Genomic DNA, 111,075 nt, shown 5'->3' on the forward strand with positions numbered 1-111,075 from the left:
CTGGCCAGGTCAGCGACTATGCCGGCCCGCCGCGCTGTTAAGTTCGCTGCCAGATACCAAGGCGCTCGTGGCGGACAAGGGTTATGACGCCGATTGGCTGCGTGCAGCCCTCGTGGATCCGAGGATCGAAGCCTGTATCCCATCAAAATCAAACCGGAAAATCCAGATGCCCCATGGCCGTGTGCGTTGCCGCAAGCGACACAGGATCGAGAACATGTCCGGCAAGCTCAAGGATTGGCGCCGTATCCATACCCGCTACGACCGCTGCGCACACCTTCATGTCAGCCATCGTCATCGCAACAGTCATCTTCTGGATATGATCAATGGGTCCTGAGCCTAGGGCATTGCCCTGGCTGCCGATGTGGTCTCATCAAAAACCCCGGAAAATTTCTGCCAAAGTAATGTTAGCATGAGGCAGCGCCCCAAAGCGCATCGTCGGATTTCTTCGTTTTCCAAATACCCATGCGGCGGCGCCCTCGGGCACTGCCGTATCCGGTTTCAGACCTCTTCGATCCGCAGTTCCACCGGCTCGCCCGCGATGACGCCCGTGCGGGGCAGGGCCTCGATGGCATGGCCGATGGCTTCTGGCGTGGTCTTATGCGTCACGATCAGGACCGGAGCCACGCCCTCGGTGTCGTGCCTGCCATATTGCCGCATCCGGTCGATCGAGATCCCGGCATCTCCCAGGACCGAGGCGACCTTGGCCAGGGCGCCAGGCTTGTCGGTCAGGGCCAGGCGGATGTAATAGGCGGCGGGCACGGCGGTGCGGGCGGGCTGGGGCCGGACCAGCAGGCTAGCAGGCTGACCGAAGGCCGGCATCCGCACGCCGCGCGCGATCTCGACGATGTCCGACATCACCGCGCTCGCGGTCGGACCCTCGCCCGCGCCCGCGCCGCGCAATACGATCTGCCCGACCGAATCGCCCTCGACCACGACCATGTTCGTGCCGCCCTGCAATTGCCCCAGGGGACTGTCCGAGGGCACCAGACAGGGCGACATGCGCTGTTCCAGCCCGCGCCCGGTCATCTGCGCCACGCCCAGAAGCTTGATGCGATAGCCCATATCGGCGGCGCGGCGGATATCGTCGATGCTGACGCGCTCGATCCCCTCGATCTCGACCGTATCGAAACTGGGCCGGGTGCCGAAGGCGATCGAGGACAGAAGCGCCAACTTGTGGCTTGCGTCGATCCCGCCCACGTCCAGCGTCGGATCCGCCTCCAGATAGCCCAGTTGCCGGGCCTCATCGAAGACCGTCTCATAGGGCAGGCCCCCGCTTTCCATCCGCGTCAGGATATAGTTGCAGGTCCCGTTCATCACGCCCATGACGCGGCGGATCTCGTTGCCGGCCAGCGATTCGGTCATTGCCTTGATGACGGGAATGCCCCCCGCCACGGCCGCCTCGAAACGCAGCACGCGGCCATTCGCCTCGGCCAGTTCCGCCAGTTCCTGGCCATGGATCGCCAACAGCGCCTTGTTCGCGGTCACGACATCCTTGCCCGCGGTCAGCGCGGCGATCACGGCCTCGCGGGCGATGCCCTCATGCCCGCCGACCAGTTCGACGAAGACATCGACATCCTCGCGCACGGCCAGGGCGCGGGCGTCGTCCTCCCAGGCATAGGCGGACAGGTCCAGGTCGCGGTTCTTGCGGCGGTCGCGGGCGCTGACGGCGGTGATGGCGACGGGCCGGCCGGCACGCGCCGACAGCAGCGCCGCATGTTTCTGGATGATCTTGACGGTGCCGGTGCCGACCGTCCCCAGACCAGCGATGCCAAGACGAAGCGGAGAGGCATCTTGCCCCATGTTCTGGGCGGACATGTGAAACCCGTGTTGATGGACTGCGGGGTAGTTAGCGCAAGCCCCGGCACGTTGCAACGCGCCCCGGCGCATCCCCCGTCAGGACGGCTCGTCCCCCGCCCATTCGCCCTGGATGCCGGTCGTGCGCATCACCCGCAGCACGCGCTCCCCGATCTCGGCCACCTGGGCGCGGATATGGCGCAGATCCTCCAGGCTCAGCGCCTTTTGCTGCACCTCGCCGCGAAGGCTGACAAAGGCCGGATGCCACAGCGTTGGCACCTCGGTCGGCCGCCACGAGGCATGGCACAGCAGGTTGCGCCACAGCCGCAGCTCGGCCAGCCTGTCGGTGATGCGCGAGCGGTCGCGCAGGCCGGGATGGCGGCGCATGGCCGCGTCCATCTGCTCGATCAGCGTGCCCATGGAATCATCGGCGATGCCCTGGATCTTGGACAGCCAGGCCCGCAACTCGGCCTCGGTCAGGTCGTCGGCCAGCCGGGCGCGCTCCAGCGCATAGATGGTGCGCTTCAGGATTTCTTCCAGCCAGCCGAAATCCGCGACGCATCGGCCCAGTTCGGTGGCGAAATCCTGGGGTAGGGTATGATGCGTCTCGGGGGCGGCGCCTATTCGCGCCATAGCCGGGCGACCCAGCCGACAGGGCGGACGTAATGGCGCAGATGCCTGAACAGGCTTTCTCGGCGCTCGCCCAGAAAACCCGCCCGCAGATGCGCCCCGGCCGAGCGCACGGGCTGGGTCTCGTCCCAGCGGCCCAGGATCGCGTCGGGCGGGTTCAGGCTGCCCGGAAAGATCACGATCCGCGCCCGCCGGGGAATCCGTGCTTCCAGGACATAGTTCAGCGGAAAGACCGGCACGCAATGCATGCGGAAATGCGCCAGCCAGCCGCGCGGCCAGAACTTGACCCCGCCCGGCGCGTTGCGCGTGACGAAACGCTGCTCATAGCGGAACTTGTCCGCCGCCGCCTGCGGATCGGCGCGGAAGATGTCCTGCAAGGGTTTCAGCTTGCCCACCCGCATCCGATAGACCGAGGTCTGGCCCATCTTTTCCAGAGGCGTGTTCGGGTTCAGCCCAAGCACGGTGTCGTCGGGATCGCCGAAGGTGAAGAAATCGTCCAGGTTTCCGGTGACGATCACGTCCAGGTCCAGAAACAGCACCACCCCGGTCACGTCGCCCAGATCGCCCCAAAGCCGCGACTTCGGCCATTTCCCCTTGGTCCGCACCGGCGCCTGATATTCGAATTCCGGCAGGGGCCGCACACCGATATCGGGGTGAAGCCCCGCGCCGTCATCGGTAAAGCAGTAAAGCCGGAACGGCGGGGTGATGTTGCGGGCCACCATCGCATGCAGGCGGTTGACATATTCGGGACCGAACTTGCCGCCCCATTTGATGCAGATGATCTGCTTGACCGTGCCGTTGCGCCCGTCGTTCATGTCCGCCTCGCTTTTGCCTGCGACATTCGCATGGGCCGGCAGGGGGGGCAAGCGTCAGAGCAGCTTCTGAAGCAGCACCAGATCCAGCCAGCGGCCGAACTTGCGGCCCGATTGCGGCAGATGGCCGACCTGCGCAAAACCGATGGCCTTGTGGAACTCGACCCCCGCCGCGTTCTCCGCCGCTACCGCCGCGACCATGGTATGGGCGCCCGCGCCCCGCGCATGGGCCTCGATCGCGGCCATCAGCGCCCGGCCGATGCCGCGCCCGCGCGCACCGGGGGCAAGCAGCACGGTATGCTCCATCGCATGGGCAAAGCCCGAGCCGCCCCGGAACTGGTCATAGGTCGCGATCCCCAGGGTCCGGCCATCCGCCTCGGCGACCAGCATCTCGCGCCCCGCCGCGCGCCGCGCCTCGATCATCGCGGCCAGGCTCTCGGCCGTGCGCTCCTCGGCGGCGAAAATGATCGTGGTCTCGCGGATGATCTGGTTCCAGAACACCAGGATGGCGGGAATGTCGGCGGGCGCCGCGGGACGGATGATCATGCCTTGCCTTTCGCGAAAGCGCCGCCCCGGAAGAGGGACGGCCGGTCTTCTTCGTTTTACAAATACCCCCGCGGCGCAAGACGCAAGAGCCGCGCTCAGGCCGCGCGCGCCGCCCGGATCAGGCCCAGGATGTCGCGCGCCGCCGAGGGGATGTTGGTCCCCGGCCCAAAGATCGCCTTCACCCCGGCCTGTTTCAGGAAATCGTAATCCTGCTGCGGGATGACGCCGCCGCAGATCACCAGGATCTCCTCGGCGCCCTGTTCCTTCAGCGCGGCGATCAGCTTCGGCGCCAGGGTCTTGTGCCCCGCCGCCTGGCTGGAAATCCCGATCACATGCACGTCATTGTCGATGGCGTCCTGCGCCGCTTCCTCGGGGGTCTGGAACAGCGGCCCCACATCCACGTCGAAGCCGATATCGGCGAATGCGGTGGCGATCACCTTGGCGCCGCGATCATGGCCATCCTGGCCCATCTTCACGACCAGCATCCGGGGGCGGCGGCCCTCGTCCTCGGCGAATTGCTCGACATCGCGCTGGATTTGCGCGAATTCCTCGTCGCCCTCATAGGCGGCGCCGTAAACCCCTGCCAAAGTCCTCACCTCCGCCCTGTGGCGCCCGAAGGTGCCCTCCATCGCCAGGCTGATCTCGCCGACGCTGGCGCGGGCGCGGGCGCATTCGACCGCCGCCTCCAGCAGGTTGCCGCCCTCGACCGTGCGCCGGCCCAGTTCCAGAAGCGCCGCGTCGCAGGCCGCCTGGTCGCGGGTGGCGCGGATACGCTCCAGCCGCGCGATCTGGGCATCGCGCACCTTCATGTTGTCGATGTCCAGGATGTCGATCGGATCCTGGCTCGCCAGCTTGTATTTGTTGACGCCGACGATCACGTCCTCGCCCCGGTCGATCTGGGCCTGGCGCCGCGCCGCCGTCTCCTCGATGCGCAGCTTGGGCATTCCGGTGGCGACCGCCTTGGTCATGCCGCCCATGGCCTCGACCTCCTCGATCAGCGCCCAGGCTTTCTCGGCCAGCTCATGGGTCAGGCTTTCGACGTAATAGCTGCCGGCCAGCGGATCGACGACATGGGTGATCCCGGTTTCCTCTTGCAGGATCAACTGGGTGTTGCGGGCGATGCGGGCGCTGAACTCGGTCGGCAGGGCGATGGCTTCGTCCAGCGCGTTGGTGTGCAGCGATTGCGTGCCCCCCAGCGCCGCCGCCATCGCCTCATAGGCGGTGCGCACCACGTTGTTATAGGGGTCCTGTTCCTGCAAGCTGACGCCCGAGGTCTGGCAATGCGTGCGCAGCATCAGGCTGCCGGGCTTCTTCGGGTCGAACTCCTTCATGATCCGCGTCCACAGCAGCCGCGCCGCGCGCAGCTTGGCGACCTCCATGAAGAAATTCATGCCGATGGCGAAAAAGAAGGACAGCCGCCCCGCGAACTGGTCCACGTCCATCCCGGCCTTCAGCGCGGCGCGCACATATTCGCGCCCGTCCGCCAGCGTATAGGCCAGTTCCTGCACCAGGTTCGCGCCCGCCTCCTGCATGTGATAGCCGGAAATCGAGATCGAGTTGAACTTGGGCATCTCGTTCGAGGTATATTCGATAATGTCCGCGATGATGCGCATGCTGGGTTCGGGCGGATAGATATAGGTGTTCCGCACCATGAATTCCTTCAGGATGTCGTTCTGGATCGTGCCCGACAGCACGGCGCGGGAATGGCCCTGCTCCTCGCCGGTGACGATGAAATTCGCCAGGATCGGGATCACCGCGCCGTTCATCGTCATGGACACGGACACCTTGTCCAGCGGGATGCCGTCGAACAGGATCTTCATGTCCTCGACCGAATCGATGGCGACGCCGGCCTTGCCCACATCGCCCTCGACGCGGGGATGGTCGCTGTCATAGCCGCGATGGGTGGCCAGGTCGAAGGCCACGGACACGCCCTGCTGCCCGGCGGCCAGCGCCTTGCGGTAAAAGGCGTTCGATTCCTCTGCGGTGGAAAAGCCCGCATATTGCCGGATGGTCCAGGGCCGGCCGGCATACATGGTGGCGCGCGGACCACGGGTGAAGGGCTCGATCCCCGGCAGCGAACCCAGATGCGGCAGGCCCCGCACATCCGTCTCGGTGTAAAGCGGCTTGACCTCGATCCCTTCCAGCGTGTGCCAGTTCAGGCTTTCGGGGGGGGCGCCTTTCAGTTCCTTGCTGGCAAGCTTTTGCCAATCCCCAAGCTCGGCTTTCGTGCTCTCGGTCATCTTAGATCCTTTCGCATGGCCGCCCGGCGCTTATATGAAGAAGAAGCAGAGGGGGCGATAAAACTGAAACGGTTGATTATTCTTGCGATGGTGCCGCTGGTCGCGGCGATGGGGTCCAGACCGCAGGGCGAGGGTGCCGCCCGGCCATATGTGCGGGGCGAGGTGCCGGCGGCACAGGCCGATACGCGGCCGCGAAGCCCCGCCCAGGCGGGCGAATTGCGCGTCCTGGAGGCCGCCCAGGCCGATCCGCGAGAGTTTCTGTGGCAGGCACGCCCGGTCGTGGTCTTTGCCGATACCGCCGCGGATCCCGCCTTCCTGGACCAGATCCGTATGTTGCGGGGCGATCCGGTGGCGCTGACCCTGCGCGACGTGGTGGTGATCACCGACAGCGATCCGGCGGCGGCCAGTTCCTGGCGGCGGCAATTGCGTCCCGAGGGGTTTTCCCTGGTGCTTCTGGACAAGGACGGCCAGGTCAAGCAGCGCAAGCCCGCGCCCTGGTCGGTGCGCGAGATTTCCCGCGCCATCGACAAGTTCCCGCTGCGCCTGCAAGAGATGGGCCGCGCGGCGCTACCCTGAGATATTGCGAAAACCGCGACGGATTCATTGCGGGAAAGGCCCGGCCGCATTATCTTGGGGACAGGGCGGCAAGGCCGCCCCCCGAACAGGAGAGCCGCCATGCCCAAATCTGCCCAGCCGCGCGCGACCCAGCAGCCGGATTCGCCCAAGCGGCGCAGGCTGGACCCGGCGACCGAGCAATTGGTCGAGCGGTTGCGCAATGCCCGCACCGCGAACGAGATGGCTGTGATCGTGGGGTTGAAGCCCATCAAAGGTCGCTCCGGTCCGAAGATCGCTTACTGAGCCGCGCGCGCAGCGCAGCCAACTCTTCCGGCAGCGTCGCGGGTAGGCGCGCGATCTCGGCCTGCCGAATCGCCAGTTCCGCCTCGGCTTCCTGCTGCAATGCCTGACGCAGCGCGTCCTCGCCCAGAAAGACGCTGATCATCAGCAGGCGCAGCGCCTCTTGCCCGCTTTCCCGCGCGGCCTGGGTCAGTTCCAGATAATCCCCGAACATCGCCACGGCCAGCGCATGGTCCTTTTCCGCCTGCTTCGGCATGGCCTCGGCGAACGAAGCCATGATGGACAATTGCCGGTAATAGGTCACGACCGGGTCGATGATGTCGGCGGGCAGGATATGCACGTCCTCGATCACCGCCGAATAGATCCGGTCATTGGCCTGGGCCGGAATGAAGGGGATGCGGCCGCCCTCATCAAGCGCGGCCAGGCGCAGGGCCATGCCCTCGGGGTCCAGCCGCTCGCGCTCAAGCGTGACGACATGGGCGCGGATCTCGGCCATAAGGGCGCGCTGCACGTCGCTGACCCGCTCGGCCCGCAGCGCGCGGGCACGGCGGCGGTTCAGCCAGTCGTTCACCGGCCAGGCCAGCACCGCCACGATCGCGGCCACAAGGGCGGCCGTGACCGTGGGGTTGAACAGGCTGTCCGGCGATTGCGGCATCGATCACTCGAATTCCAGGATCACGTCATCGACCTTGAGGCTTTCGCCCTGCGCGGCCTTGACCGACTTGACCACCGCCTTCTTCTCGGCGCGCAGGATGTTTTCCATCTTCATCGCCTCGACGGTCGCCAGCGCCTGGCCTTCCTGCACCTCGTCGCCCTGGGCCACGTTGATCTTCACCACCAGCCCCGGCATCGGGCAGAGCAGGAATTTCGAGGTGTCGGGCGGCAGTTTCTCGGGCATCAGGCGCGCCAGTTCGGCGGCGCGGGGGCGGCGGACATGGACCTTAAGATCGGCGCCGCGCCCGCGCAGGCGAAAGCCCGAGGGGATGGGATCGACCTTCAGCACCAGCGCCGCGCCATCGACGGCCAGCCGGGCCAGCGATTGACCCGGCAGCCAGTCGCTTTCCACCCGCAGCTTGCGCCCCTGGACCTCGACCGTCGAGCCTTGCCGGTCGGCGGTGATGCGGACGGGGAATTCCCGGTTCGCCAGCGTCACCACCCAGTTTTCGCCGACATGACGCTCGTGATTGCCCAGCCGGCCGGTGATGCGGGTGGCGCGGATCTCGGCCACGCGATGCATGGCGGCGGCGGCGGCGGCGATGCGGCTCAGTTCCGCCTCGGGCAGGGTCGCGCCCTGGAAGCCCTCGGGGTATTCCTCGGCGATGAAGGCGGTCGAGATGTCGCCCGAGACGAATTTCGGATGGTCCATCACGGCGCTGAGGAAGGGCAGGTTGTGGCCGATGCCCTCGACCTCGAATTCGTCCAGCGCCACGCGCATCGCCTCGATGGCCTGCGCGCGCGACGGCGCCCAGGTGCAGAGCTTGGCGATCATCGGGTCGTAATACATGCTGATTTCGCCGCCCTCATAGACGCCGGTATCGTTGCGCGTGCCGGTCGCGGCGACCGGGGGGCGCGCGCCGGGCTGGGCAGGCACCCATTTGTCGGCGGACTGCATCGGTCCGGCGGCGGTCTCGGCCGGCGGACGATAGCGGGTCAGCCGCCCGATCGAGGGCAGGAAGTTGCGATAGGGATCCTCGGCGTAAAGCCGGGATTCCATGGCCCAGCCGTTGATCTTCAGGTCGGCTTGCGCAAAGGGCAGCACCTCGCCGTTCGCGACGCGGATCATCTGCTCGACCAGATCGACGCCGGTGATCAGTTCGGTCACGGGATGCTCGACCTGAAGCCGGGTGTTCATCTCCAGGAAGTAGAAGTTCCTGTCGCCATCGACGATGAACTCGACGGTGCCGGCGCTGGTATAGCCCACGGCCTTGGCCAGGGCGACGGCCTGCTCGCCCATGGCCTTGCGCGTCGCCTCGTCCAGAAAGGGGCTGGGCGCTTCCTCGATCACCTTCTGGTTGCGACGCTGGATCGAGCATTCGCGTTCGTGCAGATAGACCGCGTTGCCATGCTTGTCGGCCAGCACCTGGATTTCGATATGGCGCGGCTGGGTCACGAACTTCTCGATGAAGATGCGGTCGTCGCCGAAGCTGTTCGCAGCCTCGTTACGCGAGGATTCGAAGCCTTCGCGCGCCTCCTGGTCGTTCCAGGCGATCCGCATGCCCTTGCCGCCGCCGCCGGCGCTGGCCTTGATCATCACCGGATAGCCGATCTGGCCCGAGATCTTCACCGCCTCGTCGGCATCGGCGATCAGGCCCATGTAACCCGGCACGGTGCTGACGCCGGCTTCCTGCGCGATCTTCTTCGAGGTGATCTTGTCGCCCATCGCCTCGATGGCGGGCGAGGGGGGGCCTACGAAGGTCACGCCCTCTTTTTCAAGCGCCTCGGCGAATTTCATGTTCTCGGACAGAAAGCCATAGCCCGGATGGACGGCCTGCGCGCCGGTCTGGCGGATGGCGTCCATGATCCTGTCGATCACGATATAGGACTGGTTCGCGGGGGGCGGGCCGATATGGATGGCCTCGTCGGCCATCTTCACATGAAGCGCGTTGCGGTCGGCGTCGGAATAGACCGCGACCGTCGCAATCCCCATCTTGCGCGCGGTCTTGATGACGCGGCAGGCGATCTCGCCCCGGTTGGCGATCAGGATCTTCTGGAACATGCTTTCTCCCATGGGGCAGATCAGAACGTGAAAAAGCCGCTCCCGCGCATGGCGGGAACGGCCCTTGAAGTGGTCGGTCGCCGGCCGCCGAAGCGGGTCAGCGGGAATTGTGCGTCATTGGCACAGGTGCACGTCGTCGCAAAGCGCGCCGCCGGCGGCGCCGATGGCCGCGCCCCTAAGGACATTATGGCCGCCGACATGCGCGACGGTCGCACCGACGCCCGCGCCGATAAGGGCGCGGTCGGTGTCGGTCGGGTTGATGCCTTGGGTGCAGCCGGCCAAGCCGGTAAGTCCGAGGCCAAGGATAAGAACGAGTTTCTTGGACATTTTCCAGTCTCCGAATGCCGGGCCAGGGCGGCGCGGGGCGCGCGCCAGGGCGCCGGCGGGAAGGGGGTATCAGTAACGGCGCTGGCAGACGCCCACGTCGTCGCACAGCGCGCCGCCGGCGGCGCCGATAAGCGCGCCGGTGCCGACATTGCCGTCAACGATCTTGGCGACCGCCGCACCCGCCAGGGCGCCGCCGGCGGCGCGCTGCGCGTCGGGCGAAAGCGTCGAGCCGCCGTAGCCGTTGCTTTCGCAAGCGGCAAGGCCGGCGACCAGCATGGCAGCGGCCGAAAGGCGGAGAAGGACGGATTTTTGCATGGTTCTTTGCCTGTATTATGGGCCCTCGCGCGGGCCGGGTAAGGTTGCGATGGCCGCATCATGGCACGCCGAAACGCCAGAAGAAACTGACAACGATGTGAAATTCCAGGGTTCAGCGGCCTTTTGCCCATCAGTCGCGATCCTCGTCCCAGTCGCCGTCCGCATCTTCGTCCTCGTCCCATTCGGTGGCGTCCCAGTCGAATTCCGGGGGCTCCTCGGCGAAGAGTTCGGGAAAGCTCGCCTGCGCCTTTTTCATGTCGATGCGCAGCATTTGGGCATAATCCGTGGGGTCCAGCTTGCCCACGGCCACGACCTCGCGGCCCAGCAGCCAGGACAGGCGGCCGGCGTCCAGGTTGCCGCGTGCAAAGGGTTCCTCTCCGAAGCAGCGGATCAGCGCGGCTAGAAAGCCCGCATCGGCACGCTTGTCGGGTGCCTTGCGGTCGCGAAATCGCTCGCGCCGGATCAGCGGTGTCGCGCCCTTCTTGTTGGCGCGGCGGATGGTGAATTGGAAATCAGTTCCGGGAAGTCGGCCCGGAAAGCCGCGATGCTTCAGCATGCTGGCCCCCGTTCTGCTTGAAGTAAGGTGTCAAGCGGACGACGGGGCGGGCGCGGCAAGCGCGGGCCGACACGCAGCCCGCGCTCGGCTACAGGCTTAGTTGGCGCCGTATTTGCCTTGGAAGACGGGCTCGGGCTGCACGACCGGGGCCGGAACGACTTCGGGCTCTTTCTTGGCGCAGGCTGCGGCCAGACCGACGAGGACAAGGGCGAGTGCAAGCTTTTTCGACATGATGTCGTGCTCCTGTATGGCGGGGCGCATTGGCCCCGACTGCTCTGAGATTCGGCCGCTTGATGCGGCCGCAGGCGCAGCATATCGGTCCTCTTGGACGCGGCACAGACGAGGCCCCGGCCTTTTTCCCGGCGCGCGCGGCGCTGTGGCAGGCTTGCATCATCGGCCGGGCGGCGCATCACCAGGGCTCCCATTGGCATTGATCGCGATCCGCAGGCAGGCGAAACGCCTCGAAAACCTGATGCGCATCAGCGTCGTAGCTGCCGAAGGGCAGTTCCTTGTCGGCGATGCTGACGATGATCTGACTAGGGCGCGGGGCGGGGCTTGCCACGCGCGGCAGGACCCAGTTCTGGCACAGCCACAGAATATCGGCATGCAGCGGATCTTCGCCGGAATCGTCCGCCGGCGCGGCATCCGTGCCGCCCTGCGCGGCTTCCAGCATACCGTCGGCTTCGGCTTCGGCCTCGGCGCCGCCGTCGATATCGGGCACTTCCGCCAGGGGCTGGTCGGGCTGCGCTTCGGGCGCATAATCCTGGGCCGAGGCGGTGGCCGCCGCCGCGCCCGCGCCCCCGACCTCGCCGGTCTCGGTGTCGATCTCGATCGGCGCGCGCTCCTCGGCGTCGATCTGGCCCGTCGCGCCCTGGCGGTCATCGGGCATGCGTTTGGCCAGATCGGGCATCACGAAGCGGAAACGATAGGTCAGCCCCTGGCCGCCCGAACTGTCATGCAGGGTCTCTTGCCAAGTCATCTCGGCCCCCGAAGGCAGCTTGATCAGCGACCCCTTGGCCTCCTTGACCTCGGCGCCCGCCGGCGCGGCCAAGGCCGCCAGCAGGGCGCTTAACGCCAGATTGCGAACCATTACATCCTCCTGGGAAAAGCAGCCGTCACAGCGGAATGTTATCGTGCTTTTTCCATGGATTTGTAAGTTTCTTGCCGCGCAGGCTGGCCAGCGCGCGGGCAACGCGGCGGCGGGTCGAATGGGGCTGGATCACCTCGTCGATGAAGCCCTTTTCGGCGGCGACGAAGGGATTGGCAAAGCGCGTCTCATAATCCCTGGTCCGGCTGGCGATCTTGCCGGCATCGCCCAATTCGCTGCGATACAGGATCTCGACCGCGCCCTTGGCACCCATCACCGCGATTTCGGCGGTCGGCCAGGCATAGTTGAAATCCCCGCGCAGGTGCTTCGAGGCCATCACGTCATAGGCCCCGCCATAGGCTTTGCGGGTGATCACCGTCACCTTCGGCACGGTCGCCTCGCCATAGGCGAACAGCAGCTTCGCGCCATGCTTGATGACGCCGCCGTATTCCTGGCCGGTGCCGGGCAGGAAGCCGGGCACGTCCACGAAAGTCAGGATCGGGATCTCGAACGCGTCGCAGAAGCGCACGAAGCGCGCGGCCTTGCGGCTGGAATCGATGTCCAGGCAGCCCGCCAGCACCATCGGCTGGTTGGCGACGACGCCCACGGTCTGGCCCTCGACCCGGATGAAGCCGGTGATGATATTGCCGGCGTAATCCTTTTGGATCTCGTAGAAATCGCCTTCGTCCGCGACTTTCAGGATCAGTTCCTTCATGTCGTAGGGCTGGTTCGGGTTGTCGGGGATCAGCGTGTCCAGGCTGTCCTCGATGCGCTGGGGATCGTCGAAGAAGGGCCGCGTCGGCGCCTTTTCGCGATTGCTCAGCGGCAGGAAGTCGAAAAGGCGCCGGATTTCGGCCAGCGCCTCGACATCATTGTCGAAAGCGCCATCGGCGACCGAGGATTTCCGGGTATGGGTCGAGGCGCCGCCCAATTGCTCGGCGGTGACGACCTCGTTCGTCACGGTCTTGACCACATCGGGGCCGGTCACGAACATGTAGCTGGTATCGCGCACCATGAAAATGAAATCCGTCATGGCCGGCGAATAGACCGCGCCGCCCGCGCAAGGCCCCATGATGACGCTGATCTGCGGGATCACGCCCGAGGCCATGATATTGCGCTGGAACACATCGGCATAGCCCGCAAGGCTGGCCACGCCCTCCTGGATCCGCGCGCCGCCGGAATCGTTCAGCCCGATCACCGGGGCGCCGTTCTGCATGGCCATATCCATGATCTTGCAGATCTTCTGCGCATGCGTTTCCGACAGAGAGCCGCCGAAGACGGTGAAATCCTGGCTGAACACATAGACCATGCGGCCGTTGATCGTGCCCCAGCCGGTGACGACGCCATCGCCATAGGGGCGATCCGCCTCCATGCCGAAATCGGTCGAGCGGTGGCGGACGAACATGTCGAACTCCTCGAACGAGCCTTCGTCCAGCAAAAGCTCGATCCGCTCGCGGGCGGTCAGCTTGCCGCGCGCGTGCTGGGCGTCGATCCGTCGCTGTCCGCCGCCCAACTGGGCATCCTGCCGCCGGGCTTCGAGCTGGTCGAGGATGTCCTTCATCATGGGTCTCCGCCTTGGGGTTTGGCACAAGTTAAGGCTTTGACGGGGCTGCGGGAAGGAAAAAGGAGAATATTTGCAAAATATGTTTTCCATGCCGAGTGAAAACTGTAAATTTGCGAAATCCTTGCTCGCGCCGGCATGGCCTGTCGGGCCTTTCCGGGTGCGGCCCGGCTTATCGCGGATCCCTGGGCATAAACGGCAAAGGGGGCGCGCCCGCCCCCTTTGTCCTTTCGATATCGCGCGGATCAGCTTCCGCGATAGGTCGAGTAACCATAGGGCGAGATCAGCAGCGGGACATGGTAATGGTCCTGCTCGGACATGCCGAAGCGCAGCGGGATCTGGTCCAGAAAGCGGGGCTTCGCCGCCTGGTGCCCCTGCGCGTCCAGCCAGTCGCCCACATGGAAGACAAGCTCGTATTCGCCGGCCTGGAACTCGGCCTCGGGCAGGATCTGGCTGTCGGTGCGGCCGTCGTGGTTGGTCACGACCTCTTTCAGCAGCGTGCGGCCGCCGTCGAGGCGGTAAAGCTCGATCCGCATCCCCTGCGCCGGGGCGCCGGTCGCGGTGTCGAGGACATGGGTGGTAAGATAGCCGGGCATGGTTGCTCCTTATCCGTTGGCGAGGCGCTTGGTCGCCGCGCGGGCCTGTTCATTCAAAAGATGCGGGTCGGCCGTGATCAGATGATGGTCGCGGACCACGGCGCGGCCTTCGACATAAACCGCACGTGGCCGCATCGGCGCGCAGAACACAAGGGCCGCGACCGGATCCCATTCGCCGGCCGCCGCCAGTTCGGTCACGTCCCACAGCACCAGATCGGCGCGCTTGCCGGGCTCCAGGCTGCCAAGGTCCGTGCGGCCCAGCACGCGGGCGCCGCCAAGCGTCGCGATCTCCAGCGCCTCGCGCGCGCCCAGGGCGGCGGGGCCGTTCTTCAGCCGCGCCATCAGCATGGCCTGCCGCGCCTCAAGCCCCAGATGGCTGCAATCGTTGCTGGCCGAGCCGTCGACGCCCAGGCCCACCGGCACGCCCGCGTCGCGCATGGCGCGGACCGGCGCGATCCCCGAGGCGAGGCGCGCGTTCGAGCAGGGGCAATGCGCGACCCCGGTGCCGGTGCGGGCGAACAGGTCGATTTCCTTGTCCGAGAGCTTGACGCAATGGGCGTGCCAGACATCCTCTCCGGTCCAGCCCAGGCTTTCGGCGTAATCGCCCGGCAACATGCCGAAATTCGCCAGCGAATAGGCGATGTCCTCGTCGTTCTCGGCCAGGTGGGTGTGCAGCCGAACGCCCTTTTCTCGGGCAAGGATGGCGGCGTCGCGCATCAGTTCGCGGCTGACAGAGAAGGGCGAGCAGGGCGCCAGCGCCACCTGCACCATGGCACCGGGCATCGGGTCGTGGAAGGCGGCGATCAGACGCTCGCTGTCCTTCAGGATCGCGGCCTCGTCCTCGACCAGCGCGTCGGGGGGCAGGCCGCCCCTGGATTCGCCGATCGACATGGCGCCGCGCGTGGCGTGGAAGCGGATGCCGATCTGGGTCGCGGCCTCGATGCTGTCGTCCAGCCGGGCGCCGTTCGGGAAAAGATACAGGTGATCGGACGAGCAGGTGCAGCCCGACAGCGCCAGTTCCGCCAGCCCGATCCGCGTCGAAAGCCGGATGTCGTCCGGCGTCATGCGGCCCCAGATCGGATAGAGGCCGCGCAGCCAGCCGAACAGCGCCGCGTCCTGCGCGGCGGGCACGGCGCGGGTCAGCGTCTGGAACAGGTGGTGATGGGTGTTGACCAGCCCCGGCGTGACGACGCAGCCCGCCGCCTCGACCACCTCGGCCCCCTCGCGCGGCAGGTCGGTGCCGGTGGCCAGGATGACCCCGCCCTCCACCAGCACGTCCCCGTCCGCGATCTCGCGCCGCGTGCCGTCCATGGTGACCAGCACGCGGGCCTTGCGGATCAGGGTTCGGGTCATCGCTTGCCTTTCAATGGGCATCGGCCGCGTGGCCGGCCGCGCGCAGATCTTCCTCGGTCGCATGGGGCGCGCCGTTGAAGAACCAGTTGAGCAGAACTGCCGAGATGGTTGCAAGCAGGATTCCCGAATGGATCAGCGGATGCAGCGCATGGGGCATCCACTGGTTGAAGTCCGGCGCGATCATCGGGATCATCCCCAGCCCCAGCGAGACGGCGACCACGAAAAGATTGTGCCGGTTCCCGGCGAAGTTCACCGTGGACAGGATGCGGATGCCGGTGGCCGCGACCATGCCGAACATGACCAGCCCCGCGCCGCCCAGCACCGTGGTGGGCAGGCTTTCGACCAGCGCCCCCATCTTGGGGATCAGGCCCAGCACGATCATGATCGCACCGCCTGCCACGCAGACGAAGCGCGAACGGATGCCGGTCACGCCGACAAGGCCCACGTTCTGGCTGAACGAGGTATAGGGGAAGGTGTTGAACAGCCCGCCCAGCGCCGTGCCCAGCCCATCGACCCGCAGGCCGGCCGACAGCGATTTCGGCGTGATCCTGCGGCCGCAGATATCGCTCAGCGCCAGGAACATGCCGGTCGATTCCACCATGGTCACGAACATGACCAGAAGCATGGTGGCGATCATCACCGGGTCAAAGATCGGCATGCCGAAATGAAAGGGCTTGATCGGCGCGAACCAGGCCGCCTCCGAGACCGCGCCGAAATGCATCATCCCCATGGCGGCGGCCAGGACGCCGCCGCCGACGATGCCCAGCAGCACCGCGATATTGGCGACGAAGCCGCGGCCAAAGCGCGATAAAAGCAGGATCGCGGCCAGCACCGTGATCCCGATCAGGATGTTCCTGCCCGAGGCATAAGCCGGGTTCGGCACGGTCGGCAGCAGCTTCACCCCCTGGGGCGCCGCGCCCGAGGCGATGGCCGCGTTCAGCCATTCCTGCGCCGCCGGATCGACCAGCTTCGGCGCGGTCGCGCCCACCGGCAGGCCGAAGATCCAGTTGATCCCGATGGGCATCAGGCTGACACCGATGGCCAGGATCACCGTCCCCGTCACCACGCTGGGAAAGAAGCGCAGCAGCCGGCTGACCAGCGGCGCCAGGAAGATCGAGATCACCCCCGCCGCGATGATCGCGCCGAAAAGCATCCGCGCGCCCTCGTTGCCCGGATTGGCCGCCGCGATCGAGACCATCGGCCCCACGGCGGCGAAGGTCACGCCCATCATCACCGGCAGCTTGATCCCGAACCATTGCGTCGCCCCCAGCGACTGGATGACCGAGACCAGCCCGCAGACGAACAGATCCGCCGAAATCAGGAAGGCCACGTCCTGCGGCGCAAGCTGCAAGGCGCGGCCCACGATCAGCGGCACGGCAATGGCCCCGGCATACATCACCAGGACATGCTGGAAGCCCAGCGTGAGCAGGCGCGGTGCCGGCAATATTTCCTCTACCGGGTCGATGGCCCGGCCCTTGTCGAGTTGCGACATGGTTCTCCTCCCTTGTCGTTCTGTCCTTGTCGTTCTGTGGGGCGCGTCAGATCTCGACGCGCCGGGCGATGCCTTTTTCCTGGGCCAGGCGCAGCACGGCGGCGGCGACGGCCAGATCCTGCAAGCCGACCCCGGTGCCGTCGAAGATGGTCAGTTCCGCGTCCCCGCGTCCGGGATCGCTGCCGTTCACCACGGCGCCAAGCTGGGTGATCGCCTGTCTTGCGATCAGCCCCTGCGCCAGGGCGTGCTGGAATTCGCCGATGGTGACGGATTGCGCCACCTCGTCGGTGAAAAGCCGGGCGCGGGCGACCAGGGCGGGGTCCAGCTCCTGCTTGCCGCGTGTGTCGGTGCCCATGGCCGCGATATGGGTCGGGCCGCTGACATGCCCGTCCAGAAGCAGCGGCGAGAAGGCCGAGGTGATCGAGATGATCACATCCGCCTCGGCCCCCAGCGTGGGCAGGTCCACCGCCTGGAAGGGCAGGCCAAGCTTTGCCGCCGCCTCGGCAAGACGCGAAAGCCGGGCGGGATCGCGGTTCCAGCCGATCACACGCTGAAAGCCGTGGACGGCGACGGCGGCGCGCATCTGGAAGGCGGATTGATGGCCCGCGCCGATCATGCCAAGCACCTTCGCGCCCTTCGGTGCCAGATGCTTGATCGAGACCGCCGAGGCCGCCGCCGTGCGCAGCGCGGTCAGAAGGTTGCCGCCCACCGCCGCCGCGACCTGGCCGGTATCGGCGTCGAACAGGAAGATCGTGGACTGATGGTTGATCAGGCCGCGCTTGTGGTTGTCGGGCCAATAGCCCCCGGCCTTCAGCCCCAAGGTCAGAGCAACACCGTCGAAGCCGCCCTTGAAGCCGTAAAGCGCCTGCTCATGCCCCAGGGCCTCGCGCACGACCGGAAAGTTGCGCGCCCGGCCCAAGGCCATGGCGGCAAAGACCGCCTCGACCGCCTCATGGGCCGCCTCTGGGGTCATCAGCCCCGCGATCTCGCGCTCGGGAACGACCAGCATCAATAGCCCTTTCCGCGCGCCGAAACCGGCCAGACGGATTCGACCTTGCCGTTCCTGACGCCGACATACCAGTCGTGGACGTTGCAGGTCGGATCGCAATGGCCCGGCACCAGCCGCAGCTTGTCGTTGACCTTCAGCACGCCGCCGTTGTCCTCGACCACGCCGTGTTCGTCGCTGCACTTGATGTATTTCACATCGTCGCGGCCATGGACGAAGGGCAGGCCCGAATCGACCGACTGCGCCTTGAGGCCCGCGTCCACCACCGCCAGGTGCGGCTTGGCGTGGCTCATTACCGAGGTCAGGATGAACAGCGCGTTTTCCCATTCGCCGGCGTCGATGCGCTTGCCGTCCTGGTCCCGGATGCGGCCATAATCGGCATCCATGAAGGCATAGGACCCGCATTGCAATTCGTTGTAAACGCCAGAATTGCTTTCGAAATAATACGACCCCGTGCCGCCGCCCGAGACGAATTCGGGCGTGAGCCCCTCGGCCTTCAGCGCCTCGACGGCTTCCGACACCTGGGCGATGGCGGCGTCCAGCTTGGCCTTGCGGTCCTGATAGCTGTCCATGTGCTGCATGGCGCCCTGATAGGCCTGGATGCCTTTGAAGGTCAGGCCGGGGGCAGCCGCGACGGCGCGGGCGATCTCCAGCACCTCGGGGGTGGTCTTGACGCCGCAGCGGCCGGCGCCGCAGTCGATCTCCACGAAAACGCCCAGGGTGGTGCCGTGCTTTTGCGCGGCGGCCGACAGGTCGGCCACGTTCGCCACGTCATCGACGCAGACGGTCACGGTCGCGCCCAGCTTGGGCATCCGGGCCAGGCGGTCGATCTTGGCCGCGTCGCGGACCTGATTGCTGACCAGGATGTCCTTGATGCCGCCACGGGCAAAGACCTCGGCCTCGGACACTTTCTGGCAGCAGACGCCGACCGCGTCGCCAAGGCTTTCCTGCAATTTCTGCACGTCCACGGATTTGTGCATCTTGCCGTGGCTGCGGTGGCGCATCCCATGCGCTTTGGCGTAATCGCCCATCTTCCTGATGTTGCGTTCCAGCGCGTCCAGATCAAGGATCAGGCAAGGCGTCTGTATATCGGCCTCGTCCATGCCGGGCAGGGCGGGGATGTCGTAGCCGACCTCATAGCCGGCGAAATCCGCTTTCACGTTCATGGGAATGCTCCTCAGATCCAGGGCAGCTTGTCGAGATCGACATTGCCGCCGGTGATGATGATGCCGACGCGCTTGCCGGCGAAGGCTTCGGGGTTCTTCAGGATGGTGGCCAGCGGCACGGCGCTGCTGGGCTCCATCACGATGCGCAGGTGCTTCCAGATCAGCTTCATCGCATCGACGATTTCGGCGTCCGAGGCGGTATAGATCTCGGCCACATGGTTTTCCACGAAATGCCAGGTCAGATCCTTCAGCGGCACCAGCAGCCCGTCGGCGATGGTCTTGGGGGCGTCGTCGGCGATGATATGGCCGGCCTTGAAGCTGCGATAGGCGTCGTCGGCCTGTTCGGGCTCGGCGGCGATCACCTTGACCTCGGGCGCCAGCGTGGCCAGCGTCAGGCAGGTGCCCGAGATCATGCCGCCGCCGCCGATGGGCGCGACCACCGCGTCCAGGCCGTCGGTCTGTTCCATGAGCTCGCGGGCGCAGGTGCCTTGCCCCGCGATCACGCGCGGGTCGTTATAGGGATGGACGAAATCGCCGCCCGTCGCGGCCTGCACCCTGGCGAAGGTCTCTTCGCGGGAACTGGTCGAGGGCTCGCATTCGGTGATCACCCCGCCATAGCGCCGCACGGTATCCTTTTTCGCCTGCGGCGCGGTGCGGGGCATGACGACGTTGCAGGGGATGCCGCGCAGCATGGCGGCATAGCTGAGGCACGAGGCATGGTTGCCCGAACTGTGCGTGGCGACGCCTTTCGCGGCCTGTTCGTCGGTCAGGCCAAAGACCGCGTTCGTGGCGCCGCGGACCTTGAAGGCCCCCGGCTCCTGGAAGTTCTCGCATTTGAAGAACAGCCGCGCGCCGGTCAACTCGTTCAGATAGTCCGAGATGCGGACCTCGGTGCGCCGGATATACGGCTTGATGCGCGCATGCGCGTCCAGCATGTCCTGATAGGTCGGGATGTGCATCGCCTTATCCATCATGCGGCCTTTTCCAGCGCCGCCCCGGTGGATCGGCGATAATGCTCCTGCGCGGCGGCCACGCCCGAGCCAAGCCGGACCGGCAGGCCCAGATCGGCCATGGTCATTTCCGCGACCGCGATTCCCGACAGCGCCATGGCATCGGTCAGGCTGCCCAGATGGCCGATGCGGAACACCTTGCCCGCGACCTCGCCCAGGCCGGTGCCGAAGGCCATGTCATAGGTTTCCAACGCGTGGCTGACGATACGGTTGGCGTCGAAGCCCTCGGGCACGCGGATGGCGCTGACGCTGTCCGAGTAAAGCTCGGGGCGGGCGGCGCATAGCATCAGCCCCCAGGCATCGACGGCGGCGCGCACGCCGCCCGCGATGCGGCGATGGCGGGCAAAGACGTTTTCAAGCCCCTCGGCCAGCAGCCGGTCGCAGGCGACGTTCAGCCCGTTGATCAGCCCGACCGGCGGGGTATAGGGATAGCCGTTGCGGGCATAGCCGGTGGCCATGTCGCGGATGTCGAAGAAGGTGCGCGGCAGGTGGGCGGTTTCCACCGCCGCCATGGCCTTGGGCGAAAAGCCCAGGATCGCCAGGCCCGGCGGCAGCATGAAGCCCTTTTGACTGCCGGTGACGGCGATGTCGACGCCCCATTCGTCCATGCGGAAATCCATCGAGCCGATGGAACTGACGCCATCGACGAACAGCAGCGCCGGGTGCGCGGCCGCGTCCAGTGCGCGGCGGACGGCGGCGATGTCGGATTTCACGCCGGTCGCGGTCTCGTTATGCGTGGCCAGGACGACCTTGATCCGATGGCCCTTGTCGGCGGTCAGGATCTCCTCGAAGCGGTCGGCGGGGATACCCTCGCCCCAGGGCGTCTCGACGAATTGCACGTCCAGCCCGTGGCGCCGGCACATGTCGATCCAGCGGTGGCTGAACATGCCGTTGCGCGCGGCCAGCACCTTGTCGCCGGGCGACAGCGTATTGCTGATCGCCGTTTCCCAGCCGCCGGTCCCGGTCGAGGGGAACAGGAAGACCTGCGCCTTTTCGGTTTTCAGGACCTTCTTCACCCCCTCCAGCGCAGGATGCAGCATCCGCCCGAACACCGGCGAGCGGTGGTCGATCGTGGGCATGTCGACGGCCTTGCGCAATTGCTCGGGGATATTCGTCGGACCGGGAATGAAGATCGGGTTCTGGCTGGTCATGCGGCTTCCTCCTTTGGGTTGTGGATCAGCCTAGGCGCGCCGGCCTATCGCGACAATTTTTCTGAAAAACATTTCGCAACTGCGGAAAAATTCAATATTGCTGCCCAAGATCAAATCGTTGCCGTTTTCCATAGCAGAATGTAGATTCTTTAGCGTATATTGTATCTGTCGAAAGGATTCATTGAATGTCGACTGAACCGCGTAAGCGCGGCCGCCCACGCGGTCGCCGGGATGAGGTCGAGGACAATGGCGGGGTGCGCGCCCTGGATAGGGCGCTGGATGTGCTGGACGTGATCGCATCGGGTGGCGGGCTGACCCTGACCGAGATCGCGCAGCGGCTGGAACTGGCACCTTCGACGGTGCATCGGGTGCTGGTCACGCTATCGGCACGCGGCATGGCGGAAACCGAAGGCACGGGTCAGACCTGGCATGTCGGTGCGACCGCCTTTCGGCTGGGTTCGGCCTTCATGCGCCGCTCGGGCCTGGTCGAGCGGGCGCGCCCGGTGCTGCGCCGCCTGATGGAGATGACCGGCGAAACCGCCAATCTGGGCATTCCGAACGGCCCGGCGGTGCTGTTTCTCAGCCAGGCCGAAACGCATGAGACGATCCGCGCCTTTTTCCCGCCCGGCACGCGTTCGCCGCTGCATGCCTCGGGTATCGGCAAGGCGGTGCTGGCCCATGTCCGCCCCGAGGATCTGCGGCGGATGATCCGGGGCCTGCGGCTTGAGCGGTTCACCCCGGCGACACTGACCGAGCCGGATCTGCTGGTCCAGGATCTGGCCCGCATCCGCGCGCGGGGCTATGCGCTGGACAATGAAGAACGCACCGAGGGCATGCGCTGCATCGCCGCCCCGATCTTCGACCAAAGCGGAGAGGTCGCGGCCGGGATATCGGTTTCGGGGCCGACCCATCGGATGAAGGATGCCCGGATCGAGGCGATTGCCCAGGCGGTGGTCGCGGCGGGGCGCGAACTATCCTTTGGCATGTCTCCCATGCCCGATTCTGTCTGAAAGACTGGGCGGTGGGGAAATTTACACAATCTATAGATGAAATTTATTGATTAATATGCCATTAAACAACCATTAGAAGATTCACGCTGATTTCACGTTCCTGGGTCAACCTAACCTGGCAGAACCCTGATCGAGATCCATGGGTGGTGGATCCTGTCCGGGGCTCGAAGGCCGTTGCGGCTTTCGGGGCCGGGTCGCCGAAGGCGGCTTGCACCTTTGCTGGATGTTGCCTGACCTGGAAGACGGCATCCGGTAGTCCGGGGGCGGAGGCAGCCGTCCCCGGACATTTGCCGTTTACACATAGGATCCAGGCCGCAAAGGGCAGGAGGCCGCATTGGGACAGTCCGAAACCGAATATCGACGCAACCGGATTCTGCGCCATATCGCGCTTTGCGGCGTTTTGCGGCTTAGCGGGGCCGATCTTTCCGGGCTGGACCTTTCGGGGCTGACGCTCTCGGGCGCCGATCTCAGCTATGCGGACCTGACCGGGGCGGACCTGACCGGAGCCGAGCTTGCTGGGGCTTGCCTGTGGTCGGTCCGCGCGCGGGGCGCCCGGTTCTGCGGCGCGAACCTGTGTCGCGCCCGGCTGGGCCTTGCGATGCTGGACGGCGCGGATCTGCGGGGCGCGCGGATGCGCGATGCCGACCTGACCGGCGCGCAGATGCAGGCGGCGAATCTTCTGGGGGCGGAACTGGACAATGGCGCGCTGGACGTGATGCAGCGTGCTTTGGCCATCGGCGCGCCACCTGCCTCGTGGACAGGCAACGGCATCGCGATGCTGAACTAAGCGGCCCGGTCACAGCCTCGAATCCAGCAGCCCCATCAGCCCCGCGCGGCGCAGGGGCCGCACGGGATAATCGGGATGCGCCATCAGTTCCAACGAGAAATCCGGCTCGATCAGGCGCAACCGCCGCAGCGCATCCGCCGCGCCCTCGACATCGCCGCGATGAAAGCGCAGCGCCGCCAGATAGCGCAGCGAGGGGCGGTTGTCCGGCGCGAAGGCATAGGCCGCGGCGGCGTTGTTCTCGGCATCGCTGAAACGGCCCAGCCGCACCAGCACCAGCGCGCGCCGCATCATCCAGCAGGCCGGCCCCAGGTCGGCCAGCGCGCCATGCGCGCCCCGGTCGGCCAGTTCCAGCGCCTCGTGATTGCGGCCCAGATCGCTTAGCGCCAGGGAAAGCGCATGGCAGGCCATCTCGTGATCGGGGTCCTTGCGCTCGGCCGCATGGGCCAGCATCAGCGCCCCTTCCGGGTCGTGCCGCCAGGCGGCCGTCAGCGAAGCGGCCGCCAGCACGATCGGGCTTGTCGGCGCCAGTTCCAGCGCCTGGCGCACCAGGTCCTCGGCCTCGGCCTGGCAGGCAGCGGGGTCCGAGGTCAGCCGCTCGGTCACCAGGGTGCCGCGCAGATACGAGCGCAGCGCCATCGCCACCGCGGCCTCGGCGCCGCCCTGGAACCGCGCCAGCGCGGCATCGGCCGATCGCAGCCGGGCCGCCGAATGGCTGAACACGTCCCAGATCGGAAAACCGGCCCAATGCGGCGAGGCGGTGCGCCGCGCCCGGTCCAGCAGCGCCACCGTGATCTGGGCGGTGGCCTGGCGCATGGTGGTCTTTTCGTCCTGCGCGCGGATAATGCAGCGATACGCCCAGATCTGCGCGCCGCTGGCCAGGTCGCGCATCATCACCATCAGCGTCAGGTCGCACCCGTCGCCGTGGCACAACGCCGAAAGCCGCGCGCCCGCCTGCGCCCGCAAGGGCCTCTCGGTCGCGGGCAGATGCTCGGCCAAGGTGGCGGGGATCATCTCGCAGGCGCGGGCGGCAGCCTCGGCCAGAACCATGCGGCCCAGGATGCGGGCATGGCGCGCGCCCGCCTCGACGCCCTCCAGGCTGACCACATAGCGCGGTGCGGCGGCGGCAAAGGGCTGCCTGGCGAAGGGCTGGCCGGCAGGGGGTGCCGTGGTGAAAAGAGGCTGCGCCATGCCGCGCACCGGACCGTCCTGATCCGGCGCCAGCCGCAGGCGCATGTCGCGCAGCCAGGATTCGAATTCGGGATCGGGGATGTCCAGATCGCTGGCGAAATCCATCGCCACGCCGCCCGCGTCATAGACCGGCGACAGGTCGATGCGCACCCGGTCGGGGTCCAGCCCGATCCAGCCCACCCCCGACAGCACCAGCCCGGCCTCGGAGCCCAGGCTGGCGCGCAATTCGCGCAGCATCTGGCGCAGGCTGTCCGAGCCCTGCTGCTGGCCCCGGTCGCTCCACAGCAGATCCTGAAGCCGGGCGCGGGTCATGCGCAGATCGGGCGCGGTGCCCAGGATCGCCAGCGCGCCCCGGCTTTTCTGGCTTCTCGGGGTCAGATCCTGCGAAGCCGTGCCGCGCAGGCGGACCGATCCCATCAAGGTCAAGGTCGCTATCATCGTGATTCGCCATTCTGGCTTATTCTGGACATATTAACCTAAATATGCGGCATGTTTCGATAAATCCCGCTTCGGCGTCGGACGGCGCATCGGCGCGGCGCGCGGCATACCTGCTTTCGCGGTCGCGCCGGATTGCCTGCGCGGCCCGCCTGCGCTATCGGGGCGCAAAGCAAAGGGGACCGAAGATGACCGAGCGCAAACCTGGACTGTCCTATGCCGAGGCCGGGGTGGATATCGACGCCGGCAATGCGCTGGTTGAACGCATCAAGCCCGCCGCCGCCGCGACCAGCCGCCCCGGAGTGATGGACGGGCTGGGCGGCTTCGGCGCGCTTTTCGATCCGCGCGCGGCAGGCTACCAGGATCCGGTCCTGGTTGCCGCGACGGATGGCGTGGGCACCAAGCTGCGCATCGGCATCGATACCGGCGAACTCGACGGCCTCGGCATCGACCTCGTCGCGATGTGCGTGAACGACCTGGTCTGCCAGGGCGCCGAGCCGCTTTTCTTCCTCGACTACTTCGCCACGGGAAAGCTCTCCGTCGATGAAGCCGCCAGGGTGATCGCCGGCATCGCCGAGGGCTGTCGCCGTTCTGGCTGCGCGCTGATCGGCGGCGAAACGGCCGAGATGCCGGGCATGTATGCCAAGGGCGATTTCGATCTGGCGGGCTTTGCCGTCGGCGCGATGGAGCGGGGGACCGCGCTGCCCTCGGGCGTCGCGGATGGCGACGTGCTGCTGGGGCTTGCCTCGGACGGCGTGCATTCCAACGGATTTTCCCTGGTGCGCAAGGTGGCCGAGCATGCGGGCCTCGATTGGGACGCGGCCTCGCCCTTCGGGACCGGCACGCTGGGCCAGGCGCTGCTGGTGCCGACGCGGCTCTACGTCAAGCCGGTCCTGGCCGCGATCCGCGCGGGGGGGGTGCATGCGGCGGCCCATATCACCGGCGGCGGCATCACCGAGAACCTGCCGCGCGTGCTGCCGAAGGGCCTTGGCGCGGAAGTCGACCTCGACAGCTTCACCCTGCCGGCGGTCTTCGACTGGCTGGCCCAGGCCGGCGGCATTGCCGAGGCCGAGATGCTGAAGACCTTCAACTCCGGCATCGGCATGATCCTGGCCGTCGCCCCCGACCGGGCCGAGACGCTTGAGGCGATCCTGCGCGAACAGGGCGAAACCGTCAGCCGCCTGGGCCATGTCACGCCGGGCGAGGGCGTGCGCTACAGCGGCAAGCTGCGGTGAAACAAGCTGCGGTGAAACGCGTCGCGATCCTGATCTCGGGCGGTGGCTCGAACATGGTCAAGCTGGTGGAATCGATGACCGGCGAGCATCCGGCGCGCGCGGTCCTGGTCGGATCGAATGACCCCCAGGCGGGGGGTCTGGCGCGCGCCGCCGCCCTGGGCGTGCCGACCTTCGCCGTCGATCACCGCGCCTATAAGGGCGACCGCGCCGCCTTCGAGGCCGCGCTGATCCGCCCGATCCTGGACGCCCGGCCCGACATCCTCTGCCTGGCGGGCTTCATGCGGATCCTGACCCCGGATTTCGTGCAGGCATTCAAGGGCAGGATGCTGAATATCCACCCCTCGCTGCTGCCGAAATATCCGGGCCTGCACACGCATCGGCGCGCCATCGAGGCCGGCGATGCCGAGGCGGGCGCCTCGGTCCATCTGGTGACGCCCGAACTCGATGCAGGCCCGATCCTGGGCCAGGCCCGCGTGCCTATCCTGCCCGATGACACGGCGGAAAGCCTCGCCGCCCGCGTCCTCACCCAAGAACACCGCCTCTATCCCGAGGTCCTGCGCCACTTCGCCGAAAACGCGATCTGATCCCTCTCGCCACCACATGAAAAAGGGCGCGGTGGCCGCCTGCTTTCTTTCTTGCCCAAATATCCCCCGGGGGGGGATTCCCCCATACGCTTTAACTTAAAGGCTTGTGGGGTTTCTGGCGGCGTTTGCCTGGCTTTTCCGCCGTCTCGGCGGATCGCAGATATGGCGCATGACGGCGGCAAGGTGCCTGGAGGTTTTCTTCACCGCCCGCACCGTCAGTATCGCAGAGAGGATCGCATGCCTCAGCAGGCTATGCAGCCTCCACAGCGACAATGACCCGAACGCATGGGATGTCGTCTTCGCAGGGGGGAGAGTCGAGGACTTCCGAGACGGCCTCGTCGATCAACAGCGCCACGATCAGATGTGCCATGAGCCAGCTTCGCGAAAGGCGCTCGTCCCTGGCTGGCAGCTTGTGGATGCCCAGGCCGCTTTTCAGGCGCTTGAAGGCGATCTCGACCTGCCAGCGCAGCCGATAGGTTTTCCAGACATCCTCGGCGGTTATTTCGCTGGCCGGTATCAACGTCAACAGCAGAAGAAAGCCCGACGTCGCAACCGTCAATGGATGCATCGACTTGCCTCGCTGTCGGCAACCGGGGCCGGAATACTCGACCAGCACCTCGTGCTCGCAAACGTCACCGGGCATCATCGTGCCGTAAATCGCATTCCAGTCTATCAACCGGCCATCGAGCGAGGTGAGCCTGACATTGGACCAGGCCATCCGCACGATGAAGTCCGCCCCGGCGGACACGACCTCATGGAGCGCCGGAGCGCGGGCATAAGCGCGATCACCAAGAACGATGTCGCCCGGAACGATGGGGATGCGCGAGAAACTTTCGCCACCGTGGACATCGGTGAATTCCAGATGCGTGAAGCGGGCAAGTGCCGGCTCATATGCCGCATGAAGCCGAAAATCCGTGCCCGCACTGCCGGGCCGCGAGATGGAACTGCCGTCGACGATACGCAGGCGGCGCGAACTGCGGCACTTCCCGGATCCGAAGCCTTGCGCAACAACGCGCCGGCGATGTCCCCCAGCCAGTCGGCCGATCCGCGCAATCGCTTCAAGAGCGCCACATCGGAAATCGCCGCCACGCCGTTCAGGCCAGCCCAGGCCGCCGCGGAGCGCAAGCTCATGCCGCCGGGTCCATAACCCCAATGCCAGCCGCAGCAAGGTCTCGGCGTCACCAACCCCGCGCCGCCGCACAAGCGCCTTGGACGTGCGCGCAGTTGCGCCGAGATCAATGACCCGCTCCAGCTTCGACAGCAGGGCGGACCAGTCAGGATCGATGGAAGCAGTCGTTCGTATCCACCTTATGAATCACGGACAGATGCCGCCCGTCTACCCATTGAGTGAGCGCATATGGGGAAGCCCCCCATGCCTCACCTCTCCGGCACCAGCCCACGCGGCGCGAAGCGCAGCACCAAAAGCAGCACCACCCCCATGGCGACAAAGCGCATATGCGGCGCGCCACCCAGAAGCTGGGATTTCAGCCCGCCCTCGGGCAGGGGCAGGGTGATCAGGTGCATGAAGGCCGGCCCCCAGACCTCGGCCTTGATCCACAGGAACCAGATCAGCACCGCGCCCAGCACCGCCCCCCAATTGTTGCCCGAGCCGCCGACGATCACCATCACCCAGATCAGGAAGGTGTAGCGCAGGGGGTTGAAGCCCCCCGGCGACAAAAGCCCGTCCTGCGTCACCATCATCGCGCCCGCAAGTCCGATCACCGCCGAGCCGATCACGAAGATCTGCAAATGCCGGCCGGTCACGTCCTTGCCCATGGCCGCGGCGGCGGTCTCGTTGTCGCGGATCGCGCGCATCATCCGGCCCCAGGGCGATCTCAGCGCCAGTTCGGCCAGCAGGATCAGCGCCAGCAGCACGCCGCCGAACAGGCCCGCGTAAAGCAGCTTGACCCAGATCCCCGAGGCGGTGGCGACGTCCATCCCCCAGGCGGCGGCGCGGGCGACGAAAGCGGGGTCGCCTTGCAGGTCCAGCTCATAGGGCACGGGGCGCGGGATTCCGGACATGTTCTTGACGCCCCGCGCCAGCCATTCCTCGTTGCGTAGAACCGCCACGATGATCTCGCCGATGCCCAGCGTCGCGATGGCCAGATAGTCCGAGCGCAGCCCCAGCGCGACCTTGCCCACGCCCCAGGCAGCGACGGCGGCGAAGGCCGCGCCCACCGGCCAGGACAGCAGCACCGGCCAGCCGAGCCCGCCGATATTGCCGGCCGAGGCGGCATTATTGGCCTCGATCGCCATCACCGCCGGATCGAACAGGCCGCGATAAAGCACGAAGCCCAGCACCAGGACCGCGATCAAGGCGGCGATCCGCAGCGGTCTCGCCACCCGCCGCCAGGCCAGCACGGCCAAGGCCAGCGTGCCCAAGCCCACCGCCAGGGCCAGAAGCACGCGCGGCCCCCCGGCGGCCCAGGCGCCCGGCACCGGCGCGGTCGCGACCAGCACCGGCCCCAGCGCGCCCATGGCCAGAAAGCCCACCACGCCGGTGTTGAACAGCCCAGCATAGCCCCATTGCATATTGACCCCCAGCGCCATGACGGCCGAGATCAGCCCCATGTTCAGGATCGCCAGCGCCGAGTTCCAACTGCCCGAGAACAGGACGTTCCGGGTCGTCCCCTCCAGCACGAAAAGCGCCGCGACCAGCAGCAGGATCAGGGGCGCGCGCCAGCGGCTGCCGGCCTCGGCTTGACGGTTATTCGACATCTTGCGCCCCCCTCAATAGGCTTTGCCGCGCAACAGGCCCGTGGGCCTGAACAGCAGGACGACGATCAGGATCACGAAGCTGACCGCGAATTTGTATTCGGTGGACAGCAGTTGCAGCAGCCCCTCGGGCTGAAAGCCCAGATAGGTCGCGATCTTCTTCCAGGGATAGGTCACCGCGACCTCCGAGAAGGCGACGATGAAGCCCCCGGCGACGGCGCCCAGCGGATTGCCGAGGCCCCCCACGATGGCGGCGGCGAAGATCGGCAGCAGGATCTGGAAATAGTTGAACGCCTTGAAGGACTTGTCCAGCCCGTAAAGCGTCCCCGCCGTGACCGCCAGCGCGGTGGCGATGATCCAGGTCAGGCGCACCACGCGTTCGGGGTCGATGCCCGACAGCAGCGCCAGATCCTCGTTGTCGGCATAGGCGCGCATGGCCTTGCCCGCGCGCGAGCGGCCCAGGAAGCGAAACAGCGCCCAGCAGGCCAGCGCGGTGATCGCCAGGGTCAGCGCCTGGCTGACGCGCAGCGCCAGCCCCTCGGTCAGCCCGGTCCAGGCCCGGAACTGCTGGACCGAGATCAGAAAGCGCGCCCCGTCGTCGAAGCGGATCTCATCCACGCCGATCATCAGCCGGGTCAGGCCGTTCATGATGAACATGACCCCGACCGAGGCCATGACCAGGATGATCGAGGCCGATCGCTTTCGCCGGTAAAAGCGATAGACCACCCGGTCCGTGCCCAGCACGAAGGCGGCGCAAAGCGCGATGCCCAGGGGCAGGGACAGCAGCGCGGTCGGCAGCGGGCCAAGGCCGATCCCAAGGGCTTGCAGCCCCCAGGTCACCAGGATCACCAGCCCGGTCCCGAAGGCCATGGTGTCGCCATGGGCGAAGTTGGAAAAGCGCAGGATGCCATAGATCAGCGTCACCCCCAGAGCCCCCAGCGCAAGCTGCGCGCCGTAAGAGGCGGCGGGGATGACGACGAAGTTCAGGATGGCCACCAGGGCGTTCAGAATGTCCATCTCAGCCCCCCAGGAAAGTGCGGCGGACCTCGGGGTCGGCCATCAGGGCCTTGCCGGTGTCGGTATAGCGGTTCGCGCCCTGGACCAGCACATAGCCGATATCCGCGATCTCAAGGGCCTGGCGGGCGTTCTGCTCGACCATCAGGATCGAAATCCCGGTGCGGGCGACCTCGATGATGCGGTCGAAAAGTTCGTCCATGACGATGGGGCTGACGCCGGCGGTCGGCTCGTCCAGCATCAGCAGGCGCGGCTTGGTCATCAGCGCGCGGCCCACGGCCACCTGCTGGCGCTGGCCGCCCGACAATTCGCCCGCGTTCTGGCGGCGCTTGTCGGCGACGGCGGGAAAAAGCTCGTAGACCTGGGCGAGGGTGTCGCGATAGTCATCGTCGCGGATATAGGCGCCCATCTCCAGGTTCTCCTCGACCGTCATGGTCGGGAAGATGTTATGCGTCTGGGGCACGAAGCCCATGCCCTTGTGGACGCGCTGCTGGGGCGTCAGGGCGGTGATGTCCTCTCCGCCCAGAAGGACGGCGCCCTCGCGCAGGGTCAGCATGCCGAAGACGGCCTTCATCGCGGTGGATTTTCCGGCGCCGTTCGGGCCGACGATCACCGCGATCTGGCCGGGATCGACGGTCAGGGTGCAGCCGTTCAGGATATCGGCCTTGCCATAGCCGCCGCGCATGGCGGTCGCGGAAAGATAGGGCTGGGCCATCAGCGCGGCTCCTTTCCGGCTTCCGCGCCAAGCCCCGGCTGAGCGCCATGGCTTTCGTCCCGCGCGGTTTCCAGCCGCTCCTCGGCGGCGACCTTGTTCTTCAGGCCCCGGCCCAGATACGCCTCGATCACCGCCTCGTCCTGCATGATGCTGGAGGCGCTGCCCTGGGCCAGGACTTTGCCCGCCGCCATGACGATCACCGGATCGCAAAGGCGGCCGATGAAATCCATGTCATGCTCGATCACGCAGAAAGTATAGCCACGCTCGCGGTTCAGCCGCACGATGGCATCGCCGATGGTGCCCAGAAGGGTGCGGTTCACACCCGCGCCCACCTCGTCCAGAAAGACGATCTTGGCGTCCACCATCATCGTCCGGCCCAGTTCCAGAAGCTTCTTCTGCCCGCCCGAGAGATTGCCGGCCTTTTCATCCGCGACATGGCTGATGGTCAGGAATTCCAGCACCTCGTCGGCCTTACGGCGCAGAGCGCGCTCTTCGTCGCGGATGCGGCCGCGCTTCAGCCAGGCATTCGCAAGCGTCTCGCCCGTCTGGCCGCCCGGCACCATCATCAGGTTCTCGCGCACCGTCATCGAAGAGAATTCATGCGCAAGCTGGAAGGTGCGCAGCAGCCCCTTGCGGAACAGCATGTGCGGAGGCAGGCCGGTGATATCCTCGCCATCCATGACGACATGGCCCGAAGTGGGTTGAAGAACCCCGGCTATAACATTGAAAAGTGTTGATTTCCCTGCGCCGTTCGGACCGATCAACCCGGTGATCGAGCCGGTTTCGATGGTGATGCTGGCACCATCCACCGCGCGAAACCCTCCGAAATGTCGGTGCAGGTCCTGGACCTGGATCATATCTCTCCCCGGACTTCGCGAGATACGCGAATATTTTCCGCCAAGCGGATATTATTGTTATGAAAAAGCCCGGATTTCTCCGGGCTTTCGGGGTTCAGCGGAAACCGACGACGTTCAGCTTGCCGCCCTTGAAATCGACCTCGCGATAGACGCCCGCGCTTTCGCCCGGCTCGACCAGTTCGACCGAGGTGGCGCCGACATAGTCGATGTCCTTGCCCTCGGCCAACAGTTCCAGACCCTTGGCCAGATCGCCCGGATAGATCTTTTCGCCCGGCGCGTTGGCGACATCCAGAATCTTGTCCTTATAGACCTTGGGATCCGAGGTCTTGGCCGCCTGCATCGCCAGAAGCATCAGGGACGCGGCGTCATAGGCTTCGCCCGAATAGGCCGAGGTGCCGTCGAAGCCGGCGGCTTTCGCCAGTTCGGCGTATTTGTCGTGGCCTTCGCCCTCGGCCGAGGGGTTCTGCCCGAACGAGGTTTCAAGCTGGGTGCCGAACTTCTCGGCCAGGACGACGTTCACCATGCCGTCGGGCAGCACGAAAGTCTCGAATGCGCCCGTGTCCAGCGCGCCCTGGATGATGCCCGAGCCACCCTGGTCGGCATAGCCCGCCACGACCAGCGCATCGCCCCCGGCGGCGGCCAGCGCGGCGACCTCGGCCGAGTAATCCGCCTTGCCGTCGTCATGCGCGGCGACGATGGTGACACTGCCGCCCTTTGCCTTGTAGGCATTCACGAAACTGTCGGCCAAGCCCTTGCCGTAATCGTTGTTCGTATAGGTGACGGCCACCGATTTCACGCCATGCTCCAGCACGATATCGGCCATCACTTCGCCCTGGCGCGCGTCCGAGGGCGAGGTGCGGAAGAAGAAGCCCTTGTCGTCGATGGTCGAAAGCGCGGGCGAGGTGGCCGAGGGCGAGATCATCACCACACCGTTCGGCACGCCCACCTTTTCCAGCGATGCGATGGTTTCGCCCGAACACATGCCGCCGACGATGCCCTTGACGCCTTCCGAGGTCACAAGCCGCTCGACCGCCGCGACGGCCGCCGCCGCATCGACGCAGGTGCTGTCGGCCACGACCGGGGCCACGGTCGAGCCGTCCAGCAGCTTGCCGCTGTCGCTGACCTCCTTCATCGCCATTTCGGCGCCCTTCTGGATATTCGGGGCGATCGATTCCAATGGGCCGGTCAGCCCCAGCGAGATGCCCATCTTGATCTCTTCGGCGCCGGCGGCGCCCGCGAACATGGCACCGGCCACGCTGGCCAGAAGAAGCTTCTTCATTTTCAGTCTCCCTGGTGGAACTCTGTCCTGTCTGGCAGGCTATAAGCGGTGCTTTCAAAAGAAAAGTGCGCTGACCCGGCGGAACGCCGACAAAACCATGCAAATCGACGGCAAAATCCAGCCGGGACGCCGGGTCACCTGATTGACGTTGCGGCACCGCGCTGGCGCAGCGGCGTTGCGCCGAATTGCAGCCGATAGCATTTCGAGAAATGCGCCGCGCTGGAAAACCCCGAGGCCAGCGCCACCTCTATCACGCTCATCTCGGTCTGCAAAAGCAGGTTGCGCGCGCGTTCCAGCCGCAATTCCATGTAATGGCGCTTGGGGCTGCGGCCCAGATAGCGCTGGAACAGCCGCTCTAGCTGGCGCGGCGACATGCCGGCATCGGCGGCCAGGCGCGCGGGGCTGATCGGTTCTTCGATATTGGCCTCCATCCGGGCCACGACCTGGGCCAGGCGGGGGTGGCGCGCGCCGACGCGGCTGGGAACCGAGAACCGCTGATTGTCCTCGGACGAGCGCACCGAGGTATGGATCATCTGCTCGGCCACGCGGCTGGCCAGTTCCTCGCCATGGTCGCGCGCGATCTGGCGCAGCATCAGGTCGATGGCGGCGGTGCCCCCGGCGGCGGTCAGACGGTTGCCATCCTCGACGAAGACGGTGCGGATCAGCGTGATCTGCGGGAACTCCTCTTGAAAGCCATCCTGGTTTTCCCAGTGGATGGTCGCGCGCCGCCCGTCCAAAAGTCCAGTCCGCGCCAGCACCCAGGAGCCGGTGCAAAGCGCGCCGATGCGGGCTGCGCGGCGTGCCTCGCGGCGCAGCCAGGACTGGATGTTGCGCGTGGCCGCGCGGGCCGGATCGACACCGCCGCAGACGATGATGGTGTCGTCGCGCCCGGTTTCGGCCAGGCCCGAATCCAGCGCCAGCCGCGTCCCGTTCGAGCAATGCGCCTGCGCCCCGTCCTCGCCCACCAGCCGCCAGTCGTAAAGCGCGCGCGCCGCGATCCGGTTCGCCAGCCGCAGCGGCTCGATCGCGGCCGCGAAAGAGATCAGCGTGAAGCGGTCGAGCAACAGGAAAACATAGCGCCGGGGACGCTCCGGCGCCGGCTCGGCCGGGACGGGAGACGGGAAGGGGGATGAAGCAGGCAATGGGGGCAGGGGATAGGACATGGCGGACGGGCTTTGCGAATCAATGGCAGATCATCAGTCCCTTCCATGACGCGCAAGGCTTTTCCTTGCCGCGTTATGGCCGTATAGGCTCGGGCACCAATTGCCAGGAGGACAGGATATGGCACAGCAAAAAGCAGCTTCCGCAACCCAGGGCGCCGCCGCCGCATGGGACAAGCAGAGCTGGCGCGCCTTTCCGCGGATCCAGATGCCGGATTATCCCGATGCACGGGCGCTTGCCCAGGTCGAGGCGCAGCTTGCCAAATATCCGCCCCTGGTCTTCGCCGGCGAGGCGCGGCGGCTGAAGCAGCACCTGGCCGAGGTCGCCCAGGGCCGCGCCTTCCTGCTGCAAGGCGGCGATTGCGCGGAAAGCTTCGCTGAATTCTCTGCCGACAACATCCGCGACACGTTCAAGGTCATGCTGCAAATGGCTGTGGTGCTGACCTGGGGGGCGCAGCTTCCCGTGGTCAAGGTCGGCCGCGTCGCGGGTCAGTTCGCCAAGCCCCGTTCGGCCGCGACCGAGATCGTCGGCGGCGTGGAACTGCCCAGCTACAAGGGCGACATCATCAACGGCTTCGACTTCACCCCCGAGGCGCGCATTCCCGATCCGCAGCGCATGCTTTCGGCCTATACCCAGGCCGCGGCCTCGCTGAACCTGCTGCGCGCCTTCTCGACCGGGGGCTATGCCGACATCCACCGGGTGCAAAGCTGGATCAGCGATTTCACCGGCGGCGACGAGGCCGCGCGCTATCGCGACATCGCCGACCGCATCAGCGACGCCATGGCCTTCATGGCGGCGGCGGGCGTGACCTCGGACACGGCGCATGAACTGGCGGCGGTGGAGTTCTATACCAGCCACGAGGCGTTGCTGCTGGAATACGAAGAAGCCCTGGCGCGGATCGATTCGACCACGGGCCTGCCCGTCGCCGGCTCGGGCCATATGATCTGGATCGGCGACCGCACCCGCCAGCCCGATGGCGCGCATGTCGAATTCTGCCGGGGCGTGCAGAACCCGATCGGGTTGAAATGCGGCCCGACCACGACCGCAGAGGACCTGAAGGTGCTGATGGCCAGGCTGAACCCGGAAAACGAAGCCGGACGCCTGACCCTGATCGCCCGCTTCGGCGCCGGCAAGGTCGGCGATAACCTGCCGCGCCTGATCCAGACCGTGCAGGCCGAGGGCGCGAATGTCGTGTGGTCCTGCGACCCGATGCACGGCAACGTCATCAAATCCTCGACTGGCTACAAGACCCGGCCCTTCGATTCGATCCTGCGCGAGGTGCGCGAATTCTTCGCCGTCCACCGCGCCGAAGGCACCATCCCCGGCGGCGTGCATTTCGAGATGACCGGCAGGGATGTGACCGAATGCACTGGCGGCGTGCGCGCGGTAACGGACGAGGATCTGTCCGACCGCTATCATACCGCCTGCGATCCTCGCCTGAATGCCAGCCAGTCCCTGGAACTGGCCTTCCTGGTCGCCGAGGAACTGCGCAACCGCCGCGTCGGCGTCGCGCGGCAGCAAAAGGCGGTCTAGGGCCTGCCTGCGTTCAGAGGGTTCCGTTTTCTGAGGAATTCCGGCTCAAGGTCGTTGAAGGAGACGACCTTGAGCAGACGAACGCCGACAGACGCGCAATGAGAGCGGATCGAGGGGTATCCTCCGGGTCGGGACACCGGGCCGAAGCGGCCTCGACAACCGGCTGTTTGTCGAGGCGATCCTGCGGATGGCAAGCAATGCCCATCGGTCGTTCGCGCGGCGGGCTGTCGACCAGGCTGCGCGGGCTGTCGACGCGATTGGTTTGCCGCTACGAATCCATCCGACGCCGGGACTGAACAGCTAGGGCTTGCGCGGGCCGTGCGCCGCGATCAGGCCGTTCATGAATTCGTCGAATATCGCCTCGGCCAGATTGCCGTTGCTGCGCAGGTCGCCCTTGGTCCAGGGGTCGGTGCCGCGCCCGGCAAAGACCAGATTCGCGCCCCGGATCAGGCAATGCAGCACCAGAATGATGCGCTCCAGATCGGTCTCGGGTGCCAGAATGCCGAGGGTCTTCATCTCTTGAAGCTTGCGCTCGAACACCCCCCGAATCGACAGGGTGAAGCGATAGACGGCGCTCTCCGGGGCGACATCTTCGGCCAGGGCGTCGATCAGCAGCCGGAACAGCGGCCTGTTTTCCTGCGCCCAATCGCCATAGCTGCGCGCGAGCGCGCGCAACTGCGCCTCGGGGCTGTCGGGGTCGGATTGAATGATGGCCTGGCGCAGCGCATCGTTCAGAAGCACCACGCCATCATAGATCAACCCGTCCCGAACCTCGGCCATCGAGGCGAAGCTTTGCCGAACGTCCTCGGCGGGCGCTCCCGCCAATTGGGCCAACTCATCCAAGGTGCCGGGAAGCACGCCGCTGTCGACCAGATGCGCCTTGGCTGCCGAAATCAGAGACTGATACAGATTACCCCGGATTGGCATGATACGCCTCTGTTTATCAACAGGTTGAATTTAGCACGATTCCGCGCTCACGGAACGGTGAAATTCAGCCTGATGGGAAGTATCGGCGCCGTGCCGCGTCAGCCCTCGTTGCGGGACTGGCGCTTGCGCTCGTGCGGGTCGAGATAACGCTTGCGCAGACGGATATGCTTGGGCGTGACCTCGACCAGTTCGTCGTCGTCGATATAGGCGATGGCCTCTTCCAGCGACATACGCACCGGGGGCGTCAGGCGCACGGCCTCGTCCGTGCCCGAGGCGCGAACGTTGGTCAGCTTCTTGCCCTTCAGCGGGTTCACTTCCAGGTCGTTGTCGCGCGAATGCTCGCCGATGATCATGCCCTGATAGACCTGCTCCTGCGCGCCGATGAACATCTTGCCGCGCTCTTCCAGGTTCCACAGCGCATAGGCCACCGAGCCCCCGTCCTCCATGCTGATCAGCACGCCCTGGCGGCGGCCCTGGATCGGACCCTTATAGGGCGCCCAGCTATGGAAGATGCGGTTCAACACGCCGTTGCCGCGCGTGTCGGTCATGAACTCGCCCTGATAACCGATCAACCCGCGCGAGGGGACATGCGCGACGATGCGCGTCTTGCCATGGCCGGCGGGCTTCATCTCGACCAGATCGCCCTTGCGGTGCCCGGTCAGCTTGTCTATCACGGCGCCGGTATATTCGTCATCCACGTCGATGATGGCTTCCTCGATCGGCTCATGGCGCAGGCCGTCGATGTCCTGAAAAATCACGCGCGGGCGCGAGATCGACAGTTCGAACCCTTCGCGGCGCATGTTCTCGATCAGCACGCCCATCTGCAATTCGCCCCGGCCCGAGACCACGAAGGCGTCGCCGCCGGGCGTGTCCTCGACCTTGATGGCCACATTGGTCTCGGCCTCTTTCATCAGGCGCTCGCGGATGACGCGGGACTGGACCTTGTTGCCGTCGCGGCCGGCCAGCGGGCTGTCATTGATGCCGAAGGTGACGCTGATGGTCGGCGGGTCGATGGGCTGGGCGGGCAGGGCGGTTTCCACATCCAGCGCGGCGATGGTGTCGGCGACGGTGGCCTTGGCCATGCCGGCCAGGCTGACGATATCGCCGGCCACGGCCTCGTCGATGGGGGCCTGGGTCAGGCCGCGAAAGGCCAGCACCTTCGAGATGCGGAACTGCTCGATCCGCTCACCATCGCGCGACAGCGCCTTGACCGTGTCGCCGGCCTTCGCGCGGCCTGCCTCGACCCGGCCGGTCAGGATGCGGCCGATGAAGGGGTCGGCGCCCAGGGTGGTCGCCAGCATCTGGAAGGGTTCGTCCTGGCGGGCGACCTGCTTGGGTTGCTCGACATGGGACAGAACCAGATCGAAAAGCGCCGACATGTCCTTGCGCGGCCCGTCCAGGTCCTCATCGGCCCAGCCGCCGATGCCCGAGGCGTAAACATGCGGGAAATCAAGCTGCTCGTCCGAAGCGCCAAGGTTGGCGAACAGGTCGAACACCTCGTCCAGCGCCCGGTCCGGCTCGGCGGCGGGCTTGTCCACCTTGTTCAGCACCACGATGGGGCGCAGCCCCAGCGCCAGCGCCTTGGATGTCACGAACTTCGTCTGCGGCATCGGGCCTTCGGCCGCATCGACCAGCAGGCAGACGCCATCGACCATGGACAGGATACGCTCGACCTCGCCGCCGAAATCGGCGTGGCCGGGGGTGTCCACGATATTGATCCGGGTGCCTTTCCATTCGACCGAGGTGGCCTTGGCCAGGATGGTGATGCCGCGCTCGCGCTCGATATCGTTGCTGTCCATGGCGCGTTCCGCCACGGCCTGGTTCTCGCGGAAGGCCCCCGACTGTTTCAGAAGCTGGTCGACAAGCGTCGTCTTGCCGTGGTCGACGTGGGCGATGATCGCAATATTGCGGATGTCCATAGGGAGGCTGGCCTTTGAATTAAGTTGCGGCCCCCCTAGCGCAGGAGGGACCGAAAGGCCAGCATCAATCTTGAAAGGCTAGCGCAAGCCCAGAAGACTAAGGATAAACAGCACGACCACGACCAGACCGACAAGATAGATGAGCGAATTCATGCGCAAGCTTCCTTTGGGCTGGGGCCGGAGCGGGCCCGGCTGACCGAGCCAACACGGCAAAGCCTTCGCAAGTTCCGGCGCTTAGCCCCGAGAACGCGCAAGTTTTTCGATCATCGGGCGGATGCCGGAAAGGTCATAGCCCGCATCCGCGGCGATCCGCAGCAATTGCTCGGTCGGTTCAAGCCCCGCGCGGCTGAGCGCCCAAAGCACGGTCGAACGGTTGCCCGAGCGGCAATAGGCGATCTTGCGGCCGGGCAGGGCCAGCGCCTCGGCCTGGGCTTCGATCATATCAAGCGTGACATGGCCCGGCACGAAGGGGATTTCCCGATAGTCCATCCCGGCGGCCTCGGCCGCGATGCGCATGGCGGCGCTGTCTTCCTGCGCGGAGACCTCGGCATCGGGGCGGTTGTTGATGACCACGCGATAGCCCTCGGCGGCAAGCGCGGCCAGATCATGCGGCTGGATCTGGGGCGAGACGGAAAGTTCTGGGGTGATCTGGCGCAGGTCCATCCGGGGCTCCTTCGGTTCCGTCGGGTCAAACATCTGGGCGCGACCGATCCCTTGCTTTGCGGCCGCTGTCAAGCGCGCTCAATCGGCCAGCCGCCGCGCCTCGACCAGCGCGGGAAGCCGGGCGTGATCGTCGAAGCTTTCGGCGAAGGTCATCTGCTCCAGCGGCGTGTTCCGGTAGCCCTTGGTAAAGATCAGGAACGGCACCCGCGCGTTCCGGGCGCATTGCGCGTCGAATTCGCTGTCGCCGACAAAAAGGCCGCTGGGCCGCTGAGGATGCGCGCCAAGCGCCGCGAAGGTCGCGCGCAGGGGTTCGGGGTCGGGCTTTTTCTGCGGCAGCGAATCACCGGCGATCACCGCCTGGAAGATTCCCGCGATGCCGAAATGATCCAGGATCGCAAGGGTCGGAACCATCGGCTTGTTGGTGCAGATGCCCAGCGGATGGCCGCGATCGGCAAGCTGGCCCAGCATTTCGATCACGTTCGGATAAAGCCGCGTCAGCGAACTGGCGTCGTGATAGCGCGTCATGAACGAGGCCAGCAGGTCGCGATGCATCTCAGCGGGCAAGCCGGCCGCATGCTCGATCCGGTGCCACAGCACATCGACGCCGCCGCCGACAAAGCTGCGGATCTGGTCCAAGGTCAGCGGCCGCGCGCCGTGAAGCCGCAATACGGCATTCGCCGCCGCATGAATATCGGGCGCGCTGTCGATCAGCGTGCCATCCAGGTCGAAGACGACGGGACAAGGCGCGAGGCAGGTGTTCATCGGGCTTTCCATTTGCTTGCGGCAAAGCAAAGGTGCCGGGTTTTCGCGGCAAGCGCCATGGGGTATCCGCGTGGGATGGAAGTTTGTTTACATAACTATGGTTATTGAGCAATTAGATGTGGAAAACGCCGCGCAAATGTCTTGGCTTCCACACACCGGCCGAGATCTTCGGCGCGCAGTTGGCAGAGATCAACGCATGAGCGTAACGTCTGCTATGCGGGGCAAACTGACATGTCCGCTCCCGCGTCCCGCATGATCCAGCCGGGCTGCGATGGCGGATGTCTCCGCCCGTCCGGATCATGCTGCGTCAGCGCCCGCTGTCGCATTTCATATTGAATTCACCCTGTCGCGAACCGACAAATTCGACGTGCCGGGCGGTCGAAAGGCTTTGAAGCGCGATTGCATCTGGCCGCATCAGGGATGTATTTGCTGCGCAATAGCAAGCTTGTCCCGGCCCTTTTCATTGCCGCCGGCCTGGATGGAGAGCGGGCCGGGGCCGGCTTGTCGCCCGGCACGACCGCCCTGCCCCAGGGTGACATTTCCAAATGGCTGGCCTAAATGGCTGGCCCCGTGACATTTTGACTTGGTGGCAATGAATGTTGCTGGAGAAATGATCACGAGCAATGAAATATTTCCCGTTCAAGCCCCTGTTTTTGTTCGTTCCATATGTGATCACTGTCTGTCTTATTGGCGAAATTTCAGGACAATCCATTGATTTCAAATTATCTATGGAAGTTTCCCGTGATGCCGACCTCGGGATCCGCCTTCTTCGCGCATCCGGTCTAAGGAAACCGCAAGCCCGGTCATCGAATTCGGCCGCCTTAACGCTTTCTTAACCAATCCACGCAAGGATGCGGGTGTATGAAGGGTGTAAGCGATGAATATGGCAGGGCGCATTCTGGTCGTGGACGGGGTGCCGACGAACCGGATCACCATCAAGGTGCGGCTGGCCTCGGCCTGTTATGACGTGTCCGCCGCCGCCTCGGGGGCCGAGGCGCTGCGGCTGGCGCAGATCGTCCAGCCCCAGATCGTGCTGATCGGGGCGAACCTGCCCGACATGTCCGGCCCCGAGCTTTGCGCGGCCTTGCGGGAAGGCCCGGGGGGCGGCGACCTGCCGGTGCTGATCCAGGCCCAGGGCGGCGACCGGATCGCCGCGCTGCGCGCGGGGGCCTCGGCGCTGATCGAGGCGACGGGCGACGACCTGACGCTTCTGGCGCGCATCCGGGGGTTGATGCGGCTGGACCCGCAGATGGACCAGAACATGGGGCTGGCCGAGGATGGGGCGGGATTTCTGCGCGACGACCGGCCGCGCGCGGTCTTCATCGCCGATCAGCCCGCCTCGGCGCTGTCCTGGCGGCATGCCTTGCAGGGGCGGCTGAACTTCGCGATCTCGGTCAGCGATCCCGAGAAGGCCCTGACCGAGGCCGCGCGCGGCCGGGTGCCCGATCTTTACCTTCTGGCCGCCGACATCCATCAGCATGGCGACGGGCTGCGGCTGCTTTCAGAGCTGCGCTCGCGGCCCTTGTCGCGGGATGCGGGCTTCGTCGTCATGCTGCGCCCGGAACGCGCCGATCTGACCGCCATTGCGCTGGACCTGGGCGCGGGCGACGTGCTGCCCGCCGATCTGGGCCTGCCCGCCGCCGCCGCCGAGGCCGCGATCCGGCTTGAGACCCAGCTTGCCCGCAAGCGCGAGGCCGACCGCCGCCGCGCCGAGACGCAGCGCAGCGTGGCGCTGGCGATGACCGATCCGCTGACCGGGCTGCACAATCGCCGCTACGCCATGCCGCGCCTTGCCGAGATGTTCGCGGACGCGGCCGACGCGGCCAGGCCGCTGGCGGTGATGGTGCTGGATCTGGACCGCTTCAAGCAGGTGAACGACATCCATGGCCATGCGGCGGGGGATGCGGTGCTGGTCGCCATCGCCGCCCGCCTGGGCGCGGGCCTGCCCGAGGACGCGCTGCTGGCCCGGATCGGCGGCGAGGAGTTCCTGGCCGCCATCCCCGACTGCCCTGCCCGCCAGGCCCGTCTCGTGGCCGAGGAGATCCGGCTGGGCATCATGGAAGCCCCCGTCGCCCTGCCGCCCGATTGCCTGCGCGACAGCCTGATCGTGACGATCTCGGTCGGCATGGCCATCACCTGGGGCGCGGACGACGAGGCTGGGCTGGATGCCGAACTGCTGCTGGCGCGCGCCGACCGGGCGCTGCTGACGGCGAAATCCTCGGGGCGCAACCGCATCGTCATGGCGCCCTCGACCTTCGCGGCCTGAAAATCCCGGTGCCGGCGTGGGATCGCGGACTTTCCTTTCACCCCGCCCTGCCCTAGATTCCTGCGCAGGAGGACGAGCCGATGCCCCATTCCCCTTCCCCGGATGAGCGTCCGGTCAAGGTAGCCATGCTGCGCGGGGCGCGGCGGCGCTGCCCGGCCTGCGGCGAAGGCCCGCTGTTTCTGGGCTATCTGACCATTCGCGCCGAATGCCCGCATTGCCACGAGGATCTGTCCCATCAGCGCGCCGATGATGGTCCGGCCTATCTGACGATCCTGCTGGTCTCGCATCTGGTGGGACCGCTGCTGCTGGCGGTCTATATGGCGTATCGCCCGTCGCCGGCGGTGCTGCTATGGAGCTTCGGGCTGGGCACGGTGGTGCTGTCGCTGTCGCTGTTGCCGCTGATCAAGGGCGCCTTCGTGGGCTTCCAATGGGCACGGCGGATGCATGGCTTCGGCGGCACTCCCCTCACCCCCGAGCCGCGACCGGAAGGAAACGCATGACCGCCCCCCAGGACGCGCCCATCCGCGATGCCGCGACGATCATCGTGCTGGACCGCGACCGCGCCGAGGGGCCGGCCGTCCTGATGGGCCAGCGTGGCGCGGGCGCGGCCTTCATGCCCTCGAAATACGTCTTTCCGGGGGGCGCGGTCGATGCCGCAGATGCCGGGGTGCGCTTTGCCACGCCGCTGGATGCGCGGTTGCGCGCCCGCCTTGCCGCCGAGCCGCGCCCCGGCGTGGTGCTGTCCCCCGAGGCCATTCTGGCCGCCGCCCTGCGCGAACTGGCCGAAGAGACCGGGCTTCTGGTCGGCAGTCCCGGCCCCGCGCCCGATGCCTGGGACCATTACGCCCGCGCGGGCCTTACCCCCGATCCGGGCGGGCTGACCTATATTTTCCGCGCGATCACGCCGCCGGGCCGTCCGCGCCGCTTCGATGCGCGCTTCCTGCTTCTGGACGCGCGGCGCATCCATGGCGACCGCGATGATTTCGGCACCGCCTGCGACGAGCTTTCCCACCTGCACTGGGTGCCGCTGACCCAGGCGCGGGCGCTGGACCTGCCCTTCATCACCGAGGTCGTGCTGGCCGAGGTCGCGGCGCTGGCCCGCCGTCCCGGCCCGATCACGTTCCCCGATTCGGTGCCCTTTTTCGACAACCGCGGCGTGCAGCCCCGCTTCGCCCGGATCGCCTAGCGGCCCCGGAACCCGGCCGGGCGCTTTTCCAGGAAGGCCGCGACGCCTTCGGCGAAATCCCGCGTCTTGGCCATGCGGCCCTGAAGCCGCGCCTCAAGCGCCAGCTGGCCCTGCATGTCATTCCCGGCCGAGTCCTGGACCGCCTCGCGGATCGCCAGATAGGCCAGCGTCGGCCCCTGGGCCAGGGCTGCGGCGCGACGGGCGACATGGGCGGGGAATTCGGCATCGGGCACCGCCTCCCAGATCAGGCCCCAATCGGCGGCTTGGCGGGCGCTGACCGGCTCGGCAAGCAGCATCATCCCCATGGCGCGGGCCTGGCCCACGGCGCGCGGAATGATGAAGGTGCCGCCGGCATCGGGGATCAGGCCGATCCGGGCGAATGCCTGGATAAAGCTTGCCCCCTCGGCCGCGATCACCAGATCGGCGGCCAAAGCCAGGTTCGCCCCCGCCCCCGCCGCGACACCGTTGACCGCCGCGATCACAGGCACGGGCGCCGAGCGGATCGCGGCCAGCATCGGCTCATATTCCTCGCGCAGGATGCGCTCGACATCCAGGCCCGCGCCCGCATCCCCCAGATCCTGACCCGAGCAGAAGGCCCGCCCGGTGCCCGTCAGCACCACGCAGCGGGTTTCCGGGGGCAGGCTGGTCAGCGCCTGGGTGATCTCGGCCCGCATCCGGCGGTCAAGCGCGTTCATCACCTCAGGGCGGTTCAGCGCCAGGCGGGTGACGCCCGCCTCGTGGCTGATCGTTATGGTCTGCATGTTCGCCCCCTTTCGCGGCCATCCTGCCGTCGGCATGCCCCAGAGGAAAGCGCGATCTCGCGTCAGTCGCGCATGATCTGGTCCAGACGAGCGCGTTCCTCGGGGTCCAGCGGCGTCTCGGGCCGGGGCGCGGCGCGGCCCCGCGCGCGCAGGAATCGCCAGCCGATCAGCAGGCCCAGAACCGCCATCGCCGGACCGGCCAGATAAAGCAGCCAGTTCGCCCCCCGCGCGGGCGGTTGAAACAGCACGAATTCGCCGAAGCGCGCGGCCACGGCGTCCAGCGCCTGCCGGTCGCTGTCGCCCGCCACCAGCCGTTCGCGCAGGTAAAGCCGCAGGTCGCGGCTGATCGGCGCATTGGATTCGTCGATCGTCTCGCCCTGGCAGACCGGGCAGCGCAACTGCTTCGAGACCTCGCGCGCCCGCGCCTCAAGCGCCGGGTCGGGCAGGATCTCGTCGGGCTGCACGGCGAAAGCCGGCGCGGCCAGCAGGATCAGGCAAAGGATCAGCGCGCGCATCGCGGGATCACTCGGCCGGCTGGGCCAGGGGTGCCGCCCGCCGCGCCCCCGCCGCCACGCGATAGCGCCGATCCGAAAGGCTGATCAGCCCCCCCAGCGCCATCAGCCCGCAGCCCAGCCAGATCCAGCTTGCGAAGGGTTTGACATAGCTGCGCACCGCCCAGCCGCCGGCCTGCTGCGGATCGCCGATCACCAGATACAGGTCGCGGAACAGCCCGTTCTGAATCGCCGCCTCGGTCGTGGGCATGCCCTGGACGGGATAAAGCCGCTTTTCGGGATGAAGCACCGCGACCTGCCGCCCGTCCCGCGCGACACGCATGGTGGCGACGGTCGCGTCGTAATTCGGGCCGGGACGCTCCTCGACCTTTTCCAGGGTGATACGATAGCCCGCGACATCGAAGCTGTCGCCGATGCGGGCCACGCGGATATCCTCGACCTGCCAGGCCATCAGCAGGCCGACGCCGATGAAGGTGACGCCCAGTCCCGCATGGGCGACCGCCCTGCCCCAATCGGCACGCGGCAGCCGCCGCAGGCGCGCAAGGCCCGAATGCCCCGTCCGCAGCCACAGATCGACGGCCGAACCCGCGACCAGCCAGCTTCCCAGCCCCGCGCCGATCACCGCCAGCGCCGAATGCCCGGTCGAGACCGCGAAGACCAGCGCCATCACCGCGCCGGCAAAGACCAGCGCCGCACGCAGCGGCGCCAGCGCCCGCCCCAGCGTCGCGCGCTTCCAGGGCAGGATCGCGCCGAAAGGCAGCGCCAGCGCCAGCGCGATCATGAAGGGCGTGAACGCCTGCTCGAAGAACGGCGCCCCGACCGAAAGCTTGCGCCCCCAGGCCATTTCCGCGACCAGCGGCCAGACCGTGCCGATGAAGACCACGAAGGCCGAGACCGCCAGCAGGATGTTGTTCAGCACCAGCGCCCCCTCGCGCGAGACGGGGGCAAAGACGCCCTTGGCCTGCATCGCGCCCGCGCGGAAGGCGTAAAGCGTCAGCGCGCCGCCGACGAAGACGCCCAGGATCGCCAGGATGAAGACGCCGCGCTGCGGATCGCTGGCAAAGCTGTGGACCGAGGTGATCACCCCCGAGCGCACGATGAACGTCCCGATCAGCGAGAAGCCGAAGGCCAGGATCGCCAGCAGGATGGTCCAGCTTTTCAGCGCCTCGCGCTTTTCCACGACGATGGCGGAATGCAGCAGCGCGGCGGCGATCAGCCAGGGCATGAAGCTGGCGTTTTCCACCGGATCCCAGAACCAGAAGCCGCCCCAGCCCAGCTCGTAATAGGCCCACCAGGAACCCAGCGCGATGCCGATGGTCAGAAACATCCAGGCGGCCAGCGTCCAGGGCCGGACCCAGCGCGCCCAGGCGGCATCGACCCGCCCCTCGATCAGCGCGGCGACGGCGAAGCTGAAGGCCATCGAAAGCCCGACATAGCCCAGGTAAAGAAAGGGCGGGTGAAAGGCCAGGCCGGGGTCTTGCAAAAGCGGGTTCAGGTCGCGCCCGTCAAAGGGCGGCGCCTCGATCCGCAGGAACGGGTTCGAGGTCAGCAGGATGAAGCCCAGGAAGGCCGCGCCGATCGCGCCCTGGACCGACAGAACCCGCGCCCGCAGCCGGGGCGGCAGGTTCGCATCGAAGGTGGCCCCCGCAGCGCCGAACAGCGCCAGGATCAGCACCCAAAGCAGCATCGAGCCCTCGTGATTGCCCCAGACGCCAGAAATTTTGTAGATCAATGGCTTGGCCGTGTGCGAATTCTCATAGACCAGTCGGACCGAGAAATCGGACTGCACGAAGGCGATGGTCAGCGCGGCGAAGGAAATGGCGATCAGCCCGAATTGGGCGATGGCGGCGGGTCGGGCACTGTCGATCCAGCCGCTCCAGCCCTTGGCGGCGCCCAGCATCGGCACGATCATCTGAAACAGCGCCACGGCAAGGGCGAGGATCAGAGTGAAATGGCCGATCTCGGCATTCATGGGCTATCTCCCGAATGGCTGGCCGGAAGGATAGCGGGCGAAAGAGAGGCTCGCCAGCCCCCCCTTCCGCCGATCTTGCCTTGGTTTGTCTCACCGCTAGGGCGCCGCGTCCCGCGCGGCCATCGCATCGGCCCAGTCACACAGCGCGGCGTTGTCGGTGAAGCCGTCGCCCTTGGGCACCTGCGTCCCGGCGGTCTCTACCTGCCCGGAAAGCGGCTGGCGGATGTCGATCCGGGGACGGGCGCGGAAATAATGCGCCTCGCGCGCGCCGAAATAAAAGCTGATGATCGCGCCCAGAAGCCACCAGAGCGGCTCCGGGATCAGGTTCAGGTTCTGCATCCGCAGCCCGAACCCCACCGGCTCGGCCATGGCATAGACGAAAAGCCCCACCGTTCCCAGCGTCAGCAAGGGGCGCGGCATCCGGTTCAGTCCGTTCATCAGCCCGTCGAACCAGCCGCGCGGCTGGGCCGCGAACTCGCCCGAAAGCTGGCTGATCGCGCGGGCATAGGCTTCCTCTTCCAGTTCCAGCTTGCGCGTGGCATTCTCGCGAAAGACCTCGGCCACGCCCGTCGCGGCATTGGCGACCGAGGTGACGGCGGCGCTGCTGCCAAGGAAACGATCCATCATCCCCATGACGCGACCCTTGCCCGGTGCTCGGCCAGTGTCAGGTGATAGCGGGCCGAGATGAACTCCTCGGCGCGGGTGATCCAGCCGCCCTTGCCGCCCGACTGGCTGCGGGCATATTTGCGGCTGGCGGGCCGCGCATCGGCAAGGGCGTAGTAGTAATTCCGCCGCGCGATGCCATAGGCGTCGGCGAAATAGCCCGGCGCCGCCGCGTCGGCCTGTCTTGCGGCCAGGATCGTGCGCGGTCCCAGAACCCCGTCATCGGTCGCGGCAAAGCCCATGCGCGTCACCAGCCTTTGCAGGATCTTGACCGCATTGGCGCCGGCGTTGACATACATGTCGAAAACCGAAGCCTGGATCGTCTCGGGCAGCTCCGCCAGCCGCGGCTTCCTGAAATAACTCTCGACATAGATGCGCTGCGCATCCTCGCGGCTCAGCGCCTTCACGTCGCGCATATCGACCCGCCCGTCGCCGGTCTTGTCGATCCCCAGCCGTTGCAGCGTTCCCAGCGTGACCCCGAAATTCGTCGCCCCGCCCGGATCGTCGGGGTCGTTCACATAGCCGCCCTCACGCGCGACGATCTCCGCCGCGATCTGTTCCACCGTCTTCATACCAGCCCCATGCATTGAAACAGGCACAAGGCTGAGGTCCGGCGGTTAACCCTTCGTTAACCCATCGCGCGTTGCATCAGGAGGGAGGCTCATAGATGCCTTGCTGCTTGAGCGTGTCGATGACCTCGCGCGGCATGTAATTCTCGTCATGCTTGGCCAGGATTTCCGAGGCGACGAAGCTTTCGCCCTGCATCTTTCCGGTGGCGATCATGCCCTGTCCCTCGGCGAAAAGATCGGGCAGGACCCCGGTGAAGCGGACGGGGATCGAGGCGCCGCCATCGGTCACGCGAAAACTGACCGCCTCGCCCGCGCCCCGCCGCAAGCTTCCCGCCTGAACCAGCCCGCCCAGGCGAAAGACCTCGCCCGGCGCGGGCGGGTTCTCGGCCATCTGACTGGGAGAGCGGTAAAGATTGATGCCGTCGCGAAAGCCATAGCCGATCAGTCCCACCGCCAGGACCAGCGCGACACCGGCAGCCAGAAGAACCTGAATTCTCCGCTTTTTCTTAAGCGATTTCATTTCGCTACGCCGTAAATCTTAGGCTGTCTCGAAGGCACTTTCAAAGCGGATCGGCTGGCGCATGAACTGCGTGGCCTTGCCCGAGACGCGGGTGGCGTCGCCGGTGGTCAGGAAGCGCGAGACCCTGCCCGCGCCGACGAATTCGGGATGGCGCTTCAGATAATCCTCAAGGCTTTCGGCGACCAGTTGCGGCTGGGAATAGACCCGCACCCGCTCGCCCAGGGCCTTTTGGAACGCCGCCTGGACCAGAGGATAATGCGTGCAGCCCAGGATCGCCGCCTCGGGATGGGGCATGCGGCGCAGCAACGCCTCGACATGGCTGCTGACCAGCGCCTCGGCCAGGATCTCGTCGCCCATCTCGATGGCATCGACGACGCCGCCGCAGGGCTGGGCCTCGACATCGACGCCGATGGCGCGGAAGGCGAGTTCGCGCTGGAAGGCGCGGCTTGCCACGGTGGCGGGGGTGGCGAACAGCGCGACATGCTTCACCGCGACCTCGCGCGGGGGGGAGTTATCGCCCCAGCGGCGCTCGGTCAGCGCCTCGATCATCGGGACGAACACCCCCAGCACGCGCTTGTCCTTGGGAAGCCATCTCTCCTGCATCCGCTTCAGCGCGGCGGCCGAGGCGGTGTTGCAGGCCAGGATCACCAGGTCGCAGCCCTCGGCCCAAAGCCGCTCGACGCCGGCGCAGGTCAGGTTGAAGATGTCCTCGGCATCGCGCGTGCCATAGGGCGTGTGCTTGTTGTCGCCCAGATAGACCAGCGGCAAATCCGGCATGCGCGCGGCAACGGCGCCCAGCACCGTCAGCCCGCCCAGACCCGAATCGAATACGCCCACCGCCATGACTAGCCTCCTGCTCGCGACGCGCCTTATTAGGCCGCGCGGCGGCGGAATGCCATGATTTATGTCATTCGGCGGGCTTGGCCCAAAGGCGCGCGGCCCCTTTTGCGGAAGGCATTCAGAAGCGTTGCCGTCCGGGACGCCGCCCTGGCCCTGACGAAACATGGCCATGCATGAGGATAAAGTTTATATAATTAATATGCTGTTACATTCAGTTACTAAGATTGTTTCGAAATATTTTCGCACGGACCGGCGGATGCCAGCACGACGAGGGCGGGAAGGCATTCTGCCCGTGCCGACCCTGCATCGGCCTTGACCACACCAGCGCCTGCGCGCCGTTCAACAAAACGTGTCGCCTGGCGATAGAACTGGTCCGGCGGCGAGAAATCCTGCACGCTCGTCGGGCTCTTCTAGACTTGCTGAATGGCATACAGATGGCATAGGTCAATGAAACTGACCCAGATAGCGTTTTCTACGCGTTTGTGACCGTTTGCGCCGTTGAAGTTTTTCCCGTAGGGTTGCAAAAAATGCATGGCTGATAGGGCAAGAAAGCACTTTCATGGACTGGGACAAGCTAAGAATATTCCACGCCGTCGCGGATGCGGGGTCGCTGACTCATGCGGGCGATGTGCTGCACCTGTCTCAATCCGCCGTCAGCCGCCAGATCCGCGCGCTTGAGGATTCGCTGGGCACCACGCTTTTTCACCGCCATGCGCGCGGGCTGATCCTGACCGAGCAGGGCGAATTGCTGTTCGAGGCGACCTCGGCCATGGTGCGCAAGCTCGACACGACCGCCGCGCGCATCCGCGACAGCGAGGAACATGTCTTCGGCGAATTGAAGGTGACGACCACGACCGGCTTCGGCACCATGTGGCTGGTGCCGCGCCTGGCCAAGCTTTACGAACGCTACCCGGATCTGAAGATCAAGCTGATGCTGGAGGAGCGCGTCCTGGACCTGCCCATGCGTGAGGCCGATGTCGCCATCCGCATGAAAGAGCCTAACCAGCAGGACCTGATCCGCCGCCGCCTTCTGAACATCCGCATGCGGCTTTACGCGACGCCGGAATATCTGGCGAAGGCCGGCACCCCCGCCTCGATCGAGAATATCGCCACCCATCGCCTGATCTGCCAAAGCCCCGACACGCCGCAGGTCAGTTCCGGCGCGGTGCTGGTGCAAAGCCTGTTGGCGCAGAACATGACCTCGATGCTGATGGTGAACAATTATTTCGGCGTCTTGCAGGCCGTGCTGAACCATGTCGGCATCGGCGTTCTGCCCGACTACCTGACGGCGGATTTCCCGAACCTGACCCGCGTTCTGCCCGAGATCGAATCCGGTGAGGTTCCGGTCTTTCTGGCCTTCCCCGAAGAATTGCGCACCTCGCGGCGCGTCGGCGCCTTTCGCGACTTCGTGCTGGAAGAGATCCAGTCGATCAGAAAGCAGCAGATCGAGATCGACGGCCAGGCCTGAGCCGCCCCGATACCGATACCGATACCGATACCGAAAGCATGCCTGCGCAAGGATGCTGTGTCAGCCATTCGCGGACCGCATAGCGGCCATGTCCTGGCGCGGACAATTCTGGCTTGAATAGTTTTCAGGCTGCACATATCTCGGGCTGTGAAGGAGATGGTCTGAGGAAACTCTCATCACTTTCAACCTCCCTGTTGGACTTAGGCCGGGCTTTATGCCCGGCTTTTTTTGCGATTTTTGGCCCTGCCAACCGGCCCCACGCGCAAGGGTGCCCCTGCATGGGGATTTGCAAAACGGCAAAGACGCATGGGGCGGCGTCAGAGGGTGCGCAAGCTCTTTCCTAACCGGCGCGCGCCGCTTAAAAGGCCGGAAACTGGGGAAAAGGGTGCCAAGCATGAACGAACCGCAGATCACCGAGGAATTGATTGCGTCGCATGGCCTCAAGCCCGACGAATACCAGCGCATCCTGGACATCATCGGCCGCGTGCCGAGCTTTACCGAACTGGGCATTTTCTCGGCCATGTGGAACGAGCATTGCTCTTATAAATCCTCGAAGAAATGGCTGCGCACCCTGCCCACCACCGGCCCGCAGGTGATCTGCGGTCCGGGCGAGAATGCGGGCGTCGTGGACATCGGCGACGGCCAGGCCGTGGTCTTCAAGATGGAAAGCCACAACCACCCCAGCTATATCGAACCGCATCAGGGCGCCGCGACCGGCGTGGGCGGCATCCTGCGCGATGTCTTCACCATGGGCGCGCGGCCCATCGCCGCCATGGATTCGCTGTCCTTCGGCCGACCGGATCACCCCAAGACCGCGCATCTGGTCAAGGGCGTGGTCGAGGGGATCGGCGCCTATGGCAATGCCTTCGGCGTGCCGAACGTGGGCGGCGAGGTGCGTTTCCATGCCAGCTATGACGGCAATTGCCTGGTGAACGCCTTTGCCGCCGGTCTGGCGGACGCCGACAGGATTTTCTATTCCGCCGCCTCGGGCGTGGGGATGCCGGTGGTCTATCTGGGCGCCAAGACCGGCCGCGACGGCGTCGGCGGCGCCACCATGGCCAGCGCCGAATTCGACGACACCATCGAGGAAAAGCGCCCCACCGTTCAGGTCGGCGACCCCTTCACCGAAAAATGCCTGCTGGAAGCCTGTCTTGAACTGATGACGACCGACAGCGTGATCTCGATCCAGGACATGGGCGCGGCCGGCCTGACCTGCTCGGCCGTGGAAATGGGCGACAAGGGCGGTCTGGGCATCAAGCTGGTCCTGGACGCCGTGCCCCAGCGGGAAACCAACATGACCGCCTATGAGATGATGCTGTCGGAATCCCAGGAGCGGATGCTGATGGTGCTGAAGCCCGAGAAAGAGACCGAGGCGCGGGCGATTTTTCAGAAATGGGATCTGGATTTCGCCATCGTCGGCGAGACCCTCGCCGAGGATCGTTTCCTGATCGTGCATGGCAATGAGGTGAAAGCCGATCTGCCGCTGTCGAAATTGTCCTCCAGCGCGCCGGAATATGATCGCCCCTGGGTCCCGACGCCGGCGGCGGCACCGATGCCCGCCCTGCCCGCGATCCAGCCCATCGCGGCGCTCAAGGCGCTGATCGGCGCGCCCTCTTACGCGCATAAGGCTTGGGTGTGGGAGCAATACGACACCCAGGTCGGCGCGGACACCGTGCGCCGCCCCGGCCTGGGTGCCGGCGTGGTGCGCGTGCATGGCACCGCCAAGGCCCTGGCCTTCACCAGCGACGTGACGCCGCGCTATGTCAAGGCCAACCCCTATGAGGGCGGCAAGCAGGCCGTGGCCGAGGCGTATCGCAACCTTTCCGCCTGCGGCGCGCTGCCGCTGGCCACCACCGACAACCTGAATTTCGGCAACCCGGAAAAGCCCGAGATCATGGGCCAGTTCGTGGGCGCGATCAAAGGCATCGGCGAGGCTTGCGCGGCGCTGGACTTTCCCATCGTCTCGGGGAACGTGTCGCTTTACAATGAAACCGACGGCAAGGGCATCCTGCCCACCCCGACCATCGGCGGCGTCGGCCTGATCGCCGACCTGGGCGACCTGATCGCGGGCCTGCCCGGCGAGGGCGATCTGGCGCTGGTCATCGGCGAGACGGCGGGCCATCTGGGCCAGTCGGCGCTGGCGGCCGAGGCGTTCGGGATCGAGGCCGGCGACGCGCCGCATGTCGATCTGGCGGTCGAGCGTCGGCATGGCGAATTCCTGCGCGCGCAGGGCAAGCTGGTTTCGGCGGCGACCGATCTTTCGGATGGCGGGCTGGCGCTGGCGGCTTTCGAACTGGCCGAGGCCGCGGGGCTTGGCTTTGCCCTGGACAGCGCCCTGATCGCCCAGCTTTTCGGCGAGGATCAGGCCCGCTACCTGGTCGCCGCCACCCCGGCCAATGCCGAAGCACTGGCCCATGCGGCGAAGACGGCGGGCGTGCCGCTGGCGGTCGTAGGCCGCTTCGGCGGCGACCGGGTCAGCCTGGGCGGCGATACGGTCCCCTTGGCCGAGCTTTCGGCGCTTTACCGGGGCAGCTTCGAAAGGACGCTGAAGCTGGAAATCGCCTGATGGCTGGCTGCGCCTGCGGCGGGCATCACGCCGCCCCCGCCCGGATCGCGGCAGGGGCAGAGATCCTGCTGGCCCGGCCTCTGGTCGCGCTGACCGGCACGCTGACCTGCCGGGACATGGACCAGATGCTGCTGGCGCTGGACCTGTTGCCCGAACATGTGGCGCAAAGCCGGGCCGAGCCGGGCAATCTGCGCTTTGACCTGCACCAGCAGGAAGACCCGCTGCTTTGGCAACTCGATGAGCTTTTCGCCGATGCCGAGGCTTTCACCCGGCATCAAAACCGCACCGCCGCCAGCCGCTGGGGCAAGGACAGCCATGAAATGCGGCGCGATTACCGCCGGACCGAGGCCCTGCCCCGGCTGCGCCTCGAACATCCCCAGGATCACGCCGCGATCCATGCCCTGCTGACCCGCGCCTTTGGCGGCGAGGATGAGGCGGCGCTGGTCCGGCGCCTGCGCCTCGACGGTGATCTGGCCCTGTCGCTGGTGGCGGATGCGGCGGGCTGCATCGTCGGTCATGTCGCGCTGTCGGGCATTCAGGCCGCTGGTCCGGCGCTGGCACTGGCTCCGGTCGCTGTCCATCCAGCGGTAAGGCGGCGCGGCATAGGTGCGGCGCTGGTCCGGGCGGCGCTGGACGCATTCCCCGGCCATAGCATTATCGTGCTGGGCGATCCGGCCTATTATACCCGCTTCGGCTTCACGCCTGTGGATCTGGCCTCGCCCCATGCCGGTCCGCATCTGATGGCCTGCGGTCCGGCCCTGCCCCAAGGCAGCACCATCCGGCACGCGCGGGCCTTTGCCGCGCCCTAGGCCCGGCCGCTTATGCCGCCTTGTCCTTGTCCCCGCCCTGCGGCAGGCGCAGGCGCACACGCTTGACCCGGCGCGGATCGGCATCGACGATCTCGAACTCGACACCCTCCCCATACGGGATCACCTCGCCGCGCACCGGCACCCGGCCGGTCAGCATGAAGATCAATCCGCCCAGGGTCTCGATCTCTTCCTCTTGCTCGTCGGCGGCCAGGCGCAGCCCGGTCTCGGCGGCAACGCTGTCCAGGTCGGCGCGCGCCTGGATCAGCCATTGGCCCGGCTTTTCCTGGATGAACAGCCCGCCCTCGATCTCGTCATGCTCGTCCTCGATCTCGCCGATCACGGTTTCGATCAGGTCCTCGATGGTGACAAGCCCGTCGACGCCGCCATATTCGTCGATCACCAGCGCCATATGAATGCGCTTCTGCTGCATCTGTTGCAGCAGAACCCCGATCGACATCGAGGGCGGGACGTAAAGCAGCGGTCGCAGCATCGGCCGCAGCGCGAATTTCGGCGCGGCGGCGCCGAAGCCGTATTTCAGCGCCAGATCCTTAAGGTGGATCAGCCCCAGCGGGCTGTCCAGCGTGCCCCGAAATACCGGCACGCGCGAGAAACCATGCTCGCGAAAGGTTTCGACCAGTTCCGGCAGGCCCGTCGTTACCGGCATAGCCACGATCTCCGCCTTGGGGATGGCCACGTCATCGACGCGCATCCGGCGCAGGTTCACCATGCCAAGCGCCGCGCCCTTGGCGGTGTCCTGCACTGCCGCCGTGCCCTCGGCCTCGGCCTCGCCGCCGCCGAACGCGCCCAGGATACGGCCCAGAAAGCCCCGCGACTGCGGCGGCAGTTCACGCCCATCGCCCTCCGCCCCAGAGGCGGGTGCCGAGTCGATGGACGTGTCGGGACTTCGATCGTTATTCATGTTTCCACTTCCAGATAGGGGTCGGGAATACCCAGCTTGCCCAGAATGGACCGCTCGGCATCCTCCATCGTCTCCGCGTCCAGATCGTCGATATGATCATAACCCGCAAGATGCAGCATGGCATGGACCAGAAGATGTGTCGCGTGATTTCCGAAGGATTTGCCCTGGGCCTCGGCCTCGCGCCAGCAGGTATCGTAGGAAATGGCGATATCGCCCAGTTCCTCGATTTCGGGCAGGTCGGGATGGGCGCCGGGTTCGCGGGCGTCGAAGTCGATGGCAGGCCAGCTCAGCACATTGGTGGGCTTGGGCTTGCCGCGAAACTCTGCGTTCAGCCCGGCGATGCGGGCATCGTCGCAGCCCATGACCACGACCTGGAAGTCATCCATTTCCAGCCATTCGCCCACGGCGCGCGCCGCGCGCTCGGCCATGTCCTGAAGCCCGGCATCCTCCCAGCGTTCATCCTCGATCACCAGATCGACGATGCCGGTCGCGTCGTCGGCTTCGTCAGGCATCGCTTTGCCCGGCACTGGCCAGGAAGCGCGGCTCGCGGCGGGGAATGCGTTGGCCGCGGTCATCAAGCGGTTCCCCCCGCGCCAGGGCCGCCTCGGCATCGGCGTCGTAAGCCTGGATGATGCGGGCGACCAGCGGGTGACGCACCACGTCCTTGGCGGTGAAATAGCTGAAGCTGATGCCCTTCACGTCCTTCAGGATCTTCTCGGCCTCGGTCAGGCCGGAATGGACCCCGCGCGGCAGGTCGATCTGGGTGCGGTCGCCGGTGATCACCATGCGCGAGCCCTCGCCCAGACGGGTCAGGAACATCTTCATCTGCATGGTGGTGGCGTTCTGCGCCTCGTCCAGCACGACGAAGGCATTCGACAGCGTGCGCCCGCGCATGAAGGCCAGAGGCGCGATCTCGATGCGCTTTTCCTCCATCAGCTTCTGCATCTGCTTGCCGGGCAGGAAATCGTTCAGCGCGTCGTAAAGCGGCTGCATGTAGGGATCGACCTTTTCCTTCATGTCGCCCGGCAGAAAGCCCAGCCGCTCGCCCGCCTCGACGGCGGGGCGTGACAGAATGATCTTGTCCACATGGCCGCCGATCAGCATGGTGACGCCGACCGCGACGGCCAGATAGGTCTTGCCGGTGCCCGCCGGGCCGATGCCAAAGGCCAGTTCATTGGCGAAAAGGCTGCGGACGTAATCCTTTTGCGCCTCGGTGCGCGGCTCGACGGTCTTTTTGCGGGTGCGAAGCTCGACATGCCCGGCCTGGAACATCTCAAGCTGCTCGGCGGGGCTCAGCGTTTCCTGCGCCGGCTCGACGCCCATGCGCAGCGCGGCCTCGACCTCGGCCATCTCGACCGGGCGGCCCTGTTCAAGGCGGGCATAAAGCGCGCGCAGCACCTGCGCGGCCTCGGCCTGGGCATCCGCAGGGCCGACGACCGAAAGCAGGTTGCCGCGTCGCAGGATATGGACCTTCAGCGCCTCCTCGATGCGGGCCAGATGCCGGTCGTGCGGGCCGCACAGGTCGATCAGCAGCCGGTTGTCGTGGAATTCCAGCAGGGTTTCGCCAGCGGATGTGGGGGCGGGGGTGATCGGGGTAAGACCCAAATTGCTCTCCGGTCAGGTCGAGGTCACATCATCATGGTTGCAACTGCGCGGGATTCGCACAAGTGCGGCGGGGTGCGTGGCGCGGTTTTGCGCAAGCCTTGATGCAAATATATGCATCTATGCCTCTGGTTGCGAGGGGATCGGCCGCGCCCGGCCCAGGATGAAGTCCTGCAAGTGATCGTCTGGCGCCCCGTCCATCCGCGCGACCGGGCCCTGCCAGCGGATGTGACCCCGGTCCAGCAGTGCCACCCGGTCGCCGATGGCGCGGACCGAGGACATGTCATGGGTGATGGTGATGGCGCTGGCCCCGGTTTCGTCGACGATGCCGCGGATCAGGGCGTTGATCGCGGCGGCGCGGATCGGGTCCAGGCCGGTCGTCGGCTCGTCGAAGAAGATCACCCTGGGGTCGGCTGCGATGGCGCGGGCCAGCCCCACGCGCTTGCGCATGCCGCCCGAAAGCGCCGCCGGGTAAAGATCCGCGACCTCGGGGCCAAGGCCCACGCGGGCCAGCTTCTCGATCGCCAGGGCGCGTGCCTGCGCCTTGGGCATGGTCCGCAGCAGCCGGAAGGCGACGTTGCGCCAGACGGGCAGGCTGTCGAACAGGGCCGCATTCTGGAACAGCATGCCGAAACGGGCCATGAAATCCGGGCCGATGGGCGCGCCGTTCCACAGGATAAGGCCGGCATCGGGGCGCTCCAGCCCCAGGATGCAGCGCAGAAGCACCGATTTTCCGCTGCCCGAGCCGCCGATGACCACCAGGCTTTCGCCCTGCGCCAGGTCCAGCTCGATGCCGCGAAGCACGGGCTTGGCGCCAAAGCTTTTCGTCAGGCCGCGCACCGTCAGCATCAGAAGAACAGCCCCGTCAGGACGAAGTTCGCGGCCAGGATACCCACCGACGCCGCGACCACGGCATTCGTGGTGGCCCGCCCGACGCCCGCCGCGCCATTGCCGGCATTCATCCCGAACCAGCAGCCCGACAGCGCCACGATCAGGCCGAAGAACGCGCCCTTGACCAGCCCCGACACCACGTCCCAGCCTTCCAGATAGGCCCAGGAATGGCTGAGATAACCGGCCGAGTTGAATCCCAGCGCGTTCACCCCGACCAGCCAGCCGCCCATGATCCCGATCACGTCGCCCACGCCGACCAGCACCGGCAGACACAGGATCGCGGCCCAGATCCGGGGCGAGACGAGCCAGCCCACCGGATCGGTCGAAAGCGTCACCAGCGCGTCGATCTGTTCGGTCACGCGCATCGTGCCAAGCTCGGCCGCGATGGCCGAGGCGACGCGGGCCGCGACCATAAGGCCGCCCAGCACCGGGCCAAGCTCGCGCGCCATGCCGATGGCGACGATGGCGGGAACCACATCCTGGGCCTGGAACCGCTCGCCCCCGGAATGGATCTGCAAGGCCAGGGCCGCGCCGGTGAACAGCGCCGTCAGCCCGACCACGGGCAGCGACAGCCAGCCGATATGCAGGATCTGGCGGGCAAGCTCGGCCGGATGCGCGCCGACCCGCGCCATGCCCCGAAGGGCGAAGATCGAGACCCGTCCCGTCCCTCGGACCAGCGCCAGCACCCCCCGCCCGATCAGCCGGATGGGGGTCACAGATAGGTCCGGGGATAGCGGTGCCCCAGCGAGGTCAGGATCTCATACCCGATGGTGCCGCCATGCGCGGCCAGCGCATCGACACCCTGGCGGGCGTTCAGGATATCAAGCCCCGCCGGGATGTCGGGCAGGTCGGTCACGTCCGCCGTGATCAGATCCATCGAGATGCGCCCCACCACCGGCGCGGCGCGCTCGCCCGCCCAAAGCTTCAGGTCGCCGTCGCGGCCAAGGGCGCGGGCCAGCCCGTCGGCATAGCCCGCCGCCACCGTCGCGATGCGCGAGGGGCGCGTGGCGGTCCAGCCATAGCCATAGCCGACCGATTCCCCCGGCTGGACCTCGCGCGTCTGGACGATGGGCAGGGTCAGCGTCACCACCGGCTTCGCCTCTGCGAAGGGCTGGCCGCCATAGATCCCGATCCCCAGCCGCACCAGGTCGAAATGGTAATCCGGCCCCAGAAGCGTCCCGCCCGTCGCGGACAGTGCGCGCGGGGCCGAGACGCCTTCGGTCATGGCGCGGAAGGCCGCCAGTTGCTGGGCATTGGCGGGGTGATCCGGCTCATCGGCGCAGGCCAGATGCGACATGACCAGGCGCGGGCCGGCCGCCAGGGCCTCCGAGCGGATCGCGGCCCATTCCCCGGCCTCCATCCCCAGCCGGTTCATGCCGCTGTCGAGCTGGATGGCGAAAGGCCCCCTGGGACGCAGGGCGCGGTCGCGGAAGAATTGCTGCGGGCTGTTCAGGACCGGGATCAGGCCGGTCAGATCCTGCCCCTCCATATGGCCGGAAAGGACGAAGATCTGCGCATCCTCGGGCAGCACGCCCCGGATCGCGCGCCCCTCCGAGGCCAGCGCCACGAAGAAATCCCGCGCCCCCGCCTGATAAAGCGCCGGCGCCACCCTGGCCGCGCCAAGGCCATAGGCATCGGCCTTGACCACGGCGCCGGGCCGGGCGCCGGGCGCAAGCGCGGCAAGCGCCTTCCAATTGGCCACCAGGGCCGCAAGATCGATGACCAGCATGGCCGTCCCCCGAAACAGTCGCGCCCTTCCTAGCCCCTGGGGTGCCAATGTCAATCGACGCCTCCCCCGCTTGCGAAGGCCCGTTACAGGCGCGCCGCGCTTTCGGGCAGGATCACGGCGAATCGGCTGCCCCGGCCCCGTTCGCTTTCGATCCGCAGCCGTCCGCGATGGCGGTTGACGATGTGCTTGACGATGGCGAGGCCCAGCCCCGTCCCCCCCTGCCCGCGCGAGCGGTGGGCGTCGACGCGGTAGAAACGCTCGGTCAGGCGCGGCAGGTGACGCTCATCGATGCCCTCGCCGCCATCCGCGACGGTGACGGCCCAGGCCGGGCCGCGCAGCACCGGCTCATGCTCCAGGCGTTCCAGGTCGACGCGGACCCAGCCGCCGCCGCCGCCGTATTTCACCGCGTTCTCGATCAGGTTGTGAAACACCTGCACCAGCTGATCGGCATCGCCGGGCAGCGTCACCGGATCCTGAAGCCCCCGCGTCTCGATCAGCACCCCGGCCTGGGCGGCCTGGGGGGAAAGCGTCGCCACCACCCCGCGCAGAAGCATGGCCAGGTCCAGGCTCTCCAGCGGGCGGCGGCGCTCGTCCTGCTGAACCCGGCTCAGGGACAGAAGGTCACCGATCAGCCGGTTCATGCGCCCCGCCTCGCGCTCCATGATGTCCAGGAAGCGGTCGCGGGCGGCTGGATCGTTGCGGGCCGGGCCGCGCAGGGTCTCGATGAAGCCCATCAGCGCGGTCAGCGGCGTGCGCAGTTCATGGCTGACATTGGCGACGAAATCGCGCCGCATCTGGTCGGTCTCCTCGTCACGCGAACGGTCCTCGATCGCGATGGCCGCGCCCTGCCCGCCCGCGAGCGGCGTCACGGTCACGGCGCAAAGGGTGGCGCGCCCGCGCAAGGACAGGCTGGCGTCCAGCCGCGCCCGCCCGGCGCCGGCAAGCACCGCGTCCAGCGCCGCGTTGACCTCGGGGTTGCGCAGGACGGTGACGAAGGGCCGGGCCGGGAAGATCGGTCCCAGCAGCGCCTCGGCCGCGTCATTGGCGCCAGCGATGCGGGCATGGGGGTCCACGACCAGCATCGCCATCGGCACGGCGCGCAGCAGGTCGCGAAGCTGGTCCGGGTTCATCCCGGAAGGGGGCGCAGGCCCGCGCGGAAACGGGCGGCGTTGCGGCGATAGCCATCGGCCGATTTCAGCAGCTTCGCGCGGGCATCCGCGTCCAGTTCGCGGATGATCTTGCCGGGCGCGCCCATGACCAGGGAGCCGGGCGGGATCACCTTGTTTTCCGCGATGAGCGCCCCGGCCCCGATCAGCGATCCCGCCCCGATCCGCGCCCCGTTCAGGATGATCGCGCCCATGCCGATCAGCACGCCGTCCTCGATGGTGCAGCCGTGCAGGATGGCGCGATGGCCGATGGTGCAGTCCGCGCCGATGCTCAGCGGAAAGCCCAGATCGGTGTGGCAGACGCAATGTTCCTGCACGTTCGATCCCTGCCCCAGCCGGATCCGCTCATTGTCGCCGCGCAGCACCGCGCCGAACCAGACGCTGGCGCCCGCCTCCAGCACCACGTCGCCCATCACCTGCGCATCGTCCGCGACCCAGGCGTCCGCCGCCAGTTCCGGCGCCCTGCCATCCAGTTCCCAGATCATGCCTGCTCCTCCTCCATCAACCGGCGCACGAAACCGCCCAGCCCTGTCTGGCGGTCGCGGCGCGCGCGCTCGGCCATCAGGATGGTTTTCAGCACCTGCGTGCTTTCGTCCAGATCCTCGTTCACGATGACATAATCGTATTCCGCCCAATGGCTGATTTCGTCGCGCGATTTCCGCATCCGCGCGGCGATCACCTCGGGCGCGTCCTGCTGACGCGAGACCAGCCGCCGCTCAAGCTCGGCCAGGCTGGGGGGTAGAACGAAGATCGAGACGACATGCTTGCCCAGGACCGAGGCCCGGATCTGCTGGCCACCCTGCCAGTCCACATCGAAAAGCGTGTCGCGGCCCGCCAGCATCGCGGCCTCGACCGGACCGCGCGGCGTGCCGTAAAGATTGCCGAAGACCTCTGCATGTTCCAGCATCTGGCCCTGGGCCACCATATCGCGGAATTCGTCGCGCTCACGGAAATAATAATGCTGCCCCTCGATCTCGCCGGGGCGGGGCTTGCGGGTCGTGGCCGAGACCGAAAAGCGCAGTTCGGGGTCCCAGGCCATCAGCCGGCGCGCCAGCGTGGACTTGCCCGCCCCCGAGGGCGAGGACAGGATGACCAGAAGCCCGCTACGTTCCATCAGCCCCGATCCCCTTCGCCGTTTCGCCGCGCGTCTCAATGGCGCAGCCCCGTATCCGGGGTCAAGGCCCAGCCCGAATGCCAAGCAATTTAACGAACCAGTAAGAAATCGCTTAGCCTTCGTAAACAAAAGGTTTACATTCTGCTTCGTAGCGATGTTTTCTTTTTCGGTTGGATGGTTTTGGGAATGTCCGAAGATCTGGGCCAGGGCGATGCCGGCAATGTGGTTCGCCCCCTTCATCAAGATGGCAGCGGCAAGCTGCTGCACCTGGCGGATTTCGAATCCGTCCAGCCCGACCGTATCGTCGGCGAATTACGCGGCTATTGGGAGGGTTTGCGCCAGGGCCGCGCCATCCCCGCCCGCGCCGAGATCGAGCCGCGCGGCATCCGCCGGGCGCTGGATTATGCCTTCATCCTGGAACGCATCGCGCCCGGCGCCGCGCGTTTCCGGCTTGCCGGGCGCCATCTGGTCGATCTGATGGGGATGGAGGTGCGCGGCATGCCGCTTTGCTCCTTTCTCAACACCAGTTCGCGCGGTCGCCTTTCGGATGTGCTGGAAAGCGTGTTCCGTGGCCCGCAGATCGCCGAGATCGAGCTTGAAAGCCCGTCCAGCTATGGCCGGCCGCTGTTGACGGGACGGATGATCTTCCTGCCGCTACGCTCGGATCTGGGGGACGTGACGCGGGCCTTGGGTTGCCTGGTCGCGCAGGGCGAGATCGGCCAGGGGCCGCGCCGCTTCGACCTGGTTTCGGACGCGGTGTTCCCGGTCATTCCCGGCGCCAAGGTGATCGAGCCTTCGGCCTCGGCCCAAGGCTTCGCCGAAACGCCCCCGCGCTGGCGCGGAGCCCGCGACGCCAGGGAGGCAAGCAGTCATGCGCCGCGGCAGGCGGAACCCGCGCCGACCAAAGAACATTCCTCGCCCGAGGAGCGGCGCGCCCGCTTCCGCTTGGTCAGTTCGAACGAGCCACCTGCCGGCCACCGCTAGCCCTTGGCCCTCGCAAGCCGGGCGGACAGGTCAAGCGTGAAGCACTGCAAGGACCAAGCCACACCCACCGGCATGGGCCATCGATTGCATGCCCCCGGACAAAGCGGGGCAGGCATTCCACGAAATCTTGAACGCAGTCCCGTGCGTGAACCAGGAAATCCGTTCATCCTCGCCACGACCCTGCCTTTCGCTCCGCCCCACCGGCGCCGCCTGACCGCCAAAGACCGCGAACCCTGCGGCCTCCATAAAATCCATCATGCTGTCGCGCAGACCTTCTCCCACGGCCACATCCCGGCCCGCGGATCCGACGGGAAGGTCAAGGCGGGACAACGCTTATGCTCAAATGGAATTCCGCCCCTCTCAGGGCGCCCTTTCCACAGTTCAAGCCAGGGAACAAAGCGCGCCGCGCTTCCCCGAGGCGCCGCGTCCATCCGTTCTTCGTTTTCCAAATACCCATGCGACGGCGCCGTCGAAGCCGCCGTCCGGGCGCTCTCACATCACCATGTCGTCGCGATGGATCAGCGCGGCCCGGCCCGGATAGCCGAGGATCGCTTCGATCTCGTCGCTGCGATGGCCGGCGATGGCACGGGCCTCGGTCGAGCCGTAGCGCACCAGGCCCGAGGCAAGGCGCGCGCCCTGGCGGTCCTGGACCAGCACCGGATCGCCGCGGCCGAAGCGGCCGGCGATGGCGGTCACGCCGGCGGGTAACAGGGACTTTCCATGCCGCAGCGCGCGGGCCGCGCCTTCGTCCACGATGATCTCGCCCTTGGGCTTCATCGCGGCGATCCAGCGTTTGCGCGCCGCATGGGGATCGGTGTCGGGCAGGAACCAGGTCACGCGCGCGCCCTTCTCCACGGCGGCAAGGGGGTTCGCGACCGAGCCCTCGGCGATGGCCATGGCGCAGCCGCCCGCGACGGCGGTGCGCGCCGCCATGAGCTTCGTCTTCATGCCGCCCTTGGAAAGACCCGAGATCGGGTCGCCGCCCATGGCCTCTATCTCGGGCGTGATCTGCTCGATCACGGGCAGGTGGCGCGCCTGCGGGTCGGTCTTGGGATTCGCGGTGTAAAGCCCATCGACATCCGAAAGAAGCAGCAACTGATCCGCGCCGCAGGTGACCGCGATCTGCGCCGCCAGCCGGTCGTTATCGCCGAATCGGATCTCGTCGGTCGCCACGGTGTCGTTTTCGTTCACGATGGGCACCGCGCCAAGGCCCAGCAGGGTCTGCATGGTCGCGCGGCTGTTGAGATAGCGGCGCCGGTCGGTGGTGTCGTCGAGCGTCATCAGAAGCTGGGCGGTCTTGACGCCATGCGGGGCCAGCGCCTCTTCATAGGCGCGGGCCAGGCGGATCTGGCCCACGGCGGCGGCGGCCTGGGATTGCTCCACCCGCAGCGAGCCCTCGGGCAGATCCAGCACCTTGCGTCCCAGCGCGATCGCCCCGGACGAGACCAGCACCACATCCGTGCCCCGCGCCCGCGCGGCGGCCACATCGTCGCACAGGGCGCGCAGCCATTCGGCGCGCAGCCCCTGGGCATCGACCAGCAGCGCCGAGCCGATCTTGACGACCAGCCGCTGCGCCCGCGCGAGTTCCGGGATCACGGCTGCCAAGGCTTGTCTTCCTGCTCCACGCCGGTCTGACGCGAGGGCGCGATCCGTGTCCAAAGCGCGCGCAGCACCTCCGTCACCCCCTCGCGTGAGACGCCGGACATCAGCAGCACCGCCTCGCCCAGTTCGGCCTCAAGCGCGGCTTTCTTGCCGGCCAGATCATCGGGGTCGATGGCGTCGATCTTGTTCAACGCGGTCACGCGCGGCTTTTCGGCCAGGGCGGGCGAATAGGCGGCAAGCTCGGCCAGGATGGTGCGCGCATCGGCCGCTACATCCTCGGCCGTGCCGTCGATCAGGTGCAAAAGCACGCGCGAGCGTTCGACATGGCCCAGGAACTGGTCGCCCAGGCCCCGCCCCTCGCTTGCGCCCTCGATCAGGCCCGGAATGTCGGCCATGACGAATTCGTGCTGATCGACGCCCACCACGCCCAGGTTAGGGTGCAAGGTGGTGAAGGGATAATCCGCGATCTTGGGCCGGGCGTTCGACACCGCCGAAAGAAAGGTCGATTTCCCGGCATTGGGCAGGCCCAGCAGCCCCGCATCGGCGATCAGCTTCAGCCGCAGCCACAGCGTGCGCTCGATCCCCGGCTGGCCCGGATTGGCGTTGCGGGGCGAACGGTTGGTCGAGCTTTTGAAATGCAGGTTGCCGAAGCCGCCATTGCCGCCGCGCGCCAGCAGCACCCGCTGGCCCGGCTCGGTCAGGTCGGCGATCACGGTTTCCTGATCTTCCTCCAGAATCTCGGTCCCGACCGGCACTTGCAGCACGATATCGTCCCCGCTGGCGCCGGTGCGCTGCGATCCCATGCCGTGCTGGCCGGACTTGGCAAAGAAATGCTGCTGGAAACGAAAGTCGATCAGCGTGTTCAGGCCCGGCATCGCCTCGGCCCAGACATCGCCGCCATGGCCGCCATCGCCGCCATCGGGACCGCCATATTCGATGAACTTCTCGCGACGGAACGAGACGCAGCCGGCGCCGCCGCCGCCCGAACGGACATAGACCTTGGCGAGATCGAGGAATTTCACGGGCTGGCATCCTTTGAATTGCAATCCCGTGCGATACTAAAGAGCGCCGGGCGGTTCAAGGGCGGCGTGACTTTCGCCTTGCACAAGGCTAGATCTAGGGACCCGAACCGGAGGCCCCATGACGATCCCGACCTATGCCACGCTGATCGCGGCCATCGTGCTTGAGGTTGCGGGGACCAGCTTCCTGCAACGCAGTCAGCAGTTTACCCAGCCGCTTCCCACGCTGGCCACCGGGCTTTGCTATGCCGGCGCCTTTTATCTTCTGTCGCTGACGCTGCGAACCATGCCCCTGGGCATCGCCTATGCGATCTGGAGCGGGCTGGGCATCGTCCTTGTCTCGGTCGCCGGATTGCTGATCTTTGGCCAGAAGCTGGACCTTGCCGCGATGATCGGGCTGGGGCTGATCGTCGCGGGCGTGGTGGTGCTGAACGCCCTCTCGAACAGCGTCACCCATTGAGGTCGCCCTTAACTTTTCCGCGCAAGGGTCTAGATATGATCGAAAGGAGGGTCGCATGATCCGCTTCGACAACAGCTATGCCCGGCTGCCGCAGGGCTTTTTCACCCGCACAGCGCCGACCCCGGTGCGTGCGCCCCGCCTGGTGGCGCTGAACCGGCCGCTGGCCGAAAGCCTGGGCCTGGATCCCGAATGGCTGGCCGGTCCCGAAGGGCTTGCGATGCTGTCCGGCAACCGCCCCCCCGAGGGGGCCGAGCCTATCGCGCAAGCCTATGCCGGCCATCAGTTCGGCGGCTTCTCGCCGCAACTGGGCGACGGGCGCGCGATCCTGCTGGGCGAGGTGCTGACCCCCGACGGGCGGCGCTTCGACATCCAGCTCAAGGGCTCGGGTCCGACGCCGTTCTCGCGCCGGGGCGACGGTCGGGCCTGGCTGGGGCCGGTGCTGCGCGAATATCTGGTCAGCGAGTTCATGGCGGCCTTCGGCATCCCCACGACGCGCGCGCTTGCCGCCGTCCTGACCGGAGAGAAGGTCCAGCGCGAGACCGCCCTGCCGGGCGCCGTCCTGACCCGCGTCGCCGCAAGCCATATCCGCATCGGCACGTTCGAATTCTACGCCGCGCGCGGCGACCGCGACCGCCTGCGCCTGCTGGCCGATCACGTCATCGCCCGCCACCATCCCCAGGCCCAGGGCGCGGCCGACCTGCTGCGCGCCGTGGTCGAGGCGCAGGCCCGCACCATCGCCTGCTGGATGGGGCTGGGCTTTATCCACGGGGTGATGAACACCGACAACATGTCCGTCTCGGGCGAGACGATCGACTATGGCCCCTGCGCCTTCATGGACGGCTACAAGCCCGACCAGGTGTTTTCCTCGATCGACGCGGGCGGGCGCTATGCCTGGAACCAGCAGCCGAACGTCGCGGTCTGGAACCTGGCGCAGCTTGCCAGTTGCCTGGTGCCGCTGATGGGCGATGACGATGCCGCCGTCGAAGAGGCGACCCGCATCGTCCATGGCTTCCCCGCGCTTTACCAGGCCGCCTGGCTGCGGGTCTTCGCGGCCAAGCTGGGCATCGCCGACCCGACCCCCGAGGATCGCGGCCTGGCCGAGCGGCTTCTGGACCTGATGGCCACCGAGCACGCCGATTTCACCCGCGTCTTCGCGGGCCTCCTGGACGGTCGCGCGGGGGACGAATTCGCCGGCCGCGCGGCCTATGACCTCTGGGCGCGGGACTGGCAGGCGCGCATCCAGGGGCTAAGGGACGCGCCCCATGTCATGGCCCGTGCCAATCCCCGCCGCATCCCGCGCAACCACCGGATCGAGGAAGCCATCGCCTCGGCCCGCGACCAGAACGATTTCGGCCCCTTTCACCGGCTGGACGCCGCGCTGCGCCAGCCCTTCCAGGACCGGCCCGAATGGGACGACCTGGCCCGCGCGCCCCTGCCGGACGAGCGGGTGCTGCGGACCTTCTGCGGCACCTGACCCCCCCTCCAAGGACGCGATCCCGATGCCCCCCACGCCCCCGCGCCTGCGCCTTGCCAGCTACAACCTGCACAAATGCAGGGGCATGACGGGGCCGCACACGCCCGAAAGGAACCTGCGCGTCATCGCCGATATCGGCGCCGACGTGATCGCCCTGCAAGAGGTGGATTTCCGCCTGGGCAAGCGTCCCGAGGCCCTGCCCCGCGCCCTGATCGAAGAGGCGACCGGCATGGTCCCGGCGAGTTTTCTGGGCACCGGATCGCAATCGCTGGGCTGGCACGGCCAGACCATCCTGCTGCGCCCCGAACTGATGGAACAGGCCCAGGTCCGCCGCCTGCCGCTGCCGGGGCTGGAACCACGCGGCGCGCTGGTCCTGCGCCTTCCGGGCCTGACGGTGGTGGCGGTGCATCTGGGGCTGATCCGCTCGTCCCGCCGGGCGCAGTTGCAGCGCATCGTCGCCCAGGCCGACCGCATCGGCCATGACCGGCTGGTGCTGACCGGCGATTTCAACGAATGGCACGACAATCGCGGGCTGGAGGCGCTGGAGCCTCTGCATGTCATCGCCCCCGGCCCAAGCTGGCCCGCGCCCTTTCCGCGCCTGCGCTATGACCGCATCGCGGTTTCCTCGGGGATCCAGGTGCTGGATCACGGCGTCTGGAACAGCGAAATCGCCCGCCAGGCCAGCGATCACCTGCCGATCTGGGCGGATCTGGCGCTGGCCGCGCCGCCTGGGCAATCCGCCGATGTTACCGATAACAAAGAATGACGCTTCCCCGATCCGACGAAGCCCGCTAAACAACCGACAAGCATTGTCATCAGGGGGACGCAGAACAATGACCGCCATCATCGACATTTTCGCGCGCGAGATTCTGGACAGCCGGGGCAACCCGACGGTCGAGGTGGACGTGACGCTGGAAGACGGCACCATGGGCCGCGCCGCCGTTCCCTCGGGCGCCTCGACCGGCGCGCATGAGGCCGTCGAGAAGCGCGACGGCGACAAGTCCCGCTACATGGGCAAGGGCGTGCTGGAAGCCGTCAACGCCGTCAATGGCGAGATCGCCGAGAACCTGATCGGCGAGGATGCGACCGACCAGATCGGCATCGACCGGCTGATGATCGAACTGGACGGCACCCATAACAAGGGCCGGCTGGGCGCGAACGCGATCCTGGGCGTGTCGCTCGCTGCCGCGAAGGCGGCCGCCGAAGCCAGCGCGCAGCCGCTTTACCGCTATGTCGGCGGCACGGGCGCGCGCATTCTGCCGGTGCCGATGATGAATATCATCAACGGCGGCGAACATGCCGACAACCCCATCGACATCCAGGAATTCATGATCATGCCGGTCGCGGCCGAGAATATCCGCGACGCCGTGCGCATGGGCTCCGAAGTCTTCCACACGCTGAAAAAGGAGCTCTCGGCGGCGGGCCTCGCCACCGGCGTCGGCGACGAGGGCGGCTTCGCCCCGAACCTGTCTTCCACCCGCGATGCGCTGGACTTCATCCTGAAGGCCATCGAGAAGGCCGGCTACGCGCCGGGCGAGGACATCATGCTGGCGCTGGACTGCGCCTCGACCGAATATTTCAAGGGCGGCAAGTATGAGATGAAGGGCGAGGGGAAATCCCTGACCCCGGCCGAGAACGTCGACTACCTGGCCGCGCTCTGCGCCGATTACCCGATCCTGTCGATCGAGGACGGCTGCTCCGAGGACGACTGGGACGGCTGGAAGCTGCTGACCGAGCGCCTGGGCGACCGCGTGCAGCTTGTGGGCGACGATCTCTTCGTGACCAACCCCGCCCGCCTGGCCGAAGGGATTGCCAAGGGCTGCGCCAACAGCCTGCTGGTCAAGGTCAACCAGATCGGCACCCTGACCGAAACGCTGGACGCCGTGCGCATGGCCGACCGTGCCCGCTATACTTCGGTGATGTCGCACCGCTCGGGCGAGACCGAGGACGCCACCATCGCCGATCTGGCGGTTGCCACGAACTGCGGCCAGATCAAGACCGGCTCGCTCGCGCGCTCGGACCGGCTGGCGAAATACAACCAACTGATCCGCATCGAGGAAATGCTGGGCGCCAGCGCCGAATATGCCGGCCGCAGCATCCTGCGCGGCTGATCCCCGGCTGATCCCCTGCGGGTCAGACGAAAAGGGCGGCCCCTCTGGGCCGCCCTTCCTCATATCCACCAGCGATGCGTCAGCGCAAAGCGGGTCAGGGCCAGACGCTTGCGAAACTCGGACGGCCCGGCCGCCGCCAAAGCCTCGATGCCACGCGGTGCGGCCTCCAGAACCGCGCGCAGCCCCGCGCCCGGAAACAGCACCGGCGCAAGCTCGCGGGGCAGATCCCGCCGCCGCTCCTTCGCCTCACGAAGCCGTGCGCGCGCCATGCCGGCGATCCCCGCCAAAGCCTGGGGCGAAGGATCCCAAAGCCCCAGGCCCAGACCTTGCAAGACCGGCAGGGCCGCCAGCCAATGCGCCAGCCCGATGCCCTCGGCCTGCGCCGCGATCACGCCCGCAGCCTCGCCGCGCGGCGCATCCGCCTGTCTTTCTTGTCCAAATATCCCACGGGGGTCCGGGGGTGTGAAACCCCCGGCGACATCTCCCCCCAATGCCTCGGCCGCGAATAGCGCAAGCGGCACCGCCGTCCCGCGCACATAATCCGCGACGGCTTCCGGCCCGTCATGCGGTTCACGCAGGCAATCGCGGCGGCGCGGCTCGGCCAAAACCGCCAAGGCTGCCACCCGCGCGCCCCAAGCCTCGGCCAGAGGCGCCATCAACTCATGCGAGGACATGCGGCCCGCGCCGATCTCCTCCAGCCGCTCGACCCACCATTGCAGCCGCATCTCGGCGATCAACGGCTCGGCCGAAGCCAGGGGCGCCCGCGCCAGTTCCAGGTTCAACGCATAAAGCGTCATCAGCCGGGGCCGCGCCTCGGGCGGGGCCAGAAGACAGATCCCGAACCGATCGGGATCATGCGCCCGCAGCGCATCGGCACAAAGCGCAAGGCTCATGCGGGGACCACCTTGTCGCGGATCAGCTTCCAGCGGATCGCATCGACAAGAGCCTCGAAGCTGGCATCGACGATATTCGGCGACACGCCCACGGTGGACCAGCGATGGCCCCGCGTATCGGCGCTGTCGATGATCACGCGGGTCGCGGCCTCGGTGCCGCCGCCGGTGATGCGGACACGAAAATCGACCAGGTGCATGTCGTCGATGGCGGCCTGATAGGGTCCCAGATCCTTGGCCAGCGCCCGCCACAGGGCATTGACCGGGCCGCGATCCTGGCCTTCCTCATCCATGCTTTCGCTGACCGAAAGCATGCGCGCCCCGCCGATCCCGACCACCACGACGGCCTCCGAAACCGAGATGCGCCTGCCCAAGGCGTTCTTGCGCCGCTCGACGGTGACACGATATCGCTCGACCTCGAAATAATCCCGCATCCGGCCCAGTTCGGCCAGCGCCAGCAGCTCGAAACTGGCCTGCGCGCCGTCATAGGCATAGCCCTGATCCTCGCGCGCCTTGACCAGGTTCAGGATGCGCGCCAGGGCGGGATCGTCGCGGTCGACCTCGATCCCCGCCTCGGCCAGGCGCGCGCGCAGGTTCGACTGCCCGGCCTGGTTCGACATCGGGATCACGCGCTGATTGCCGACCAGCGCCGGGTCCAGATGCTCATAGGTCGCGGGGTTCTTCAGGATCGCGCTGGCATGCAGCCCCGCCTTATGGGCAAAGGCCGAGCGCCCGACATAGGGCGCGGCGCGGACCGGCGCGCGGTTCAGAACCTCGTCCAGCCGGCGCGAGATCCGCGTCAGCCCCGCCACCGCCTGGGCCGAAACGCCGGTCTCATAGCCCGAGGCATAGGGCTCCTTCAGCACCAGCGTCGGGATCAGGGTGGTCAGGCTCGCATTGCCGCAACGCTCGCCCAGGCCGTTCAGCGTGCCCTGGATCTGGCGCGCGCCCGCATCGACCGCGGCCAGCGTGCAGGCCACCGCATTGCCGGTATCGTCATGGCAATGAATGCCCAGCCTTGCGCCCGGAATGCCCGCCGCGATCACCGCCCGCGTCACCTCGGCCACCCGGCTCGGCAGCGTGCCGCCATTGGTATCGCACAGAATCACCCAGGCCGCCCCCGCCTCCAGCGCCGTCTTCAGGCAGGTAAGCGCATAGGCAGGATCCTCGGCATGGCCATCGAAGAAATGCTCGGCATCGAACAACGCCTCGCGCCCCTCTGCCGCCAGATGCGCCACCGAGGCGCGGATATTCTCAAGGTTCTCGTCCAGCCCGATCCCCAGCGCCTCACGGACGTGAAAGGGATGGGTCTTGCCGACGATGCAGACGGCGGGCGTCCCGGCATCCAGGACGCCCGCCAGCACCTCGTCATTCTGGGCCGAGCGGCCGGCACGCTTGGTCATGCCGAAGGCGGTCATGGTGGCGCGGGTCGCCGGCGCCTGGGCGAAGAAATCGCTGTCGGTCGGATTGGCGCCGGGCCAGCCGCCCTCGATGTAATCGACGCCAAGCGCGTCCAGCATCCGCGCGATCTCGGTCTTCTCGGCGGCGCTGAACTGGACGCCCTGGGTCTGCTGCCCGTCGCGCAGCGTGGTGTCGTAAAGGTAAAGTCGCTCGCGCGGCATCGGGGTGCTCCCCTTTCGGCTGGCTGGTTCAAGTCATTGCGGCAGGCGGGCGGGATCGAACCCCGCGCCGGCGGACAGTTCGGTCCCGTCGCGGGTCATGCGGATCTCGACCCCGGCCTGGGTCAGGGCATGTTTCAGCGCATCCACGGCCGAGAAATCCTTGCTGGCCTTGGCCTCGGCGCGCAAAGTCTCCATTCGCGCGGCCAGCGCGCTCAGGTCCGGGCCGGAAACGGCCCAATCGCCCAGTTCGTCGCTCAGCAATCCCAGCAGCCGGGCCGAGGCCAGCAGCCCCGGCGCATCGCCCTGCCCCGCCAACTCGTGCAGCGCCGCGATCGCACCCGCCGTATTCAAGTCATCTGCCAGAGCGGCGGTGACGGCGGGTGCCGGGCTGGGCGCCGGGTCGATCCCGGCGGTCAGGCCGCGCCACTTACGCAGCACGGCTTCCGCCTCGCGCGCCTTCTCGGCGGTCCAGTCCATCGGCTTGCGGTAATGCGTCGACAGCAGGACGAAGCGGATCACCTCGCCCGGAATGCCCTGGTCCAGCAGGTCGCGGACGGTAAAGAAATTGCCCAGGGACTTGGACATCTTGCGCCCCTCGACCTGCAACATCTCGTTGTGCAGCCAGACCCGGGCGAAATCGCCATGCGGATGGGCGCAGCAGCTTTGCGCGATCTCGTTCTCATGATGCGGGAATTGCAGGTCGATGCCCCCGGCATGAATGTCGAAGCTTTCGCCCAGCAATTCGTAAGCCATGGCCGAGCATTCGATATGCCAGCCCGGACGGCCCCGGCCCCAGGGGCTGTCCCAGCCCGGCAGATCGGCGTCCGAGGGCTTCCACAGGACGAAATCCATCGGATCCTCCTTGAAGGGCGCGACCTCGACCCGCGCGCCCGCGATCATGTCATCGACCGACCGCCCCGACAGCCTGCCATATCGCGCATAGGACCGGACCCGGAACAGCACATGGCCGTCGCGGGCATAGGCATGTCCACCCTCGATCAGCACCTGAATCATGGCGATCATCTGCGCGATGTAATCGGTCGCGCGCGGCTCGTGGTCGGGGCGTCCGGCGCCAAGCGCGTCCATGTCGGCGTGATACCAGCCGATGGTCTCCTCGGTCCGCTCGCGGATCAGATCCTCAAGGCTGCCCCGCGCGCCCGCCTGCTTGCGGGCCAGGGCAGTGGCATTGATCTTGTCGTCCACATCGGTGAAATTGCGCACATAGGTCACATGATCGGCGCCATGGACATGGCGCAGCAGCCGCACCAGCACGTCGATCACCACCACCGGCCGGGCATTGCCCAGATGCGCGCGGTCATAGACCGTCGGCCCGCACAGATACAGCCGCAGATTCGCCGGGTCCAGCGGCGCGAAGACCTCTTTCGCGCGGGTCTTGCTGTTCGTCAGTCTGATTTCGACCATGACTTCCCCTTTGCGGGCGTCCTCAGGTCAACATGAACCGCCCGCCTGAAATTTCAGCCGGTAATGGTGCAGCGGATGGTGGCGGTTCCTGCCTTCATGCGATCCGCTTAACGCATTGTCTTGTCTCTGCCAAGAGAGGCTGCAAAACTCCTGCCATGAGCCGAGATCTTGTCAACGAAATCTGCGCCGCGCAGCCCGGAGCCGAGCTTTCGGACCCCTGGGACGGCGGGCACGACTGCTGGAAGGTCGGGGGCCGGATCTTTGCCATGACGGGCACGGCGGGCACGCATGTCTCGGTCAAGACCGACAGCACCGAGACGGCCGCCTTCCTGATCGAGACCGGCGTGGCCGCGCGCGCGCCCTATCTGCATCGTAGCTGGGTGGCGCTGCCGCTTGATTCGGCGCCGGACGAATTGGCGCATCGGCTGCGCCACAGCTACCGGCTGGTGCGCGGCGCGCTGCCCAAGAAGGTCCAGGCCGCGCTGCCGCCGATCTAGGCATCACACCAGCGCGGGATCGGCCGACGCCGGACGCTGTTCCCGCCGCCCGGCCACCGGAATCTTGGCGGATCAGGTCGGAACCTGGGTCGCCAGTTGCTGCAAAAGCGCATCCATCTGCTTGCAGAGCGCATCCTCGCTGGTCTTCTGCTCGGTCGCGGCATCGGCCAGCGAACGCTCGACCCCCATGGCCGAGACGGTGCCTTCCTTGCCCTTGGCCTCGGCGGCGTCGCCCTTGGCCGTATCGCCGGCGGGGATCATGGTCAGCAGCCTGTTCTGCGTCTCGACCGCCTTGCTGTCGATGAAGCCCTTGTCCTGGCAATAGGTCAGCACGCCCAGCTGGTTCCTTGCGCTTTCATAGGCGGCGCCGGTATCGGCGGCCGCTGACGCGGCCGGGGGTGCGGTGACGGCGGCGGGCGCCTCGGTCGTGGCGGGGGCCGCCGCCTGCTGCGCCAGCGCCAGGCCGGGGCTGGCAACGAAAAGGGCCGTGGCGGCCAGGGTTGCGAAACGTGCGATCATCTCGATCTCCGTTGATTTTCAGTTCCGGGCGGAACGTGGCATCTTGGCGCCGGTTGCGCAAACCGGGCAGCGGCAGGATCCTGCGCAGAGGACCTGAAATCAGCGAAAAAGCACCAGCGAGCCCGGCGACCAGGTCACATTCGCGCGCGTTCCCACATCCTGGACCTCGCGGCCGAAGACGTTGCGCATGGCGATGCGGACCGGCCGCGCCCTGCCATCGATCCCGGTCGATCCGTCCAGCCGTACGTCGTAATAGGTCATATCGCCGTAATAGACGACCTCGTCGATCACGCCGGGGGTCATGCGGCCATTGACCGGCTGGGCGCTGGACACCAGTGAAACCGCCTCGGGGCGGAAGCCCACCGAGGGCCCCTCGTCGCCCGGATCGGCACGGCTGACATTCGAGACGGGGATCTCGACCCGGCCTAGGCCCGGCACATCGACCTCGACCCCCGCCGCGCTCTCGCCCAGCACATGGGCGGGCAGGAAGTTCATCACACCGATGAAGTTCGCGACCCTGCGGCTGGAGGGGCGGGCATAAAGCGCCTCGGGACCGTCCAGTTGCGCGATCTGGCCCTCGAACATCACGGCGATGCGGTCCGACATGACCAGCGCCTCTTCCTGGTCATGCGTGACCAGCACGAAGGTGATGCCGACCTGACGTTGCAGCTTGATCAGTTCGACCTGCATCTGCTCGCGCATCTTGCGGTCAAGTGCCGAAAGCGGCTCGTCCAGCAGCAGCACCTTGGGCTTCAGGATCAGCGCGCGGGCCAGCGCGACCCGCTGGCGCTGGCCGCCGGACAGCGCATGGCTGGCGCGCGCACCATAGCCTTTCAGCCCGACCATGGCCAGGGCTTCCTCGACCGCCGCCGCTTTCTCGGCCTTGGAGCGCGGATCGCGGCGCAGACCGAAGCCCACGTTCTCGGCCACGGTCAGATGCGGAAAGATGGCATAGGACTGAAACACCATATTGGTGGGGCGGCGGTTCGCGGGCACGTTCTCCATATCCTGCCCGGCGATCAGGACGACGCCGTCGGTGATATCCTCGAAACCCGCGATGGTGCGCAGAAGCGTGGTCTTGCCGCAGCCCGAGGGCCCCAGCAACGAAAAGAACTCGCCCGCGCGGATGGTCAGGTCGATCCCGCGCAGGGCGTGATAGTCGCCGTAATATTTCTGCACGGCGCGGCATTCGATCATCGGCTTGGCCGTCGCCAGGCGATCATGGCGGGTATCGTTCAAAGGAAGCCTCCGGTATCCTTGGCGCCGGTTTTGGCGATGCCGCGACGGCGGAAATATTCGGCGATGGTCAGCAGGATGATCGACATCAGCACCAGGACCGAGCCGAGCGCCATGATCATCGGGATCTGCTTGGGGAACCGAAGCTGGCTGTAGATATAGGTGGGAAGCGTCGGCTCGTTCCCGGCCAGGAAGAAGGCGATGATGAACTCGTCCAGGCTGATCGTGAAGCTCATCAGCAAAGATGAGATGATGCCGGGCATGACCAGCGGCAGGATCACCAGGCGAAAGGCGCTGAAGCGCGTCTCGCCCAGGTCATAAGCCGCCTCCTCAAGCGAGCGGTCAAGCGAGTTGAAGGCCGTGGACAGGATCACCGTGGCATAGGGCATGCAGATCAGCGTATGGCCCAGGATCACCGTCAGGATGGTCAGCTTGACGCCCAGGGACAAAAGCACAACCAGAAGCGAGATCGAGACGATGATCTCGGGCAGCACCAGCGGCAGCATGATCAGCCCCATGATCGGCCCCTTGCCCGGAAACTGGAACCGGGTCGAGGCGCGGGCCGCGAACACCCCCAGGCAGGTCGCCAGCACCGAGGACGAGATGGCGATGGTCAGCGAATTGGTCAGCGCCCGGCGCAGCGAGGCGTTTTCCCACATCTGCACGAACCAGTCGGTGGTAAAGCCCTTCAGCGGAAAGGCGATGATCGTGCCCGAGTTGAAGGCGAAGATGGGCAGAAGCAGGATCGGCGCGTAAAGAAACAGCAGATAGGCCAGCGCATAGGCGCGCAGCCCCATGCCCGCGTTCCCTGCCCCGCCCTTCATTGCCGCACCTTCAGGAAGCGCCGGTTCAGCGCGACGAAGGCCAGGCTCAGCAGCGCGACGATCAGCATCGCCGTGACCGCCAGCGCCGAACCCAGCGGCCGGTTGTCCTGGTCCAGCATCTGGCTTTGGATCATATTGGCGATCATCGGGATCTTGCCGCCGCCGATCAGCGCGGGCGTGACGTAATCGCCGATGGTCGGGATGAAGACGATCAGCGCCGCCGCCACCACGCCGGGCATGGCCAAGGGCAGTGTCACCCGCCAGAAGGTCATCGCCCGGCTTTCGCCCAGATCGCGCCCGGCCTCCAGAAGCGAGCGGTCGATCTTTTCCAGCGCGATGAAGATCGGCAGGATCGCGAAGGGCGCATAGGCATGGGCCAGCGTCATCACCATCGAATTGACGTTATACAGCAGAAAGCTCAGCGGCTGTTCGATGACGCCCAGCGTCTTCAGCCCCGAATTGATCACCCCGTTATAACCCAGGATCACCTTCCACAAGAACACCCGGATCAGGTAGCTGGTCCAGAACGGGATGGTGATCAGGAAGATCCACATCGACTTGCGGGTCGGGCTGACCACGAAGCTCAGGAAATAGGCCACCGGAAAGGCCAGCGCCACCGTGACCAGCGTGACCAGCGCCGCCACCCCCAGCGAGCGCAGCATGATCTTGTGAAAGATCGGGTCGCTCCAGACAGCGCGGTAGTTTTCCAGCGTGAATTCCCGGATCACGGTCAGATAACCGTCCTTCAGGAAGGAATAGGCCAGGATCGTCAGCAACGGCGCCGCCATCACCAGCACGGCATAGCCCAAAGGCGGGGCGACCAGGGTCAGGCCCTGCGCGGTCTGTGATCGGTTTCCTGAGGCCATGTCCTGTTCCCAGCCGCTGGCATGCCTGCCCGTTTGTTACGCAAGTTTTCACAACGGGCGGGGAAGGGAAAGCTTATTTCGAAACGATGCCCCCAGCTTTCCCTAACCTGCCTGAAACTTCGCCACCACCTCACGAAGATGCGGGGCGCGGCGATGCTCGACCAGGTAGATGCCCTGCCAGGTGCCCAAAGCCATCCGCCCGCCCTCGACCGGGATTTGCAGGCTGGTCGGCAGCATGGCGGCCTTCAGATGCGCGGGCATGTCGTCGGGGCCCTCGTCGCGATGGGTGATCCAGCGCATCGAGGGATGATCCGATGGCGGCGCGATCCGCCCCAGCCAAGCCAGCAGATCGGCCTGCACGTCGGGATCGGCATTCTCCTGGACCAACAGCGAGCACGAGCTATGGCGCACGAACAGCGTGACCACCCCGTCGCCCATGCCGACCAGCCAGCGCGCCACCTGCCGCGTGATGTCGTGGCAGGCGGGACCGTGGGTCTGGATGGTAAGAATGCACTGCATGATCTTCAAGGCGCCGGGATCGGCGCGGCATGGAGCAGATGAGTCGCGGCAGAGATCGCATCCCCCAAAGCATCAGCCGTGATCCTCATGGTCATCGCCCAAAGACCGACGCAGGGCAGCATCGACGCCGCAAGCAACCACCCTTTCCAATGCCAAGGCGAACGCCACTCGTCGCCGAACACCTTGGGCACCATGAACAGCAAAAAGGTGAAGGCGGCGGAAAAAATCGCCAACATCAAAAAAATCAGCAACCTGACTGTCAGGATCGCCGGACCCGATCCCTCGGGCGCAGCAATCAGCAATCCCAGAAGCGCGCCGCAGGCGGCAAAGACCGACACCACCATCGGCCACCAAGCATGGACCGCACGCCCCAAGGCATCAAGGGACCGTCTGTCGATCTCGGCCCGGCTCCGCCAGGGCGCCCAGTCTCTCCGCTCCATGGTTTTCTTCGTTTCCCAAATACCCAAACCGCCTACTCCGCCGCCTCGCCCGGCGCTTCCATTTCATCGCTACCGTCATGATCCAGCGCCAGCCGCTTCTGCGTGCGCGCGCCCAGTTCTCGCAGCATCTCGGCCTGGCGGATCACGTTGCCCGAGCCGCGCGTCAGCCGGTCCATCGCCATGGCATGGCTTTTCTGCGCCCGGTCCAACGCCGTGCCGACATCCTCGATCGAGACCACGAAGCCGTGCAGCTTGTCGTAAAGCTGGCCCGCGCGGGCGGCGATCTGCATGGCGTTCGATTCGCGCCGCTCGACCGTCCAGATGTGATCGACCGTGCGCAACGTCAGCATCAGCGTCGTCGGCGTCGCCAGCCCGACGCGGTTCTCCATCGCGAAGCGCGCAAGGTCCGGGTCCACGCGCAACGCCTCGGAGAAGGCCCCTTCGACCGGAATGAACATCAGGACGTAATCGACCGAACCTTCGTCCAGGGCCTGATAGCCCTTGGCGGCAAGCTGCTGGACATGGATGCGGACGGCGGCCACATGGCGGCGCAGGGCCGCGTCGCGCAAAGCCGGATCGTCGGCGTTCACCGCCTCCTCATAGGCAAGCAAAGAGACCTTGCTGTCCACCACCAGCAACCTTCTCTGCGGCATCCTGACGATCACATCCGGGCGCCAGCGCCGGCCCTCGGCATCGGTATGGCTGGACTGCGTTTCGTAATGCGTGCCCCGGATCAGGCCCGAATCCTCCAGGATGCGCTCCAGAATCATCTCGCCCCAGGCCCCGCGCTTCTGGCTGTCGCCTTTCAGCGCGCGCGTCAGCGCCACCGCCTCGGCCGAGATCTGTTCCGAACGCTTATGCAGATATTCGATCTGCTCTTTCAGCCGCGCGCGCTCTTCGTCGGTGGCCTTGTTGCGGGCCTGAAGCTCGGTCTGGAAGCGGTTCACCTGATCGCGGAACGGGGTCAGCAGGGCGCTAAGCTGTTCGCCATGCGATTTCCGCATCTCGCTGCCCTGGACGCGCAGGGTCTCGTTCGCCATCAGGCGAAAATGGCCGGTCATCTCTTCGCGCAGTTCGCGCAGGGTCTGGATGTCGCGCTCGGCCGCCTCGCGGTCCTTGTCGGCGGCAAGGCGGGTCTCGGCCAGTTCGCGCTGAAGGCTCGCCGCCCCCTGCCGCTCGCGGTGCAGCGCATCGGTCAGGCCGTCGCGCTCTTCGACCAGTTCGGCCATGCGCTGGCCCAGCGACTCGGCGCGGGTCTCAAGCCGGCTCGCGGCGACCAACTGTTCGCGCAATGCCTTGCCCTCGGCATCGAGTCGCGCGGCCAGCTCCGCCATATCCCGCGCCGCCGCCAGCGCCCGCGCCTGGGCCGAACCCCGCCCCCGCCACCAGGCGACGCCACAAAAAACCGCGCAAAACGCGAGAAGCAGGCAAAGAAGCCGCAGATTCCCGTTATCCGCCAGCCATGCCTGGATTATTTCGCTGCCTTGCCTCGGCATCCTGCCGACCCCGCCCGTTTCTTGCTGACCTGCCAAGGCGATTGTTCACCTTTTGCCCCGGAATTGCAACCCGTGGCCCCTTTCAATCCGCCCCTGCCGATCCCAGCTTTCCTTCATCAGGACAGGAGATCAGAATGGCCAGGAACGTCGCCCTTATCATCGGTTCGCTTCGCAAGGATTCGCTGAACCGAAAACTGGCGAAAGCCATCGTGAATCTGGCCGGCGACCGGCTTAGCTTTCACGAACTGCATATCGGCGATCTGCCGCATTACAACGAAGAGCTTTGGGCCGACCTGCCCGAGCCTGTCGCACGGCTTAAGGACCGGATCGAGCATTCGGACGCGATTCTGGCGATCACACCGGAATATAGTCGCAGCTATCCCGGCGTGATCAAGAACGCCCTCGACTGGGCCAGCCGCCCCTATGGCGCGAATAGCTGGTCCGGCAAGCCCGCCGCCGTCACCGGCACTTCGCCCGGCGCCATCGGCGCGGCGGTGGCGCAGTTCCACCTGAAAAGCGACATGCTGGCCCTGAACATGATGATGATGCAGCAGCCCGAAGCCTATATCCAGTGGAAGCCCGAGGCTTTCGCCGCCGACGGAGCGATCACCGACGAATCGCTGCGCAAGTTCCTGACGGCCTATGTGGACGCTTTCGCGGCCTTCATCGAGAAGCACCGCTGACAAGCCCCGCGCGCTTGCCGGCCGGGCCTCAACCCGCCGGCTGGCAAGCGCGCATGAAGCCCAGAACGCCCACCGTCAGGCTGCGCAGGTCGCCCATCTGCACGCCGTTTTCGGCGATCCAGTTGAAAAGCATCTTCGGTTCGCAGGCGCCGAAGCCCATCTGCCAATTCGGGAACTGCCTCGTCTCCTGCGTTCCGCGCGAAAGGATCTGCATCCGCTCGTGCCGGGGGTCAAGGGCGATACGGTCCAGCACCAGTTGCAACGCCGCATCCGGCCCCTCAAGCCATTGATAGAAGGCGCCATCCTCCAGATGCAGAAAGCCGGTCAGCGCAAGCTGCGCGTTGCGCGCGCGGGCGCTGACCAGAATACGCTGACATTCGACGGATCGGGGCACAAGCAAGGTCCGGCTGCGATAAAGAGCGAACCCTGTCGGCATCCTATTGATCCAGGAACGAGCGCAGCTTGCGCGACCGCGAGGGGTGCTTCAGCTTGCGCAGCGCCTTGGCCTCGATCTGGCGGATCCGTTCGCGGGTGACGCTGAACTGCTGGCCCACTTCCTCAAGCGTGTGGTCGGTGTTCATGCCGATGCCGAAACGCATGCGCAGCACCCGTTCCTCGCGCGGGGTCAGGCTGGCCAGAACCCGCGTCGTGGTCTCCTTGAGGTTTTCCTGGATCGCGCTGTCCAAGGGCAGCACGGCGTTCTTGTCCTCGATGAAATCGCCAAGCTGGCTGTCTTCCTCGTCCCCGATGGGGGTTTCCAGGCTGATCGGTTCCTTGGCGATCTTCATCACCTTGCGGACCTTTTCCAGCGGCATTTGCAGCTTTTCGGCCAGTTCCTCGGGCGTGGGCTCGCGGCCGATCTCGTGCAGCATCTGGCGGCCGGTGCGCACCAGCTTGTTGATCGTCTCGATCATATGGACGGGGATGCGGATGGTGCGGGCCTGATCGGCGATGGAGCGGGTGATCGCCTGACGAATCCACCATGTCGCATAGGTGCTGAACTTATAGCCCCGGCGATACTCGAACTTGTCCACGGCCTTCATCAGGCCGATATTGCCTTCCTGAATAAGATCAAGGAATTGCAGGCCCCTGTTCGTGTATTTCTTGGCGATCGAGATGACCAGCCGCAGGTTCGCCTCGACCATTTCCTTCTTGGCCTGGCGCGCCTCTTTCTCGCCGCGCTGGACCTGGTTCACGATGCGGCGGAATTCCTCGATATCGACGCCGACGCGCTGGCTGATCATCGCCATCTCGCCGCGCAGATCCTCGACCTGACGGCGCGATTTCTCGAACAGGCTCTGCCAGCCGCGGCCCTTGTTGGCGGACATGCGGTCGATCCAGGTCGGATCCAGTTCCGAGCCGCGATAGGCGTCGATGAATTCGCGACGGTTGATGCGGGCGCCGTCGGCCAGTTTCACCATGCCCGAATCAAGCGACACGATGCGGCGGTTGATGCCATAGATCTGATCGACCAGCGCCTCGATCCGGGCATTGTGCAGGTGCAGTTCATTGACCAGCCCGACGATGCGTGACCGCAGAACCTGGTAATCCACCTCGTCCGACGCCGAGAAGCTGCTATCCTCGTTCAGGGTGGCGGACATGCGGTTGTCCTGCATATGCGCCAGTTCCTCATAGCCCTGGGCGATCGCTTCCAGCGTCTCAAGCACCTTGGGCTTCAACGAGGCTTCCATGGCCGAAAGGGACAGGCTTTGCCCGTCATCCTCGTCCTCTTCCTCTTCGCCGCCGGCCATGGGGTTGCCATCGGCGTCCAGTTCCTCCTCGCGGTTGCTGGCCGAGGGGCCGGCGGCGGAGCGCACGCCCTCCTCGGACAGCACGACCTCCTCTTCGCCCTCCTCGTCCATCGAGCGGCCGAAGGTGGTTTCCAGATCGATCACGTCGCGCAGCAGGATGGCTTCGTCCAGAAGTTCCTGGCGCCACAGCGTGATGGCCTTGAAGGTCAGCGGGCTTTCGCAAAGCCCGGCGATCATGGTGTTGCGGCCGGCCTCGATGCGCTTGGCGATGGCGATCTCGCCCTCACGCGACAAAAGCTCGACGCTGCCCATTTCGCGCAGATACATGCGCACGGGATCGTCGGTGCGGTCCAGCTTCTCGGTCTCGGTGGCGGCGATGACCACCTCGCGCGAGCCGGAGCTGGTCGTCGCGACCTCACCACCCTCGGAGTCTTCGGCCTCTTCGTCGTTTTCGACCACGCGAATGTCCATTTCGGACAGCATCGACATCACGTCCTCGATCTGGTCGGAACTGGCCTGCTCGGGCGGCAGGACGGCGTTCAACTGATCATAGGTGATGTATCCGCGCTCGCGGCCCTCGGCGATCATTCGCTTGACCGCCGCTTGCGACATGTCCAGCGAATGATCGTCGTCCTTGGTGTCGGGCTTTTGGTCGTCGTCGTTGGCTGCCATGCTGGCTCCCTTGAAACGGTGATTCGCGAATCGGCGAATCGGGATCGTCTGTCGAACGGTTCTAGCCGAGGCGAAAGCGGAATCAAACCCTGCGCGCCCAGCCCTGCCTAAGCGATTCCGAATCGAATCGCGGTTGCCGCGTGATTCGACGGGCCTGTCCCCTAGCGCCGCGGCTTGCGCCAGATCTGGTTTTCGATGGCCGCCCGCAACTGCGCGGCAAGCGCCTCGCGGTTCTCGCCGAAATCCGAGATGTCCGACAGGGACGGCGTATCGGCCGCCTGCCGCGCGCGGGCCGATTGCGCCACGCGCCAGGTCAGCCCCTCATCGGCCAGCCCCTCGATCTCGACCTCGGCGCGGGCGACCTCTTCGCGCGCGATGCGGCGCGATTCGATGCGGTCCAGCGCATTGGACAGGATCTCGGCCGCCGCATCCCCGTCCTGGGCGCGCAGCAACGCCGGAGCAGCCCTGACATGGGGCTCGGCCATGATGCTTTCAAGGGCGCGCTGCCCGGCCTGGGAATGCCCGCCCGCCAGCAGGTCATGGACCAGTTGCGCGCGGTCGGCATCCTCGGGGTCCAGCCGCTCCAGCCGCGGCTCGACCGCGCCGATCAGATGGGGGTGCGAGGCGCAGATGGCCAGGATCATCGCCTCGATCATCCCCTCGGCCTCGCGCTCGCCCGCCTTGGGCGAGGAAAGCCGCGAAGCCCGCGTCGAGGCGACCGGCGCCACGGGTTGCGGCACCGCGCCGCGCATGCCCCTGGGTTGCCAGGGGGCACGGACCGGGGCTTCGCGGCGGCGATGGCCGAAAAGCTCCCATTTCAGGGATTTCAGCGCGGCGAAGTAATGATCCCGCGTGTCCTTGTCGGGGATCTTCGCGATGGCGTCGCCAAGCGCCTTGTCCAACGCGGCCTTGCGCTCGGGACTGTCCAGGACGCGGCCCTCGGTTTCGCGCCGCCAAAGCAGATCGACCAGCGGCCGTGATTCCTCCAGCGTCGCCGACATGGCGCCGGCGCCTCGCGCGCGGATCAGGTCGTCGGGATCCAGCCCCTCGGGCAGGAAGGCAAAGCGCAACGCCTGGCCCGGCGCGGTCATCGGCAGCGCCAGATCAATCAGCCGCATCGCCGCGCGCAGCCCCGCGCTGTCGCCGTCAAGCGCGATCACCGGCTCGGGCGAGACGCGCCACATCAGCCGCAGTTGATCCTCGGTGATGGCGGTGCCCAGGGGGGCGACGGCGCCCTCGAAACCGGCGCGGACCAGCGCGATCACGTCCATATAGCCCTCGACCACGATAAGCGGCCTGCCCTTCGCGACCGCCGCCCGCGCCGGGCCGAGATTATAGAGGTTGCGGCCCTTGTCGAACAAAGGCGTCTCGGGACTGTTGAGGTATTTCGCCCGCGCGTTCGGATCCATCGAGCGACCGCCGAAGGCGATGCAGCGCCCGCGCGCATCGCGGATCGGGAACATGATCCGGCCCCGGAAGCGGTCGAAGGGGGCGCCGCGATCCTCGGGCCTGGCGGCCAGACCTGCCTCAACGATCAGCACCTCGGGGACGCCCTTGGCCCGCAGCGCGTTGAAAAGACCCTGGCGCTGGTCGGGCGCGAAGCCGATGCCGAACTGCTCGCAGGCGGGCGCGTCAAGTCCGCGCCGCGCCAGATAGTCGCGCGCGCCCTGCGCCAGCCCCATGCCAAGCTGCATGCGATACCAGCGCACGGCCTGTTCCATCACCTCGACCAGTTCGGTGCGGCGGTCGGCGCGCTGCACCTGGCGGGGATCGCGCTCGGGCATTTGCAGCCCCGCCTCCGAGGCCAAAAGCTCGACCGCCTCCATGAAGCCCATGCCCTCGGCCTCGCGCAGGAAGGTCAGCGCATCGCCCTTGGCATGGCAGCCGAAGCAGTAATAAAACCCTTTCTGATCATCGACATGGAACGAAGCGGTTTTTTCGCCATGGAAGGGACAGGGCGCCCACCAGTCCCCTTTCGCCTGGTTCGAGCGGCGCAGGTCCCAAGTGACCTTGCGCCCGATCACGCGCGACAAAGGCACGCGGGCGCGGATCTCATCAAGGAATTGGGGCGGAAGGCTCATGCGCTCTTATATCGGGTCGCGCGGCGGGGGTGAACAAGGTTCTGCGTCGATGTATTCGGGTATTTGGAAAAACGAAGAAGACGGGCCGTGGCGCCCGACAACATCGGCAAGGCGGCATCAGCGGGCCGGTGATCCGCGCCCTGCCCCGGCTGCGGGCCACGGGCCGCCAAAAGGAAGGGCGGATCTTGCCGGGGCACCTCGCCGCGCCTATTGTCGCGGCATTTCGAAGGGGAAGGCGTCGATGCGGGCAGCTTGGATCGGTTTGGCATTGCTGGCATCGCTTGCCGGCTGCGAGGACCGCATGACGGACTATCCCAGGCTGCTGCCGACCGACCAGCTTCTGGCCGAGCCGGCCCTGCCCTCCCATGCGCGCGATGCGGCCCAAAGCCCCGATGCGGCCGATGCCACGCTTGCCAGGCGCGCCGCGGCCCTTGGCGCGCGCGGCGGCACCGGGCCGGTCTCGGATGCCGGGCTGATGCGCCGGGCCGAGGCGCTGCGCGCCCGCGCGGCCGATCTCAAGACCCGCAGCCTGGACGATTGCCCGGCGGAACAGCCCGATTGCGGCGACCTCGGAAACTAAGCGAAGGACCGGCCATGCCCGTCATCACCTGCATCGACGATCTCAAGGCGATCTATCGCCGCCGCGTGCCGCGCATGTTCTACGATTACGCCGAAAGCGGCAGCTATACCGAAAGCACCTTCCGCGAGAACACGACGGATTTCCAGCGCATCAAGCTGCGCCAAAGGGTCGCCGTGGACATGAGCGGGCGCAGCACCGAAAGCACGATGATCGGCCAGAAGGTCGCCATGCCCGTGGGCCTCGCCCCGGTCGGCATGACCGGAATGCAATCGGCCGATGGCGAGATCAAGGCTGCCCGCGCCGCCACCGCCTTCGGCGTGCCCTTCACGCTTTCCACCATGTCCATCTGCTCTATCGAGGATGTGGCCGCTGCGATCCGCGCGCCCTTCTGGTTCCAGCTTTACGTCATGCGCGACGAGGCTTTCGTCGAGGGCGCGATCGAACGCGCGCGGCGGGCGAACTGCTCGGCCCTGGTGCTGACGCTGGATCTTCAGATCCTGGGCCAGCGGCACAAGGATCTGAAGAACGGGCTTTCCGCGCCGCCCAAGATGACGCTGCCGGTCATGCTGGATCTGGCCACCAAATGGGGCTGGGGCATCGGGATGCTGCGGACCAAACGCCGCTCGTTCGGCAATATCATCGGCCACGCCAAGGGGGTCGGCGACACCTCGTCACTGATGCGCTGGACCAGCGAACAGTTCGATCCGCAACTCGACTGGGGCAAGATCGCGAAGATCCGCGATCTCTGGGGCGGCAAGCTGATCCTCAAGGGCATCAACGATCCCGAGGATGCCCGCATCGCTGCCGATTTCGGCGCCGACGCCATCATCGTCAGCAACCATGGCGGCCGCCAGCTTGACGGCGCGGTCAGTTCGATCCGCATGCTGCCCGAGATCCTCGCCGCCGTCGGCGACCGGATCGAGGTGCATCTGGACAGCGGCATCCGCTCGGGCCAGGACGTGTTCAAGGCGCTGGCCATGGGGGCGCATGCGACCCATATCGGCCGCGCCTTCATCTACGGGCTGGGCGCGATGGGCGAGGCCGGCGTGACCAGCGCGCTTGGCATCATCCGCAACGAACTGGACATTACCATGGCGCTTTGCGGCGAACGGGACGTGCGCCGGATCGGCCGGCAGAACCTGCTGGTGCCACCCGATTTCCTGACGCCCTGGAGCTAATCCCGGCCGGCGGACCGGACCAGCGCGGCGGAATGAGGCCCGCCGCGCATCCGCCGCCGCGCCTCATCGTAGAACAGCGCGATCACCGTGGGCACCCCCACGCCGAAAAGCATCAGCCCCAGGACATCGTGGATGTCCAGTAAGTCCGCCAGCCGGAACGCCCAGACATGCAGGAAATAGATCGTGGCCGAGACCAGCCCCAGATCCACCGGCTGCGGCGGCATCCGCAGTTCGAGCGCCAGCAGGAAGATCAGCGGCGCCGCCACATAGGTCGCGGCCGGCATCTCGATCATCACGCCGGTGCCGAAGCGCGCCTGGACCAGCCATGCCTCGGCGCAAAGAAGCAGCAGCGCCAGGCCCAGGATCAGAAGCGGGCGCGGCCGGGTCGCGGGCACGGTGCCGGGCCGGTTCAGCCGCGCGTTCAGCAGATAGCCGATGGCCAGAAAGGGAAAGCACATGAACAGCCCGTTGCGATAGCGTTGCACAGGAATCTGGGCCAGGCCGGACAGGTCGGCATATTGCATCGCCAACCCCAGCAGCGCGCAGATCGCGGCGGGCAGCACCACGAACCAGACCTCATGCCCCGGCGCCAGCCTGCGCCCCAGCGCGACCAGCCCCGCCAATGCCAGCCCACCGACGAACAGCCCGATCAGGAACCACAGGTGGAAAAACCCCCACAGCAGCGTCGTCGCCAATGAGCGCAGCCCCGTCACCTGCCCCTGCCAGATCGGGAAATAGACCGCCATCCAGAACAGATACAGCACCAGCATCCGCATGAGCCATTTCCCCGCCCGGCCCCCGACCATCGAGATATGCAGGAAGTAGCCGGCGATGATGCAGAACAGCGGCACAAGCGTCCGCATCAGCCCGCTGCCGAAGACGAAAAGCCCCATGGTCGTGTTGTTCTGGATCCAGTTGGTATGGGCCAGGACGACGAAAAGAGAAAGGAAAGTCTTGAGATAATCGAGTGAATGAATACGTCGCAATTCGAAAACTCCATGCGGCCCCTCAGGCATGCGCGATTCGCCCCGCATCTGGCAAGCGGTTTTTCGCTCAGAATGCGCATAAATCCGCCCATTCCAGACCCGCGGAACTTTGCACTTCACATTTCATAGCCTCTCGTGTAACGGCACGGCTCCGGCCATGCACCCTTGGAGGATGGCCGCCAACTCTGACAAAGGACTATCGACATGGCCAAAGAGATTCTGAATCTGGTGGCCGAGGCACGCGCGGGGACAGGCAAGGGGGCCGCCCGCCAAGCTCGCCGCGAAGGCAAGGTGCCCGGCATCGTTTATGGCGACGGCAAGGACCCGCAGCCGCTCGCCCTCGACTTCAACTACCTGCTGACCAAGCTGCGCGCCGGTCGCTTCATGTCCACGCTCTGGAATCTCCAGGTCGAAGGTCAGGAAGATGTCCGTGTCGTCTGCCGCGGCGTCCAGCGCGACGTGGTAAAGGACCTGCCGACGCATATCGACTTCATGCGCCTGCACCGCAACACTCGGGTGAACCTGTTCATCCATGTGACCTTCGAAAACCACGAGGCCGCACCGGGCCTGAAACGTGGCGGCACGCTGGTCGTGGTGCGCCCCGAAGTCGAACTGGTCGTGACCGCCTCGGACATTCCCGATCACATCACGGTCGACCTGACCGGCAAGGAAATCGGCGATTCGATCCATATCAGCGACGTGGTCCTGCCGAATGGCGTGAAGCCGGCCATCGACCGCAATTTCGTCATCGCCAACATCGCGGCCCCCTCGGGCCTGCGTTCGGAAGAGAATGCCGAAGCCGAAGCCTGATCCCAGGTCTCGCGCGCGATGATACGGGCGGCATCCCCAGCGGGTGCCGCCCTTTTTCATTCTTCGTTTCCCAAATACCCATGCGGCGGTGCCCTTGCGGGGCCGCGCCCGGATTGATAACAGGCGCCCTTGCCGACAAAGGGAAAGACATGGAACCGATCCACATCATCGGCGCGGGCCTCGCGGGGTCCGAAGCCGCTTGGCAGATCGCCCGCATGGGCCTGCCGGTCGTCCTCCACGAGATGCGCCCCCAGACCCGGACCTTCGCCCATCGCACCGGCGATTGCGCCGAGATGGTCTGCTCGAACAGCTTCCGCTCGGATGACGACCAGATGAACGCGGTCGGGCAACTCCATTGGGAAATGCGCGCGGCCGGCGGCCTGATCATGGCCATGGCCGACCGCCACCGCCTGCCGGCAGGTAGCGCGCTGGCGGTGGACCGTGACGCTTTTTCCGCCGCCGTGACCCAGGCGCTGCGGGATCAGCCGCTGATCAGCTTCGCCCCGGGCGAGATCACCGAGCTGCCCTCCGAAGGTCGTTGGATCGTCGCCACCGGCCCCCTGACCTCTCCCGCGCTCGGCCGCGCGATCCTGGACACGACCGGCGAAGGTGCGCTTGCCTTCTTCGACGCCATCGCCCCCATCGTCCATGCCGAGACCATCGACATGCGGGTCTGCTGGCGCCAAAGCCGCTACGACAAGGGCGATACCGAGGAGGAACGCACCGCCTATATCAACTGCCCTATGACCCGCGCCGATTATGAGGATTTCATCGACGCGCTGCTGGCGGCGGAAAAGACCCAGTTCCACGAGGGCGAGACGGCAGGTTATTTCGACGGATGCCTGCCCATTGAGATCATGGCCGAGCGCGGGCGCGAGACGCTGCGGCACGGCCCGATGAAACCCGTGGGCCTGACCAATGCCCATAATCCGGCCGAAAAGCCCTATGCCGTGGTCCAGCTTCGCCGCGACAATGCGCTGGGAACGCTCTACAATATCGTCGGCTTCCAGACCAAGATGAAATATGGCGCACAAACTGATGTTTTCAGGCGCATTCCCGGCCTGGAAAATGCCAGATTCGCCCGGTTGGGCGGCATCCATCGCAATACCTTCCTGAACTCGCCGCGCCTGATCGACGACAGGCTGCGACTACGCATCCGCCCGAACCTGCGCTTCGCCGGTCAGGTCACCGGGGTCGAGGGCTATGTCGAATCCGCCGCCATGGGCCTTCTCGCCGGTCGCATGGCCGCAGCCGAGGCTCTGGGCCGCGATCTCGCGCCCCCGCCCGTCACCACCTCGATGGGGGCGCTGGTCAATCACATCACCGGAGGCGCGGATGCCAAGACCTTCCAGCCCATGAACGTGAATTTCGGCCTCTATCCTCCGCTCGACGAGACGCGTGGCGGCCGCAAGGGCCGCAAGGACCGCTACCCGGCCTATACCGACCGCGCGAAAACCGATTTCCGCGAATGGCTTGCGGGACAGGATTGAAGCGGACCCGGTTTGCCCCCTCGCCTACCGGCCCGCTGCATCTGGGCCATGCCTTCGCCGCCCTGACGGCGGCGCGGCTGGCCGATCCCGACCAGTTCCTGCTCAGGATCGAGGACATCGACCAGACCCGCTGCCGCCCGGAATATGAGGCGATGATCACCGAGGATCTGCGCTGGCTCGGGCTGTCCTGGCCACGGCCGGTCATGCGCCAGTCCGACCGCCTGCCCGCCTATCGCGCCGCGCTGGACCGGCTGGCGTCGCTTGGCCTGACCTATCCCTGCCAATGCCGCCGCGCCGATATCCGCGCCGCCCTTTCGGCCCCGCAAGAGGGCGCGCCGGTCATCGGCCCCGATGGCCTGGTCTATCCCGGCACCTGCCGCGAACGCGGCATGACCAAGGCCGGCCCCCAGGACGCCATCCGCCTGAACGCCCGCGCGGCCTTCGCCCATCTGGACCTCGCAGCGCTGAAATTCCTCGACCGCGACGGCCCCCGGCACCTAGACGCGCGGGATTTCATCCAAGGCATCGGCGATATCGTGCTGGCGCGGCGCGGGATGGGCACCAGCTATCACCTTTCGGTCGTGGCGGATGACGCGGCGCAGGGGATCACCCTGGTCACGCGGGGCGAGGATCTGCGCGATTCGACCTGGATCCATGTGCTGCTGCAACGCCTGCTGGACCTGCCGACACCGCGATACCACCATCACCGCCTGATCCGCGACGATGCCGGCAGACGCCTGGCCAAACGTGACGACGCCCGCGCCCTGCGCCTTTATCGCGCCGAGGGCGCCACGCCGCGGGACATCCGCCGCATGCTAGGGCTCTAATGGCGCCATGATCTCGACCTCGGCTCCACCCCTCACCGCCGTGTAAAAGCACGAACGCCGGTTGGTGTGACAGGCCGGGCCGGTCTGCTCGACCTGGACCAGCAGGCAATCGCGGTCGCAATCGATCCGCATCTCGACCAGCTTCTGCACATGGCCCGAGCTTTCCCCCTTGACCCAGAACGCGCGGCGCGAGCGTGACCAATAGGTCACCCTTCCGCTTTCAAGGGTGCGCGCCACGGATTCCGCATTCATCCAGGCCAACATCAGCACCTCGCCCGTCGCATGGTCCTGGGCGATGGCGGGGATCAGGCCATGGGCGTCGTATTTCAGGCGGGCGGGATCGAACATCGGCTTTCCTTTCGGCAATGGCGCCCCTATCTAATCGGGACGCGGGCCAAGCGGAAGCCCGGCCCAGGGAATCCAAGGCCCATGCCCGACAGCGATCTGATGCAGCTCTATTCCCGCCGGATCCTGGCGCTGGCGGCGGATATCCCGCATCTGGGCAAGCTTCCCGCCCCAACCGGCAGCGCGCATCGCCGCTCGCCGCAATGCGGCTCGTCGGTGACGGCGCATGTGGTGCTGCGCCAGGGCCACATCGCGGAATTCGGGCAAGAGGTCCGCGCCTGCGCCCTGGGCCAGGCTTCGGCCAGCGTGCTCGGGGGGGCGGCGCTTGGCGCCACCCGCGCCCAGATCGCCACGGCAAGGGATCAGCTTCACGCCATGCTGACCGCCGGCGGACCCGCCCCCTCACCCCCCTTCGCGGCGCTTGAAGCCCTTCTTCCGGCGCGCGAATTCCCCAATCGCCATGCGTCGATCCTGCTGGCCTGGGACGCGATCCTCGGCGCCATCGACGCTTCGCCGGCATAGGTCTTCTTCGTTTTCCAAATACCCCCCGCCGCAGGCGGAATAAAAAAGGCCGGCCCCGTGATGGAGCCGGCAAGTTGCGCGCAGGCAGGGGACCGGGGCAGTCCCTCCGGTCCACAGGTCAGGGACCGGAGCAAGGCGCGCGGCAGGAAAGGTAAAGGCCCGGGTCTCAGGCCATCATGCCCGCGGGGATCACTGCGGGCATGGAAAACAGGACGATCGCGGTCACCGAAATCGCGATGACACCAAGCAGATCGGAAAGGGATTCACGGTTCATGGTCGGACTCCACTCTAAGGTTCCCAATTTGTTCCCATCGAATCACCAAGAAGTAAAGAGATTTTTAAGAACATCATAAGAACATCCTGGGGCCTGTCACCCTGCGGTGATCAGGCGGACCGCGCGATCCTGCTCCATCAGCCATAAAAGCGTGCGCACCGCCTGGCCGCGCTGGCCCTGCATCAGCGGGTCTCGCTCAAGGAAAGCCTGAGCATCCTTGCGCGCCATGGCCATCAAGCCGGCCTGGCGCTCCAGATCAGCGATGCGGAAACGCGGCAGCCCCGATTGCGCGGTGCCGATCACGTCGCCCGCGCCGCGCATCTCCAGATCCTCCTGGGCGATGCGGAATCCGTCCTCGGTCTCGCGCAGGATGCCCAGGCGCCGCCGCCCGGTCTCGCCCAGAGGCTCCTGATACATCAGCACACAGCTCGACGCACCCGCGCCGCGCCCGACCCGGCCGCGCAACTGATGCAACTGCGCCAGACCAAAGCTTTCCGCCCGTTCGATCACCATGATCGTGGCCTCGGGCACGTCCACGCCCACCTCGATCACCGTGGTCGCGACCAGGATGCGGGCGCGGCCGGCGGCGAAATCGGCCATCGCCGCGTCGCGCTCGTCGGGCGGCATCTGGCCATGGACCAGCCGCACCTCATCGCCGAAACGGGCGCGCAGGGTCTTGAACCGCGCCTCGGCCCCGGTCAGATCCACCGCCTCGCTTTCCTCGACCAAAGGGCAGACCCAATAGGCGCGGGTGCCCCCTTCCAGCGCGCGGGCCAGATGCGCCAGCACCTCCTCCATCCGCGCATCCGAGATCACCGTCGTGCGCACCGGCAGACGGCCGGGCGGCTTTTCATCCAGCACCGACAGATCCATGTCCCCGAACTGCGCCAAAGCCAGCGAGCGCGGGATCGGCGTCGCAGTCATCACCAGCATGTCGGGCGGCAGGCCGTTCCCCTTGCCGGCAAGCTCCATCCGCTGGTTGACGCCGAAGCGGTGCTGTTCGTCGATGATCGCAAGGCGCAGGTCGTGAAAGGCGACGGTCTTCTGGATCACGGCATGGGTGCCGACCAGGATGTCGATCCGCCCCTCGGCCAGGTCGGTCAGGATATTGGCCCGCGCGTCGCCCTTGTCGCGGCCGGTCAGCGCCTCGATCCGAATGCCCGCCAGCCGCGCGAAGGGTTCAAGCGCGCGCAGGTGCTGGCGGGCCAGGATCTCGGTCGGGGCCATCAGCACGCCCTGCCCGCCCGCCTCGACCGCGACCAGCAACGCCAGGAAGGCAACCAGCGTTTTCCCCGCCCCCACGTCGCCCTGAAGCAGCCGGTTCATGCGGCGCGGCGCAGCCATGTCGACGGCGATCTCATCGACCGCGCGGATCTGCGCGCCGGTCGGCGGCCAGGGCAGGCCCGCCAGCACCCGCGCGCGCAGGCTTCCATCGCCGCGTGTCTGTTGCCCCGCCAGCCGCCGCCGGTCGCGGCGCAGCAGCGCCAGCGTCATCTGATGGGCGAAAAGCTCATCATAGGCCAGCCGCGACCGCGCCGGCGCTGTGCCCGACACATCGCTCAGGCCCTGCGGCGCATGGGCCAGTTCCAGCGCGCGGCGCCAATCCGGCCAGCCCTGCCGCGCCATCACGCCGGGATCGATCCATTCGCCGATCTCGGGCAGACGCGTCATCGCCGCCGCCTGCGCTTTCTGCACCAGCCCCTGGGTCAGCCGGCCCGATAGGGGATAGACCGGCTCGTATTCCAGCGGTTCCAGGCCCCCCGGCGCGGCGATCTGGTCGGGATGGACCATCTGCGCCACGCCGTCGAAAAGCTCGATCTTGCCCGAGACCAGGCGCTCGGCCCCGACCGGCAACTGCCCCTCGATCCAGTCGCGGCGTGCGTGAAAGAACACCAGTTGCAGATCGCCCTTGCCGTCCGAGCAATGCACCCGCCAGGGCCGCCCCCGGTTGGCGGGCGGATTGTGGCGCTGGACCCTCACGGTCAGGCTGACGATCTCGGGGGGGTGGGCATCGGCCAGCCGCGCGATGGGCCGACGGTGCAGCACGGCATGCGGCAGGGTCAGGATCAGGTCGCGCGGGCGGGTCACGCCCATCTGCATGAAGGCTTCCGCCGCCTTGGGACCGATGCCCGGCAACGTTTCCAGACCCGCGAACAGCGGAAACAAGGCCGGCGGCCGGCCTATGCTTGCGCGATCGCCAGCCATTCGTCCTCATCGATGACCTTGATGCCCAGTTCGGTGGCCTTCTTGGCCTTGGAGCCCGCGCCCGGCCCCGCGATCAGCAGATCCGTCTTAGCCGAGACCGAGCCCGCGACCTTGGCCCCCATCGCCTCGGCCCGCGCCTTGGCCTCGGCGCGGGTCATCTTTTCCAGCGTGCCGGTGAAAACCAGGGTCTTGCCGGCAATGGCGCTGTCGGCGGCGCGCGCCTCGGGCGGCTGGACATCGCGCAACTGGGCGATCAGCCGGTCGATGGCCGCGCGCTCGCGCGGGTTGGCGAAAGCGTCGGACAGCGACATGGCAAGGGTCGGGCCGATCCCGTCGGCCGAGATCAGGTCGTCCCAGGCGGCCTGGGCGCCGGGTTCCGCAGCAATGACCTGGGCGCGGGCCTCGGCCAGCCGGGCGCGGCGGGATTCGCGCGCGGCGGCCTCGCGTTCGGCCTGGGCGGCAAGATCGGCGGCGCGATGGACCAGGGCCGCCGGGCGCGACAGGTCCAGCGCCTGGACCAGCGCGTCCCAGCCGCCGAAATGCCGCGCCAGTTCTGCGGCACCGACCTCGCCCAGATGCCGGATGCCCAGGCCGAAAAGCAGGCGCGGCAGTGAAATGTCACGCTTGCGCTCGATGGCCTGGAAAAGGGCGGTCGCGCTTTTCTCGCCCCAGCCCTTGATCTGGGCCAGCGGCGTGGCCGAAAGACGCGCCAGCGATTCCGGCAGCGCCTGCGCGGAAAGCTGCAAGGCGTCCAGGCCCAGCGACAGCAGCAACTCGCGGTCTTCGGCGGGGGTCGCCTCGGGCAGCAGCTTCTGTCCGTCGCGCGCGGCCAGGGTGAAGATATCGGCCGGCTCGGCGATCCAGCCCAGGCGGTGGAACAGTTCGACCTGCTTGGCGCCCAGCCCCTCGATGTCGAAGGCCGCGCGGGACACGAAATGGCGCAGCTTCTCGACCGCCTGGGCCGGACAGATCAGCCCGCCCGTGCAACGGCGCACCGAATCGCCCTCTTCCCGGATCGCGGGCGAGCCGCATTCCGGGCAAGTCTGGGGAAAGGCATAGGGCGCGCTTTCGGCGGGGCGCTGCGCCAGGTCCACATCCGAGACCTTGGGAATCACGTCGCCCGCGCGATAGATCTGAACCCAGTCACCGACGCGAATGTCCTTGCCGCCCCGAATCTCGCGCCCGTCGGCGCCGCGCCCGGCGATGTAATCCTCATTGTGCAGGGTCGCGTTCGAGACGACGACGCCCCCCACCGTCACCGGCATCAGACGGGCCACGGGACTAAGCGCTCCCGTCCGACCCATCTGGATGTCGATCGCCTCAAGCCGGGTCCAGGCGCGCTCGGCCGGGAATTTATGCGCCAAGGCCCAGCGGGGCGTGGTCGAGCGCATGCCCAGCCGGGCCTGCCAGTCCAGGTCATCGACCTTGTAGACCACGCCGTCGATGTCATAGCCCAGCGTCGCGCGCTTCTGCTCGATCTCGGCCCATGTCGCCAGCATCTCCTCGACCGAGGCGCAGAGCCGCGTCAGGGGGTTGGTCTGAAACCCCATTTGCCGCATCCGCGCGACCGCCTGGATCTGCGTCGACGCCAGGGGCGCGCTGAGTTCGCCCCAGGCATAGGCGAAGAAGCGCAGAGGCCGCGCGGCGGTGATCGCGGGGTCCAGTTGGCGCAGGGATCCGGCGGCGGCATTGCGCGGATTGGCAAAGACCCGGCCGGTATCGGACAGGTTCAGCGCCTCGAAATCCGCATGCGACATATAGACCTCGCCCCGAATCTCGACGGTCTCGGGGATGTCGGCGCCGTGCAGGCGCTGCGGGATGTCGGCGATGGTGCGCGCATTGGCGGTCACGTTCTCGCCCATGGCGCCGTCGCCCCGCGTCGCGGCCTGAACCAGCTCCCCCTTTTCATAGCGAAGCGACAGGGACAGGCCGTCGATCTTGGGCTCGGCGGTCATCTGGACGGGTTGCCCAGCCGGCAGGCTGAGAAAGCTGCGGACGCGCTGAACGAAAGCCGCCACATCCTCGGGCGAAAAGCCGTTTTCCAGCGACAGCATCGGCAGGCGGTGCGGGATCTTGCCGAAGCGGTTGTCCGGCGCCGCGCCCACTCTGGCGCTGGGGCTGTCGGGGCGCGCCAGTTCGGGAAAACGCGCCTCGATCCCGGCCAGCCGGCGCTTGGCGGCATCGTAGTCGGCATCGCTGAGAAAGGGCGCATCCTCGGCGTGATAGGCCCGATCGGCGCGCTCCAGCAGTTCGGCCAGCACCGCCAACTCGTCCGCAGCGGCCGCGTCGTCCAGTTCGGCGACTGGCGGGGGCAGACCCGTCGCATCGGGGTGATCGTTCTGTTCCTGGGCCATGGCTGCCTTTTCTGGCCCAAAGAAGGGGCCAATCATCCGGGCCAGAGTGATAGCGGCAGCAGCGCCGGCTTGTCCAGCGTCCGGCCTGGATCCAGACGCCAAAGACGTGATCGGGTTTCGCGTCAGGGCCTTCGGCGCGGGGGGATCAGGCGCGAAGCGCCAGACGCTCGACGGTCAGGCCGTCGGTCTGCGGATCGCGCAGGACATAGCCCCGGCCCCAGACCGTCTCGATATGGCTTTCCCCGCCCAAGGCCGCCGCCAGCTTCTTGCGCAATTTGCATACGAAAACATCGATGATCTTCAACTCGGGTTCGTCCATGCCGCCGTAAAGGTGATTCAGAAACATCTCCTTGGTCAGCGTGGTCCCCTTGCGCAGGCTGAGCAGTTCCAGGATCTGGTATTCCTTGCCGGTCAGGTTGACCGCCTTGCCACCCACCTCGACCGCGCGGGCGTCCAGGTTCACCACCATATCTCCGGTGCGGATGATGGACTGGCTGTGCCCTTTCGAGCGGCGGATGATCGCCTGGATGCGGGCGATCAGCTCATCCCGGTTGAATGGTTTCGTCATGTAATCGTCCGCCCCGAAGCCGAAACCCCTCAGCTTGCTTTCCGTATCGTCCGAGCCGGTCAGGATCAGGATCGGCGTATCCACGCGCGACATGCGGATCTGGCGCAGCACCTCCATTCCGTGCATGTCAGGCAGGTCAAGATCCAGAAGGATCAGATCGTAATCATAAAGCTTCGCAAGATCGATCCCCTCCTCACCCATGTCCGTCCGATAGACGTTGTAACTGGCATGGGTCAGCATCAGCTCGATGCTGCGCGCCGTGGTTGGGTCGTCTTCGACAAGTAAAATTCTCATTTAGATAAGCCCCTAACTGCAGCGTTAACGCACAATATGTCTCAGCAAATGATTAATATCACGTTACCAAAGAAGAGTGCTTATACAAATCAATCTAAAGTTGCCGAAATTTTTGCAACTGCGTGATTTTCAACGCGTTGCGTCCATGCCGGGCAACGGCGGCGGCCCAGCTATCGAACTCCTCCTCGGTCAGGCCATAGCGGGCGATCGCCTCGTCGCGCCGCAGCAGCCCATGCTCGACTGCGGCCACCACGACCGCCTTGCGGCTGGCGACCCACCGCGTATCCACCGGAGGCAGATCGGCCAGGGTAAGCACGCTTCCATCGCGCAGGATGGCGGTGCGCGGCCCATGCGTTTTTTTCAAGAACATCGACAAATCCCGTTTCCCTGCCCCCTTTCTGGCAGAGACATCTTAAGTGCCGGTGAACCAGGAATGAATTTCCTGCCCCCGACGACCTTGAGAATTTCGCGGATTTTCCTATAAATAGAGACAAATCGCGGCACCATCTCGCCGCCAAAGGACGATCCATGACAGCCCCGACCCCTGCACTGCGCCCGGATGCGCGTGACATGACATTGAATTCGCTTGGATTTGCCAAATCCCCGGCACAGACCCGCGTGGTCGTCGCGATGTCGGGGGGCGTCGATAGTTCGGTCGTGGCCGCGATGCTTGCGGCCGAGGGATACGACGTGATCGGCGTCACCTTGCAGCTTTACGACCATGGCGCGGCCCTGGCCAAGAAAGGTGCCTGCTGCGCGGGCCAGGACATCCACGATGCCCGCCGCGTCGCCGAGCGCATCGGTTTTCCACATTATGTCCTGGATTACGAAAACAAATTCCGCGAATCGGTGATCGAGGAATTCGCCGATGCCTATCTGGCCGGCGCGACCCCGGTGCCCTGCATCCGCTGCAATGAGCGGGTGAAGTTCCGCGATCTGTTGCAAACCGCACGCGAACTTGACGCCGATTGCATGGCGACGGGCCATTACATCCGCCGCTTCGACGGGCCGCGCGGGGCCGAATTGCACATGGCCGCCGATCTCAATCGCGACCAGAGCTACTTCCTGTTCTCGACCACCCCGGAACAGCTTGATTTCCTGCGATTTCCTCTGGGCGGGCTGGCCAGCAAGGCCGAGACGCGGGCGCTTGCGCAAAAATACGGCCTGGCCGTCGCGGACAAACCCGACAGCCAGGACATCTGCTTTGTGCCGAACGGCGATTATGCCAGCGTGATCGAGAAGCTGCGCCCCGGCGCCGCCGATCCGGGCGAGATCGTCGATCTGGAAGGCCATGTCCTGGGCCGGCATCGCGGCGTGATCCATTACACCATCGGCCAGCGGCGCGGCCTGGGCATCGGTGGCCTGGGCGATCCGCTTTATGTCGTGCGGCTCGACCCGGATGCGCGCCGCGTCGTGGTCGGTCCCAAACAGGCGCTGGCCACGAAGATCGTGCCCGTGACCGAGGTGAACTGGCTGGGCGACGGTCCCTTCCAGGGCGAGATCGCGATCACCGCCCGCATCCGCTCGACCCGGCCGCCACGCCCGGCGATTCTGCGCCCGACGGGCGTGAACCGCGCCGAGATCGAGCTTCTGGACCCCGAGGAAGGTGTCAGCCCCGGCCAGGCCTGCGTCTTTTACGCGACCGAGAGCACGCGGGTGCTGGGCGGCGGCTGGATCGCGCACCGCCGCGGCTAAGGCCCGAAGCCTCGGCTAGGCGGCGGCCAGCGCCCTGATCCGCTCGACCATGGCGCGCAGCCCGTTCGAACGCTGGGCCGACAGATGCTCGTCCAACCCCAGCCGGCGCAGCTCGGCAGGGGCATCGATTCGTCCCACCTGCGCCAGTGGCACGCCCGAATAAAGCGCATGCAGGATGGCAATCAGACCGCGCACGATCAGCGCGTCGCTGTCGCCCTGAAAATCGAAGACTCCGCCTTCGATCCGAGGCATGATCCAGACCTGGCTCGCGCAGCCCTCGACCTTGGTGGCGGGGACTTGCAGCGCCGGGTCCATCGCCGGCATTGCCTTGCCCAGTTCGATCACATGGCGGTAACGCTCTTCCCAATCCTCAAGGAAATCGAAGGTCTCGGCAATCTCTTCGAAGGCGGGCGTGGCCATGTCGGTTCCTTTCGCGGCGGGCGGCCCCGACATAACGCGCGCCGCCGACAAGGTCAAAGAGGCTTTCACGCGCGCGGGCTTTGCCCTATCACTCGGCCAGGAACGCGAAAGAACGACGGGACGGCGGCGATGCGGATCAGAACTTTGGGCATTCTTGGCTGCGCGCTGCTGGCGCTGGTGGGCTGCGGTCGCCTTGCGGAGAGCCGCCTGAACCCGATGGGCTGGTTCGACGGACCAAGCAAGCCCGAGACGCTGGCCCCGAAAGAGGGCTATCCGACCGCGAAGACCGACAGCCGCACCCCCCTGGCCCAGATCACCGGCGCACGCTGGGAACCGCTTTACGAAGGGCGGATGCTGGTCGTGACCGGCCTTGCCAACAGCAAGGGCTGGTGGCACGCGGCGCTTGTGACCGAGCAGCCTATGCCGCCCGGACGCCTGGCGCCGGACCAGAACGGCGTGCTGCGCCTGCGCCTTCTGGGGAACCCGCCCCCTGCCGACAGCCCCGAGGCGCGCCAGCCCGCGAGCCCCGCCAGCGACACCATCAGCGTGGCCCTGACCATCTCGAACGAGAACCTGGCCGATATCCGCGAGGTGGTGATCAGCGGCGCCGCGAACTCGGTCAGCCTGCGGCCCTGAGGGGGCGAACCCGAACCGAAGGACGGCCCCCGGCCAGGTCCGCCGTCCAGGCCCCATGCCTGGAAAATGCGCGGCCCTTCGTGAATGGGAAAGGGCGCCCCTTGCAGGAGCGCCCGATTTTTTAGGCGTGATCACATCCCATGGCACCGCGCCCTTCGGCAAGCTCTTCCAAGAGGCCCGGCCTTTCGCGAGGTCGCCTCAGTCCATCTTGCGCAGATAGGTCCAGGTCGGCACACGGCCGCCGCGTGCGACGGACCAGCTTTCCGCATCGCCCAGATATTCGAAACCGCAATTCGTCAGCACCCTGGCCGAGCCGGGATTGTCCTGAAACGCCTCGGCGAACAGCGTGCGCGAGCCATGCGGATTCGCGGCGACCAGCGCGGCCACGGCCTCGGTCGCGAAACCCGTGTTCCAGAACCCCGCGCCAACCCAAAAGCCCAGTTCCGACTGTCCATCCTCAAGCCGGGTCAGCGAGACCACGCCCAAAAGTTCGGCAAGCTTGTTCGCCGAACCGTCGATAGACCAGACATCCTCTTCGCGCTCCTTGGCCATGGCGCGCTTCACATAGGCTTCGGCGGCGCCGGGCGGCAGCGGATGGGGGATCGAACGCGTCCCCTCGGCCACCCGCCGGTCCCGTGTGTAATGGGCGATCAGCCCGGCATCCGAAACCCGCAGCGGCCGCAGCATGAAGCGCTCGGTCGGATATTCGGCCTGCGGATGCAGGTCCGGCGCGGTCAGGTTAGTCATTCATCCCTCCTCCCACATATCCCGGAAAGCATATCTGCACGCCCCCCGGAAAATCTAAGGGGACCGGCTTGCGCCGATCCCCCGATAACACCTGAGTGTTAAGAACGGCTTACTCGGCAGCCTCAAGATTGGCGGGAAGCACCGAAATATAGGTGCGGCCCTTGAGGCCCTTGCGGAACGTCACCTGGCCGTCGGTCAGGGCGAACAGCGTGTGATCGCGGCCCATGCCGACATTGGCGCCGGCCCACCAGGTGGTGCCGCGCTGGCGCACGATGATGTTGCCGGCGACGGCCGACTGGCCGCCAAACAGTTTCACGCCAAGACGGCGACCGGCCGAATCGCGACCGTTGCGGGACGAACCGCCTGCTTTCTTATGTGCCATGGGTCAGTCTCCTCAGTTGGCGGTTTCGACGCGGGTGCGCGCGCCGACGGCGGCTTTCACGTCGGTCTTGTCGCCGCCGTTTTCCAGCAGGTCGGTGACGCGAACCAGGGTCAGTTGCTGACGGTGGCCACGGGTGCGCTGCGAGCTGTGCTTGCGGCGGCGCTTGACATAGGTGATGACCTTGTCGGCCTTGATCGTGTCGATCACTTCGGCCTGCACGGCGGCACCGGCCACCAGCGGCGCGCCCACGGCCGAGCCGATCATCAGCACGTCGTTGAACTGCACCTTGTCGCCCGCTTCGGCATTCAGCTTTTCGACGCGCAGCACATCACCGGCCTTGACCCGGTATTGCTTGCCGCCCGTCTTCAGAACTGCGAACATTCGCTTCTTCCTTGTTCTCCCGCGTCCTGCGGCCCCTGCGATGCAGGTGTTCGGTGGGTTTCCCCGCCTTCGGACAGCGCACCCTTGATCCGGGTGAGATGAAAATAATTCGCCGGCAACGGGCGCGTGCCCGGCCGGTCGCGGTCATATGGCGGATTCGAGGGCCGAAGTCAACCGATTTGCCCCGCTCAGGCCACCAACCGCCCCGCCAGAGAGTTCGGCGCGCTATGGGTGATCCGCACGCGCAGCAGATCGCCGACCCGCGCATCCGGCGCCTCGACGAAGACCGCATGCAGATAGTCCGACTTGCCGACCATCTGCCCCGGCAGACGCCCCGGTTTTTCGAACAGGACGCCCAGCTCGCGCCCGACCATGCCCTGCTGTGCCGCCTTCTGCTGGCGCGTCAGCAGCGCCTGCAATTCCTGCAAGCGGGCATCGGCCACGTCGCCCTCCACCTCGGGGCGGTCATAGGCGGGCGTGCCGGGACGGGGCGAATACTTGAAGCTGAAGGCGGTGCCAAAGCCCACCCGCGCCACCAGATCCAGCGTGTCGCGATGGTCCTGGTCCGTCTCTCCGGGAAAGCCCACGATGAAATCGCTGGTCAGCAGGATGTCGGGGCGCGCGTCGCGGATGCGGTCGATCAGGCGCAGATATTCGGCCCCGGTATGCTTGCGGTTCATCGCCTTGAGGATGCGATCGCTGCCCGATTGCACCGGCAGATGCAGATAGGGCATCAGCTTGGGTTCAAGCCGGTGCGCCTCGATCAGGTCATCGGCCATGTCGTTGGGATGGCTGGTGGTGTAGCGGATGCGGTCCAGCCCGTCGATCTCGGCCAAAGCACGGATCAGGCGGCCGAAACCCCATTCGCCATTCCCGCCCTCGCCATGCCAGCCGTTGACGTTCTGGCCCAGCAGCGTGATCTCGCGCACCCCGCGCGCGACCAGATCGCGCGCCTCGGCCATGATGCGCGACACGGGACGGCTGACCTCGGCGCCCCGCGTATAGGGAACGACGCAAAAGGCGCAGAACTTGTCGCAGCCCTCCTGCACGGTCAGGAAGGCCGCGGGCGCGCGGCGGGTCGCGGCGGGTTTCGGCAGATGCTCGAACTTGTCCTCGGCCGGGAATTCGGTATCGACGCCGCGCCCGGCGCGGGCCATGGCCGGCAGGCGGTGATAGGCTTGCGGGCCGACGACCAGATCGACGATGGGCATGCGGCGCTGGATCTCGACGCCCTCGGCCTGGGCCACGCAGCCCGCGACGCCGATCTTCAGGTCGGGCCGCTGGGCCTTCAGGGGCTTCAGCCGCCCCAGATCGGAATAAAGCTTCTCGGCCGCCTTTTCCCGGATATGGCAGGTGTTCAGCAGCACCATGTCCGCCTCGGCCTGGTTCTCGGTCAGGACATAGCCCTCGGCGCCCATGGCCTCGGCCATGCGCTGGCTGTCATAGACGTTCATCTGGCAGCCATAGGTCTTGATGAAAAGTTTCTTGCCCGCCGGGGTATTGGCTTGGTCCGTCATGCCGCGCTGTCCTAAGGAATGCCGCCTGATAGCGCAAAGCGCCGCTTTTGCAAAGCCGCCCCGTTGCGCCAGCCGGGCGCGGAGGTTAGCAGCAAGCCAAACCAAGGAGGACCGCGATGAGCGACGATGATTATGTCTATGACGAGGAAAGCGGCGAATGGCTGCCCGCGGGTCAGCTTGCGGCGCGGGCTCCGGTGGTGCGCGACGCCTCGGGCAATGCGCTGGCGGACGGGGATTCGGTCGTGCTGATCAAGGACCTGAAGGTCAAGGGCGCCGGCCAGACGCTGAAGCAAGGGACCGTGATCCGCTCGATCCGGCTGACCGAGAACCCCGAGGAAATCGACTGCCGCCACGACACGATCAAGGGCCTGGTCCTGCGCACGGAGTTCGTGCGCAAACGCTGAACCCGCGCCCCATTGAACGCCCCGGCCCGCCCGGCTAGCCTGCCGCCAAACATGGAGGCATCTGGAAATGACGAACCCGCAAAGCTGGGAAGCCCGCGCCGAGGAATTCAGCCTCTATGGCTTCACCGACATGCCCTCGGTGCATCGGCGCGGCACCGTGGTCCTGACCCATGGCGAGGGGCCTTATGTCGTGGACGTGCATGGCAAGCGTTACCTGGATGCGAATTCGGGCCTTTGGAACATGGTCGCGGGCTTTGACCACCAGGGGCTGATCCAGGCCGCGCAGGCGCAATATGCGCGCTTTCCAGGCTATCACGCGTTTTTCGGCCGGATGTCCGACCAGACCGTGATGCTGTCGGAAAAGCTGGTCGAGGTCTCGCCCTTCGGGTCGGGCAAGGTCTTCTACACCAATTCCGGCTCCGAGGCGAACGACACCATGGTCAAGATCCTGTGGTTCCTGCACGGGGCCGAGGGGAACCCGCGAAAGCGCAAGATCCTGACCCGCTGGAACGCCTATCACGGCGTCACCGCCGTATCCGCCAGCATGACCGGCAAGCCCTATAACTCGGTCTTCGGCCTGCCTCTGGACGGTTTCATCCACCTGACCTGTCCGCATTACTGGCGTTTCGGCGAGGCCGGCGAGACCGAGGAGCAATTCACCGCCCGCCTCGCGCGCGAGCTTGAGGATACCATCATGCGCGAGGGTGCCGACACCATCGCCGGCTTCTTCGCCGAACCCGTGATGGGCGCGGGCGGCGTCATCCCGCCCTCGCAGGGCTATTTCCAGGCGATCCAGCCGATCCTGAAGAAATACGGCATCCCGCTGATCTCGGACGAGGTGATCTGCGGCTTTGGCCGCACCGGGAACACCTGGGGCTGCCAGACCTATGGCTTCACCCCCGACGCGATCATTTCCTCGAAGAACCTGACGGCGGGGCTGTTTCCCATGGGCGCGGTGATCCTTGGCCCGGACCTGGCCACCCGTGTCCAGGCCGCCGTCGAGGCGATCGAGGAATTCCCGCATGGCTTTACCGCCTCGGGCCACCCGGTCGGCTGCGCCATCGCGCTGAAGGCCATCGACGTGGTGATGAACGAGGGCCTGGCCGAGAACGTCCGCGACCTGGCGCCCCGTTTCGAGGAAGGGCTGAAACGCCTGGCCGAAAAGCCGAATATCGGCGAATATCGCGGCGTGGGCTTCATGTGGGCGCTTGAGGCGGTCAAGGACAAATCCACCAAGACCCCCTTCGACGGCAACCTGTCCGTCAGCGAGCGCATCGCCAACACCTGCACCGACATGGGCCTGATCTGCCGCCCGCTGGGTCAGTCGGTGGTGCTGTGCCCGCCCTTCATCCTGACCGAGAGCCAGATGGACGAGATGTTCGAAAAGCTTGAAAAGGCGCTGGACCAGGTTTTCGCCGAAACCGCCTGATCACCACGGATCCGCGCCGCCCAGGGTGGCGCGGGCCATCACCACACGTTCGGGCCGCAACCCGGCGCTGGCGGCGAAGTCCAGGACGCGCGCATCCTGCTCCAGCAGAAAATCCAGCACGAAGACCGCGAATTCCGGCCGCGCGGCCATCGCCCGCAGCCCCGCCACATCGCTGCCCGACTGCGCCAGCAGCGCCGAAACCAGCTCCACATCCGCCGCGATATGCGAAAAACCCAGATCCGCGATCTCGCGCGCCTCTTTCGGCGTCATTTCGTCCTGCCTTTTCCGCGCCCCGGCCCGCACGTCCCGCCAAAGCAAATCCCCGCCGCCCTCGACATCACGAAACCGGATCGGAATCAAGCCTATGGACAGGGATCCCGGAAAGTCCCGGCATCGGGAAAAGCACCTTTGACAAGCGGATCGAGATGCCAAGGCCGTCCTCGACGGTTCGAGGCGGAAAGCGGCCTCAAGCGCAGTCGAGGCACGCCATGGAGAATAGGGGCGCGCGTGCGCGCGCCCCGTGCTCTCGTCAGGTCAGGTGGCGTCTTCCAACCGCGAGTTGCGGATGGAATAGATGAAGTAGACCGTCAGCGACAGGACCAGCCAGATCGATGTCAGGATATAGACAAGCTTGGGAAGGCTGAAGATGAGATACAGGCAGGACGCCATCGACAGGATGGGCAGATACGGAAACAGCGGCACCTTGAACCCGCGCGGCATGTCTGGATAGCTGTAGCGCAGGATGATGACGCCCGCCGACACCACCATGAAGGCCACGAGCGTCCCCATGCTGACCATATCCCAAAGGATGGCGGAAGGCACGAAGGCCGCGACCAGGGCAACGAGGATGCCAACCGTGAAGGTGTTCTTCCTTGGCGCCTTGGTCTTGTCGTCAAGCAGGTGAAAGCGTGCCGGAACCAGGCCATCGCGCGACATCACGAACAGGATGCGGGTCTGCCCGTAAAGAATGACCAGCGTCACGCTGAACACCGAGATGACCGCTCCGGCGGACAGGATGCCGCTTGGGATCGTCGACCCGGTGACCTTTTCAAGGATGGTGGCCAGGCCCGCCGACTGCCCCTCGAACTCGGCCGCCGGTTGCGCGCCCATGGCAGCGAAGGCGACCAGAACATACACGGTGGTGACGACGACAAGCGACAGCATGATGGCCAGCGGCAGATTGCGCCTAGGGTTCTCTACCTCTTCGCCCGCGGTCGAAACCGCATCAAGGCCGACATATGAGAAGAAGATGGTCGCGGCGGCGGCGTTGATGCCCGTCATGCCATGCGGCGCGAAGGGCACGAAGTTGGACGAGTTGAACCCCGTGAAGGCGATGGCGCAGAACATCAGCAGGATGCCAAGCTTGATCACCACCATGATGGCATTGACCCGCGCCGATTCCTGCGCGCCCCTGGCAAGCAGCAGGGTGCACATCATCACCACGATAACCGCAGGCAGGTTGATGATGCCCGTCTCGCTCCAGCTTAGAACATGGTCCTTGAACTCGATCGGTCCGTGGGACAGTGCTGCCGGCAGACTGACGCCGAATAAGACCTCGAACAGCTTGTTGAGATAGTCGCTCCATCCGACCGCGACGGCCGAGCCGGCGATACCGTATTCCAGCATCAGGCAGGCGGCGACGACAAAGGCGACGATCTCGCCAAGGGTTGCATAAGCATAGGAATAGGTCGATCCCGACACCGGGATCATCGAACTCATCTCGGCGTAGCAGATGGCTGTCAGGCCGGCGACGATGCCGGCGATGACGAAGGCCGCGACGACCGCCGGGCCGGCCTTCGGCACCGTCTCGGTCAGCACGAAGAAGATACCTGTGCCGACCGTGCAGCCGATGCCAAGCGCGACAAGCTGGAACAGCGTGATCGAGCGCTTAAGATCCTCGCCGCCGGCACCGCCATGGCCGTGCCCATGGTCCTCGCCAGACATGATGGGCTTCTTTCGCATCGATCTTAAATAGATTGATTTCATTATAACCTCCTGTTTCGTTTCCTTTGAAGCCCATTGTTCACCACGGCATATGGCAGGTAAATACCTGTCATGTGCCGTGATGGGGGATGGCCGTGAATACGAGCGGTGATGCCGGGCAAACCACGCCCATCACGAGCGTATTCTGCGGATGCCGCCTCACGGGATCGCATCACGGGAGCGGCGTCCGGGCGCCCGGCGCCCTTCAAGACCGACCGCGCCCAAAGCCGCGACGTGCCGAGAATGACGACGAACAAGGTTCTTGCGCGCAGGCGCAACGCCAAAGCCTTCATGACCAGGCCGGGGGGACGGATCCCCATGTGCCCCGGATCCATGACATCGCGGCCCGTCCCGCAGGAACTGCACATGCGAAGCATGCGCTGTTCTTCCCGACTCGCCATCAATCGCCAGACATCCCAGGCCGCCGCGCCGCCGCTAGGCGCTGTAGCCGTAGCCGATTACGATGATCGCCATCCCCCGCCATCGCGATTCCGATTACGCCGAATTCACCGGCGCCGGCACAATGGTTTCGGACATTGGTCCAGATCGTTGCTACCTCGGCCATCCCGCCCAACCTACAGCCCGAAAAAGGGTCAGCAGGAGAGTTTCCCGCAGCCATAGATTAAAAATATGTTTAATAACACCAGCCTTGCAAAGCTATTTATGAAGACGGGATCGCAAAGCCCCGCCGTTTTGCACGAAAATTATGCACATTCATACCTGCGACGCGCGAAACCCGCAGCTGACGATCAAGGATGATCGCATCGTCGACCGTGCCATTGCCGACCGTGCTTCGTCGGCCGCCTCGTCGGAAATGACGCTTGCGAAGGCCGACCGGGATGACCGAGATGACCGGGGACCGGCCTCTAGAATGCCGGGTCCAGGCGTCAATGACGTATGAGCACAGAAAGCGTGTAGCCGCCGTGCCACCGCGTGAAGGCCAAAAGAAATGCCGCTCGGATCATCCGGGGGATCGCGATTCAGTCGGGCATGCCCCTGCGCCTGCCCCCCGAACAGCGCCTCCATCCGATCCGGTTTCCCGCCGCCGGAACAGATTTCCTCCAGAGGCAATTACCCAATGCGGGCCGCTTAGGCATTTCCCGGTCATGGCGGCGAAGCGGTCGACCTTGCGGGACCTGCCCGCTTACCCTAAATCTTGGAGAAACCCAGAAAGGATCTCATTCATGGCGATGGAAGCCCAGGACATCGAGGCGCTGATCCGCGCGGCATTTCCCCAGGCAAAAATCTCGATCACCGATCTTGCCGGCGATGGGAACCACTATGCCGCCGAGGTCATCGACGAGAGCTTTCGCGGCCTGAACCGGGTCCAGCAGCAGCGCGCGGTCTATGCCGCGCTTCAGGGAAAAATGGACGGCCCGCAAGGAGAGCTTCACGCCCTTGCGCTGACCACCAAAGCACCCGAGTGACATCGCGGGAAAAATCCCGTAACACATTGAAAAGGAACTGAAATGATCGAACTTCGCGAAAAGATCCAGGATGTGATCGACGGCGATGACGTGGTGCTGTTCATGAAGGGCAGCAAGGAGATGCCGCAATGCGGATTCTCAAGCCGGGTGGCGGGCGTGCTGAACTACATGAACGTGCCCTATCGCGATGTCGACGTGCTGAAAGACCCGGAGATCCGCCAGGGAATCAAGGACTTCTCGGATTGGCCGACGATCCCCCAGCTTTACGTCAAGGGTGAGTTCGTCGGCGGCTGCGACATCGTGACAGAGATGACCCTCTCGGGCGAGTTGGACCAGCTTTTCGACAAGGCCGGCATTTCCTACGACAAGGACGCGGCGGAAAAAATCCGCGCGGCCAATGCCTGACGTGAAAAAGATGCGATGACCGGAAGCCTCCCGGCGGCTTCGGCGGCTGGGTGGCGGTTCCTTGGGCGGGTTCCGGCCTGATTATGGCATCCGCAGGCCCGGCCATGGATCTGCTAACATCATGGCCACATGCATCATGGATGACCGGCTCGGATCCTGAGGCAAGAGGGTCAAGAGCCAGTCATGCAAATTATCTGATGCTTATCCTCAAGCGCAGAGAGAGGTCTTTCTTCAAGCCTCAGGTCGTCACGGTGCGCATAGGTAACGGACGAAACCCCACCAGCAACAAAAACCTCATTGACTTTAACCTTCCCTCACCCATCCATTTTCAACGCCTGAATGAACGCCGTCTGCGGAATCTCCACCTTGCCGAACTGGCGCATCTTCTTCTTGCCGGCCTTCTGCTTTTCCAGCAGCTTCTTCTTGCGCGTCGCGTCGCCACCGTAGCACTTGGCCGTCACGTCCTTGCGCATCGCCGAAAGCGTCTCGCGGGCGATCACGCGGGAACCGATGGCGGCCTGGATCGGGATCTTGAACATGTGGCGCGGGATCAGCTCTTTCAGCTTCTCCACCATCACCCGGCCCCGCGATTCCGCGCGGTCGCGATGGACCATGATCGAAAGCGCATCGACCGGCTCATCGTTGACCAGGATCGACATCTTGACCAGGAAATCCTCGCGGTATTCGCTGATCTGATAGTCGAAGCTGGCATAGCCCTTGGTCACCGATTTCAGCCGGTCGTAGAAATCGAACACCACCTCGGCCAGCGGCAGGTCATAGACTACCATCGCGCGCGAGCCGGCATAGGTCAGGTCCAATTGGATGCCGCGCCGGTCCTGGCACAGTTTCAGCACGTCGCCCAGATATTCGTCGGGCACCATGATCGTGGCCTTGATGCGCGGCTCCTCGATATGGTCCACATAGGTCAGGTCGGGCATGTCGGCCGGGTTGTGCAGGTCGCGCACCTCGCCGTCCTTCATGTGCAGCTTGAACACCACGCTGGGCGCGGTGGTGATCAAATCCAGGTCGTATTCGCGTTCCAGCCGGTCGCGGACGACCTCAAGGTGCAGCAGGCCCAGGAAGCCACAACGGAAACCGAAACCCAGCGCGGCCGAGGTCTCCATTTCATAGCTGAAGCTCGCGTCGTTCAGCGCCAGCTTTTCGATGGCGTCGCGCAGGGCCTCGAAGTCGTTGGCATCGACCGGGAACAGCCCGCAGAACACCACCGGCTGGGCTGGCTTGAAGCCCGGCAGCGGCGTCTCGCAACCCTTGCGCTCATGCGTGATGGTGTCGCCGACGCGGGTGTCGCGCACCTGCTTGATGGATGCCGTCAACACGCCGATTTCGCCCGGACCAAGCTCGGCGATGTCGGCCATGGCGGGTTTCAGCACCGCCAGCTTGTCGATGCCGTAGACGGCATTCGTCTGCATCATGCGGATGCGGTCACCCTTGCGGATCACCCCGTCCATGACGCGGATCATGACGACGACGCCCAGATAGGCGTCATACCACGAATCCACCAGCATCGCCCTCAAGGGCGCGTCGCGGTCGCCCTTGGGCGCGGGCAGGCGGGTCACGATGGCCTCAAGCACGTCGGGAATGCCAAGGCCGGTCTTGGCCGAGATCGGGATCGCGTCCGAGGCGTCGATGCCGATGACTTCCTCGATGTTTTCCTTGACCCGCTCGGGCTCGGCCGCCGGCAGATCGATCTTGTTCAGGACCGGAACGATCTCGTGGCCCGCGTCGATGGCCTGATAGACATTGGCCAGGGTCTGCGCCTCGACGCCCTGGCTGGCATCGACGACCAGCAACGATCCCTCGACCGCGCGCATGGACCGGCTGACCTCATAGGCGAAATCGACATGGCCGGGGGTGTCGATCAGGTTCAGCACATATTTGCGCCCGTCGCGCGCGGGGTATTCGATGCGCACGGTGTTGGCCTTGATGGTGATGCCCCGCTCGCGCTCGATGTCCATGCTGTCCAGAAGCTGGGCCTTCATGTCACGTTCGGCGACCGTTCCCGTCATCTGGATCAGGCGGTCGGCCAGGGTGGATTTGCCGTGGTCGATATGGGCCACGATCGAGAAGTTGCGGATGAGATCAAGGTCGGTCATGGCCGGGCTATACTCGGGCTTTGGCGTTGCGGAAAGAGGGTTCAGCATGGCGCATGCCGACGGCGCGCAACTGGTTGCGGCGCAGGCGCGCCTCGCGCAGCATCGCATAGCAGCCCGAGCCGACGATGATCGCGGCACCGATCAGCGTCATCGCGTCGGGCCGCTCGCCGAAGACGACCAGCGCCAGGATCAGGGCAAAGACCAGCCGGGCATAGCGGAAGGGGGCCAGCGCCGCTGCCTGGCCCAGACGGGTCGCGATGACCAGCAGGCTGTAGCCACCCAGGCCCACCGCCATGCAGCAGGCCAGCGTCAGGCCCTGGCGCGCGTCCAGCATCGCCGGGGCCTGCCCCAGCACCACCCCCATCGCAACCGAGGCCAGCAGAA

General features: G+C 66.2%; 109 protein-coding genes and 3 pseudogenes (1 of these 112 only partly in view). 34 read left to right on the top strand and 78 right to left on the bottom strand.

All coding sequences use genetic code 11. The features are described from left to right. Window positions 1–334 (top strand): transposase (locus QM682_RS07440; RefSeq protein ID WP_415128321.1); only part of this gene is annotated, 334 nt, incomplete at its 5' end. Between the two features lie 164 nt (window positions 335–498). Here QM682_RS07440 and QM682_RS07445 read toward each other — a convergent pair. The 5 genes from QM682_RS07445 to scpA all read right to left on the bottom strand — a co-directional run bounded on the left by QM682_RS07445 (window position 499) and on the right by scpA (window position 6,022). Further along, window positions 499–1,815 (bottom strand): homoserine dehydrogenase, encoded by a 1,317-nt coding sequence (locus QM682_RS07445; protein WP_415128323.1) that lies wholly within the window; start codon window positions 1,813–1,815, stop codon window positions 499–501. Between the two features lie 78 nt (window positions 1,816–1,893). Further along, entirely contained in the window at window positions 1,894–2,427 is a 534-nt protein-coding gene (locus QM682_RS07450) for a hypothetical protein (protein WP_415128325.1), read from the bottom strand. Beyond that, window positions 2,415–3,239 (bottom strand): glycosyl transferase, encoded by an 825-nt coding sequence (locus tag QM682_RS07455; protein ID WP_415128327.1) that lies wholly within the window; start codon window positions 3,237–3,239, stop codon window positions 2,415–2,417. Before QM682_RS07455 ends, QM682_RS07450 begins: the two co-directional genes overlap by 13 nt. A gap of 54 nt (window positions 3,240–3,293) precedes the next feature. Then, window positions 3,294–3,782, bottom strand: coding sequence for a GNAT family N-acetyltransferase (locus QM682_RS07460; protein ID WP_415128329.1), 489 nt, complete (start codon window positions 3,780–3,782; stop codon window positions 3,294–3,296). 95 nt (window positions 3,783–3,877) lie between these two features. Then, window positions 3,878–6,022, bottom strand: a complete 2,145-nt coding sequence (scpA, locus tag QM682_RS07465; RefSeq protein WP_415128331.1) for a methylmalonyl-CoA mutase — start codon at window positions 6,020–6,022, stop codon at window positions 3,878–3,880. Window positions 6,023–6,079: 57 nt separating this feature from the next. Here scpA and QM682_RS07470 point away from each other — a divergent pair, with 57 nt between their 5' ends. Both QM682_RS07470 and QM682_RS07475 read left to right on the top strand, forming a co-directional pair. Further along, window positions 6,080–6,598, top strand: coding sequence for a DUF4174 domain-containing protein (locus QM682_RS07470; RefSeq protein ID WP_415128542.1), 519 nt, complete (start codon window positions 6,080–6,082; stop codon window positions 6,596–6,598). Window positions 6,599–6,697: 99 nt separating this feature from the next. Beyond that, window positions 6,698–6,880, top strand: coding sequence for a hypothetical protein (locus tag QM682_RS07475; RefSeq protein ID WP_415128333.1), 183 nt, complete (start codon window positions 6,698–6,700; stop codon window positions 6,878–6,880). Here QM682_RS07475 and QM682_RS07480 read toward each other — a convergent pair. The 15 genes from QM682_RS07480 to bhcA all read right to left on the bottom strand — a co-directional run bounded on the left by QM682_RS07480 (window position 6,846) and on the right by bhcA (window position 21,213). After that, a complete protein-coding gene (locus QM682_RS07480) occupies window positions 6,846–7,532 on the bottom strand; it encodes a hypothetical protein (RefSeq protein WP_415128335.1) in 687 nt (228 codons plus the stop codon). The two genes, QM682_RS07475 and QM682_RS07480, sit on opposite strands and share 35 nt — an antisense overlap. Before the next feature lie 3 nt (window positions 7,533–7,535). Then, window positions 7,536–9,593 (bottom strand): biotin carboxylase N-terminal domain-containing protein, encoded by a 2,058-nt coding sequence (locus QM682_RS07485; protein ID WP_415128337.1) that lies wholly within the window; start codon window positions 9,591–9,593, stop codon window positions 7,536–7,538. Between the two features lie 114 nt (window positions 9,594–9,707). Next, on the bottom strand, window positions 9,708–9,920 hold the full coding sequence (locus tag QM682_RS07490) for a hypothetical protein (RefSeq protein ID WP_415128339.1): 213 nt from the start codon (window positions 9,918–9,920) through the stop codon (window positions 9,708–9,710). Window positions 9,921–9,989: 69 nt separating this feature from the next. Beyond that, window positions 9,990–10,235: a hypothetical protein gene (locus QM682_RS07495; protein WP_415128341.1), complete on the bottom strand. Its 246-nt coding sequence runs from the start codon at window positions 10,233–10,235 to the stop codon at window positions 9,990–9,992. 130 nt (window positions 10,236–10,365) lie between these two features. Continuing rightward, on the bottom strand, window positions 10,366–10,791 hold the full coding sequence (locus tag QM682_RS07500; protein ID WP_415128343.1) for a hypothetical protein: 426 nt from the start codon (window positions 10,789–10,791) through the stop codon (window positions 10,366–10,368). Window positions 10,792–10,887: 96 nt separating this feature from the next. Continuing rightward, window positions 10,888–11,022: a hypothetical protein gene (locus QM682_RS07505; protein ID WP_415128345.1), complete on the bottom strand. Its 135-nt coding sequence runs from the start codon at window positions 11,020–11,022 to the stop codon at window positions 10,888–10,890. Window positions 11,023–11,200: 178 nt separating this feature from the next. Further along, complete coding sequence (locus QM682_RS07510; protein ID WP_415128347.1) at window positions 11,201–11,881, bottom strand: DUF6497 family protein; 681 nt, start codon at window positions 11,879–11,881, stop codon at window positions 11,201–11,203. Window positions 11,882–11,906: 25 nt separating this feature from the next. Continuing rightward, complete coding sequence (locus tag QM682_RS07515) at window positions 11,907–13,439, bottom strand: acyl-CoA carboxylase subunit beta (protein WP_415128544.1); 1,533 nt, start codon at window positions 13,437–13,439, stop codon at window positions 11,907–11,909. A 245-nt stretch (window positions 13,440–13,684) separates the two neighbouring features. Next, entirely contained in the window at window positions 13,685–14,035 is a 351-nt protein-coding gene (gene uraH / locus QM682_RS07520) for a hydroxyisourate hydrolase (protein WP_415128349.1), read from the bottom strand. Between the two features lie 9 nt (window positions 14,036–14,044). Next, complete coding sequence (locus QM682_RS07525) at window positions 14,045–15,388, bottom strand: 8-oxoguanine deaminase (RefSeq protein WP_415128351.1); 1,344 nt, start codon at window positions 15,386–15,388, stop codon at window positions 14,045–14,047. A gap of 10 nt (window positions 15,389–15,398) precedes the next feature. Then, window positions 15,399–16,880, bottom strand: coding sequence for a nucleobase:cation symporter-2 family protein (locus QM682_RS07530; protein WP_415128353.1), 1,482 nt, complete (start codon window positions 16,878–16,880; stop codon window positions 15,399–15,401). 46 nt (window positions 16,881–16,926) lie between these two features. After that, window positions 16,927–17,889 carry an iminosuccinate reductase BhcD gene (gene bhcD, locus QM682_RS07535; RefSeq protein WP_415128355.1) on the bottom strand — a complete coding sequence of 321 codons (963 nt, stop codon included), beginning with the start codon at window positions 17,887–17,889 and terminating at the stop codon, window positions 16,927–16,929. Further along, a complete protein-coding gene (gene bhcC / locus QM682_RS07540; RefSeq protein WP_415128357.1) occupies window positions 17,889–19,052 on the bottom strand; it encodes a 3-hydroxy-D-aspartate aldolase BhcC in 1,164 nt (387 codons plus the stop codon). The genes bhcD and bhcC overlap by 1 nt, the downstream gene beginning before the upstream one ends. An 11-nt stretch (window positions 19,053–19,063) precedes the next feature. Then, entirely contained in the window at window positions 19,064–20,026 is a 963-nt protein-coding gene (gene bhcB, locus QM682_RS07545; protein ID WP_415128359.1) for a beta-hydroxyaspartate dehydratase BhcB, read from the bottom strand. Beyond that, window positions 20,023–21,213 carry an L-aspartate--glyoxylate aminotransferase BhcA gene (bhcA, locus tag QM682_RS07550; protein WP_415128361.1) on the bottom strand — a complete coding sequence of 397 codons (1,191 nt, stop codon included), beginning with the start codon at window positions 21,211–21,213 and terminating at the stop codon, window positions 20,023–20,025. The genes bhcB and bhcA overlap by 4 nt, the downstream gene beginning before the upstream one ends. Window positions 21,214–21,398: 185 nt before the next feature. On the opposite strand from bhcA, the gene bhcR reads away from it, so the two are divergent. Further along, window positions 21,399–22,223, top strand: coding sequence for an HTH-type transcriptional regulator BhcR (bhcR, locus tag QM682_RS07555; RefSeq protein ID WP_415128363.1), 825 nt, complete (start codon window positions 21,399–21,401; stop codon window positions 22,221–22,223). A 334-nt stretch (window positions 22,224–22,557) separates the two neighbouring features. Then, window positions 22,558–23,010, top strand: a complete 453-nt coding sequence (locus tag QM682_RS07560) for a pentapeptide repeat-containing protein (protein WP_415128365.1) — start codon at window positions 22,558–22,560, stop codon at window positions 23,008–23,010. Between the two features lie 9 nt (window positions 23,011–23,019). Here QM682_RS07560 and QM682_RS07565 read toward each other — a convergent pair whose 3' ends face one another. After that, window positions 23,020–24,636, bottom strand: a complete 1,617-nt coding sequence (locus QM682_RS07565; RefSeq protein WP_415128367.1) for an SARP family transcriptional regulator — start codon at window positions 24,634–24,636, stop codon at window positions 23,020–23,022. 185 nt (window positions 24,637–24,821) lie between these two features. On the opposite strand from QM682_RS07565, the gene purM reads away from it, so the two are divergent. Together purM and purN are read left to right on the top strand one after the other, a co-directional pair. Further along, entirely contained in the window at window positions 24,822–25,868 is a 1,047-nt protein-coding gene (gene purM, locus QM682_RS07570; RefSeq protein ID WP_415128369.1) for a phosphoribosylformylglycinamidine cyclo-ligase, read from the top strand. Between the two features lie 11 nt (window positions 25,869–25,879). Next, the gene (gene purN, locus QM682_RS07575) at window positions 25,880–26,452 is read left to right on the top strand and encodes a phosphoribosylglycinamide formyltransferase (RefSeq protein WP_415128371.1); all 573 of its coding nucleotides are present in this window, start codon (window positions 25,880–25,882) and stop codon (window positions 26,450–26,452) included. Between the two features lie 250 nt (window positions 26,453–26,702). On the opposite strand, the gene QM682_RS07580 is transcribed toward purN, so the two are convergent. From QM682_RS07580 to QM682_RS07610, 7 genes are all read right to left on the bottom strand, one after another. After that, a complete protein-coding gene (locus QM682_RS07580) occupies window positions 26,703–27,620 on the bottom strand; it encodes a transposase (protein ID WP_415128373.1) in 918 nt (305 codons plus the stop codon). A 209-nt stretch (window positions 27,621–27,829) separates the two neighbouring features. Next, a complete protein-coding gene (locus tag QM682_RS07585; RefSeq protein WP_415128375.1) occupies window positions 27,830–29,170 on the bottom strand; it encodes a branched-chain amino acid ABC transporter permease in 1,341 nt (446 codons plus the stop codon). Window positions 29,171–29,182: 12 nt separating this feature from the next. After that, window positions 29,183–30,184: a branched-chain amino acid ABC transporter permease gene (locus QM682_RS07590; RefSeq protein WP_415128377.1), complete on the bottom strand. Its 1,002-nt coding sequence runs from the start codon at window positions 30,182–30,184 to the stop codon at window positions 29,183–29,185. 1 nt (window position 30,185) lies between these two features. Beyond that, window positions 30,186–30,896, bottom strand: a complete 711-nt coding sequence (locus tag QM682_RS07595; protein ID WP_415128379.1) for an ABC transporter ATP-binding protein — start codon at window positions 30,894–30,896, stop codon at window positions 30,186–30,188. Beyond that, entirely contained in the window at window positions 30,896–31,753 is an 858-nt protein-coding gene (locus QM682_RS07600) for an ABC transporter ATP-binding protein (protein WP_415128381.1), read from the bottom strand. The genes QM682_RS07595 and QM682_RS07600 overlap by 1 nt, the downstream gene beginning before the upstream one ends. 94 nt (window positions 31,754–31,847) lie before the next feature. Next, a complete protein-coding gene (locus tag QM682_RS07605) occupies window positions 31,848–33,032 on the bottom strand; it encodes an ABC transporter substrate-binding protein (protein ID WP_415128383.1) in 1,185 nt (394 codons plus the stop codon). Between the two features lie 134 nt (window positions 33,033–33,166). Then, window positions 33,167–34,195 (bottom strand): GlxA family transcriptional regulator, encoded by a 1,029-nt coding sequence (locus QM682_RS07610; RefSeq protein ID WP_415128385.1) that lies wholly within the window; start codon window positions 34,193–34,195, stop codon window positions 33,167–33,169. 118 nt (window positions 34,196–34,313) lie between these two features. Here QM682_RS07610 and QM682_RS07615 point away from each other — a divergent pair, with 118 nt between their 5' ends. Next, complete coding sequence (locus QM682_RS07615) at window positions 34,314–35,726, top strand: class II 3-deoxy-7-phosphoheptulonate synthase (RefSeq protein ID WP_415128387.1); 1,413 nt, start codon at window positions 34,314–34,316, stop codon at window positions 35,724–35,726. A gap of 108 nt (window positions 35,727–35,834) precedes the next feature. Beyond that, window positions 35,835–36,018: pseudogene (locus QM682_RS07620) on the top strand (hypothetical protein); the annotation flags it as partial. Window positions 36,019–36,026: 8 nt separating this feature from the next. On the opposite strand, the gene QM682_RS07625 reads toward QM682_RS07620, so the two are convergent. The 4 genes from QM682_RS07625 to gph form a co-directional block, all read right to left on the bottom strand. Then, window positions 36,027–36,653 carry a hypothetical protein gene (locus QM682_RS07625; protein WP_415128389.1) on the bottom strand — a complete coding sequence of 209 codons (627 nt, stop codon included), beginning with the start codon at window positions 36,651–36,653 and terminating at the stop codon, window positions 36,027–36,029. A gap of 98 nt (window positions 36,654–36,751) precedes the next feature. Continuing rightward, complete coding sequence (gene typA, locus QM682_RS07630; protein ID WP_415128391.1) at window positions 36,752–38,572, bottom strand: translational GTPase TypA; 1,821 nt, start codon at window positions 38,570–38,572, stop codon at window positions 36,752–36,754. 234 nt (window positions 38,573–38,806) lie between these two features. Continuing rightward, entirely contained in the window at window positions 38,807–39,235 is a 429-nt protein-coding gene (locus QM682_RS07635) for a TIGR01244 family sulfur transferase (protein WP_415128393.1), read from the bottom strand. Between the two features lie 78 nt (window positions 39,236–39,313). Further along, window positions 39,314–39,997 (bottom strand): phosphoglycolate phosphatase, encoded by a 684-nt coding sequence (gph, locus tag QM682_RS07640; RefSeq protein WP_415128395.1) that lies wholly within the window; start codon window positions 39,995–39,997, stop codon window positions 39,314–39,316. An 877-nt stretch (window positions 39,998–40,874) separates the two neighbouring features. Here gph and QM682_RS07645 point away from each other — a divergent pair. The 3 genes from QM682_RS07645 (at window position 40,875) to QM682_RS07655 (ending at window position 43,449) form a co-directional block, all read left to right on the top strand. Then, a complete protein-coding gene (locus tag QM682_RS07645) occupies window positions 40,875–42,263 on the top strand; it encodes a diguanylate cyclase (protein WP_415128397.1) in 1,389 nt (462 codons plus the stop codon). Between the two features lie 80 nt (window positions 42,264–42,343). Continuing rightward, on the top strand, window positions 42,344–42,763 hold the full coding sequence (locus tag QM682_RS07650) for a DUF983 domain-containing protein (RefSeq protein ID WP_415128399.1): 420 nt from the start codon (window positions 42,344–42,346) through the stop codon (window positions 42,761–42,763). Beyond that, window positions 42,760–43,449 carry an NUDIX hydrolase gene (locus QM682_RS07655; protein ID WP_415128401.1) on the top strand — a complete coding sequence of 230 codons (690 nt, stop codon included), beginning with the start codon at window positions 42,760–42,762 and terminating at the stop codon, window positions 43,447–43,449. Before QM682_RS07650 ends, QM682_RS07655 begins: the two co-directional genes overlap by 4 nt. On the opposite strand, the gene QM682_RS07660 is transcribed toward QM682_RS07655, so the two are convergent. The 7 genes from QM682_RS07660 to QM682_RS07690 all read right to left on the bottom strand — a co-directional run bounded on the left by QM682_RS07660 (window position 43,446) and on the right by QM682_RS07690 (window position 49,289). Next, window positions 43,446–44,210, bottom strand: a complete 765-nt coding sequence (locus QM682_RS07660) for an enoyl-CoA hydratase-related protein (RefSeq protein WP_415128403.1) — start codon at window positions 44,208–44,210, stop codon at window positions 43,446–43,448. The two genes, QM682_RS07655 and QM682_RS07660, sit on opposite strands and share 4 nt — an antisense overlap. A 62-nt stretch (window positions 44,211–44,272) precedes the next feature. Beyond that, the gene (locus tag QM682_RS07665) at window positions 44,273–44,725 is read right to left on the bottom strand and encodes a cytochrome c-type biogenesis protein (RefSeq protein ID WP_415128405.1); all 453 of its coding nucleotides are present in this window, start codon (window positions 44,723–44,725) and stop codon (window positions 44,273–44,275) included. 7 nt (window positions 44,726–44,732) lie between these two features. Next, window positions 44,733–46,694, bottom strand: a complete 1,962-nt coding sequence (locus QM682_RS07670) for a heme lyase CcmF/NrfE family subunit (RefSeq protein ID WP_415128407.1) — start codon at window positions 46,692–46,694, stop codon at window positions 44,733–44,735. Between the two features lie 96 nt (window positions 46,695–46,790). Then, on the bottom strand, window positions 46,791–47,327 hold the full coding sequence (locus tag QM682_RS07675; RefSeq protein WP_415128409.1) for a holin family protein: 537 nt from the start codon (window positions 47,325–47,327) through the stop codon (window positions 46,791–46,793). After that, entirely contained in the window at window positions 47,318–47,929 is a 612-nt protein-coding gene (locus QM682_RS07680) for a holin-associated N-acetylmuramidase (protein WP_415128411.1), read from the bottom strand. The genes QM682_RS07675 and QM682_RS07680 overlap by 10 nt, the downstream gene beginning before the upstream one ends. A gap of 76 nt (window positions 47,930–48,005) precedes the next feature. Continuing rightward, window positions 48,006–48,446 carry a cytochrome c maturation protein CcmE gene (ccmE, locus tag QM682_RS07685; RefSeq protein WP_415128413.1) on the bottom strand — a complete coding sequence of 147 codons (441 nt, stop codon included), beginning with the start codon at window positions 48,444–48,446 and terminating at the stop codon, window positions 48,006–48,008. Between the two features lie 18 nt (window positions 48,447–48,464). Beyond that, window positions 48,465–49,289, bottom strand: coding sequence for a glutamate racemase (locus QM682_RS07690; RefSeq protein ID WP_415128415.1), 825 nt, complete (start codon window positions 49,287–49,289; stop codon window positions 48,465–48,467). 556 nt (window positions 49,290–49,845) lie between these two features. On the opposite strand from QM682_RS07690, the gene QM682_RS07695 reads away from it, so the two are divergent. The 3 genes from QM682_RS07695 to QM682_RS07705 all read left to right on the top strand — a co-directional run bounded on the left by QM682_RS07695 (window position 49,846) and on the right by QM682_RS07705 (window position 54,129). Then, window positions 49,846–50,754, top strand: a complete 909-nt coding sequence (locus QM682_RS07695) for a LysR family transcriptional regulator (RefSeq protein WP_415128417.1) — start codon at window positions 49,846–49,848, stop codon at window positions 50,752–50,754. A gap of 394 nt (window positions 50,755–51,148) precedes the next feature. Next, window positions 51,149–53,320, top strand: coding sequence for a phosphoribosylformylglycinamidine synthase subunit PurL (purL, locus tag QM682_RS07700; RefSeq protein ID WP_415128419.1), 2,172 nt, complete (start codon window positions 51,149–51,151; stop codon window positions 53,318–53,320). Then, on the top strand, window positions 53,320–54,129 hold the full coding sequence (locus tag QM682_RS07705; protein ID WP_415128421.1) for a GNAT family N-acetyltransferase: 810 nt from the start codon (window positions 53,320–53,322) through the stop codon (window positions 54,127–54,129). The genes purL and QM682_RS07705 overlap by 1 nt, the downstream gene beginning before the upstream one ends. A gap of 10 nt (window positions 54,130–54,139) precedes the next feature. Here QM682_RS07705 and QM682_RS07710 read toward each other — a convergent pair whose 3' ends face one another. The 9 genes from QM682_RS07710 to gmk form a co-directional block, all read right to left on the bottom strand. Then, window positions 54,140–55,048, bottom strand: a complete 909-nt coding sequence (locus QM682_RS07710; protein ID WP_415128423.1) for a transporter associated domain-containing protein — start codon at window positions 55,046–55,048, stop codon at window positions 54,140–54,142. Beyond that, window positions 55,045–55,560, bottom strand: a complete 516-nt coding sequence (gene ybeY, locus QM682_RS07715; RefSeq protein ID WP_415128425.1) for an rRNA maturation RNase YbeY — start codon at window positions 55,558–55,560, stop codon at window positions 55,045–55,047. The genes QM682_RS07710 and ybeY overlap by 4 nt, the downstream gene beginning before the upstream one ends. Continuing rightward, window positions 55,553–56,653, bottom strand: a complete 1,101-nt coding sequence (locus QM682_RS07720) for a PhoH family protein (protein WP_415128427.1) — start codon at window positions 56,651–56,653, stop codon at window positions 55,553–55,555. Before QM682_RS07720 ends, ybeY begins: the two co-directional genes overlap by 8 nt. 117 nt (window positions 56,654–56,770) lie before the next feature. Continuing rightward, window positions 56,771–57,499, bottom strand: coding sequence for an ABC transporter ATP-binding protein (locus QM682_RS07725; RefSeq protein WP_415128429.1), 729 nt, complete (start codon window positions 57,497–57,499; stop codon window positions 56,771–56,773). Next, window positions 57,499–58,257 carry an MlaE family ABC transporter permease gene (locus QM682_RS07730; RefSeq protein ID WP_415128431.1) on the bottom strand — a complete coding sequence of 253 codons (759 nt, stop codon included), beginning with the start codon at window positions 58,255–58,257 and terminating at the stop codon, window positions 57,499–57,501. The genes QM682_RS07725 and QM682_RS07730 overlap by 1 nt, the downstream gene beginning before the upstream one ends. Beyond that, the gene (alr, locus tag QM682_RS07735; protein ID WP_415128433.1) at window positions 58,254–59,270 is read right to left on the bottom strand and encodes an alanine racemase; all 1,017 of its coding nucleotides are present in this window, start codon (window positions 59,268–59,270) and stop codon (window positions 58,254–58,256) included. Before alr ends, QM682_RS07730 begins: the two co-directional genes overlap by 4 nt. Window positions 59,271–59,353: 83 nt before the next feature. Continuing rightward, window positions 59,354–60,400, bottom strand: a complete 1,047-nt coding sequence (locus tag QM682_RS07740; protein WP_415128435.1) for an ATP-binding protein — start codon at window positions 60,398–60,400, stop codon at window positions 59,354–59,356. Next, window positions 60,397–60,921: a gamma carbonic anhydrase family protein gene (locus QM682_RS07745; protein ID WP_415128437.1), complete on the bottom strand. Its 525-nt coding sequence runs from the start codon at window positions 60,919–60,921 to the stop codon at window positions 60,397–60,399. The genes QM682_RS07740 and QM682_RS07745 overlap by 4 nt, the downstream gene beginning before the upstream one ends. Next, window positions 60,918–61,550, bottom strand: coding sequence for a guanylate kinase (gene gmk / locus QM682_RS07750; RefSeq protein WP_415128439.1), 633 nt, complete (start codon window positions 61,548–61,550; stop codon window positions 60,918–60,920). Before gmk ends, QM682_RS07745 begins: the two co-directional genes overlap by 4 nt. 186 nt (window positions 61,551–61,736) lie before the next feature. On the opposite strand from gmk, the gene QM682_RS07755 reads away from it, so the two are divergent. Then, on the top strand, window positions 61,737–62,534 hold the full coding sequence (locus QM682_RS07755) for a PAS domain-containing protein (protein WP_415128441.1): 798 nt from the start codon (window positions 61,737–61,739) through the stop codon (window positions 62,532–62,534). Between the two features lie 492 nt (window positions 62,535–63,026). On the opposite strand, the gene proB is transcribed toward QM682_RS07755, so the two are convergent. Further along, the gene (gene proB, locus QM682_RS07760; RefSeq protein WP_415128443.1) at window positions 63,027–64,139 is read right to left on the bottom strand and encodes a glutamate 5-kinase; all 1,113 of its coding nucleotides are present in this window, start codon (window positions 64,137–64,139) and stop codon (window positions 63,027–63,029) included. After that, window positions 64,127–65,158: a GTPase ObgE gene (gene obgE, locus QM682_RS07765; protein WP_415128445.1), complete on the bottom strand. Its 1,032-nt coding sequence runs from the start codon at window positions 65,156–65,158 to the stop codon at window positions 64,127–64,129. The genes proB and obgE overlap by 13 nt, the downstream gene beginning before the upstream one ends. Window positions 65,159–65,270: 112 nt before the next feature. On the opposite strand from obgE, the pseudogene QM682_RS07770 reads away from it, so the two are divergent. From QM682_RS07770 to eno, 4 genes and pseudogenes are all read left to right on the top strand, one after another. After that, window positions 65,271–65,615 (top strand): annotated as a pseudogene (locus QM682_RS07770) (DMT family transporter); the annotation flags it as partial. Between the two features lie 55 nt (window positions 65,616–65,670). Next, window positions 65,671–67,089, top strand: coding sequence for a protein adenylyltransferase SelO (locus QM682_RS07775; protein ID WP_415128447.1), 1,419 nt, complete (start codon window positions 65,671–65,673; stop codon window positions 67,087–67,089). A gap of 25 nt (window positions 67,090–67,114) precedes the next feature. Continuing rightward, window positions 67,115–67,855 carry an endonuclease/exonuclease/phosphatase family protein gene (locus tag QM682_RS07780; protein ID WP_415128449.1) on the top strand — a complete coding sequence of 247 codons (741 nt, stop codon included), beginning with the start codon at window positions 67,115–67,117 and terminating at the stop codon, window positions 67,853–67,855. 67 nt (window positions 67,856–67,922) lie between these two features. Beyond that, window positions 67,923–69,200, top strand: a complete 1,278-nt coding sequence (gene eno, locus QM682_RS07785) for a phosphopyruvate hydratase (RefSeq protein WP_415128451.1) — start codon at window positions 67,923–67,925, stop codon at window positions 69,198–69,200. 59 nt (window positions 69,201–69,259) lie between these two features. Here the strand turns inward: eno and QM682_RS07790 are convergent, their stop codons facing one another. Genes QM682_RS07790 through cysS form a run of 3 tightly spaced genes read right to left on the bottom strand, consistent with a single transcriptional unit; the run spans window position 69,260 to window position 73,134 of the window. After that, entirely contained in the window at window positions 69,260–70,093 is an 834-nt protein-coding gene (locus QM682_RS07790) for a squalene/phytoene synthase family protein (RefSeq protein WP_415128453.1), read from the bottom strand. Further along, a complete protein-coding gene (gene cimA, locus QM682_RS07795; protein ID WP_415128455.1) occupies window positions 70,090–71,712 on the bottom strand; it encodes a citramalate synthase in 1,623 nt (540 codons plus the stop codon). Before cimA ends, QM682_RS07790 begins: the two co-directional genes overlap by 4 nt. A gap of 33 nt (window positions 71,713–71,745) precedes the next feature. Further along, the gene (gene cysS, locus QM682_RS07800; protein WP_415128457.1) at window positions 71,746–73,134 is read right to left on the bottom strand and encodes a cysteine--tRNA ligase; all 1,389 of its coding nucleotides are present in this window, start codon (window positions 73,132–73,134) and stop codon (window positions 71,746–71,748) included. Between the two features lie 155 nt (window positions 73,135–73,289). Between cysS and QM682_RS07805 the strand changes: the two genes are divergently transcribed. After that, window positions 73,290–73,631 carry an MmcQ/YjbR family DNA-binding protein gene (locus QM682_RS07805; protein ID WP_415128459.1) on the top strand — a complete coding sequence of 114 codons (342 nt, stop codon included), beginning with the start codon at window positions 73,290–73,292 and terminating at the stop codon, window positions 73,629–73,631. Between the two features lie 72 nt (window positions 73,632–73,703). Here QM682_RS07805 and QM682_RS07810 read toward each other — a convergent pair whose 3' ends face one another. The 7 genes from QM682_RS07810 to rmuC all read right to left on the bottom strand — a co-directional run bounded on the left by QM682_RS07810 (window position 73,704) and on the right by rmuC (window position 79,369). Beyond that, window positions 73,704–74,150 (bottom strand): pore-forming ESAT-6 family protein, encoded by a 447-nt coding sequence (locus tag QM682_RS07810; protein ID WP_415128461.1) that lies wholly within the window; start codon window positions 74,148–74,150, stop codon window positions 73,704–73,706. Between the two features lie 99 nt (window positions 74,151–74,249). Next, entirely contained in the window at window positions 74,250–75,347 is a 1,098-nt protein-coding gene (locus QM682_RS07815) for an ABC transporter ATP-binding protein (RefSeq protein ID WP_415128546.1), read from the bottom strand. A gap of 38 nt (window positions 75,348–75,385) precedes the next feature. Then, window positions 75,386–76,210 carry an ABC transporter permease gene (locus QM682_RS07820; RefSeq protein ID WP_415128463.1) on the bottom strand — a complete coding sequence of 275 codons (825 nt, stop codon included), beginning with the start codon at window positions 76,208–76,210 and terminating at the stop codon, window positions 75,386–75,388. Beyond that, the gene (locus tag QM682_RS07825) at window positions 76,207–77,076 is read right to left on the bottom strand and encodes an ABC transporter permease (protein ID WP_415128465.1); all 870 of its coding nucleotides are present in this window, start codon (window positions 77,074–77,076) and stop codon (window positions 76,207–76,209) included. Before QM682_RS07825 ends, QM682_RS07820 begins: the two co-directional genes overlap by 4 nt. A gap of 102 nt (window positions 77,077–77,178) precedes the next feature. Then, complete coding sequence (locus QM682_RS07830; protein ID WP_415128467.1) at window positions 77,179–77,595, bottom strand: secondary thiamine-phosphate synthase enzyme YjbQ; 417 nt, start codon at window positions 77,593–77,595, stop codon at window positions 77,179–77,181. A 5-nt stretch (window positions 77,596–77,600) separates the two neighbouring features. After that, window positions 77,601–77,939 (bottom strand): hypothetical protein, encoded by a 339-nt coding sequence (locus QM682_RS07835; RefSeq protein ID WP_415128469.1) that lies wholly within the window; start codon window positions 77,937–77,939, stop codon window positions 77,601–77,603. A 128-nt stretch (window positions 77,940–78,067) separates the two neighbouring features. Further along, window positions 78,068–79,369, bottom strand: a complete 1,302-nt coding sequence (gene rmuC / locus QM682_RS07840; RefSeq protein ID WP_415128471.1) for a DNA recombination protein RmuC — start codon at window positions 79,367–79,369, stop codon at window positions 78,068–78,070. 296 nt (window positions 79,370–79,665) lie between these two features. Between rmuC and QM682_RS07845 the strand changes: the two genes are divergently transcribed. After that, window positions 79,666–80,214 (top strand): NADPH-dependent FMN reductase, encoded by a 549-nt coding sequence (locus tag QM682_RS07845; protein ID WP_415128472.1) that lies wholly within the window; start codon window positions 79,666–79,668, stop codon window positions 80,212–80,214. A 28-nt stretch (window positions 80,215–80,242) separates the two neighbouring features. On the opposite strand, the gene QM682_RS07850 is transcribed toward QM682_RS07845, so the two are convergent. The 3 genes from QM682_RS07850 to dnaG all read right to left on the bottom strand — a co-directional run bounded on the left by QM682_RS07850 (window position 80,243) and on the right by dnaG (window position 84,718). Beyond that, a complete protein-coding gene (locus QM682_RS07850; RefSeq protein ID WP_415128474.1) occupies window positions 80,243–80,650 on the bottom strand; it encodes a BLUF domain-containing protein in 408 nt (135 codons plus the stop codon). 1 nt (window position 80,651) lies between these two features. After that, a complete protein-coding gene (gene rpoD / locus QM682_RS07855) occupies window positions 80,652–82,637 on the bottom strand; it encodes an RNA polymerase sigma factor RpoD (RefSeq protein WP_415128476.1) in 1,986 nt (661 codons plus the stop codon). Window positions 82,638–82,798: 161 nt separating this feature from the next. Then, window positions 82,799–84,718 (bottom strand): DNA primase, encoded by a 1,920-nt coding sequence (dnaG, locus tag QM682_RS07860; protein ID WP_415128478.1) that lies wholly within the window; start codon window positions 84,716–84,718, stop codon window positions 82,799–82,801. 301 nt (window positions 84,719–85,019) lie between these two features. On the opposite strand from dnaG, the gene QM682_RS07865 reads away from it, so the two are divergent. Both QM682_RS07865 and QM682_RS07870 read left to right on the top strand, forming a co-directional pair. Continuing rightward, window positions 85,020–85,298 carry a hypothetical protein gene (locus QM682_RS07865; RefSeq protein ID WP_415128480.1) on the top strand — a complete coding sequence of 93 codons (279 nt, stop codon included), beginning with the start codon at window positions 85,020–85,022 and terminating at the stop codon, window positions 85,296–85,298. A gap of 14 nt (window positions 85,299–85,312) precedes the next feature. Beyond that, the gene (locus tag QM682_RS07870; RefSeq protein ID WP_415128481.1) at window positions 85,313–86,476 is read left to right on the top strand and encodes an L-lactate dehydrogenase; all 1,164 of its coding nucleotides are present in this window, start codon (window positions 85,313–85,315) and stop codon (window positions 86,474–86,476) included. On the opposite strand, the gene QM682_RS07875 is transcribed toward QM682_RS07870, so the two are convergent. Next, entirely contained in the window at window positions 86,473–87,462 is a 990-nt protein-coding gene (locus QM682_RS07875) for an acyltransferase family protein (RefSeq protein WP_415128483.1), read from the bottom strand. The two genes, QM682_RS07870 and QM682_RS07875, sit on opposite strands and share 4 nt — an antisense overlap. A 204-nt stretch (window positions 87,463–87,666) precedes the next feature. Between QM682_RS07875 and QM682_RS07880 the strand changes: the two genes are divergently transcribed. The 3 genes from QM682_RS07880 to gluQRS all read left to right on the top strand — a co-directional run bounded on the left by QM682_RS07880 (window position 87,667) and on the right by gluQRS (window position 90,589). After that, window positions 87,667–88,272, top strand: coding sequence for a 50S ribosomal protein L25/general stress protein Ctc (locus QM682_RS07880; RefSeq protein ID WP_415128485.1), 606 nt, complete (start codon window positions 87,667–87,669; stop codon window positions 88,270–88,272). A 149-nt stretch (window positions 88,273–88,421) separates the two neighbouring features. After that, window positions 88,422–89,762: a methylenetetrahydrofolate--tRNA-(uracil(54)-C(5))-methyltransferase (FADH(2)-oxidizing) TrmFO gene (gene trmFO / locus QM682_RS07885; RefSeq protein WP_415128487.1), complete on the top strand. Its 1,341-nt coding sequence runs from the start codon at window positions 88,422–88,424 to the stop codon at window positions 89,760–89,762. Next, entirely contained in the window at window positions 89,759–90,589 is an 831-nt protein-coding gene (gene gluQRS / locus QM682_RS07890) for a tRNA glutamyl-Q(34) synthetase GluQRS (protein WP_415128489.1), read from the top strand. The genes trmFO and gluQRS overlap by 4 nt, the downstream gene beginning before the upstream one ends. On the opposite strand, the gene hisI is transcribed toward gluQRS, so the two are convergent. Continuing rightward, complete coding sequence (gene hisI / locus QM682_RS07895; RefSeq protein WP_415128491.1) at window positions 90,578–90,937, bottom strand: phosphoribosyl-AMP cyclohydrolase; 360 nt, start codon at window positions 90,935–90,937, stop codon at window positions 90,578–90,580. The genes gluQRS and hisI overlap by 12 nt on opposite strands. A gap of 81 nt (window positions 90,938–91,018) precedes the next feature. Here hisI and QM682_RS07900 point away from each other — a divergent pair, with 81 nt between their 5' ends. Further along, the gene (locus tag QM682_RS07900; protein ID WP_415128493.1) at window positions 91,019–91,456 is read left to right on the top strand and encodes an iron-sulfur cluster assembly scaffold protein; all 438 of its coding nucleotides are present in this window, start codon (window positions 91,019–91,021) and stop codon (window positions 91,454–91,456) included. Window positions 91,457–91,826: 370 nt separating this feature from the next. On the opposite strand, the gene recG is transcribed toward QM682_RS07900, so the two are convergent. From recG to QM682_RS07920, 4 genes are all read right to left on the bottom strand, one after another. Next, entirely contained in the window at window positions 91,827–93,935 is a 2,109-nt protein-coding gene (gene recG, locus QM682_RS07905) for an ATP-dependent DNA helicase RecG (protein ID WP_415128495.1), read from the bottom strand. After that, the gene (ligA, locus tag QM682_RS07910; RefSeq protein WP_415128497.1) at window positions 93,911–96,289 is read right to left on the bottom strand and encodes an NAD-dependent DNA ligase LigA; all 2,379 of its coding nucleotides are present in this window, start codon (window positions 96,287–96,289) and stop codon (window positions 93,911–93,913) included. The genes recG and ligA overlap by 25 nt, the downstream gene beginning before the upstream one ends. Window positions 96,290–96,434: 145 nt before the next feature. Further along, on the bottom strand, window positions 96,435–97,151 hold the full coding sequence (ctrA, locus tag QM682_RS07915; protein ID WP_415128499.1) for a response regulator transcription factor CtrA: 717 nt from the start codon (window positions 97,149–97,151) through the stop codon (window positions 96,435–96,437). Window positions 97,152–97,245: 94 nt separating this feature from the next. After that, complete coding sequence (locus QM682_RS07920; protein ID WP_415128501.1) at window positions 97,246–97,521, bottom strand: DUF1153 domain-containing protein; 276 nt, start codon at window positions 97,519–97,521, stop codon at window positions 97,246–97,248. Between the two features lie 158 nt (window positions 97,522–97,679). Between QM682_RS07920 and mnmA the strand changes: the two genes are divergently transcribed. Then, window positions 97,680–98,846 carry a tRNA 2-thiouridine(34) synthase MnmA gene (mnmA, locus tag QM682_RS07925; RefSeq protein ID WP_415128503.1) on the top strand — a complete coding sequence of 389 codons (1,167 nt, stop codon included), beginning with the start codon at window positions 97,680–97,682 and terminating at the stop codon, window positions 98,844–98,846. A gap of 15 nt (window positions 98,847–98,861) precedes the next feature. Here the strand turns inward: mnmA and QM682_RS07930 are convergent, their stop codons facing one another. Next, window positions 98,862–99,266, bottom strand: coding sequence for a SufE family protein (locus tag QM682_RS07930; RefSeq protein WP_415128505.1), 405 nt, complete (start codon window positions 99,264–99,266; stop codon window positions 98,862–98,864). 129 nt (window positions 99,267–99,395) lie between these two features. Here QM682_RS07930 and QM682_RS07935 point away from each other — a divergent pair, with 129 nt between their 5' ends. Further along, entirely contained in the window at window positions 99,396–99,902 is a 507-nt protein-coding gene (locus tag QM682_RS07935) for a hypothetical protein (RefSeq protein ID WP_415128507.1), read from the top strand. A gap of 198 nt (window positions 99,903–100,100) precedes the next feature. Here QM682_RS07935 and QM682_RS07940 read toward each other — a convergent pair whose 3' ends face one another. The 4 genes and pseudogenes from QM682_RS07940 to miaB form a co-directional block, all read right to left on the bottom strand. Further along, on the bottom strand, window positions 100,101–100,649 hold the full coding sequence (locus QM682_RS07940; protein WP_415128509.1) for a GNAT family N-acetyltransferase: 549 nt from the start codon (window positions 100,647–100,649) through the stop codon (window positions 100,101–100,103). Window positions 100,650–100,758: 109 nt separating this feature from the next. Continuing rightward, the gene (gene rpmA, locus QM682_RS07945; protein ID WP_415128511.1) at window positions 100,759–101,031 is read right to left on the bottom strand and encodes a 50S ribosomal protein L27; all 273 of its coding nucleotides are present in this window, start codon (window positions 101,029–101,031) and stop codon (window positions 100,759–100,761) included. A gap of 39 nt (window positions 101,032–101,070) precedes the next feature. Next, window positions 101,071–101,412: pseudogene (rplU, locus tag QM682_RS07950) on the bottom strand (50S ribosomal protein L21); the annotation flags it as partial. A 188-nt stretch (window positions 101,413–101,600) separates the two neighbouring features. Next, on the bottom strand, window positions 101,601–102,929 hold the full coding sequence (gene miaB, locus QM682_RS07955; RefSeq protein WP_415128513.1) for a tRNA (N6-isopentenyl adenosine(37)-C2)-methylthiotransferase MiaB: 1,329 nt from the start codon (window positions 102,927–102,929) through the stop codon (window positions 101,601–101,603). A 116-nt stretch (window positions 102,930–103,045) separates the two neighbouring features. Here miaB and QM682_RS07960 point away from each other — a divergent pair, with 116 nt between their 5' ends. Next, window positions 103,046–103,333, top strand: coding sequence for an alkylphosphonate utilization protein (locus QM682_RS07960; RefSeq protein WP_415128514.1), 288 nt, complete (start codon window positions 103,046–103,048; stop codon window positions 103,331–103,333). Window positions 103,334–103,400: 67 nt separating this feature from the next. After that, window positions 103,401–104,762 (top strand): aminotransferase, encoded by a 1,362-nt coding sequence (locus QM682_RS07965; RefSeq protein WP_415128516.1) that lies wholly within the window; start codon window positions 103,401–103,403, stop codon window positions 104,760–104,762. Here the strand turns inward: QM682_RS07965 and QM682_RS07970 are convergent, their stop codons facing one another. Both QM682_RS07970 and QM682_RS07975 read right to left on the bottom strand, forming a co-directional pair. Continuing rightward, window positions 104,763–105,032: a DUF3572 domain-containing protein gene (locus QM682_RS07970; RefSeq protein ID WP_415128518.1), complete on the bottom strand. Its 270-nt coding sequence runs from the start codon at window positions 105,030–105,032 to the stop codon at window positions 104,763–104,765. A gap of 264 nt (window positions 105,033–105,296) precedes the next feature. Then, entirely contained in the window at window positions 105,297–106,706 is a 1,410-nt protein-coding gene (locus tag QM682_RS07975; RefSeq protein ID WP_415128520.1) for an APC family permease, read from the bottom strand. A 1,223-nt stretch (window positions 106,707–107,929) separates the two neighbouring features. Between QM682_RS07975 and QM682_RS07980 the strand changes: the two genes are divergently transcribed. Continuing rightward, window positions 107,930–108,172 (top strand): BolA/IbaG family iron-sulfur metabolism protein, encoded by a 243-nt coding sequence (locus QM682_RS07980; protein WP_415128522.1) that lies wholly within the window; start codon window positions 107,930–107,932, stop codon window positions 108,170–108,172. Window positions 108,173–108,214: 42 nt separating this feature from the next. Then, window positions 108,215–108,577 (top strand): Grx4 family monothiol glutaredoxin, encoded by a 363-nt coding sequence (grxD, locus tag QM682_RS07985; RefSeq protein WP_415128524.1) that lies wholly within the window; start codon window positions 108,215–108,217, stop codon window positions 108,575–108,577. A gap of 314 nt (window positions 108,578–108,891) precedes the next feature. Here grxD and lepA read toward each other — a convergent pair whose 3' ends face one another. Together lepA and QM682_RS07995 are read right to left on the bottom strand one after the other, a co-directional pair. Continuing rightward, the gene (gene lepA, locus QM682_RS07990) at window positions 108,892–110,691 is read right to left on the bottom strand and encodes a translation elongation factor 4 (RefSeq protein ID WP_415128526.1); all 1,800 of its coding nucleotides are present in this window, start codon (window positions 110,689–110,691) and stop codon (window positions 108,892–108,894) included. Window positions 110,692–110,698: 7 nt separating this feature from the next. Beyond that, window positions 110,699–111,075: the 3' end of a DMT family transporter gene (locus tag QM682_RS07995; RefSeq protein WP_415128528.1), read on the bottom strand. It continues 625 nt past the right edge of the window; only the last 377 of its 1,002 coding nucleotides appear in the window; its start codon lies off the right edge, out of view; its stop codon occupies window positions 110,699–110,701.

Source organism: Paracoccus sp. (in: a-proteobacteria) (genome assembly GCF_047605025.1).
In the GTDB taxonomy this organism is placed as follows: domain Bacteria; phylum Pseudomonadota; class Alphaproteobacteria; order Rhodobacterales; family Rhodobacteraceae; genus Paracoccus.

What these genes read in the sequence shown, in the direction of transcription:
- QM682_RS07920 (WP_415128501.1), bottom strand. Translation starts at nt 97,521, where the DNA reads ATGTTCTTGAAAAAAACGCATGGGCCGCGCACCGCCATCCTGCGCGAT.
- QM682_RS07815 (WP_415128546.1), bottom strand. Translation starts at nt 75,347, where the DNA reads ATGATCGAATGCCGCGCCGTGCAGAAATATTACGGCGACTATCACGCC.
- QM682_RS07565 (WP_415128367.1), bottom strand. Translation starts at nt 24,636, where the DNA reads ATGATAGCGACCTTGACCTTGATGGGATCGGTCCGCCTGCGCGGCACG.
- eno (WP_415128451.1), top strand. Translation starts at nt 67,923, where the DNA reads ATGACCGCCATCATCGACATTTTCGCGCGCGAGATTCTGGACAGCCGG.
- QM682_RS07615 (WP_415128387.1), top strand. Translation starts at nt 34,314, where the DNA reads ATGGCACAGCAAAAAGCAGCTTCCGCAACCCAGGGCGCCGCCGCCGCA.
- QM682_RS07490 (WP_415128339.1), bottom strand. Translation starts at nt 9,920, where the DNA reads ATGTCCAAGAAACTCGTTCTTATCCTTGGCCTCGGACTTACCGGCTTG.
- QM682_RS07450 (WP_415128325.1), bottom strand. Translation starts at nt 2,427, where the DNA reads ATGGCGCGAATAGGCGCCGCCCCCGAGACGCATCATACCCTACCCCAG.
- QM682_RS07680 (WP_415128411.1), bottom strand. Translation starts at nt 47,929, where the DNA reads ATGAAGACGGTGGAACAGATCGCGGCGGAGATCGTCGCGCGTGAGGGC.
- QM682_RS07660 (WP_415128403.1), bottom strand. Translation starts at nt 44,210, where the DNA reads ATGCAGACCATAACGATCAGCCACGAGGCGGGCGTCACCCGCCTGGCG.
- lepA (WP_415128526.1), bottom strand. Translation starts at nt 110,691, where the DNA reads ATGACCGACCTTGATCTCATCCGCAACTTCTCGATCGTGGCCCATATC.
- QM682_RS07510 (WP_415128347.1), bottom strand. Translation starts at nt 11,881, where the DNA reads ATGGTTCGCAATCTGGCGTTAAGCGCCCTGCTGGCGGCCTTGGCCGCG.
- QM682_RS07500 (WP_415128343.1), bottom strand. Translation starts at nt 10,791, where the DNA reads ATGCTGAAGCATCGCGGCTTTCCGGGCCGACTTCCCGGAACTGATTTC.
- typA (WP_415128391.1), bottom strand. Translation starts at nt 38,572, where the DNA reads ATGGACATCCGCAATATTGCGATCATCGCCCACGTCGACCACGGCAAG.
- QM682_RS07495 (WP_415128341.1), bottom strand. Translation starts at nt 10,235, where the DNA reads ATGCAAAAATCCGTCCTTCTCCGCCTTTCGGCCGCTGCCATGCTGGTC.
- QM682_RS07940 (WP_415128509.1), bottom strand. Translation starts at nt 100,649, where the DNA reads ATGACTAACCTGACCGCGCCGGACCTGCATCCGCAGGCCGAATATCCG.
- miaB (WP_415128513.1), bottom strand. Translation starts at nt 102,929, where the DNA reads ATGACGGACCAAGCCAATACCCCGGCGGGCAAGAAACTTTTCATCAAG.
- QM682_RS07755 (WP_415128441.1), top strand. Translation starts at nt 61,737, where the DNA reads ATGTCCGAAGATCTGGGCCAGGGCGATGCCGGCAATGTGGTTCGCCCC.
- ccmE (WP_415128413.1), bottom strand. Translation starts at nt 48,446, where the DNA reads ATGAAATCGCTTAAGAAAAAGCGGAGAATTCAGGTTCTTCTGGCTGCC.
- QM682_RS07820 (WP_415128463.1), bottom strand. Translation starts at nt 76,210, where the DNA reads ATGAAGGGCGGGGCAGGGAACGCGGGCATGGGGCTGCGCGCCTATGCG.
- QM682_RS07665 (WP_415128405.1), bottom strand. Translation starts at nt 44,725, where the DNA reads ATGCGCGCGCTGATCCTTTGCCTGATCCTGCTGGCCGCGCCGGCTTTC.
- QM682_RS07585 (WP_415128375.1), bottom strand. Translation starts at nt 29,170, where the DNA reads ATGTCGAATAACCGTCAAGCCGAGGCCGGCAGCCGCTGGCGCGCGCCC.
- QM682_RS07775 (WP_415128447.1), top strand. Translation starts at nt 65,671, where the DNA reads ATGATCCGCTTCGACAACAGCTATGCCCGGCTGCCGCAGGGCTTTTTC.
- QM682_RS07930 (WP_415128505.1), bottom strand. Translation starts at nt 99,266, where the DNA reads ATGGCCACGCCCGCCTTCGAAGAGATTGCCGAGACCTTCGATTTCCTT.
- QM682_RS07880 (WP_415128485.1), top strand. Translation starts at nt 87,667, where the DNA reads ATGGCCAAAGAGATTCTGAATCTGGTGGCCGAGGCACGCGCGGGGACA.
- QM682_RS07590 (WP_415128377.1), bottom strand. Translation starts at nt 30,184, where the DNA reads ATGGACATTCTGAACGCCCTGGTGGCCATCCTGAACTTCGTCGTCATC.
- QM682_RS07515 (WP_415128544.1), bottom strand. Translation starts at nt 13,439, where the DNA reads ATGAAGGACATCCTCGACCAGCTCGAAGCCCGGCGGCAGGATGCCCAG.
- bhcA (WP_415128361.1), bottom strand. Translation starts at nt 21,213, where the DNA reads ATGACCAGCCAGAACCCGATCTTCATTCCCGGTCCGACGAATATCCCC.
- QM682_RS07690 (WP_415128415.1), bottom strand. Translation starts at nt 49,289, where the DNA reads ATGGCGGTGGGCGTATTCGATTCGGGTCTGGGCGGGCTGACGGTGCTG.
- QM682_RS07845 (WP_415128472.1), top strand. Translation starts at nt 79,666, where the DNA reads ATGGCCAGGAACGTCGCCCTTATCATCGGTTCGCTTCGCAAGGATTCG.
- rmuC (WP_415128471.1), bottom strand. Translation starts at nt 79,369, where the DNA reads ATGGCGGAGCTGGCCGCGCGACTCGATGCCGAGGGCAAGGCATTGCGC.
- purM (WP_415128369.1), top strand. Translation starts at nt 24,822, where the DNA reads ATGACCGAGCGCAAACCTGGACTGTCCTATGCCGAGGCCGGGGTGGAT.
- QM682_RS07960 (WP_415128514.1), top strand. Translation starts at nt 103,046, where the DNA reads ATGAGCGACGATGATTATGTCTATGACGAGGAAAGCGGCGAATGGCTG.
- QM682_RS07825 (WP_415128465.1), bottom strand. Translation starts at nt 77,076, where the DNA reads ATGGCCTCAGGAAACCGATCACAGACCGCGCAGGGCCTGACCCTGGTC.
- QM682_RS07525 (WP_415128351.1), bottom strand. Translation starts at nt 15,388, where the DNA reads ATGACCCGAACCCTGATCCGCAAGGCCCGCGTGCTGGTCACCATGGAC.
- QM682_RS07595 (WP_415128379.1), bottom strand. Translation starts at nt 30,896, where the DNA reads ATGGCCCAGCCCTATCTTTCCGCGACCGCCATGCGCGGCGGCTATGGC.
- QM682_RS07805 (WP_415128459.1), top strand. Translation starts at nt 73,290, where the DNA reads ATGAGCCGAGATCTTGTCAACGAAATCTGCGCCGCGCAGCCCGGAGCC.
- QM682_RS07900 (WP_415128493.1), top strand. Translation starts at nt 91,019, where the DNA reads ATGCCCGACAGCGATCTGATGCAGCTCTATTCCCGCCGGATCCTGGCG.
- QM682_RS07600 (WP_415128381.1), bottom strand. Translation starts at nt 31,753, where the DNA reads ATGATCCAGGTCCAGGACCTGCACCGACATTTCGGAGGGTTTCGCGCG.
- ctrA (WP_415128499.1), bottom strand. Translation starts at nt 97,151, where the DNA reads ATGAGAATTTTACTTGTCGAAGACGACCCAACCACGGCGCGCAGCATC.
- QM682_RS07835 (WP_415128469.1), bottom strand. Translation starts at nt 77,939, where the DNA reads ATGGTGGTGTCGGTCTTTGCCGCCTGCGGCGCGCTTCTGGGATTGCTG.
- QM682_RS07740 (WP_415128435.1), bottom strand. Translation starts at nt 60,400, where the DNA reads ATGAACCCGGACCAGCTTCGCGACCTGCTGCGCGCCGTGCCGATGGCG.
- rpoD (WP_415128476.1), bottom strand. Translation starts at nt 82,637, where the DNA reads ATGGCAGCCAACGACGACGACCAAAAGCCCGACACCAAGGACGACGAT.
- QM682_RS07810 (WP_415128461.1), bottom strand. Translation starts at nt 74,150, where the DNA reads ATGATCGCACGTTTCGCAACCCTGGCCGCCACGGCCCTTTTCGTTGCC.
- QM682_RS07670 (WP_415128407.1), bottom strand. Translation starts at nt 46,694, where the DNA reads ATGAATGCCGAGATCGGCCATTTCACTCTGATCCTCGCCCTTGCCGTG.
- QM682_RS07850 (WP_415128474.1), bottom strand. Translation starts at nt 80,650, where the DNA reads ATGCCGACAGGGTTCGCTCTTTATCGCAGCCGGACCTTGCTTGTGCCC.
- QM682_RS07865 (WP_415128480.1), top strand. Translation starts at nt 85,020, where the DNA reads ATGACGGACTATCCCAGGCTGCTGCCGACCGACCAGCTTCTGGCCGAG.
- QM682_RS07725 (WP_415128429.1), bottom strand. Translation starts at nt 57,499, where the DNA reads ATGCTGACGGTGCGCGGCCTGACGAAAAGCTTTGGCGCCAAGCCCGTG.
- QM682_RS07705 (WP_415128421.1), top strand. Translation starts at nt 53,320, where the DNA reads ATGGCTGGCTGCGCCTGCGGCGGGCATCACGCCGCCCCCGCCCGGATC.
- QM682_RS07790 (WP_415128453.1), bottom strand. Translation starts at nt 70,093, where the DNA reads ATGAGCCTTGCGCTTTGTGCCGATGCGCTGCGGGCGCATGATCCCGAT.
- QM682_RS07445 (WP_415128323.1), bottom strand. Translation starts at nt 1,815, where the DNA reads ATGTCCGCCCAGAACATGGGGCAAGATGCCTCTCCGCTTCGTCTTGGC.
- QM682_RS07475 (WP_415128333.1), top strand. Translation starts at nt 6,698, where the DNA reads ATGCCCAAATCTGCCCAGCCGCGCGCGACCCAGCAGCCGGATTCGCCC.
- QM682_RS07505 (WP_415128345.1), bottom strand. Translation starts at nt 11,022, where the DNA reads ATGTCGAAAAAGCTTGCACTCGCCCTTGTCCTCGTCGGTCTGGCCGCA.
- bhcD (WP_415128355.1), bottom strand. Translation starts at nt 17,889, where the DNA reads ATGCTGGTCGTTCCCGAGCGCGAGATCGCGGGGCTGATGACCCCAGAG.
- QM682_RS07645 (WP_415128397.1), top strand. Translation starts at nt 40,875, where the DNA reads ATGAATATGGCAGGGCGCATTCTGGTCGTGGACGGGGTGCCGACGAAC.
- QM682_RS07780 (WP_415128449.1), top strand. Translation starts at nt 67,115, where the DNA reads ATGCCCCCCACGCCCCCGCGCCTGCGCCTTGCCAGCTACAACCTGCAC.
- bhcC (WP_415128357.1), bottom strand. Translation starts at nt 19,052, where the DNA reads ATGAACGTGAAAGCGGATTTCGCCGGCTATGAGGTCGGCTACGACATC.
- QM682_RS07695 (WP_415128417.1), top strand. Translation starts at nt 49,846, where the DNA reads ATGGACTGGGACAAGCTAAGAATATTCCACGCCGTCGCGGATGCGGGG.
- grxD (WP_415128524.1), top strand. Translation starts at nt 108,215, where the DNA reads ATGATCGAACTTCGCGAAAAGATCCAGGATGTGATCGACGGCGATGAC.
- QM682_RS07635 (WP_415128393.1), bottom strand. Translation starts at nt 39,235, where the DNA reads ATGGACCTGCGCCAGATCACCCCAGAACTTTCCGTCTCGCCCCAGATC.
- QM682_RS07745 (WP_415128437.1), bottom strand. Translation starts at nt 60,921, where the DNA reads ATGATCTGGGAACTGGATGGCAGGGCGCCGGAACTGGCGGCGGACGCC.
- trmFO (WP_415128487.1), top strand. Translation starts at nt 88,422, where the DNA reads ATGGAACCGATCCACATCATCGGCGCGGGCCTCGCGGGGTCCGAAGCC.
- QM682_RS07530 (WP_415128353.1), bottom strand. Translation starts at nt 16,880, where the DNA reads ATGTCGCAACTCGACAAGGGCCGGGCCATCGACCCGGTAGAGGAAATA.
- purL (WP_415128419.1), top strand. Translation starts at nt 51,149, where the DNA reads ATGAACGAACCGCAGATCACCGAGGAATTGATTGCGTCGCATGGCCTC.
- cimA (WP_415128455.1), bottom strand. Translation starts at nt 71,712, where the DNA reads ATGCCGCGCGAGCGACTTTACCTTTACGACACCACGCTGCGCGACGGG.
- QM682_RS07970 (WP_415128518.1), bottom strand. Translation starts at nt 105,032, where the DNA reads ATGACGCCGAAAGAGGCGCGCGAGATCGCGGATCTGGGTTTTTCGCAT.
- QM682_RS07980 (WP_415128522.1), top strand. Translation starts at nt 107,930, where the DNA reads ATGGCGATGGAAGCCCAGGACATCGAGGCGCTGATCCGCGCGGCATTT.
- cysS (WP_415128457.1), bottom strand. Translation starts at nt 73,134, where the DNA reads ATGGTCGAAATCAGACTGACGAACAGCAAGACCCGCGCGAAAGAGGTC.
- recG (WP_415128495.1), bottom strand. Translation starts at nt 93,935, where the DNA reads ATGGCTGGCGATCGCGCAAGCATAGGCCGGCCGCCGGCCTTGTTTCCG.
- alr (WP_415128433.1), bottom strand. Translation starts at nt 59,270, where the DNA reads ATGCTGGTCATCGATCTTGCGGCCCTGGTGGCCAATTGGAAGGCGCTT.
- gmk (WP_415128439.1), bottom strand. Translation starts at nt 61,550, where the DNA reads ATGGAACGTAGCGGGCTTCTGGTCATCCTGTCCTCGCCCTCGGGGGCG.
- QM682_RS07675 (WP_415128409.1), bottom strand. Translation starts at nt 47,327, where the DNA reads ATGGGGATGATGGATCGTTTCCTTGGCAGCAGCGCCGCCGTCACCTCG.
- QM682_RS07935 (WP_415128507.1), top strand. Translation starts at nt 99,396, where the DNA reads ATGCGGATCAGAACTTTGGGCATTCTTGGCTGCGCGCTGCTGGCGCTG.
- QM682_RS07460 (WP_415128329.1), bottom strand. Translation starts at nt 3,782, where the DNA reads ATGATCATCCGTCCCGCGGCGCCCGCCGACATTCCCGCCATCCTGGTG.
- QM682_RS07655 (WP_415128401.1), top strand. Translation starts at nt 42,760, where the DNA reads ATGACCGCCCCCCAGGACGCGCCCATCCGCGATGCCGCGACGATCATC.
- QM682_RS07965 (WP_415128516.1), top strand. Translation starts at nt 103,401, where the DNA reads ATGACGAACCCGCAAAGCTGGGAAGCCCGCGCCGAGGAATTCAGCCTC.
- QM682_RS07625 (WP_415128389.1), bottom strand. Translation starts at nt 36,653, where the DNA reads ATGCCAATCCGGGGTAATCTGTATCAGTCTCTGATTTCGGCAGCCAAG.
- ligA (WP_415128497.1), bottom strand. Translation starts at nt 96,289, where the DNA reads ATGGCCCAGGAACAGAACGATCACCCCGATGCGACGGGTCTGCCCCCG.
- QM682_RS07455 (WP_415128327.1), bottom strand. Translation starts at nt 3,239, where the DNA reads ATGAACGACGGGCGCAACGGCACGGTCAAGCAGATCATCTGCATCAAA.
- QM682_RS07975 (WP_415128520.1), bottom strand. Translation starts at nt 106,706, where the DNA reads ATGTCTGGCGAGGACCATGGGCACGGCCATGGCGGTGCCGGCGGCGAG.
- rpmA (WP_415128511.1), bottom strand. Translation starts at nt 101,031, where the DNA reads ATGGCACATAAGAAAGCAGGCGGTTCGTCCCGCAACGGTCGCGATTCG.
- QM682_RS07610 (WP_415128385.1), bottom strand. Translation starts at nt 34,195, where the DNA reads ATGTCCTATCCCCTGCCCCCATTGCCTGCTTCATCCCCCTTCCCGTCT.
- QM682_RS07485 (WP_415128337.1), bottom strand. Translation starts at nt 9,593, where the DNA reads ATGTTCCAGAAGATCCTGATCGCCAACCGGGGCGAGATCGCCTGCCGC.
- bhcR (WP_415128363.1), top strand. Translation starts at nt 21,399, where the DNA reads ATGTCGACTGAACCGCGTAAGCGCGGCCGCCCACGCGGTCGCCGGGAT.
- gph (WP_415128395.1), bottom strand. Translation starts at nt 39,997, where the DNA reads ATGAACACCTGCCTCGCGCCTTGTCCCGTCGTCTTCGACCTGGATGGC.
- bhcB (WP_415128359.1), bottom strand. Translation starts at nt 20,026, where the DNA reads ATGATGGATAAGGCGATGCACATCCCGACCTATCAGGACATGCTGGAC.
- QM682_RS07830 (WP_415128467.1), bottom strand. Translation starts at nt 77,595, where the DNA reads ATGCAGTGCATTCTTACCATCCAGACCCACGGTCCCGCCTGCCACGAC.
- QM682_RS07650 (WP_415128399.1), top strand. Translation starts at nt 42,344, where the DNA reads ATGCCCCATTCCCCTTCCCCGGATGAGCGTCCGGTCAAGGTAGCCATG.
- QM682_RS07710 (WP_415128423.1), bottom strand. Translation starts at nt 55,048, where the DNA reads ATGAATAACGATCGAAGTCCCGACACGTCCATCGACTCGGCACCCGCC.
- scpA (WP_415128331.1), bottom strand. Translation starts at nt 6,022, where the DNA reads ATGACCGAGAGCACGAAAGCCGAGCTTGGGGATTGGCAAAAGCTTGCC.
- ybeY (WP_415128425.1), bottom strand. Translation starts at nt 55,560, where the DNA reads ATGCCTGACGAAGCCGACGACGCGACCGGCATCGTCGATCTGGTGATC.
- QM682_RS07480 (WP_415128335.1), bottom strand. Translation starts at nt 7,532, where the DNA reads ATGCCGCAATCGCCGGACAGCCTGTTCAACCCCACGGTCACGGCCGCC.
- QM682_RS07605 (WP_415128383.1), bottom strand. Translation starts at nt 33,032, where the DNA reads ATGAAGAAGCTTCTTCTGGCCAGCGTGGCCGGTGCCATGTTCGCGGGC.
- dnaG (WP_415128478.1), bottom strand. Translation starts at nt 84,718, where the DNA reads ATGAGCCTTCCGCCCCAATTCCTTGATGAGATCCGCGCCCGCGTGCCT.
- uraH (WP_415128349.1), bottom strand. Translation starts at nt 14,035, where the DNA reads ATGCCCGGCTATCTTACCACCCATGTCCTCGACACCGCGACCGGCGCC.
- QM682_RS07870 (WP_415128481.1), top strand. Translation starts at nt 85,313, where the DNA reads ATGCCCGTCATCACCTGCATCGACGATCTCAAGGCGATCTATCGCCGC.
- hisI (WP_415128491.1), bottom strand. Translation starts at nt 90,937, where the DNA reads ATGTTCGATCCCGCCCGCCTGAAATACGACGCCCATGGCCTGATCCCC.
- mnmA (WP_415128503.1), top strand. Translation starts at nt 97,680, where the DNA reads ATGACAGCCCCGACCCCTGCACTGCGCCCGGATGCGCGTGACATGACA.